General features: G+C 70.0%; 89 protein-coding genes, 2 tRNA genes and 1 other RNA gene (1 of these 92 running past the window's edge). 52 read left to right on the forward strand and 40 right to left on the reverse strand.

Annotated features, from left to right (window positions below; genetic code table 11):
• Together MA876_RS17625 and ddaH are read left to right on the forward strand one after the other, a co-directional pair.
• Positions 1-903 carry the 3' portion of a citrate synthase gene (locus tag MA876_RS17625; RefSeq protein ID WP_248152653.1) on the forward strand. It extends 393 nt beyond the left edge of the window, so only the last 903 of its 1,296 coding nucleotides appear in the window; its start codon lies beyond the left edge, outside the window; the stop codon is at positions 901-903.
• 15 nt (positions 904-918) lie between these two features.
• Entirely contained in the window at positions 919-1,680 is a 762-nt protein-coding gene (ddaH, locus tag MA876_RS17630; RefSeq protein WP_248152655.1) for a dimethylargininase, read from the forward strand.
• Between the two features lie 3 nt (positions 1,681-1,683).
• Here ddaH and MA876_RS17635 read toward each other — a convergent pair whose 3' ends face one another.
• From MA876_RS17635 to dapD, 3 genes are read right to left on the reverse strand one after another with little or no spacing between them, the layout of a single operon-like run.
• A complete protein-coding gene (locus tag MA876_RS17635; RefSeq protein WP_248152657.1) occupies positions 1,684-2,523 on the reverse strand; it encodes a MerR family transcriptional regulator in 840 nt (279 codons plus the stop codon).
• Between the two features lie 25 nt (positions 2,524-2,548).
• Entirely contained in the window at positions 2,549-3,346 is a 798-nt protein-coding gene (gene ppk2 / locus MA876_RS17640; RefSeq protein ID WP_248152659.1) for a polyphosphate kinase 2, read from the reverse strand.
• 28 nt (positions 3,347-3,374) lie between these two features.
• Positions 3,375-4,331 carry a 2,3,4,5-tetrahydropyridine-2,6-dicarboxylate N-succinyltransferase gene (gene dapD, locus MA876_RS17645; protein WP_248152660.1) on the reverse strand — a complete coding sequence of 319 codons (957 nt, stop codon included), beginning with the start codon at positions 4,329-4,331 and terminating at the stop codon, positions 3,375-3,377.
• Positions 4,332-4,472: 141 nt separating this feature from the next.
• Here dapD and dapE point away from each other — a divergent pair, with 141 nt between their 5' ends.
• The 3 genes from dapE (at position 4,473) to MA876_RS17660 (ending at position 7,012) form a co-directional block, all read left to right on the forward strand.
• On the forward strand, positions 4,473-5,543 hold the full coding sequence (gene dapE, locus MA876_RS17650) for a succinyl-diaminopimelate desuccinylase (protein ID WP_248152661.1): 1,071 nt from the start codon (positions 4,473-4,475) through the stop codon (positions 5,541-5,543).
• Positions 5,531-6,766 carry a putative hexosyltransferase gene (locus MA876_RS17655; protein WP_308221674.1) on the forward strand — a complete coding sequence of 412 codons (1,236 nt, stop codon included), beginning with the start codon at positions 5,531-5,533 and terminating at the stop codon, positions 6,764-6,766. The genes dapE and MA876_RS17655 overlap by 13 nt, the downstream gene beginning before the upstream one ends.
• A 72-nt stretch (positions 6,767-6,838) precedes the next feature.
• Positions 6,839-7,012 (forward strand): DUF3117 domain-containing protein, encoded by a 174-nt coding sequence (locus tag MA876_RS17660; RefSeq protein WP_248152662.1) that lies wholly within the window; start codon positions 6,839-6,841, stop codon positions 7,010-7,012.
• Between the two features lie 59 nt (positions 7,013-7,071).
• Here MA876_RS17660 and MA876_RS17665 read toward each other — a convergent pair whose 3' ends face one another.
• Entirely contained in the window at positions 7,072-7,707 is a 636-nt protein-coding gene (locus MA876_RS17665; protein WP_248152663.1) for an O-methyltransferase, read from the reverse strand.
• Between the two features lie 72 nt (positions 7,708-7,779).
• On the opposite strand from MA876_RS17665, the gene MA876_RS17670 reads away from it, so the two are divergent.
• On the forward strand, positions 7,780-8,160 hold the full coding sequence (locus MA876_RS17670) for a twin-arginine translocase TatA/TatE family subunit (protein ID WP_248152664.1): 381 nt from the start codon (positions 7,780-7,782) through the stop codon (positions 8,158-8,160).
• On the opposite strand, the gene MA876_RS17675 is transcribed toward MA876_RS17670, so the two are convergent.
• Genes MA876_RS17675 through MA876_RS17685 form a run of 3 tightly spaced genes read right to left on the reverse strand, consistent with a single transcriptional unit; the run spans position 8,157 to position 11,130 of the window.
• Positions 8,157-9,296: an Mrp/NBP35 family ATP-binding protein gene (locus tag MA876_RS17675; RefSeq protein WP_248152666.1), complete on the reverse strand. Its 1,140-nt coding sequence runs from the start codon at positions 9,294-9,296 to the stop codon at positions 8,157-8,159. The genes MA876_RS17670 and MA876_RS17675 overlap by 4 nt on opposite strands.
• Positions 9,293-9,838 carry a DUF1003 domain-containing protein gene (locus MA876_RS17680; RefSeq protein ID WP_248152668.1) on the reverse strand — a complete coding sequence of 182 codons (546 nt, stop codon included), beginning with the start codon at positions 9,836-9,838 and terminating at the stop codon, positions 9,293-9,295. Before MA876_RS17680 ends, MA876_RS17675 begins: the two co-directional genes overlap by 4 nt.
• Positions 9,838-11,130 carry a magnesium transporter MgtE N-terminal domain-containing protein gene (locus tag MA876_RS17685; protein ID WP_248152672.1) on the reverse strand — a complete coding sequence of 431 codons (1,293 nt, stop codon included), beginning with the start codon at positions 11,128-11,130 and terminating at the stop codon, positions 9,838-9,840. The genes MA876_RS17680 and MA876_RS17685 overlap by 1 nt, the downstream gene beginning before the upstream one ends.
• A gap of 40 nt (positions 11,131-11,170) precedes the next feature.
• Here MA876_RS17685 and MA876_RS17690 point away from each other — a divergent pair, with 40 nt between their 5' ends.
• The 3 genes from MA876_RS17690 to MA876_RS17700 all read left to right on the forward strand — a co-directional run bounded on the left by MA876_RS17690 (position 11,171) and on the right by MA876_RS17700 (position 13,026).
• A complete protein-coding gene (locus MA876_RS17690; RefSeq protein ID WP_248152674.1) occupies positions 11,171-11,893 on the forward strand; it encodes a YflT domain-containing protein in 723 nt (240 codons plus the stop codon).
• Positions 11,893-12,552, forward strand: a complete 660-nt coding sequence (locus MA876_RS17695; RefSeq protein ID WP_248152677.1) for an alpha/beta hydrolase family protein — start codon at positions 11,893-11,895, stop codon at positions 12,550-12,552. The genes MA876_RS17690 and MA876_RS17695 overlap by 1 nt, the downstream gene beginning before the upstream one ends.
• 75 nt (positions 12,553-12,627) lie before the next feature.
• Positions 12,628-13,026 carry a hypothetical protein gene (locus MA876_RS17700; RefSeq protein ID WP_248152680.1) on the forward strand — a complete coding sequence of 133 codons (399 nt, stop codon included), beginning with the start codon at positions 12,628-12,630 and terminating at the stop codon, positions 13,024-13,026.
• 192 nt (positions 13,027-13,218) lie between these two features.
• On the opposite strand, the gene MA876_RS17705 is transcribed toward MA876_RS17700, so the two are convergent.
• The 4 genes from MA876_RS17705 to MA876_RS17720 form a co-directional block, all read right to left on the reverse strand.
• Positions 13,219-14,673 (reverse strand): HNH endonuclease signature motif containing protein, encoded by a 1,455-nt coding sequence (locus MA876_RS17705; protein ID WP_248152682.1) that lies wholly within the window; start codon positions 14,671-14,673, stop codon positions 13,219-13,221.
• Between the two features lie 134 nt (positions 14,674-14,807).
• The gene (locus MA876_RS17710) at positions 14,808-16,580 is read right to left on the reverse strand and encodes a gamma-glutamyltransferase family protein (RefSeq protein ID WP_248152684.1); all 1,773 of its coding nucleotides are present in this window, start codon (positions 16,578-16,580) and stop codon (positions 14,808-14,810) included.
• Between the two features lie 40 nt (positions 16,581-16,620).
• Positions 16,621-18,021: an aminopeptidase P family protein gene (locus MA876_RS17715; RefSeq protein ID WP_248152686.1), complete on the reverse strand. Its 1,401-nt coding sequence runs from the start codon at positions 18,019-18,021 to the stop codon at positions 16,621-16,623.
• A gap of 22 nt (positions 18,022-18,043) precedes the next feature.
• Positions 18,044-19,066, reverse strand: coding sequence for an endonuclease/exonuclease/phosphatase family protein (locus MA876_RS17720; protein WP_248152688.1), 1,023 nt, complete (start codon positions 19,064-19,066; stop codon positions 18,044-18,046).
• Between the two features lie 64 nt (positions 19,067-19,130).
• On the opposite strand from MA876_RS17720, the gene MA876_RS17725 reads away from it, so the two are divergent.
• Positions 19,131-19,994: a PHP domain-containing protein gene (locus tag MA876_RS17725; RefSeq protein ID WP_248152690.1), complete on the forward strand. Its 864-nt coding sequence runs from the start codon at positions 19,131-19,133 to the stop codon at positions 19,992-19,994.
• A gap of 87 nt (positions 19,995-20,081) precedes the next feature.
• Here the strand turns inward: MA876_RS17725 and MA876_RS17730 are convergent, their stop codons facing one another.
• Both MA876_RS17730 and MA876_RS17735 read right to left on the reverse strand, forming a co-directional pair.
• Complete coding sequence (locus tag MA876_RS17730) at positions 20,082-20,507, reverse strand: SHOCT domain-containing protein (protein WP_248152691.1); 426 nt, start codon at positions 20,505-20,507, stop codon at positions 20,082-20,084.
• Positions 20,508-20,741: 234 nt separating this feature from the next.
• Positions 20,742-22,250, reverse strand: coding sequence for a DEAD/DEAH box helicase (locus MA876_RS17735; protein ID WP_248152693.1), 1,509 nt, complete (start codon positions 22,248-22,250; stop codon positions 20,742-20,744).
• A gap of 151 nt (positions 22,251-22,401) precedes the next feature.
• On the opposite strand from MA876_RS17735, the gene MA876_RS17740 reads away from it, so the two are divergent.
• Positions 22,402-23,118, forward strand: a complete 717-nt coding sequence (locus MA876_RS17740; protein ID WP_248152694.1) for a ferritin-like fold-containing protein — start codon at positions 22,402-22,404, stop codon at positions 23,116-23,118.
• A gap of 28 nt (positions 23,119-23,146) precedes the next feature.
• Here MA876_RS17740 and MA876_RS17745 read toward each other — a convergent pair whose 3' ends face one another.
• Together MA876_RS17745 and MA876_RS17750 are read right to left on the reverse strand one after the other, a co-directional pair.
• A complete protein-coding gene (locus MA876_RS17745; RefSeq protein ID WP_248152695.1) occupies positions 23,147-23,434 on the reverse strand; it encodes a hypothetical protein in 288 nt (95 codons plus the stop codon).
• Between the two features lie 7 nt (positions 23,435-23,441).
• Complete coding sequence (locus MA876_RS17750) at positions 23,442-23,666, reverse strand: DUF3107 domain-containing protein (protein ID WP_248152696.1); 225 nt, start codon at positions 23,664-23,666, stop codon at positions 23,442-23,444.
• Positions 23,667-23,801: 135 nt separating this feature from the next.
• Here MA876_RS17750 and MA876_RS17755 point away from each other — a divergent pair, with 135 nt between their 5' ends.
• Together MA876_RS17755 and MA876_RS17760 are read left to right on the forward strand one after the other, a co-directional pair.
• Entirely contained in the window at positions 23,802-26,924 is a 3,123-nt protein-coding gene (locus MA876_RS17755; protein ID WP_248152697.1) for an ATP-dependent helicase, read from the forward strand.
• On the forward strand, positions 26,918-30,208 hold the full coding sequence (locus MA876_RS17760; RefSeq protein WP_308221675.1) for an ATP-dependent helicase: 3,291 nt from the start codon (positions 26,918-26,920) through the stop codon (positions 30,206-30,208). Before MA876_RS17755 ends, MA876_RS17760 begins: the two co-directional genes overlap by 7 nt.
• Positions 30,209-30,211: 3 nt before the next feature.
• Here MA876_RS17760 and MA876_RS17765 read toward each other — a convergent pair whose 3' ends face one another.
• Positions 30,212-31,492, reverse strand: a complete 1,281-nt coding sequence (locus tag MA876_RS17765) for a phosphotransferase (RefSeq protein WP_248152699.1) — start codon at positions 31,490-31,492, stop codon at positions 30,212-30,214.
• Positions 31,493-31,595: 103 nt separating this feature from the next.
• Here MA876_RS17765 and nudC point away from each other — a divergent pair, with 103 nt between their 5' ends.
• The gene (gene nudC / locus MA876_RS17770; RefSeq protein WP_248152701.1) at positions 31,596-32,495 is read left to right on the forward strand and encodes an NAD(+) diphosphatase; all 900 of its coding nucleotides are present in this window, start codon (positions 31,596-31,598) and stop codon (positions 32,493-32,495) included.
• The gene (locus tag MA876_RS17775; RefSeq protein ID WP_248152704.1) at positions 32,492-34,261 is read left to right on the forward strand and encodes an ATP-dependent helicase; all 1,770 of its coding nucleotides are present in this window, start codon (positions 32,492-32,494) and stop codon (positions 34,259-34,261) included. The genes nudC and MA876_RS17775 overlap by 4 nt, the downstream gene beginning before the upstream one ends.
• 729 nt (positions 34,262-34,990) lie before the next feature.
• Here MA876_RS17775 and MA876_RS17780 read toward each other — a convergent pair.
• Positions 34,991-36,382 (reverse strand): zinc-dependent metalloprotease, encoded by a 1,392-nt coding sequence (locus MA876_RS17780; protein ID WP_248152706.1) that lies wholly within the window; start codon positions 36,380-36,382, stop codon positions 34,991-34,993.
• A 129-nt stretch (positions 36,383-36,511) separates the two neighbouring features.
• Between MA876_RS17780 and MA876_RS17785 the strand changes: the two genes are divergently transcribed.
• Both MA876_RS17785 and MA876_RS17790 read left to right on the forward strand, forming a co-directional pair.
• Entirely contained in the window at positions 36,512-37,651 is a 1,140-nt protein-coding gene (locus tag MA876_RS17785) for a YlbL family protein (protein ID WP_248152708.1), read from the forward strand.
• 71 nt (positions 37,652-37,722) lie between these two features.
• Entirely contained in the window at positions 37,723-40,647 is a 2,925-nt protein-coding gene (locus MA876_RS17790) for a UPF0182 family membrane protein (protein WP_248152710.1), read from the forward strand.
• Positions 40,648-40,805: 158 nt separating this feature from the next.
• Here MA876_RS17790 and MA876_RS17795 read toward each other — a convergent pair whose 3' ends face one another.
• Genes MA876_RS17795 through idi form a run of 7 tightly spaced genes read right to left on the reverse strand, consistent with a single transcriptional unit; the run spans position 40,806 to position 46,391 of the window.
• Complete coding sequence (locus MA876_RS17795) at positions 40,806-41,693, reverse strand: prenyltransferase (RefSeq protein ID WP_248152712.1); 888 nt, start codon at positions 41,691-41,693, stop codon at positions 40,806-40,808.
• Positions 41,690-42,007, reverse strand: coding sequence for a lycopene cyclase domain-containing protein (locus tag MA876_RS17800; RefSeq protein ID WP_248152715.1), 318 nt, complete (start codon positions 42,005-42,007; stop codon positions 41,690-41,692). The genes MA876_RS17795 and MA876_RS17800 overlap by 4 nt, the downstream gene beginning before the upstream one ends.
• Positions 42,004-42,336 (reverse strand): lycopene cyclase domain-containing protein, encoded by a 333-nt coding sequence (locus tag MA876_RS17805; RefSeq protein WP_248152716.1) that lies wholly within the window; start codon positions 42,334-42,336, stop codon positions 42,004-42,006. The genes MA876_RS17800 and MA876_RS17805 overlap by 4 nt, the downstream gene beginning before the upstream one ends.
• A gap of 2 nt (positions 42,337-42,338) precedes the next feature.
• The gene (crtI, locus tag MA876_RS17810) at positions 42,339-43,904 is read right to left on the reverse strand and encodes a phytoene desaturase family protein (protein WP_248152718.1); all 1,566 of its coding nucleotides are present in this window, start codon (positions 43,902-43,904) and stop codon (positions 42,339-42,341) included.
• Positions 43,901-44,788 (reverse strand): phytoene/squalene synthase family protein, encoded by an 888-nt coding sequence (locus tag MA876_RS17815; RefSeq protein ID WP_248152720.1) that lies wholly within the window; start codon positions 44,786-44,788, stop codon positions 43,901-43,903. The genes crtI and MA876_RS17815 overlap by 4 nt, the downstream gene beginning before the upstream one ends.
• On the reverse strand, positions 44,785-45,840 hold the full coding sequence (locus MA876_RS17820) for a polyprenyl synthetase family protein (protein WP_248152722.1): 1,056 nt from the start codon (positions 45,838-45,840) through the stop codon (positions 44,785-44,787). The genes MA876_RS17815 and MA876_RS17820 overlap by 4 nt, the downstream gene beginning before the upstream one ends.
• Positions 45,837-46,391: an isopentenyl-diphosphate Delta-isomerase gene (gene idi, locus MA876_RS17825; protein ID WP_248152735.1), complete on the reverse strand. Its 555-nt coding sequence runs from the start codon at positions 46,389-46,391 to the stop codon at positions 45,837-45,839. Before idi ends, MA876_RS17820 begins: the two co-directional genes overlap by 4 nt.
• A 79-nt stretch (positions 46,392-46,470) precedes the next feature.
• Between idi and MA876_RS17830 the strand changes: the two genes are divergently transcribed.
• Entirely contained in the window at positions 46,471-46,941 is a 471-nt protein-coding gene (locus MA876_RS17830; protein WP_248152737.1) for a MarR family winged helix-turn-helix transcriptional regulator, read from the forward strand.
• A 174-nt stretch (positions 46,942-47,115) separates the two neighbouring features.
• On the opposite strand, the gene MA876_RS17835 is transcribed toward MA876_RS17830, so the two are convergent.
• Positions 47,116-47,189: transfer RNA gene (locus MA876_RS17835), tRNA-Met, on the reverse strand.
• A gap of 94 nt (positions 47,190-47,283) precedes the next feature.
• On the opposite strand from MA876_RS17835, the gene MA876_RS17840 reads away from it, so the two are divergent.
• Together MA876_RS17840 and MA876_RS17845 are read left to right on the forward strand one after the other, a co-directional pair.
• On the forward strand, positions 47,284-47,799 hold the full coding sequence (locus tag MA876_RS17840) for a DUF6328 family protein (RefSeq protein ID WP_248152739.1): 516 nt from the start codon (positions 47,284-47,286) through the stop codon (positions 47,797-47,799).
• Positions 47,796-48,602 carry a carbon-nitrogen hydrolase family protein gene (locus MA876_RS17845; protein WP_248152740.1) on the forward strand — a complete coding sequence of 269 codons (807 nt, stop codon included), beginning with the start codon at positions 47,796-47,798 and terminating at the stop codon, positions 48,600-48,602. The genes MA876_RS17840 and MA876_RS17845 overlap by 4 nt, the downstream gene beginning before the upstream one ends.
• Positions 48,603-48,617: 15 nt before the next feature.
• Here MA876_RS17845 and MA876_RS17850 read toward each other — a convergent pair whose 3' ends face one another.
• Positions 48,618-49,820: an aminotransferase class I/II-fold pyridoxal phosphate-dependent enzyme gene (locus tag MA876_RS17850; protein ID WP_248152751.1), complete on the reverse strand. Its 1,203-nt coding sequence runs from the start codon at positions 49,818-49,820 to the stop codon at positions 48,618-48,620.
• 134 nt (positions 49,821-49,954) lie between these two features.
• Here MA876_RS17850 and MA876_RS17855 point away from each other — a divergent pair, with 134 nt between their 5' ends.
• From MA876_RS17855 to MA876_RS17865, 3 genes are read left to right on the forward strand one after another with little or no spacing between them, the layout of a single operon-like run.
• Positions 49,955-51,583, forward strand: a complete 1,629-nt coding sequence (locus MA876_RS17855; RefSeq protein WP_248152754.1) for a S1C family serine protease — start codon at positions 49,955-49,957, stop codon at positions 51,581-51,583.
• A gap of 38 nt (positions 51,584-51,621) precedes the next feature.
• A complete protein-coding gene (locus MA876_RS17860; protein ID WP_248152756.1) occupies positions 51,622-52,893 on the forward strand; it encodes a CDP-glycerol glycerophosphotransferase family protein in 1,272 nt (423 codons plus the stop codon).
• The gene (locus tag MA876_RS17865; protein ID WP_248152757.1) at positions 52,890-54,329 is read left to right on the forward strand and encodes a CDP-glycerol glycerophosphotransferase family protein; all 1,440 of its coding nucleotides are present in this window, start codon (positions 52,890-52,892) and stop codon (positions 54,327-54,329) included. The genes MA876_RS17860 and MA876_RS17865 overlap by 4 nt, the downstream gene beginning before the upstream one ends.
• Before the next feature lie 9 nt (positions 54,330-54,338).
• On the opposite strand, the gene MA876_RS17870 is transcribed toward MA876_RS17865, so the two are convergent.
• The gene (locus MA876_RS17870; RefSeq protein WP_248152828.1) at positions 54,339-55,364 is read right to left on the reverse strand and encodes a glycosyltransferase family 2 protein; all 1,026 of its coding nucleotides are present in this window, start codon (positions 55,362-55,364) and stop codon (positions 54,339-54,341) included.
• Positions 55,365-55,474: 110 nt separating this feature from the next.
• Between MA876_RS17870 and MA876_RS17875 the strand changes: the two genes are divergently transcribed.
• Positions 55,475-56,758 (forward strand): CDP-glycerol glycerophosphotransferase family protein, encoded by a 1,284-nt coding sequence (locus MA876_RS17875; RefSeq protein ID WP_248152759.1) that lies wholly within the window; start codon positions 55,475-55,477, stop codon positions 56,756-56,758.
• Here the strand turns inward: MA876_RS17875 and MA876_RS17880 are convergent, their stop codons facing one another.
• A complete protein-coding gene (locus MA876_RS17880) occupies positions 56,759-58,138 on the reverse strand; it encodes a maltokinase N-terminal cap-like domain-containing protein (protein WP_248152761.1) in 1,380 nt (459 codons plus the stop codon). It abuts the gene before it with no gap.
• A gap of 66 nt (positions 58,139-58,204) precedes the next feature.
• Positions 58,205-58,420, reverse strand: a complete 216-nt coding sequence (locus tag MA876_RS17885) for an SCO4848 family membrane protein (protein ID WP_248152763.1) — start codon at positions 58,418-58,420, stop codon at positions 58,205-58,207.
• A 59-nt stretch (positions 58,421-58,479) separates the two neighbouring features.
• Here MA876_RS17885 and MA876_RS17890 point away from each other — a divergent pair, with 59 nt between their 5' ends.
• A complete protein-coding gene (locus MA876_RS17890; RefSeq protein WP_248152765.1) occupies positions 58,480-59,529 on the forward strand; it encodes a serine hydrolase domain-containing protein in 1,050 nt (349 codons plus the stop codon).
• 3 nt (positions 59,530-59,532) lie between these two features.
• On the opposite strand, the gene MA876_RS17895 is transcribed toward MA876_RS17890, so the two are convergent.
• The 4 genes from MA876_RS17895 to MA876_RS17910 all read right to left on the reverse strand — a co-directional run bounded on the left by MA876_RS17895 (position 59,533) and on the right by MA876_RS17910 (position 61,849).
• Entirely contained in the window at positions 59,533-59,733 is a 201-nt protein-coding gene (locus MA876_RS17895; protein ID WP_248152767.1) for a hypothetical protein, read from the reverse strand.
• 36 nt (positions 59,734-59,769) lie between these two features.
• On the reverse strand, positions 59,770-60,069 hold the full coding sequence (locus MA876_RS17900; protein ID WP_248152769.1) for a hypothetical protein: 300 nt from the start codon (positions 60,067-60,069) through the stop codon (positions 59,770-59,772).
• A 103-nt stretch (positions 60,070-60,172) separates the two neighbouring features.
• Positions 60,173-61,108, reverse strand: coding sequence for a hypothetical protein (locus MA876_RS17905; RefSeq protein ID WP_248152771.1), 936 nt, complete (start codon positions 61,106-61,108; stop codon positions 60,173-60,175).
• 48 nt (positions 61,109-61,156) lie between these two features.
• Positions 61,157-61,849, reverse strand: coding sequence for a phosphocholine cytidylyltransferase family protein (locus MA876_RS17910; RefSeq protein ID WP_248152773.1), 693 nt, complete (start codon positions 61,847-61,849; stop codon positions 61,157-61,159).
• 196 nt (positions 61,850-62,045) lie between these two features.
• Between MA876_RS17910 and MA876_RS17915 the strand changes: the two genes are divergently transcribed.
• The 3 genes from MA876_RS17915 to MA876_RS17925 are packed head-to-tail and all read left to right on the forward strand — an operon-like array spanning position 62,046 to position 65,304.
• Positions 62,046-63,452, forward strand: a complete 1,407-nt coding sequence (locus MA876_RS17915; RefSeq protein ID WP_248152775.1) for an ABC transporter ATP-binding protein — start codon at positions 62,046-62,048, stop codon at positions 63,450-63,452.
• Entirely contained in the window at positions 63,428-64,996 is a 1,569-nt protein-coding gene (locus tag MA876_RS17920; RefSeq protein WP_248152778.1) for a hypothetical protein, read from the forward strand. The genes MA876_RS17915 and MA876_RS17920 overlap by 25 nt, the downstream gene beginning before the upstream one ends.
• A gap of 41 nt (positions 64,997-65,037) precedes the next feature.
• Positions 65,038-65,304 carry a DUF3039 domain-containing protein gene (locus MA876_RS17925; protein WP_248152779.1) on the forward strand — a complete coding sequence of 89 codons (267 nt, stop codon included), beginning with the start codon at positions 65,038-65,040 and terminating at the stop codon, positions 65,302-65,304.
• A gap of 11 nt (positions 65,305-65,315) precedes the next feature.
• Here the strand turns inward: MA876_RS17925 and MA876_RS17930 are convergent, their stop codons facing one another.
• A complete protein-coding gene (locus MA876_RS17930) occupies positions 65,316-66,638 on the reverse strand; it encodes a nicotinate phosphoribosyltransferase (protein WP_248152780.1) in 1,323 nt (440 codons plus the stop codon).
• Between the two features lie 45 nt (positions 66,639-66,683).
• Between MA876_RS17930 and murI the strand changes: the two genes are divergently transcribed.
• The 4 genes from murI to MA876_RS17950 all read left to right on the forward strand — a co-directional run bounded on the left by murI (position 66,684) and on the right by MA876_RS17950 (position 69,908).
• The gene (gene murI, locus MA876_RS17935) at positions 66,684-67,502 is read left to right on the forward strand and encodes a glutamate racemase (RefSeq protein ID WP_248152781.1); all 819 of its coding nucleotides are present in this window, start codon (positions 66,684-66,686) and stop codon (positions 67,500-67,502) included.
• Between the two features lie 97 nt (positions 67,503-67,599).
• Positions 67,600-68,337, forward strand: coding sequence for a ribonuclease PH (gene rph, locus MA876_RS17940; protein ID WP_248152782.1), 738 nt, complete (start codon positions 67,600-67,602; stop codon positions 68,335-68,337).
• A complete protein-coding gene (gene rdgB, locus MA876_RS17945) occupies positions 68,334-68,921 on the forward strand; it encodes an RdgB/HAM1 family non-canonical purine NTP pyrophosphatase (protein ID WP_248152783.1) in 588 nt (195 codons plus the stop codon). The genes rph and rdgB overlap by 4 nt, the downstream gene beginning before the upstream one ends.
• Before the next feature lie 72 nt (positions 68,922-68,993).
• The gene (locus MA876_RS17950) at positions 68,994-69,908 is read left to right on the forward strand and encodes a cation diffusion facilitator family transporter (protein ID WP_248152786.1); all 915 of its coding nucleotides are present in this window, start codon (positions 68,994-68,996) and stop codon (positions 69,906-69,908) included.
• Positions 69,909-69,932: 24 nt separating this feature from the next.
• On the opposite strand, the gene MA876_RS17955 is transcribed toward MA876_RS17950, so the two are convergent.
• Positions 69,933-72,398: an ATP-dependent DNA ligase gene (locus MA876_RS17955; protein WP_248152787.1), complete on the reverse strand. Its 2,466-nt coding sequence runs from the start codon at positions 72,396-72,398 to the stop codon at positions 69,933-69,935.
• Between the two features lie 65 nt (positions 72,399-72,463).
• On the opposite strand from MA876_RS17955, the gene ku reads away from it, so the two are divergent.
• Positions 72,464-73,378: a non-homologous end joining protein Ku gene (ku, locus tag MA876_RS17960; RefSeq protein WP_248152788.1), complete on the forward strand. Its 915-nt coding sequence runs from the start codon at positions 72,464-72,466 to the stop codon at positions 73,376-73,378.
• Here the strand turns inward: ku and MA876_RS17965 are convergent.
• Positions 73,375-74,154, reverse strand: a complete 780-nt coding sequence (locus MA876_RS17965; protein ID WP_248152789.1) for a DedA family protein — start codon at positions 74,152-74,154, stop codon at positions 73,375-73,377. The genes ku and MA876_RS17965 overlap by 4 nt on opposite strands.
• A gap of 58 nt (positions 74,155-74,212) precedes the next feature.
• Positions 74,213-74,294 (reverse strand) — tRNA-Leu (locus tag MA876_RS17970).
• 88 nt (positions 74,295-74,382) lie between these two features.
• Here MA876_RS17970 and MA876_RS17975 point away from each other — a divergent pair.
• Genes MA876_RS17975 through MA876_RS18005 form a run of 7 tightly spaced genes read left to right on the forward strand, consistent with a single transcriptional unit; the run spans position 74,383 to position 78,776 of the window.
• The gene (locus tag MA876_RS17975; RefSeq protein WP_275563331.1) at positions 74,383-75,567 is read left to right on the forward strand and encodes a TadA family conjugal transfer-associated ATPase; all 1,185 of its coding nucleotides are present in this window, start codon (positions 74,383-74,385) and stop codon (positions 75,565-75,567) included.
• Positions 75,564-76,421 (forward strand): type II secretion system F family protein, encoded by an 858-nt coding sequence (locus MA876_RS17980; protein ID WP_248152791.1) that lies wholly within the window; start codon positions 75,564-75,566, stop codon positions 76,419-76,421. The genes MA876_RS17975 and MA876_RS17980 overlap by 4 nt, the downstream gene beginning before the upstream one ends.
• Positions 76,418-77,335 carry a type II secretion system F family protein gene (locus MA876_RS17985; RefSeq protein WP_248152792.1) on the forward strand — a complete coding sequence of 306 codons (918 nt, stop codon included), beginning with the start codon at positions 76,418-76,420 and terminating at the stop codon, positions 77,333-77,335. The genes MA876_RS17980 and MA876_RS17985 overlap by 4 nt, the downstream gene beginning before the upstream one ends.
• Before the next feature lie 18 nt (positions 77,336-77,353).
• A complete protein-coding gene (locus tag MA876_RS17990; RefSeq protein ID WP_248152793.1) occupies positions 77,354-77,545 on the forward strand; it encodes a hypothetical protein in 192 nt (63 codons plus the stop codon).
• Positions 77,535-77,936 carry a TadE/TadG family type IV pilus assembly protein gene (locus tag MA876_RS17995; protein ID WP_248152794.1) on the forward strand — a complete coding sequence of 134 codons (402 nt, stop codon included), beginning with the start codon at positions 77,535-77,537 and terminating at the stop codon, positions 77,934-77,936. Before MA876_RS17990 ends, MA876_RS17995 begins: the two co-directional genes overlap by 11 nt.
• On the forward strand, positions 77,911-78,369 hold the full coding sequence (locus MA876_RS18000) for a TadE family protein (RefSeq protein WP_248152795.1): 459 nt from the start codon (positions 77,911-77,913) through the stop codon (positions 78,367-78,369). Before MA876_RS17995 ends, MA876_RS18000 begins: the two co-directional genes overlap by 26 nt.
• Positions 78,366-78,776: a pilus assembly protein TadG-related protein gene (locus tag MA876_RS18005; protein WP_248152796.1), complete on the forward strand. Its 411-nt coding sequence runs from the start codon at positions 78,366-78,368 to the stop codon at positions 78,774-78,776. Before MA876_RS18000 ends, MA876_RS18005 begins: the two co-directional genes overlap by 4 nt.
• Positions 78,777-78,871: 95 nt before the next feature.
• On the opposite strand, the gene MA876_RS18010 is transcribed toward MA876_RS18005, so the two are convergent.
• A complete protein-coding gene (locus tag MA876_RS18010; RefSeq protein ID WP_248152829.1) occupies positions 78,872-80,131 on the reverse strand; it encodes an MFS transporter in 1,260 nt (419 codons plus the stop codon).
• Positions 80,132-80,192: 61 nt separating this feature from the next.
• Between MA876_RS18010 and prfB the strand changes: the two genes are divergently transcribed.
• Together prfB and MA876_RS18020 are read left to right on the forward strand one after the other, a co-directional pair.
• Positions 80,193-81,305: a peptide chain release factor 2 gene (gene prfB / locus MA876_RS18015; RefSeq protein ID WP_248152798.1), complete on the forward strand. Its 1,113-nt coding sequence runs from the start codon at positions 80,193-80,195 to the stop codon at positions 81,303-81,305.
• Between the two features lie 46 nt (positions 81,306-81,351).
• Positions 81,352-81,795 carry a GNAT family N-acetyltransferase gene (locus MA876_RS18020; protein WP_248152800.1) on the forward strand — a complete coding sequence of 148 codons (444 nt, stop codon included), beginning with the start codon at positions 81,352-81,354 and terminating at the stop codon, positions 81,793-81,795.
• A 91-nt stretch (positions 81,796-81,886) separates the two neighbouring features.
• Here the strand turns inward: MA876_RS18020 and MA876_RS18025 are convergent, their stop codons facing one another.
• Positions 81,887-82,240, reverse strand: a complete 354-nt coding sequence (locus tag MA876_RS18025; protein WP_248152802.1) for a cupin domain-containing protein — start codon at positions 82,238-82,240, stop codon at positions 81,887-81,889.
• 29 nt (positions 82,241-82,269) lie between these two features.
• On the opposite strand from MA876_RS18025, the gene MA876_RS18030 reads away from it, so the two are divergent.
• The 4 genes from MA876_RS18030 (at position 82,270) to smpB (ending at position 85,648) form a co-directional block, all read left to right on the forward strand.
• Positions 82,270-83,046 (forward strand): alpha/beta fold hydrolase, encoded by a 777-nt coding sequence (locus MA876_RS18030; protein WP_248152804.1) that lies wholly within the window; start codon positions 82,270-82,272, stop codon positions 83,044-83,046.
• A 72-nt stretch (positions 83,047-83,118) separates the two neighbouring features.
• On the forward strand, positions 83,119-84,168 hold the full coding sequence (gene ftsE / locus MA876_RS18035) for a cell division ATP-binding protein FtsE (RefSeq protein WP_248152806.1): 1,050 nt from the start codon (positions 83,119-83,121) through the stop codon (positions 84,166-84,168).
• A complete protein-coding gene (gene ftsX, locus MA876_RS18040) occupies positions 84,165-85,079 on the forward strand; it encodes a permease-like cell division protein FtsX (RefSeq protein ID WP_248152810.1) in 915 nt (304 codons plus the stop codon). The genes ftsE and ftsX overlap by 4 nt, the downstream gene beginning before the upstream one ends.
• 92 nt (positions 85,080-85,171) lie before the next feature.
• Positions 85,172-85,648 (forward strand): SsrA-binding protein SmpB, encoded by a 477-nt coding sequence (gene smpB, locus MA876_RS18045; protein ID WP_248152812.1) that lies wholly within the window; start codon positions 85,172-85,174, stop codon positions 85,646-85,648.
• Here the strand turns inward: smpB and MA876_RS18050 are convergent, their stop codons facing one another.
• Positions 85,649-86,323: an SIMPL domain-containing protein gene (locus tag MA876_RS18050; protein WP_248152813.1), complete on the reverse strand. Its 675-nt coding sequence runs from the start codon at positions 86,321-86,323 to the stop codon at positions 85,649-85,651.
• Positions 86,324-86,652: 329 nt separating this feature from the next.
• On the opposite strand from MA876_RS18050, the gene MA876_RS18055 reads away from it, so the two are divergent.
• The 6 genes from MA876_RS18055 (at position 86,653) to MA876_RS18080 (ending at position 93,525) form a co-directional block, all read left to right on the forward strand.
• Positions 86,653-88,221 (forward strand): glycosyltransferase family 2 protein, encoded by a 1,569-nt coding sequence (locus tag MA876_RS18055; protein WP_248152814.1) that lies wholly within the window; start codon positions 86,653-86,655, stop codon positions 88,219-88,221.
• Positions 88,214-89,626 (forward strand): glycoside hydrolase family 26 protein, encoded by a 1,413-nt coding sequence (locus MA876_RS18060; protein ID WP_248152815.1) that lies wholly within the window; start codon positions 88,214-88,216, stop codon positions 89,624-89,626. The genes MA876_RS18055 and MA876_RS18060 overlap by 8 nt, the downstream gene beginning before the upstream one ends.
• Positions 89,627-89,662: 36 nt before the next feature.
• Positions 89,663-91,066 (forward strand): UDP-glucose dehydrogenase family protein, encoded by a 1,404-nt coding sequence (locus tag MA876_RS18065; RefSeq protein ID WP_248152816.1) that lies wholly within the window; start codon positions 89,663-89,665, stop codon positions 91,064-91,066.
• A gap of 140 nt (positions 91,067-91,206) precedes the next feature.
• Positions 91,207-91,575, forward strand: a transfer-messenger RNA (tmRNA) gene (ssrA, locus tag MA876_RS18070).
• 340 nt (positions 91,576-91,915) lie between these two features.
• Positions 91,916-92,629, forward strand: coding sequence for a TIGR00266 family protein (locus tag MA876_RS18075; protein ID WP_248152822.1), 714 nt, complete (start codon positions 91,916-91,918; stop codon positions 92,627-92,629).
• A 125-nt stretch (positions 92,630-92,754) separates the two neighbouring features.
• Positions 92,755-93,525 carry a CPBP family intramembrane glutamic endopeptidase gene (locus tag MA876_RS18080; protein ID WP_248152823.1) on the forward strand — a complete coding sequence of 257 codons (771 nt, stop codon included), beginning with the start codon at positions 92,755-92,757 and terminating at the stop codon, positions 93,523-93,525.
• Positions 93,526-94,046 lie beyond the last annotated feature (521 nt).

A 94,046-nucleotide genomic window follows, 5' to 3' on the forward strand; every position in this document is an offset into this window, starting at 1 on the left:
CACACGGCACACCCCATGTCGGTGCTGTCCTCAGCCGTCTCGGCGCTGTCGACCTACTACGAGCACCAGTCCGACCCCGGCAATCCCGAGCACGTCGAGCTGAACACGATCCGCATGCTCGCGAAGCTCCCCGTCATCGCGGCGTACGCGCACAAGAAGAGCATCGGCCAGGCCTTCCTCTACCCCGACAACTCGCTGAGCTTCGTCGACAACTTCCTCAAGCTCAACTTCGGCGTGCTCTCGGAGCTGTACGAAGTGAACCCCGTGATGTCGCGCGCGCTCGAGCGCCTGCTCATCCTGCACGAGGACCACGAGCAGAACGCGTCCACGTCGACGGTGCGTCTGGTCGGCTCGACCGGCGCCAACCAGTTCTCGTCGATCTCGGCAGGCATCAACGCGCTCTACGGTCCGCTCCACGGCGGGGCCAACGAAGCCGTGCTCGACATGCTCGCGCGCATCCGCGACTCGGGTGAGAGCGTGCAGCGCTTCGTCGAGCGGGTCAAGAACAAGGAAGACGGCGTCAAGCTCATGGGCTTCGGGCACCGGGTCTACAAGAACTACGACCCGCGCGCCAAGCTCGTCAAGGAGTCGGCCGACGAAGTGCTCTCGGCGCTCGGTGTGAGCGACCCGCTGCTCGATCTCGCGAAAGAGCTCGAAGAGATCGCGCTCAGCGACGACTACTTCAAGGAACGTCGTCTCTACCCGAACGTCGACTTCTACACGGGCGTCATCTACAAGGCGATGGGCTTCCCGACGCGCATGTTCACGGTGCTCTTCGCCATCGGCCGGCTGCCCGGCTGGCTCGCGCACTGGCGCGAGATGCAGCACGACCCCCAGACCAAGATCGGTCGTCCGCAGCAGCTGTACGTCGGGTCTCCCGAGCGCAACTACCCCGGCGTCTGACGCGAGGGTCAGGGGATGCCCAGACTGCTCGTCCGCCGTCCGTCGCCGCTTCTCGCCGGCGGCGAGCTGACCCACCTCGATCGTGTCGCGGTCGATCCTGCGCTCGCGCAGCGGCAGTGGGAGCGGTATGTCGACGTCTACCGTTCGCGGGGGTGGGGGATCGTCGAGATCGAGCCCGCTGATGAGCAGCCCGACGGCGTCTTCGTCGAGGATGCCGTGATCGTGTTCGATGACTTCGCCGTGCTCTGTCGCGCCGGCGCGTCGTCACGGCGCGGCGAGGCGGATACCGTGCGGGCGGCTGTCGAGGCATCCGGAATCCCGTACGCCTCCATCGAGGACCCCGGTACCCTCGACGGCGGGGATGTCCTCAAAGTGGGACGTACGGTCTACGTCGGCGCGTCATCGCGCACGAACGCCGACGGCATCGCTCAGCTGCGGAGCAGCGTGGAGCCGCGGGGGTGGGATGTCGTCGAGATCCCGGTCACAAAGGTGCTGCATCTCAAGTCGGGTGTGACGGCTCTGCCCGACGGCACAGTGGTCGGATTCGAGCCGCTCGTGGACGACCCGTCGCTGTTCCCGGCTTTCCTCGGCATTCCCGAAGAGCACGGCACGGCTGTGGTCGTGCTCGACCCCGGTACCGTCCTGATGTCGTCGGACGCCCCCGAGACCGCGGCGCTCTACCGCGCGCGCGGCCTCGAGGTCGTCACCGCCGACGTCAGCGAGTTCGAGAAGCTCGAGGGCTGCGTGACCTGTCTCTCGGTACGGCTGCGCGGCTGAGGCTCAGCGGGCGGGCGGCGCCACGATCGGCTGCTGCAGTTGCGTGAGCCACTCGGACTGCGGCAGGGGCTCGGACTCGAGGTAGACCTCGCGGCTCGGCCCCGCGAGCTCGACGCCGGCTTCTGCGAGGCCCGTCATGAGCTCGTGGTAAGCGCCACCGATGCCCGGCATGTCGCCGCGGTAGTCGTAGACTGCGGCGTGCTCGACCGCGGGGAGCTCGACGACCTGCCACGCGTCGTTCTCGACGGGCTCGTCGCCGGCGATCCACGACACCCAGACCCGCAGCCCGTCGGTGCCCTCGACAGGCTCGTACCAGAACGTGCCGGGCTCGTGGAACTCGACGCCCGATTCCTGAAGTGCGTGCAGGAGCGGGGGCAGGATCTCGTCGATGACGGGAGAGACGAACTGCGGTCCCATACCTCCCGCGACGGCGGTCGCGGCGTAGACGGTGACGGCGGGCAGGCTCGTGTAGGTGATGTCGGCCATGGGGGTGGTTCCTTCCGGGAGGGAGAGTCGCGCGTCGATCCGGGCGATGCGCGCGGTGTCGGCGGCCACGGCGTCCGCGAGCTCGCCCCGACGCCGAGCCAGGACGACCCGCAGGGCCGCCTCCTCGTCGTCGGCGCCGAGAACGAAGGCGGCGTCGTCGAGCGAGCAGCCGAGTTCGCGCAGCTCGACGATCCGCAGCAGCTGCGCGAGTTGCGCGGGGTCGTAGTGGCGGTAGCCGGTGTACTCGTCGACGCGACGGGGCTCCAGGAGCCCGATCTTGTCGTAGTGCCGCAGCATCCGGGCGCTCACACGTCCGTAGGCGGCGAACTCTCCGATGGTGTACATGATGGAGTCCACGTTCGACCCTGACACAGTGACAAGGTCAAGCGGTGAGCGTCGACGCGTAGTCCGGCACGGCGTTGTCCTCGTCGCGAGGCGGCCGCTCGTACCCGCCCGACGCGGGGCGCGGCGGGATGTCGATCGGGGGTCGTTCGACGTCTTCGTACGGGACCTTCGAGAGCAGGTGGTGGATCATGTTGATCCGACCGCGACGCTTGTCCTCGTTGTCGACTTCGAACCAGGGCGCCTCGGGGATGTCGGTCTGCACGATCATCGTGTCCTTCGCGCGGGAGTAGTCCTCCCACTTCGTGATCGACAGGACGTCGTTGGGGCTGAGCTTCCAGCGCCTCATGGGGTCCTCGTTGCGGGAGCGGAACCGCTTCTCCTGTTCGACGTCCGAGACGCTGAACCAGTACTTGAGCAGGATGATGCCGTCCTCGACGAGCATGCGCTCGAAGATGGGCGCCTGATGCAGGAATCGGTGGTACTCGGCGTTTGTGCAGTACCCCATCACGTGCTCGACGCCCGCGCGGTTGTACCAGGACCTGTCCATCAGCACGATCTCGCCCGCGGCGGGGAGGTGCGCGATGTAACGCTGGAAGTACCACTGCGTCTTCTCGCGCTCGGTCGGTGTCGGCAGGGCTGCGATGCGCGAGACACGAGGGTTCAGATACTCGCTGATGCGCTTGATCGTGGAGCCTTTGCCCGCGGCATCCCGTCCCTCGAAGATGACCACGATCCGGGCGCCGGATGCCTGCACCCACGCCTGCATATCGACGAGCTGCGCCTGCAGGGCGCTGAGCTCGGCTTCGTAGATCTTCTTGGGCAGTCGCTCGCTCATTCCCCGAGCATAGGGCGAGAGCGCGAGATCAGGCGTGCAGCGCCTCGTTGAGGGTGACGCCGACGCCCGAGCGTCGCACGGCCTCGATCGCGCCCGTGACGGAATTGCGGCGGAAGAGGATGCCGTCGCGGCCCGAGAGGTCGGCGCCCTTCACGACGGGTTTCGTGCCGTCGGCGCGCGGCGCCTCATCGGCGAGCACGATCTTCGAGCCCGCGGTGACGTAGAGGCCCGCCTCGACGATGCAGTCGTCGCCGATCGAGATGCCCACGCCGGCGTTCGCGCCGAGGAGCGAGCGCGCGCCGATCGAGACGCGGTGCGACCCTCCTCCTGAGAGCGTGCCCATGATGGATGCCCCACCGCCGATGTCGCTGCCGTCGCCGACGACGACTCCCTGCGAGATGCGCCCCTCGACCATGCTCGCGCCGAGCGTGCCGGCGTTGAAGTTCACGAAGCCCTCGTGCATGACCGTCGTGCCGGGGGAGAGGTAGGCGCCCAGGCGCACCCGGCTCGCGTCGGCGATGCGCACGCCCGGCGGCGTGACGTAGTCCAGCAGCCGGGGGAACTTGTCGAGCCCCTGCACCTGGATGCCGTCGCGCTGCAGGAAGGGGCGCAGGCGCGTGAGGTCGTCGGGATGCATCGGCCCCGCGCTCGTCCACGCGACGTTCGGCAGGTGGCCGAAGATGCCCGTGAGATCGACCTCGTTCGGCTTCACGAGCCGGTGCGAGAGCGCCTGCAGCCTGAGGTAGGCGTCAGAGGTCGATTCGGGCGCGGCATCCAGATCCGCCTCGATCACGACGACGTCGACCGACACGGCACGACGCTCGTCGGGGACGGCGAGGCGATCGAGCTCGTCCGGCGGGATCGCAGGGTCCAGACCGAACGGGATGCGCCCTGACGCCGGCGCCGGGAACCAGGTGTCGAGCACCGTCCCGTCCGCCGCGCTCGTCGCGAGTCCGAAACCCCACACCCACCGCTCGTCGCTCATGCCTCAACGCTACCGGCGCAGTGCGATGACGCCGAACCCACACACTTCTGGCGAACCCACGCGATCCGATCGACTGAAACGTGTGGGTTCGCGCGAAGTGCGTGGGTTCGAGCCGGGCGGCGGCGAAACTAGACTCGGGGGATGCCGAAGCTCGATCTGACAGCGCCCTCGATCGACCTGACCCGCACGATCTGCGACATCCCGAGCGTCTCCGACGACGAGACCGCGCTCGCCGACCTGATCCACGAGGCCGTCCTCGCGCTCCCGCACCTCGAGGTGTATCGCGACGGCGACACGATCGTCGCCCGCACGAACCTCGGCCGCTCGCAACGGGTCGCGATCGCCGGGCACATCGACACCGTTCCGATCAACGACAACGTGCCCACGCGCGACGTCGCGATCGACGGCGAGCCGTTCATCTGGGGTCGCGGGACCGTCGACATGAAGGCCGGCGTCGCGGTGCAGCTCAAGCTCGCGCACGACCTCGCCGACCCTCGCGTCGACCTCACCTGGATGTGGTACGACCACGAAGAGGTGGATGCCGACCTCAACGGTCTCACGCGGCTCGCTCGCACGCGACCCGACCTGTTCGAAGCCGACTTCGCGATCCTCGGCGAGCCCTCGAACGGCACCGTCGAGGGCGGATGCAACGGCAACCTGCGCGCGATCGTGCGCACGCACGGCGTCCGTGCGCACAGCGCCCGCGCGTGGATCGGCGAGAACGCGATCCACAAGGCGGCTCCCGTGCTCGCCCGCCTGGCCGACTACCGTCCGCGCGCGATCCTCGTGGACGGCCTCGAGTACCGGGAGGGCCTCAACGCCGTGCGCATCGACGGCGGGATCGCCGGGAACGTGATCCCCGACCTGTGCGAGATCGAGGTGAACTACCGCTTCGCGCCGAGCCGTTCCGCCGACGAGGCCGTCGCGCACGTGAAGAGCGTCTTCGACGGCTTCGAAGTGGATGTCGTGGACATCGCGCCCGGCGCTCGCCCCGGCCTGGACGCACCACTCGCGCAGGAGTTCCTCGCCGCGGTCGGCGGCGAGCCGCGCCCCAAGTACGGGTGGACAGATGTCGCCCGCTTCTCGGCGATGGGAGTCCCGGCGGTCAACTACGGCCCCGGTGATCCGCACCTCGCGCATCACGACGAAGAGCGCGTGCCGCTCGCGCAGATCGTCGACGTCGAGCGCGGGCTGCGGGCGTGGCTGACCTGATCGATCCCGCGCCGCCGCGGCGCGGCCTCGTGCGCTCGTGGAGTGAGAGTCCCATCGCGGTGCGGATCGGAATCCTCTACGTCCTCTCGCGTCTGGTCACGACGGGGTTCTTCCTGATCGCGGCAGCGCTGTCGGGCCCGACATCGCGGTTCGGCGAGAACGCGACGCTCGGCTCGCTCGCCCTCGGCTGGGACGCGCAGTGGTACTGGTTCGCAGCGCTCAACGGGTATCCGGCCGACCTGCCGACGAACGATGCAGGGCAGGTGGCCGAGAACGCCTGGGCGTTCATGCCGATCTACGCATACCTCGCGCGGCTCATCGGCATCCCTCTCGGTTCCTGGGGCGCGGGTGCCGTGCTCCTCTCGCTCGTCGCGGGCTTCTTCGCATGCCTCGTGCTGTTCCGGATGCTCCGCACCCGGCTCGACGAGGGCGCAGCGCTCTGGGCGGTGCTCTTCTTCGCGTCCGGGCCGCTCGCCGGACTGTTCCAGGTCGGCTACGCCGAATCCCTGTTCCTGCTGATGCTGTTCCTCAGCATCCTCGTCGTCATGCGCCGGAAGTATGCGTGGCTCTACCTGCTCATCCCGCTCATGGGCTACACCCGGCCCGGTGTGCTGGCGTTCGCGCTGTTCCTCGGGCTCCACGGCATCCATTGGTGGATCACCCGCCGCACCGAGCCCTTGCCGACGCGGCAGATCGTGCACATCGTGCTCGCAGGGCTCCTCGCAGTCGTCGTCGGCTTCTCGTGGCAGGTGATCGCGGGGGCCGTCACGGGGGATGCCGGCGCCTATCTCGCGACGGAACTCGCGTGGCGGCGCAACTGGATCGGCGACGCCTCAGCGCACTTCATCCCCTTCGAGGGGTGGGTCCTCGCCGCCGGATTCTGGTTCCAGGCGTGGGGGCTCGGCGCCGTCATGGGGTATGTCGCGCTGGGCATCCTCGTGCTCGGTCTCGCGGCCCTGCTGCTGTTCGAACCGCATGTCAAGCGCCTCGGCCCCGAGATCCGTCTCTGGTCGGCGAGCTACCTCGTGTATCTGCTGCTCGTCTTCTTCCCGCAATCGAGCGTCTTCCGCCTGCTCGTGCCGCTTTCGCCGCTGTGGGGAGCCGCGGCGATACCCCGTTCACGTGCGTGGCGGGTGGGCGTGCTGGTCGCCTGCCTCGCCCTGCAGTGGTGGTGGATCTACAACATGTATGCCCTGGCGAACGCATACTGGCAGATCCCGTAACCCGTGCGAGCGACTCCGGGTGTCCGTGCGTTCGGTAAACTGTCAGGCAAGACCTGACGAAAGGGAGCCGCTATGGCAGCCATGAAGCCGAGAACCGGAGACGGGCCGATGGAGGCCGTCAAGGAGGGCCGCCTCATCATCGTGCGTGTACCGCTCGAAGGAGGAGGGCGCCTCGTCGTCTCCGTGAACGACGCTGAGGCCAAGGAGCTCTACGACGTTCTGGGCGGAGTCGTCGCTCCCGTCTGAGACGTCGTCGACAGCGAAACGGCCGGTCATTCGACCGGCCGTTTCGCTGTTCCCGTCCGCTAGTCCCGCGGCAGTGTCGTCAGCTGCAGGAGTCCTTCGCCGACGATCGACAGCGCGCCGATCACGGCGGGCGAGGACTGCGTCTCCTGGACGAGCGAGCGGTAGGCCGTCGTGACCGGATCGCGGCGCACCGGGTCGGCGACCGCTCCGCCCGCGAGCACGCGGGGGACGAGGACCGTCCCGCCGGCGCGCACGAGCCGCAGCCCGTGCTCGACGTATTCGATGACGCCCTCGGGGTCGGCGTCCACCAGCACGATGTCGTAGGACGCCTCGTTCATGCGGGGCAGGACCTCCGCCGCGCGACCGGTGATGAAGCGGGCACGGGCGGCGGGGATCTTCGCGTCGGCGAATGCCTGGCGCGCGGCGCCGAGGTGCTCGGGCTCCTTGTCGATCGTCGTGAGGGTCGCGCGGGGCGAGCCATGCAGCAGCCAGAGCCCCGAGACTCCGGCACCCGTGCCGATCTCGACGATGTTGAGGGCTTGGGATGCCGCGGCGAGCACCGCGCACTGCGCGCCGACGGCGGGGCTGATCGGAGACGCGCCGAGCTCGAGGGCGTGGGTGCGTGCCCGCGCGATGTGCTCCGGCTCGATCGTCGCTTCGTCGGCGAACCGCTGGTTCGCATCCTGTCCGCTCATGGTGGCTCCTTCGTCCACAGCCTAAGCGCCGACCGGGCGCGTCGGGCTGCGGCGCGGCGGTAACCTTGCTTCATGTTCTTCGGCCTCACGATCGAGAAGCTGCTGCTGATCGCCCTCGTCGCAGCTCTCGTGATCGGCCCCGAACGACTTCCCCGCTACGCCGAAGCGCTCGCCACCTTCACGAAGCGTGCGCGCGACTGGATCTCGTCCGCCCGCACGCGGGTACGCGACGAGATGGGTGACGAGTTCGACGACGTCGACTGGAAGACGCTCGATCCGCGCCAGTACGACCCGCGCCGCATCATCCGCGAGGCGCTCCTCGATGACTCGCCCGTCGTCAAGCCGGTATCGCCGAACGCGATGACGAAGGTCGTCACGCCTCCGCTCGAGGCGCCGACGCCTTCGCCCTTCCGGGCCGGCGCCGTGCCGCCGTACGACTCCGAAGCGACCTAGTTCGGGCGCACCGGCAGGGCCTTGCCTGCGAGTCCGCGCGGTTCCGCCGCGATCCGCTCCGCGAGACGCGCGATCGCGACGGCAGCGGGGTCGGCGGGGTCCGCGACGACGACCGGGGTGCCGGCATCCCCGTCCGCGCGCAGTGCCGCGCTCAGCGGCACCGACGCGAGCACGGACGTGTCGAGCGCGGCGGCGACGTCGGCGCCCCCGCCCTCGCCGAAGAGCGCGAGCGTCGAGCCATCGGGCATCACCAGCGGTCCCATGTTCTCGACGACCCCGACGACGCGCTGACCGGTCTGGCGGGCGACGAGTCCCGAGCGGACGGCGACGTCGGATGCCGCGGCCTGCGGCGTCGTGACGACGAGCACGTCGGCGTTCGGGAGCAGCTGTCCGACCGAGATCGCGACGTCGCCCGTACCGGGCGGCATGTCCAGCAACAGGACGTCGAGGTCGCCGAAGTACACATCGGTGAGGAACTGCTGCACCGTGCGGTGGAGCATCGGGCCGCGCCACGCGACCGCGCCGAGCGGCTCGTCGCCGGTCGACCGGCGTAGGAACATGCCGATCGAGATGACCTTCACGCCGTGCGCGACGGGCGGGAGCATGAGGTCGTCGATGCGCGTCGGCTGCGGCACGGCGCCGCTGTCGTCGACGAGCCCCATGAGCGCCGGGATCGAGAACCCGTGCACATCGGCGTCGACGAGGCCGACCGACAGCCCACGGGCCGCGAGCGAGACCGCGAGGTTGGCGGTGACGGTCGACTTGCCGACGCCGCCCTTGCCGCTCGTCACGGCGATGACGCGCGTGAGTGTTCCCGGGCCGAACGGCATCACCCGCGCGCGCCCGCCGCGCAGTCGCTCGGTCAGTGCGGCGCGTTCCGCGGGCGACATGACCCCGACCTCGAGTTCGACATCCGAGATGCCGTCGACGGATGCCGCGGCGGCTCGCACATCGCTCGAGATGCGATCCGCGGCAGGGCAGCCGACGATCGTGAGCACGATGCCCACGCGGGCCACACCGCCGTCGACCGAGACGTCGCGCAGCATGTCGAGCTCGCTGAGCGGTCTGCGCAGCTCGGGGTCGACGACGGCGCCGACCGCGCTCCGGACGGCGGCCGCTGCATCCGTCTCCGTCATCGGCGCTCTTCGCGGGCGCGCGGCGCCTCCGGCTCGCGACCCTCGCGTTCGTCGAGACGGTCGAGCAGCTGGCGCAGCTCGGAGCGGAGCGCGTCCTTCGTCACCACCTCGTCGTGGAAGTCCTTCACGGCGAGGCGGAGCGCGACGATCTCTCGCGCGAGGTACTCGGTGTCGGCGAGGTTGCGCTCGGCGCGCTGACGGTCCTGCACGATCTGCACGCGATCCCGGTCGTCCTGGCGGTTCTGCGCGAGCAGGATGAGGGGCGCCGCGTACGACGCCTGCAGCGAGAGGATGAGCGTCAGGAGCGTGAAGTTCGTGGCGCGGGGATCGAACTGCCACGCGGGCGGCATGAAGGTGTTCCAGGCGAGCCAGACGACGACGAACACCGTCATGCCGATGAGGAATCCCGACGTGCCCATGCCGCGGGCGAAGGCCTCGGAGAACCGGCCGAAGCGGTCCTGAGACGGCTTGGGGTTGCGGCTGATGATGCCCGAGCGCCCTCGGGGCGCGTCGAGCGAGGGGAGTCGTGACGAGCGTGCCATCAGCGCCTCCTGACGGGCACGGCGGCGGTCGTGGCGGGGGCTGCGGACGAGTCGTCATCCTCGTCGTGCGAGCGCCAGTCCTCGGGGAGCAGGTAGTCGAGCACGTCATCGACCGAGACGGCGCCGACGAGGCGCCGCGCCTGATCGACGACCGGGAGCGAGACCAGGTTGTAGCTGGCGAGCATGCGGGCGACTTCGGCGGCGGACGAGTCGGCCGGCACGGGCTCGAGCGAGTCGTCGATGATCGCGCCGAGGCGCTCGTGCGGGGGGTAGCGCAGCATCCGCTGGAAGTGCACCGTGCCGAGCAGGCGACCCGTGGGGGTCTCGTACGGCGGGAGCGTGACGAAGACGGCGGCGGCGAGGGCAGGATGCAGCTCGTGCCGCCGGATGAGCGCGAGCGCCTCGGCGACCGTCGCGTCGGCCGAGAGCACGATCGGCTCGGGAGTCATGAGACCGCCCGCCGTGTCGGGGCTGTACTTCAGCAGCGCGCGGACGTCCTCGGCCTCTTCGGGCTCCATGAGGTCGAGGAGCTCCTCGCGCTGCTCCTCGGAGAACTGGCCGAGGACGTCGGCCGCGTCATCCGGTTCCATCGCATCGAGGATGTCGGCGGCGCGCTCGTCGTCGAGGCTCTCGAGGATGTGCACCTGCTCGTCCTCGGGCATCTCCTCGAGCGCATCGGCGAGGCGGTCGTCGGAGAGCTCGTCGACGACCTCGAGCAGGCGGTCCTCGGGCAGATCGAGCAGCGTGTTGGCGAGGTCGGCGGGTTTGAGCTCGGAGTAGCTCGCGACGAGCTGCTCGGCGGACTGCGCTTCGCCCGGGACGGCGCTCTCGCGCACATCGCTCCAGTTGGCGAACGTGGTCGGTCCCTTCGCGAACGGCGACGCACTCGTGCGCGGCTTGCGCAGGAACAGCTGCCCGACATCCCATTCGCCCAGCCGGTTCCGCTCGATCGCGACGTCCTCGATCTGCGCGCCGCCGGTACCGTCGGTGAAGAACACCTTGCGGCCGATGAGCTCGGCCAGGACTCGCACTTCGCCGCCGCGCTGCTGGAAGCGGCGCACGTTGATGAGCCCGGTCGTGATGACCTGGCCGGTCGCAATCGACGTGACGCGGTTGATCGACAGGAAGACGTTGCGCCGACCGGGGATCTCGACGATGAGGCCGATGACGCGGGGCGGATCGTCTTTGCGGTAGATGACGACGACGTCGCGGACCTTGCCGAGACGGTCGCCGGAAGGGTCGAAGACGGAGCACCCCGTCAGGCGTGCGACGAAGACCCTCTGCGTGCTCACACGTCCCAGCGTAGCCCCGCCCCCGTGGGAGAATGGGGGAATGACGATGATGGGCGGACGCTTCCCGCAAGGACCCGACGACGTCGGGCAGACGGTCGCGGAGTTCTCGGCGTACGAGAAGGCGCAGAAGGCCGTCTCGACCCTCATCGCGGCTGATGTGCCCGCCCGCGACATCGCCATCGTCGGCCAGGGACTGCGCTCGATCGAGCGCGTCACGCGCCGCCTGGGCTATGCCACCGCGGCGCGGTCCGGTGCGATCAACGGTGTGCTGCTGGGTCTGCTCTTCTCGGCGATCCTCGTCATCGGGTCGCCGTCGGTGCCGATTCAGGCGTTCGTCGGTGTGCTCTTCGTCGGCATCGCGCTCGGCATGCTGCTGAGCATCATCACGTACTCCTTCGTGCGCCGCCGGCGCGACTTCGCGTCGGTGGCCCAGGTCGTCGCCGACCGGTACGAGGTCACGGTGGCGGCCTCGAGCATCCACCGCGCGCGCCAGGTGCTCGGGCCGGTCTCGGCGCCCGTGGCGCCGGTCGCTGCGCCGCCGGTCGTGACCCCGGCGCCGGCCGACGACCGCCCGCAGTACGGTCAGCGGGTCGATCCCGAACAGCCGAAGACGGCTCCGGATGCCGCGGCCCCCGCCCCGTCGGATGACCACTCCGACGCGGCCTCGGATCCCGCCGGAGCCGCGGACTCCACGGCTTCCGCGCCGTCGGACCCGGCGTCCGACCCACCGGCTCCCGCGACATCACGGCCCGACGCCGCGTGATGCGCGTCTCGGTCGACCTCCCGGCCGGATCGGTCGAGGTCTCCGCAGAGCTCGAGGCGCCCGACGCGCCGGTCGGGGTCGTCGCGATCGCGCACGGCGCGGGCGCGGGGTATCGGCATCCCTTCCTCCTCGGCTTCGCGCGCGGTCTGCGGACCGAGGGCTTCGCGACGCTGCGGTTCAACTTCCCGTACGTCGAGGCGGGGCGCCGGATGCCCGGCCCCGCCGCCCATGCCGTCACGACCTGGCGCGCGGTCGCTGCTGCGCTCGGGTCCGAGCTTCCCGGGCTGCCGCTCTGGGCGGCAGGCAAATCCTACGGCGGTCGCATTGCCTCGATGGCGGCGGCGGAAGGTGCGATCGCGCCGGCCGGGCTGGTGTACCTCGGGTATCCGCTGCATCCTCCCGGTGACCCGTCGAAGCCGCGTGTCGCGCATCTGCCCGACGTCGTCCCGCCGCAGCTGTTCGTCGAGGGCACGAACGACCCGTTCGTCGACCCGCACGCGCAGCTGCTCGACGCGGTGGCGTCGTGTCGAGACGCCGAGATCGCCTGGATCGAGGGCGGCGGCCATTCGTTCGAGGTGAAGGGCCGCAAGCGTCCCGCAGACGAGATCGGCGCCGACCTCGCGCCCGGAGTCGCCGCGTGGATGCGGGGTCGTTCCTGATCTCTGCTCGAGGTGCACGACGCGCAGCCGGTGTCCTCCACTCGATACGGTGAGGGTGTGAGAGCAGCGCGACGGGTGGCGACTTCGATCGCGATCGCGGTGGTCGCGACAGCGCTGTGCGGATGCTCGGTCGACACGCTGATCTGGGGTGCCGAGGGCGCCGCCGTGATCGATACGACCGAGCGGTTGATCGACGCCGCGGAAGCGGGTGACGGCGGATCGCTCGTCTGCGAGGACGCGGATCCAGATCTGCGTGATCCCGCGGACTGGTCGGGACTCTCGGCCGAGGAACCGGAGCAGTTCGTCGCGGACTACTGGCCCGATCAGGCTCCGCTTGATCCCGCGTGGAGCATCAATCTGTCGCTGCCCGCGAGCCGTGTCGCGTCGGGCGTCGAGTTTCCCGGCGACGTCTTCTACCGCGAGTCGGAGGAAGGCCTGTGTCTCGTCGCCGTCGCATGGTCGACGGTCGAATAGCAGCTCGCGGGGGCACCGACGGCTGAATGCGCGCGAGGTCAGACGTGATCCTGCGAGGGCGATGAAGACCGAGGTCGCTCCGTCGGAGAGTTAGAGATGAGTTCTGCGCGAGTGACACGGCCAGGTCTCGGCCGCACTCGCACGCGCGTCCGCAATCGCACGCGCTCGCCCGGCGCGTGGCCGGTGACCGCCTCATGCTGCCTCGAATCGGCGCGGTGACTTCGACGACAGGCGCGTGGGTTCGGCTACCTCGCCCGTGACAGGGTCGGGAGGGGGATGCAACCAGTACGTGTCGATTCCCGTCGCGGGATCGCGCTCGCGCGTGATGCGCCAGCCCTGATTGTGTAGCCGCAGGTGACAGTTGCGGCAGAGTGGCACGCCATCGTCGACATCGGTCTTGCCGTGGTGCTCCCACCAGTGGTCGATGTGGTGGTACTCGCTCTGAGAGACGGGCGCGCTGCACGACGGCCAGATGCAGCCGCCGTCGCGGGCGGCGATCGCGATCCTTTGGGTTCGGGTGAACAGCCGATGCTCGCGCCCGACGTCGAGCGGGCGTCCGAACGCGTCGTGCTCGACGGGAACGGCACCGGCGTCGCAAAGGAACTTCTCGATCACACCCGGCGGCAGCGCCGCGCCGCCGTCCTCGAGGTGGCCCACGCCTACGACCCGCATCTCGCCGCGCTCGTCGGGCGCCGCGATGGCGGACGCCTCGACGACGATGCGCACGCCGGGCTGGCGGTCGCCGAACGACTGAGCGGGGTCGGCGGCCGCGCCCGTGCGCAGAACCGCGATCAGAGTGTCGTATTGCAGTTGCTCATTCGTGCGCGGGTCGTCGACCACCGACGGATGCGGCGACGCTGACGACACGAAACGTGGTCCGCGGCGCGGCCGCAGTGCAGCCTGGAGGATGGCGTCGACCCACGCGGCGGCTTCGTCGTCGAAGACGAAGCGACCGTGGTGCTGACCGGCCTCATCCGTCCAGGTGCGGAACGAACGAGCGGTGTACCGCTCCTCGAATCGCAGCGTCACCCCCACCGGATCGAGCCGATCACGCGCGATGCGAGCGGCGTCGCGCAGCCCTTCGACGGGGAGGGAGGTGGCCTCGTCGATCAGCAGGGCGACGGCGCGACCCCATGCCGTAGGGAGGAAATCGGGATCGAGATCGGGATACCGCTCGACCGGAGGTTCTCCGAGCCCCGTGCGGATCGCGTGGAACTGCTGTTGACCGAGTCGGCCCGACGCGAGCGCGGCGCGCAGCGCGGCCAGCCATTCGGGCGGCGGGGGAGTCGTCGCATCCATCGCCGGTGGCGCCAGCTCTTCGCCCGCTCGCAACGTGCGCCGGACGTCGCCCGTCGACTGGCCCGTGATGTTCTGCACGAGAGACGTGACGTTGCGATGCCCCTTGCGCTGTGCGAGGCCGTCGTAGCCGAGTTCGCGGTGGGAGCGCCGCGCGACTTCGGCCGACGTCACCGAGACGAGAAGGTCGAGCGCTTTGCGTGCCTCGGTCGCGTCGGCAAGCACCCCGAGCAGCGCGTCATCGTCGAGCTGCGTCGCCGCGACACTCGGGTCGAGCCCGGGGACCGCCCGCGCGACGCGACCCGCGGCTGCGAGGAGCCGTTCGGCCGGAGGTGCGGGAGTCCGTTGCATAGAACAAAGATACGAATGGCCTCCGACATTCGAAGCGGAGATCGTTGCCTCCGGGCCATTCGAAGATCACGAAACGGTGGCGAAGCCTGAGAGCGGTGACTGTCTGCGCTCGATACGCAGAACCCGCATCGCGGTCAGCGCCCCGCGGCGTAGCCCTGCATGCCTCGCGGGTTGGCGGCTGCCCAGAGCTCGCCGGTCGCGGCATCCATCCCGACCGCCGACACCCGGCCCAACGCCCACTCGCCCGCGAGTGTCACGCTGTGGCCGCGTCGCTCGAGACCCTCGATCACCGCAGCGCCCAGGCGGTCTTCGACGACGACGCCCGTCGGGTTCCACGTGCGCGGCCAGAACGAATCCACCAGCGCCGTCGTGTGCAGCGACGGCGCGTCGATCGCCTGCTGCGCCGTGTAACCGCCCGCGAGCATGCGCACGAGCACGGGCAGCTGCCACTGCTCCTGCTGATCGCCTCCGGGCGTGCCGAGCGCGATCGATCGGGAACCGTCGAGGATCAGTGTCGGTGTCAGGGTGGTGCGGGGCCGGGCGCCGGGCTGCAGAGCCGACGGCGCGGCGGGATCGAGCCATGCCATCTGCAGGCGCGTGCCGAGGCAGAACCCGAGTTCGGGAATCGTGGGGGATGACTGCAGCCAGCCGCCCGACGGTGTCACCGCGACGATGTTGCCCCACCGGTCGACGACGTCGATGTGGCACGTGTCGCCCCGGGTGTGGCCGCGACGGTCGATGGTCGGCTCGCCGAGGCCGGACTCTCCGACGATGAGCGGCGGAAGGAACGGCTCTCGGCCCTCGAGCGAGGCCGGACGGAAGTCGCTCGACGCCGAAGGACCGATGGCTCCGCGTCGCGCGCCGATGACGGCATCCGTCAGCAGTTCCCCGATCGCGGCGCCGTCGCCGAAGTACGCGTCGCGATCTGCGAGGGCGAGCTTGAGCGCCTCGATCACCGTGTGCGCCCCGAGCTCGGTGGACGGGTCGATCGCGTCGTCGGGCAGACCATCGAGGATCCGCAGCGCCTCGAGCAGCGTCGGCCCCTGCGTCCAGGAACCCGCTTTCGCGACGGTCGCGCCGCGGAACGATGCGGTGACGGCGTCTTCGTAGCCGGCGTCGAAGGCCGCGAAGTCCTCGGGCGTGATGACGCCCGCGTGCGCGCCTCCGGTCGAGTGCCGATGCGGCTGCTGAAGGAAGGTGGATGCCGCGTGCGCGACCAGTCCCGTGCTCCACTCCGTCCGCGCCGCGTCGATGCGCGCGGCACGGCCGATCGGGCCGTCGTCGCGCACGGTGCACGACGCGTGCACGAGCGAGTCGAGCACGTCGGCATAGGCGGGATTGCGGAACAGCCCTCCGTCGAGCGCGGGGAGCCACAGCGCCGCGGACGAGGGCCAGCCCTGCTCGAAGAGCGCACGGACCCGGCGGATCGTCGCCAGCACCGACGGCAGGAGGGGAACGCCCGCGCGCGCGTAGTCGATCGCCCAGGCGAGGACGTCGCCGAGCTCCCACGTGCCGTGGTCGCGCAGGAGAACGAGCCAGGCATCCACCGCTCCCGGCACCGAAGCCGCGAGCCCGCCCGCGCCCGGCACGAGATCGAGCCCCTCGGCGCGGAAGTGCTCGATCGTCGCGCCCCGCGGCGCCGGTCCCTGACCCATCAGCACGACCGGCGTGGTCGGATCGTCGGCCGTCGCGAAGATGCCGACGAGATCGCCACCGGGCCCGTTGAGGTGCGGCTCGGCGAGGTGCAGCACGAATCCGCCCGCGACGACGGCGTCGAACGCGTTGCCGCCGCGCTCGAGCACCGCCTGCGCGGTCGCGGTGGCGAGCCAGTGGGTGGATGCCGTCATCCCGAACGTGCCCGTGAGGGTCGGGCGGGTCGTGAACGCGGGCGGGGGAGTGAAGGTCACGCGCGCAGTCGCGCGACTTGTGCTGAGCGAGGCGCCCGCATCAGCGTGCTCCGAGTCGAAGCATCCAGGCCTCGACCTCGTCGGCCGTGCGCGGGATCGCCGCCGAGAGGTTCACGGGGCCGTCCTCGGTGAGGAGGATGTCGTCTTCGATGCGCACGCCGATGCCGCGGTACTCCTCGGGCACCGTGATGTCGTCGATCTGGAAGTACAGTCCCGGCTCGATCGTGAACACCATGCCCGCCTCGAGCGTGCCGCCCGCGTAGAGCTCGCGCCGCGCCTGCGCGCAGTCGTGCACGTCGATGCCGAGGTGGTGGCTCGTGCCGTGGACCATCCAGCGGCGGTGGTGGTGACCGGTCTCAGGATCCATCGACTCCTCGGCCGTGACGGGAAGGAGGCCCCATTCCGCGGTGCGGCGAGCGATCACCTCCCACGCGGCCTTGTTGAGGTCGCTGAACTTCGCGCCCGGCACGGCGATCGCGAACGCCGCGTCGGCGGCTTCGCGAACCGCCTCGTACACCTTGCGCTGCACGTCGGTGAACGTGCCGCTCACGGGCAGCGTGCGGGTGATGTCGGCGGTGTAGAGGCTGTCGACCTCGACGCCCGCGTCGACGAGGATGAGGTCGCCCGGCAGCACCGCACCGTCGTTGCGCGTCCAGTGCAGGTAGCAGGCGTGGGGACCGGAGGCTGCGATGGTGTCGTACCCCACGGCGTTGCCGTCGCTGCGCGCGCGCTGGTGGAAGACGCCTTCGACGATGCGCTCGCCGCGCGGGTGCTCGATGATCGCGGGCAGATTCGCGACGATGTCGTCGAAGCCGTCCGCCGTGACGTCCACCGCGATCTGCATCTGGGCCTTCTCGTAGTCGTCCTTGATGAGTCGCAGCTCCGAGACGACGCGGGTGAGGTCCTCGTCCTCGTCGAGGACCAGCTCGCCCTCGGCGGACGCGAAGGTGTCGATGTGCGCCGTCGCGACACCGAGTTCGTCGGCGACGGCGGCGAGCGACGGGCGCGGGCCGATCCAGAACTCGCCGATCGAGGCATCCGAGTAGAACTCGCTCGTCGTGCGGTCGGCGCGCTCACGGAAGTAGAGGGTCACGTCGTGACCGGCATCCGTCGGCTCGAACACGAGCACGGAGTCGGGCTCGGAGTCCGCTGCCCACCCCGTCAGGTGCGAGAACGCCGAGTGTGCGCGGAACGGGTAGTCGGTGTCGTTGCTGCGCTGCTTGAGCGAACCGGCCGGGATGATGAGGCGCTTGCCGGGGAACTCCGCCGACACGGCGTCGCGTCGCGCCTTCGCGTACGGCGCCTGTTCGCGGACGGGCGGCGCGAGGTCGGGGCGATCCGCCCAGCCCGTCGAGATGCCGTCGAGGAAGCCCTGTCCGAACGACTGCCGACGGTTGGTCGACGACGTCACGGGGGCGGATTCGGTCGAGGTGTCGCTCATGCCTCCATCCTCGCACGCACGCCTACGGGCTGACAGGCTCCAACTGCACCACGAGGGGGCGGTGGTCGCTCCCCGAATCGTCGGTCGAGCGCACGACGACGGAGCCCGTCGCGACCCAGCGCTTCGAGGCCATGACGTGATCGATCGGCGCCCCGAGCAGGGCGGGATACGCGCTCGACCACGTGCCGACGGCTCCGCTGCCGGTGGAGGCCGCGGCATCCGTGCACCGGCCGAGGTCACCGCCGTCGACGCCGAGACCCGACATGTGGTCGACCGTGGCGTTGAAGTCGCCCGCCATGATGACGTTGTCGTCGGCGCACTGGTCGGCGAGCCACTGCAGGTCGTCCCGCCAGTCGCGCATGTACGCGGGCCGCGGTGCGACGGCGTGCGCCGCCACGACGATGGGCCCATCGCCCGACACGGGCATCGCCACAGCGCTCGGGACGGTCGAGGTGTTGCTCGTGCCGTCGGCGGACGACTCGATGACCGAGTAGTCGCCGAGGTCGGGCGAGATCAGCAGCGTGGTGGATCCGGCATCCCATTCCGTCGACGGGTCCACCGCATGGTGGGCCCACATCGGGCGGCCGAGCTCGCGCATCGCGACGGCGACGCTCGTGCCCGTCTCGATCGTCGTCTCGGGGAGCGTCACGATGTCGGCATCCATCGCCACCGCCAGCCGCGCGATCTGATCGGGTGACGTCGCGGGGCCCGCCGTGTTCCACGTCAGGATCCGGATGCTGCTCTCGGTCTGGGCGGGAAGCTCCTGCACTCCGAGCCCCCGCGAGACGAGGATGACGCCGTTCGCCGTTGCCGCCAGACCCGCGAGGAGCGCGAGCGACAGCGCGAGCGCGCGCAGCGGCTTCGCGAAGGCGATGAGGAGCGCCAGTACGGCGGCGACGGCGAACGCGAGGGCCAGCAGACCGCGGAACGACACGATCTGCGCGATGGGGAACATGCGCTCGACGCGGAAGAAACCGGGGAACGTCAGGACCGCGGCGGCGATCGCGCAGAGCACGGTGAAGAGGATCCCCAGCAGGCGCAGCACCCGCCCGACTCTATGTCAGGACTCTGAGAGATCCGTCTGGCGACACCCCCGGTACGCTCGGAGGATGGTGGGTGAACGGCGCGTCGAGGGTCCCGCCGATCTGCACCTGCATTCGCTGCAGTCCGACGGCACCGAATCCCCCGCGCAGGTGATGGCTGCGGCGCACCGTCACGGCATGCGGACGGCCGCGCTCACCGATCACGACACGACGTCGGGGTGGGCGGAGGCCGCTGAGGCCGCGGCATCCCTCGGCATGACGTTCCTCCCCGGGATGGAGCTGTCTGCGAAGCACGAGTGGCGGAGCGTCCACGTCCTCGCGTATCTCGTTGACCCCGACGCGCCGGGGCTTCGCGCCGAGACGGCGCGGATCCGCTCGTCGAGGCTGGACCGCGCGCGTCTCATGGCCGACCGCATCTCGCGCGACTTCGACCTGGTGTGGGACGACATCGTCGCGCAGACCTCCGACGGCGCGACGATCGGGCGCCCTCACATCGCAGATGCCCTCGTCGCGCGCGGACTCGTGCGGGATCGCGCCGAAGCGTTCTCGAGCATCCTGAGCCCCGGCGGCGACTACTACGTCGCGCTCTACGCACCCGACCCGGTCGCCGCGGTCGAGCTCGTGCGTGCCGCCGGGGGAGTGTCGATCGTCGCGCACCCCGCGGGACGCGCGGGCGTGCTTTCGAAGGGACTGCTGAACCGGATGCTGGATGCCGGCCTCGGCGGCTTCGAGCTCGGCCACCGCGAGAACCTCGAGCCGGGCATCCGGACCCTCGAGAAGCTCGTGCGCGAGCGCGATCTCATCGTGACCGGCTCGAGCGACTATCACGGCCTCGGAAAGCCGAATCTGCCCGGCGAGCACACGACGTCGGTCGAGATGGTCGAGCGCATCATCGCCGCCGCCGGCGGCAGCGCGCCGGTCTACCCGTGAGGGTGGACCGGCGCGCGAGCGCGCGGAGCGCGTAGACGAACAGCGCCCCCGCTTCCATGGAAGCGGGGGCGCTGTCGTGTGATCAGGTCAGCTCAGGGCCTTGGCCTTGATGCCGTCGTACTCGGCCTGCGTGATCGTGCCGGCGTCGAGCAGTGCCTTCGCCTTGGCGATCTCGTCGGACGGGCTGGTGCCGGCGACCGACTGGATGTACGCGTTCTGCGCCTTCTGGATCTCGGCGGCCTGCGCCTGTCCGCGCTGGGCCATGCCGTTGCCGCGCGCGATCAGGTAGATCAGCGCCGTGATGAACGGGGCGAAGATGAGGAAGAAGATCCACACCGCCTTCCACCAGCCGCTGAGCTTGTGGTCGCGGAAGAGGTCCGAGATGATCGCGAAGAGCGCGAAGAGGTACGCGACGAAGACGAATGCCCAGAGGAACCACCAGATGAGGTCCCAGAACGAGCCCCAGAAACCCTGGTACTCGTAGCCGGTCGTCACGGCGTCGATGAATCGCACGATGTGTGCCTTTCTTAGAGGGGGTACCGACGCTCACGCGTCGCTCAGCGATCACGCTATCGCTTCGCGGCCCCTCGTCGCACGACACGCGCGGTTCGTGACGGGCCCATCGCGGGGAACGTTCAGTCGGAGAATGTCGTGTCCGTCGGAGAATTTCGTGCGATTCTCGCCGACGATCTGCACATTCTCCGACCGTGTGTCGAGTCCGACGTGGATGATCCCCGGCGTGCGGGGTCAGGATGCCGCGGGCGCTCCGCCGGCGCTCGGGCGGCGACGCCGGCGACGGCGCGGGGCCGGCTTGCCGTCGTGGTGCTCCCTGCCGCCGCCGTCGTGCGTGCCCGCACCCTCGGCGCCGCGGTCGGTCGTGCCCGAGGCGGTGTCGTGCGCTCCGTTCTCGGCGGGGGCGTCCGCGGCGAAGGTCGCGCCGACGCGCTCCTCGCGGGATCCGCTCGAGCGGCGACGCCGACGGCGGCTCGTGCCGGCCGTCGTCTCGCCCTCGGCTGCGGCATCCGTCGCCCGCGCAGGCTGCTGCGTGCGCACCGTCTGCGTCTTCGGGGCCGTCGCGATGCGGCCCTTCGTGCCGGCGGGGATGTCGAGGTCTTCGTAGAGGTGCGGGCTCGACGAGTACGTCTCGACGGGCTCGGGCTTGCCGAACTCGAGCGCACGGTTGATGAGCGCCCATTTGTGCAGGTCGTCCCAGTCGACGAACGTCACGGCGATGCCGGTCTTGCCCGCGCGGCCCGTGCGGCCGGCGCGGTGCAGGTACGTCTTGTCGTCGTCGGGGATCGTGTGGTTGATGACGTGGGTGACGTCGTCGACGTCGATGCCGCGGGCGGCGACATCGGTGGCGATCAGGACGTCCTTCTTGCCGGCCTTGAAGGCGGCCATCGAGCGCTCGCGGGCCTCCTGGCTCATGTCGCCGTGGACGGCGCCCGCGTTGAAGCCGCGATCGCTGAGCTCGTCGACGAGCTTCTGCGCGGCGCGCTTCGTGCGTGTGAAGACGACGGTCTTGCCCCGGCCTTCGGCCTGCAGGATGCGGGCGATGACCTCGTCCTTGTCGAGCGAGTGCGCGCGGTAGACGAGGTGCTTGATGTTCGCCTGCGTGAGGCCCTCGTCGGGATCGGTCGCGCGGATGTGGATGGGGTTGGTCATGAACCGACGCGCGAGGGCGACGATCGGACCGGGCATCGTGGCCGAGAACAGCTGCGTGTGACGGATCGCCGGGACCTTCGAGAAGATCTTCTCGATGTCGGGGAGGAACCCGAGGTCGAGCATCTTGTCCGCTTCGTCGAGCACGACCTCGGTCGCGTGCGACAGGTCGAGCAGCCGCTGGTTGTTGAGGTCGATGAGACGCCCGGGCGTGCCCACGACGATCTGCGCACCGGCCTTGAGCTGGTCGATCTGGCCCTCGTACGCCTTGCCGCCGTAGATCGCGACGACGCTCGTCGAGCGACCCGAGGTCAGCATGTCCATGTCCTCGTAGACCTGCACGCACAGTTCGCGCGTCGGGACGACGATGAGTGCCTTCACTCCCGGAGCGGGGTCGAGGCCGAGACGCTGGACGACGGGGATGCCGAAGCCGAACGTCTTCCCGGTGCCGGTCTTCGCCTGACCGATGATGTCCTGGCCCGGGAGTCCGAGCGGGATCGTCTGCTCCTGGATGGGGAAGGCATCCACGATGCCCCGCGCTGCGAGGACATCCACGATGTCCTGATCGACGCCGAGTTCGGCGAAGGTCGTCACGATATGAGCCTGTCTGGCGGTGAGATGCCGCCGGGGTGAGAGGTCCACGCCCTTCACTCAGTCACAGGCGCGGTGGTCCCGATCCGACGCCGGGACTGATCCAGGATACCGGGCGAGCGGTTCGGATGCCTGCGGCCGTAGGCTGTTCGGCGTGGTGAAGTGGTTCTGGCAGCGCTCACGCCCCTCGGGCGAGAAGCTCGCGCTGCGTGCGCGCGGCGACTTCGGCGGCGCGACGCGCGTCGACTTCGAAGAGCTCGCGCCCGACATCGACACGTTCCTCGGCCAGGCGGCGTATCTGCAGCTCGGGTACTTCGAGACGCTCAGCGAGCTCATCGCGCTGACGCCCGAGCTCGCGCAGAAGGAGTCGCTGTCCAGGGCCGCCGGCGCGGCGCTCGAGAAGCACGAGGGCCTGGTCGCCGTCATCCGGGAACGCGGCGACGATCCGACGACGCTCATGCTGCCGTTCCGCGAGCCGCTCGATGCGTTCCGCCGCGCGACCCACGGCGTGCGGGCGCAGGAGACGATGCTCTCGGTGCACATCACGGCGGGCATGCTGGACGACTTCTATCTCGCGCTCGCGTCCAGCTACGGCGACACGGGTCGACGCGTCGCCCGCATCCTGCAGGCCGACGACGACCGCCAGGCCATCGTCGAGATCATCGGCGCCACGATCGAGTCCGACCCCGAGTGGAAGTCGCTGCTCGCGATGTGGGGTCGCCGGCTGGTCGGCGACACGCTGCTCATCGCGCGTGCGGCGCTGCGGCCCACCGAGCTGCGGGTCGCCGACGAGGAGAAGGTCGAGCCCGTCTTCACGGAGCTCATGGCCGCCCACTCGCGCCGCATGGATGCGATGGGCCTCGCGGCCTGAGACCGGACGGCCCTCACGGCCGAGGCGGTCAGAGCAGCTTGAGCTCGGCCTTGCGGCGGGCGTCGCCCTTCACTCGCAGGCTGCTCATGACGGCGAGCACGGGCCACGTGACGAGGGGCGCGACGAGCGTCGAGAGCCACGGCCAGGGGGTGTCGATGCCGACTCCCGCCCACGTCAGGAGCAGCCACACGAGTCCCGCCGCAGCGGCGCCGACGATCGGGCCGACGGCGATCCCGCGCGTGCCCCGATCGGGAACGACGAAGTGGATCGCGAGCCCGATGGCCGCGCCGACGATGAACGCGATCAGGATCTGCATGGGGGTGTCAGGCGACGAAACCGACGCGGCGCGACTCTTCGGTGCCGAACTCGATGAAGGCGAGGCCCGTGGTCGGGACGATGTAGGAGTTGCCCTTGGAATCGGTGAAGCTCACGTGCGTCGCGCCGCTGTCCAGCGCCGCGGCGACCGACTTCTTGAGCTCGGCGGCGGGCTCGCTCGTCTCGAAGGTGAGCTCGCGGCCGGTGTTGGCGATGCCGATGCGGATCTCCACGTGAAATGACCTCCTGCGTGCCGGGGAGCCTCCCCGGCGCATGGCAACTCTACGACACGGCACAGGCACGTCCGCCCGGTCTGCGCACGCTGTCGGCGAACGTCGATGTCGGGCCGCCGCGATAGCGTCGAACGCATGATCCCCGGCACGTCCGTCGTCCTCGACGCGCAGCAGCAGGATGTCGTGGCAATGGATGCCGCGGCCTCCTCCGTCGTCGTCGGAGCGGCCGGCACAGGCAAGACCGAGGCGCTCGTCGCGCGCGTGCGCGCGCTCGTCGCGGCGGGTGTCGATCCCGACGGCATCGTCGTGCTGACGCCGTCGCGCCAGACCGCGACCGCGCTGCGCGACCGCCTCGCGCTCGCCGTCGAACGTGCGACGTCGGGTCCGCTCGCGCGCTCCGTGGCGTCCTTCGCCTTCCAGCTCGTGCGCGCCGTGGCGGTCGCGACCGACGCCGAGCCGCCGCAGCTCCTCACGGGCGGCGATGAGGATCAGCTCATCGAGGACCTTCTCGACGGCGACGCCGAGGACGAGGCATCCGGAGCCGTCCGCTGGCCCGACTGGCTGCCCGCCCCGATCCGCGCCACGCCGGGATTCCGCTCCGAAGTGCGCACGTTCCTCGCCGAGTGCACGGCGCTCGGGATCGACCCGTCCGCACTGCGCGAGCTGGGCGCGCGCCACGACCTCGCGGCGTGGACGGCGCTGTCGGAGTTCTTCGGCGACTACGTCCGAGTGCGCGCAGACATGCGCGGCGCCCACCGCGACGCGGCCGGCCTCGTGCGCGAGGCGGTCGGCATTCTGCGCACTGCGCCGCCCGGGCTCGCGGCGATCGACCGCGTGCGGGTGATCCTCGTCGACGACGCGCAGGAGCTCACGCTCGGCGGTGTCGAGCTCGTCGAGGCGGCGCGGTCGCGCGGCGTCGCGGTCACGGCTTTCGGCGATCCTGATGTGGGCTCGGGCGCGTTCCGGGGGGCGACGCCCGAGAACTTCGCGCGGCTCGCGGCATCCCTCGTCGACGTCCGCGTCCTCGGCACACCGCATCGCGGAACGCCGTGGCAGGCCGAACTCGTGCGACGCGTCACGCAGCGCATCGGCGCCGTCGGGGTCGTCGCGCACCGCGGCGCGGGCGCCGGTGCCGAGCCGGACGCATCCGTGCGGGCGCTGACGCTGCGCTCGTCGGCCGAGGAGTACGACGCGATCGCGCGACTGCTGCGCGAGCGGCACGTGCACGACGGCGTGGCGTGGGGTTCGTGCGCCGTCATCGCGCACGACACGAGGCAGGTCACGGCCCTCGAGGCGGAGCTCTCGGCGCGTGACGTCCCCGCCCGTGCGAGCGGTCCCGGCCGCGCGCTGGGCGGTCTGCGCGCCGTGCGCGACCTGCTGCGGCTGGTGGATCTCGCGTCGCGCGACGAGTGGACGTTCGACGACGTGTCGGATGCCCTGCTCGGCGCGTACGGGCGGCTCGACCCCATCGAGCTCCGGCGGCTGCTCGCGGCGTTCCGCCAGGCGATGCTCGCGCAGGTCGTCGATACCGACGACGACGTGCGCGTCGAGCCCTCGGGCCGCGATCTGCTGCTCTCGGCGATGCGTCAGCCGATCGAGTTCGACCTGATCGACACGCGCGAAGCGCGTCGCGCGGCCGACCTCGCACGGACGCTGATGGCGCTGAGGGCCGATTTCGCCCGCGGCGCGACGGCGCACGAGCTCCTCTGGACGGCATGGGAGCGCACGAAGCTCGAGCGCGCCTGGGCCGAGCTCGCGCGCGGCACGGGGCCGCTGTCCGATCAGGCGAATCGCGATCTCGACGCGGTCGTCGGGGTGTTCCAGGCGGCGAAGCGGTTCGTCGAGCGCTCGCTCGACGCCGATCCGCGGGTGTTCGTGCGCAGCATCCTCGACAGCGACGTCGCCGAGGACCGCCTCGACGCCCCCGCCCGCGACGACGTCGTGCGCGTGCTGACCCCCGCCGGCGCCCTCGGGCTCGAGTTCGACACGGTCGTGATCGCGGGCATGCAGGACGGCGTCTGGCCCAACACGCGGCTGCGCGGCAGTCTGCTCGACACGTGGCGACTGGCGGATGCCGCGTCCCGCGCGCCCGGCGATCGCGCCGCGACCCTCGACCGGCGTCGCGCGGCGATGCACGACGAGCTGCGGCTGCTCGCCCGCGCGCTCTCCCGGGCGACGGCGCGGGTGATCGTGACGGCGGTCGACGACGACGACACCGGGCCGAGCGTCTTCTTCGAGTTCCTGCCCGACTCCGAGAAGCACACGGTCGAGCATCCGCTCTCGCTGCGCGGGCTGGTGGCACGCCATCGTCGCACGCTGACGGACACCGCGAGCCGGGGGAGCACGGCGCGCGCAGCAGGGCAGCTCGCGGTGCTCGCCGATGCGGGCGTCCCGGGCGCGCACCCTCGCGAGTGGTACGGGGTCCGGCCCCCGACCTCCACGGGTCCGCTCCGCGACCTCGCGAAAGAGGACGTGCGCGTGTCGCCGTCGCGGCTGCACACGCTCGAGGAGTGCGAGCTCAATTGGGTCATCGGCGATCTCGGGGGCGACCCGGGCGGTGCGACGGCCGGGCTCGGCACGATCATCCATGCCGCGCTCGAGCATGCGACGTCATCGAGCGAGACCGCGCTGTGGGAGCAGGTCGAGTCGCGCTGGGGCGAGCTGAGCTTCGAAGCACCCTGGCGCGACCGCGCCGAGCAGGCCCGCGCTCGTGACCTCGTGCGCCGTCTGCATCTCTATCTCCACCGGTTCGAGCAGTCGGGTGGGGCCCTGATCGGGGCCGAGCCGCATTTCGAGGTGCCCATTCCGCTCGACGGCGACGACGTCTTCGAGTTCGGCGCGATCCTGTCGGGCTACATCGACCGCGTCGAGCTGACCCCCGACGGGACGGTCGTGATCATGGATCTCAAAACGGGCAAGCGCGAGCCGCAGACCGACGCGAAGGTCGTCGACAACCCCCAGCTCGGGGCGTACCAGCTCGCGTTCGAGGCGGGGGCGATCCCCGAGGCGGTGGGCCACCCGTCGGGCGGCGCGAAGCTGCTCGTGCTGCGGCCGACCGCCGCGAAGTCCGACTACGTGACGCCCGCGCAGCCGCCGTTCGACGACGAGCGGCGGGCCGCGTTCGTCACCCGCCTGCAGGCGGCGGTCACGGCGATGCGGGGCACGTCGTTCACGGCGCCGTACGAGGAGCACTGCCGCGACGAGCACTCGTACGGCCTGTGCCGCATCCACACGATCGGCGCGGTGAGCGCATCGTGACGGCGATCCTCAGCGCGCGGGTCATCGCCGCCGCTCTCGGGCAGTTCCCGCCCACCGACGAGCAGGTCGCGGTCATCGAAGCCCCGCTCGCGCCCGCGCTCGTCGTCGCGGGTGCGGGCAGCGGCAAGACCGAGACGATGGCATCCCGTGTGGTCTGGCTCGTCGCGAACGGGCTCGTGCGTCGCGACGAGGTACTCGGCCTCACCTTCACGCGCAAGGCGGCGGGCGAGCTCGCCGAGCGCATCCAGCGGCGCCTCGCGCGGCTGTCGGAGTTCGAGCGACGGGGCCTGCTCGACGCGCTCCCGGCGTTGCACGAGAGCGACGGACTCGTCGTGTTCGGCGAACTCGAGCGCGCGGGTGCGGCATCCGCCGAACGCCATGCGGCGATGGATGCGCTCGCGCGCTCTCTCGGGGCGGTGGCGCAGGACGCCGACGACGACGCGCTCCTGCATCGCCCGACCGTCTCGACGTACAACAGCTTCGCCGATCAGATCGTGCGCGAGCACGCCGTGCGCGTGGGGAGGGATGCCGAGGCCGCCGTGCTCTCGGAGTCCGCCGCGTGGCTGCTCATGCGGCGCGTCGTGTTCGCGTCCGACGATCCGCGGCTCGAAGGCCGCGGCGAGGCCGTGCGGAGCATCATCGACGCAGCCCTCCGGATCGCGCGCGACGGCGTCGACAACCTCGTCGACCTCGAGGCGCTCGCGGCGTTCCCCGACGAGTTCCGCTCCGTGCTCGCGCTGCCGTCCACCAACGCCCGCACGGTCGTCTATGCCGACGTCGTCGAGGCAGAGCTCAAGGTCTCGGCGCTCGCGATGCTCACGGATCTCGCGCGCGAGTACGCCGCCCGAAAGCGGCGGCTGGGGGTCATCGACTTCTCCGATCAGGTCGCGGGTGCGCTCGAGGTCGTCGCGAGTCATGCCTCTGTCGCCGCCGAACTGCGCGATCGCTATCGCGTCGTGCTGCTGGACGAGTATCAGGACACCTCGGTCGTGCAGACCGATCTGCTCGCGGCCCTCTTCCGCGACACGGGGGTCATGGCGGTCGGCGACCCGCACCAGGCGATCTACGGCTGGCGCGGTGCGAGCGCGGGCAATCTGGGCGGCTTCTCGGCCGCGTTCTCGCCCGAGCGCGAATGCCTGCACTTCTCGCTGCTCACGAGCTGGCGCAACAGCGCATCGGTGCTCGTCGCGGCCAACGCCGTGCTCGCGCCGCTCGCGGCGTCCGCGTCCGTGCCGGTCGAAGAGCTGCGCCCGAGGCCGGGGGCGCCGGCGGGCGTCGTCGAGCTCGCCTTCGACGCGGATCTGGATGCCGAGGCCGACCGCGTCGCATCCTGGTTCGCACAGGTGCGCGCCGGGCGTGCCCGGGACGGGGCGTCGACGACGGGGGCGATCCTCTTCCGCAGCAAGAAGCACATGGTGCGCTTCGGAGACGCGCTCGGACGGCGCGGCATCCCGCACCGGATCCTCGGCCTCGGGGGCCTGCTCTCGACGCCTGAGGTCGTCGACGTCGTCTGCGTGCTGCGTGTGCTCAGCGATCCGAGCGCGGGCTCGGTGCTCATCCGTCTGCTCGCTGGCCCCCGCTGGGCGATCGGCCTCCCCGACCTGCGCGAGCTCGCCGCGCTCGCGCGGCGCATCTCGCGGCACGACGCGGCGCTCCAGCCACTCGCGCCCGAGGTCGTCGAGCGGCTGCGCAGCAGTGCCGGCGACGACGGGGCATCCCTCGTCGACGCGCTCGACTTCGTGCTGCGTCACCACAGCGACCACGGCTGGCTCGAGGGGTTCACGCCCGAGGCGCGCGAGCGACTCCGCGAGGCGGGCGGCGTCTTCGCGGGACTCCGGCAGGCCGTCGGCATGCCGATCCCCGATCTCGTGCGGCTGGTCGAGCTCGAACTGCGGCTCGACGTCGAGCTCGCCGCGAACGAGTCCCGCGGCCCCGCCCGCATCGCCTCCGCGCAGCTGCGCGCGTTCGTCGACGAGCTCCACGCCTTCCTCGCGGCGGACGAGACCGGGTCGCTCGCGAGCCTGCTCGCGTGGCTGGACCACGCCGAGCAGCTCGACGAGTTCGCTCCGCGCACCGAGCCGCCCGAGGACGACGTCGTGCAGCTGCTCACGATCCACGGCTCGAAGGGCCTCGAATGGGATGCCGTCGCGGTCGTGCGGCTCGTGAAGGACGAACTCCCGAGCGCTCCGCGCGACACGAAGGCATGGCTCGGCTTCGGCATCCTTCCCTATGCCTTCCGCGGCGACGCGCCGTGGCTGCCCGAACTCGGCTGGCGGGGTGCATCGACGCAGCAGCAGCTGAAGGCGGCGATGGATGCCTTCGTCCAGGCGAACCGCGATCGCCAGCTCGCCGAGGACCGCCGTCTCGCCTACGTCGCGGTCACGCGTGCACGCGATCACCTTCTGCTGACCGGATCGAGCTGGTCGGGCACGAAGAAGCCGAGACCCGTCAGCCCGTTCTACCTCGAGATGGCCGAGGCCTTGGGTGTCGACCCACCGCCCGACGACGCCGGCGATGACCCCTACCAAGGCGAGCGGCGCGTGCTCACGTGGCCCATCGATCCCCTGGGTGCGCGGCGGCCCGCTGTCGCCCACGCGGCGGGCCTCGTGGACGCGGCGCTCGACGCACCACGGCACGACCCCGACGACGACATCGCGTTGCTCCTCGCCGAGCGCGAGGCCAAGCGCGCCGCGCCCGCTCAGTCGGCGCCGACGCGCATCGCGGCGTCCCGTTTCAAGGACTTCGTCGCCGATTACGCCGGCACCGTGGCCAAGCTCTCGCGTCCGCTTCCGGAGCGGCCGTTCCGCCAGACCCGCCTCGGCACGCTGTTCCACGCGTGGGTCGAGCAGCGGTCCGGTCGCGTCGGCATCGGCGGCTCGATCGACGACGCGCTGTGGGAGCTCGACGACGACGCGCCCGAGACGCGTGCCTCGAGCGAGGATGCCGAGGCGCTCGATCGACTTCGCACGACCTTCCTCGCGTCGGAGTGGGCACCGCTGCAGCCCCTCGAGGTCGAGACCGAGATCGATTTCACGGTCACGGCGCTCGACGGTCGCGAGCACGTCGTGATCTGCAAGCTCGACGCCGTGTACGAGCGGGAAGGGCGCATCGAGATCGTCGACTGGAAGACCGGCGTCGCCCCGCGCACGAAGGCCGAGACGAAGGAACGGATGCTGCAGCTCGAGCTGTACCGTCAGGCCTACCACGCGGGGCGCGGTGTGCCGATGGAGCAGATCGACGTCGTGCTCTACTACGTCGCGGACGACCTCGTCCTGCGCGGCTGAGCGCTACTGCGACATCCAGCGACGCAGCGCCGCGTCCGACGCGCGCTGGGCGTCGCCGACCGCATCCTCTGCGGCATCGGGATCGACGTCGTCAGCCGATGCATCCGCCGCCGCGCCGCTCTCGACGTCGACCGCCACGGGCAGCTCGATCGGCGAGGTCGAGACGTCGTCCGGACGCCACTCGTCGGCGACCTGCGCGGATGCCGCCGGGACGTCGGGCACGTCGGGGATCCACAGCGAAAGCTCCTCGGCGTCGTACGCGTCGGTGTGCATCGAGGTGTCCCGCAGCGAGCCGGGCGACTCCGGCACGCGATCGAGCAGTGCGATCGCGTCGTCGACGTCCTGCTCCGCGTGCGCCACGAGGTCATCGCCGTCGACCCCCGCCGCGAGCGACTCGAGCAGAGCCTTCGCGTCGTCCACGACGTCGGCACGACCCGTGTCGTGACCGTGGATGAGCCACTTCGCGAACTCGAGCTCGGCGTACATGCGCGCTCGCTCGCGAGTGCGACCGTCGGGCGCGCGGCCGCTCGCGGCGACGTAGGCCGCGTAGACGTCGTCCGCCGCCGCCGGTGCCGAGGCGAGCCACTGCAGGTCGGTCGCGGGGTCGCCCACCGAGAGCCCGTGCCAATCGAGCAGGCCCGTGACCTCGGGTTCGCCCTCGATGTCTTCGAAGAGGAACGATGCCGCGCCCGCGCCGCCCAGCACGACGGCGGACTCGAATCGCCACAGCTCCTGAGCGTCGACGGCGCGGTTCCAACGGTCGCGCAGTGCGCGGGGGAGGACGCGCGTCGCGTCGGCGCGGTCGATGAGGCGCGAGACGTCGTCCCGGATCTGCTGAGGCGTGCGCACGGGGAGCCCCTCGGTGCGCACGATGGACAGGGGCAGGCCGTGCAGCGCGGCGAGCGCCGCGCCGAGGGACGTCGCGGCGCCGCGACCCGAGGGCAGGTGGGCGGCGTCGACGCGGTACCCGGGCAGGAAATCGACGACGATCGCGCGGCTGTCGCCGAGGCCCGTCTCGCCGAGGAGTTCGGGCGCGCGGAACGGCAGCAGACCGCGGACCCCGGGCGTGAGAGCGCGCAGGGCTCGTGCTTCGGCGGCGAGCTCGGTTGCGGCATCCGCCTCGGCGGGAACGCGGACGACGACCCGACGTCCGTCGTCGAGCTGGGCGACCGCGGAGTCGTAACGACCGGTCGCGCCCTCGGTCAGGGCGCCGACTCCGACGACCCCGACCCGCGGCAGAGCCGACGTGACGGACGCGGCTAGAGTGAGGGGTGAGCGTGCCATGTGCCCAGGTTAGGTCGGGTCTCCCGGCCCGCCCCCGCGCCACGCCCGTGCCGTCTCAGGCCGCCGTCCGGCCCGTGCCCGCGATGCAGAAGGGTCCACCGCCATGTCGTCCTCGCGTCGTCCCGCTCTCGAGGGCTTCCATCGCTCTGCCGACGAACGCGCGACGACGGGTCTCCTGGATGAGGCGACGGTGGATGACGCATCCCACGTCCTCGTCATCGCGGGCGATGCCGCACCGCTCGACGAGCCCGGTCGCCTGCACTGGCGCGCGCCCGCCGACGTGCCGGAGGGCGCGGAGTGGGCCTTCCTCGGGCGGGATGGGACGGGCGCCGCGGTGCTCGCCGCGGTCTTCGCGCAGGCCGACGACGAGCCGTTCGAGGCGCCGGGCGGATGGGCCGGACTCCGCGTGGTCGGCGGAGCGCTGCCGGCGCGCGAAGCCGAGATCTTCGTCGAGGCGCTGAGCCTCGGCAGGTGGCTGCTGGATGCCCCGTACTGCCCCGCGTGCGGGACGCGCACCCGGGGCGAGAACGCCGGCTGGTCGCGGAGGTGTCCGCACTGCGGCCGTGAGCACTTCCCCCGGACCGACCCTGCCGTCATCGTCGCGATCACGAGTGCGCGGCATCCCGATCTCCTGCTCCTCGGCTCGAACGCGCTGTGGGGTGCGAACCGGTACTCGTGCTTCGCCGGTTTCGCCGAGGCGGGGGAGTCCCTCGAGTCCGCCGTCCATCGGGAAGTGCACGAGGAGGCGGGTGTCGAGGTCGAGGACGTGCGCTACCGGGGCTCGCAGGCATGGCCGTATCCGCGTTCGCTCATGCTCGGATTCCTCGCGACGGCGATCGACGACGAGGCGGCGCGCGCCGACGGCGAGGAGATCGCTGCGGTGCGCTGGTTCACCCGCGACGAGATCGGAGAGGCCCTCGCGGGCGGCGGCGACGTCCTGCTGCCGGGCACCGCGTCGATCGCGCACCGACTCATCAGCGAGTGGCACGCGGGTACCTCATGAGCGACCGCGCCCTCGAAGGACTCGACGAGCGCCAGCTCGAGGCCGTCACGACGCTGCGCGGACCCGTCGCGGTGCTCGCGGGAGCGGGGACGGGCAAGACCCGGGTCATCACGCACCGCATCGCCCACGGCGTCGACACGGGTGCGTACTCGCCCGGCCGGGTGATGGCCGTGACCTTCACGGCGAAGGCCGCGGGCGAGATGCGCGGTCGGCTGCGCGGCCTCGGCGTCGAGGGCGTGTCGGCGCGCACGTTCCACGCGGCGGCGCTCGCGCAGCTGAACTTCTTCTGGCCGTCGCTCGCGGGGGACACCGCGCCGAAGATCGTCGACAGCAAGGTGCGCCTGCTCGCGCACGCCGCCGACGGCATCGGCATCGATCCCGACACCCCGACCCTGCGCGACGTCGCGTCGGGCATCGAGTGGCGCAAGGTCACGATGCGCTCGATCGACCAGTACGTCGCGGCGCGTCCGAACGGCATCGGGCGCCTGTCGGCAGGTCGAGTCGCCGATCTGCAGCGCGCGTACGAGAAACTCAAGGACGAGCGCCGCCAGATCGACTTCGAGGACGTTCTGCTGGCCTGCGCCGGGATGCTCGAGGCCGAGCCGCATGTCGCGAAGGCCGTGCACGAGCAGTACCGCCACTTCACGGTCGATGAGTTCCAGGATGTCTCACCGCTGCAGCATCGACTGCTCGAACTGTGGCTCGGCGAGCGGCACGACCTGTGCGTCGTCGGCGACGCAAGCCAGACGATCTACTCGTTCGCGGGCGCCGACGCGCGATTCCTGCTCGAGTTCGAGAGCCGCCATGTCGATACCCGCGTCGTCCGGCTCGAGACGAACTACCGATCGGATGCCGCGATCCTCGATGTCGCGAACGCGCTCATGCGGGGTCGTCCCGGAGCGCTGCACCTGCGGCCGTCCGCGCGTGCGGGCGCACGGCATCCTGTGCCCGCCGTGTCGGAGCATCGCGACGACCAGGCGGAGGCGCGCGCCGTCGCGACCGCCGTCGCGGGGCAGCTGGCCGAGGGCGTCGACCCGCGGGCGATCGCGGTGCTCTACCGCGCTCACGCGCAGTCGGCCGAGATCGTGACTGCCCTCGCCGACCGGGGGATCGCCGCGAGCGTCCTCGGCGGCAAGCGGTTCTTCGACCTGCCCGAAGTGCGCCAGGCGATCATGGAGCTGCGCGCGGCGACCGTCGCGCCGATCGAGACGGGGTTCGTCGACACCGTGCGCGACATCCTGCGCACCCGCGGTCTGACCGACGACCCCCCGCAAGCGGGCGGTGCGCTGCGCGACGCCTGGGAGGCGCGGGCCGCCGTCCTGCGCCTCGCGGAGGAAGCGCCCGAGGGGACGACGCTGCGCCTGTTCACCGACGACCTCATGGCGCGCGCGAAAGCCCAGGACGATCCCGCGCTGCGCACCGTCACCCTTGCGACGCTGCACGCCGCGAAGGGCCTCGAGTGGGACCACGTGCACCTGATCGGCTTCGCCGAGGGTCTGCTGCCGATCTCGTACGCGACGACGTTCGAGCAGGTCGACGAAGAGCGGCGTCTTGCATACGTCGGCATCACGCGGGCCGGGCGTACGCTCGCAGTCTCTTGGGCGCGAGGACCACGGGATCGTTCGGCGTCTCGATTCCTGCGAGAGATCGGCAGCGGCACTCTGGGTGCGGCGGGTGGGTCCGCACCGAGCGATGCACGACGCCACTACGCAGGTGCACCGAGGTCGCCTGCTGACGGAGCGGGCGGCGGGATGCCTCGTCGATGAGCCGCATCGCGGTGATGCCCGCCTCGATCACGAGCGCGGCGTCGAGGGCGGGCGCGGGCGCCGCGACGAGCTGACCCGCGAGCGCGGGCCACGCGGCATCCGCATCGGTGCGATGCCGGGCGATGCACGCGACGCACGCCGTTCGGCCCGGCACGACGAGCGGTCCGACCTCGATCGCGCCGGACGCCAGGACGAGTGGCAGGTGCGGCCGATCCGCCGCCGTGAGAGACGAGACCGTCCGCGGCGCGATCACGTGGTGCGTGACGACGAGGGTCGGCATCTCGGGCTTCTCGGAGGCGTGGATGACGTGTGCGGATGCGCCCGTCAGCTCGACCGCCTGGACGAGCAGCCACCGCAGCTCTTCGCGGGCGTCGGCGGGGAGCATCAGGGCGACGTCGCCCATGCGCCGCGGCTCGGGTGCGATGGCACGGCCGATGCGCTGGACGAATGCGGCCCCGGCGCCCTCGGGTGCGCCGAGGGCAGCGGCGACGGGTTCGAGAGCGGAGTCCGGGATGCCGTGCTCGAGCTCGCGTACGAGACGCTCCTGCCAGCGTTCGGGGCTTTCGATGATCGCAACGGCCGCGATGCCGAACTGCAGCGTCGTCGGCGTGCGCCACAGCGGCGTGTGGGCGGGATCGATCCGGAGCATGCCCCGATCCTCGCCCGCTCGCTGCGCGAGATCCTCGCTGTCCACAGATCCGGTGTCTGTGGAGGAGAGGATGCCGGGGGTCAGACCGGCCGAGGATCCTCAGGTTCGTCCGGCGCGTCCGACTCGGGCGTCCCCGGTGCGGCGCCGGGCTCCTCGCCTGCGAGCAGGCGCTCCAGCGCGTCGTCCATGTCGTCGCGCACGGGTTCCTCGCCGCGTGCCCGCGCCTCGAGGCGCGCAACGAGGGCCGCGGGGTCGTCGATGTCCTCGGCCGTCGGCATGAGGTCGGGGTAGTCCCACAGCGCGTCGCGCGCGGCGACGCCCACCGCATCCGTCACGGCACGCCACATCGCCGCGGCCTCGCGCATGCGTCGCGGACGCAGCTCGAGACCCACGAGCGAGCCGAGCGCACGCTCCGCCGGCCCGCCCACGGCGCGGCGACGGCGCACGGCCTCGGAGATCCGCGCGGCCGAGGGGAGGCGGGATGTCGCGTCCTCGGTGACGACGTCGACCCAGCCCTCGATCGTCGCGAGCAGGTTCTCGAGTCGGCCGAGGGCCGTGAGCTGCGCCTCGGACTTCGGGGGCAGCAGAGCGCCGCTCTCGATCGCACGACGGAGCTCTTCGGGCTCGGACGGGTCGAACCGCGACGCGAGCTCTTCGAGGGCATCGGTGTCGACGCGGACGCCCCGCGCGTAGTCGGTGACCTGCGAGATGACGTGGAGCCGCAGCCACTTCGCGTGCCGGAAGAGCCGGGCGTGCGCGAGCTCGCGCGTCGCGGCGTACAGCGCGAGCTGGTCGTCGGGCACCTCGAGGTCGCGACCGAAGTCGGCGAAATTCTGGGGGAGGATGGCGGCCTCGCCGTCGGGCATGAGCGGGATGCCCACGTCGCCGCCGCTCACGACCTCTTTCGACAGATCGCCCACGACCTGCCCGAGCTGAGCCGCGAAGAGCGAGCCGCCGACCATGCGCATGAGCCGGCCGGCACCCTGGATCATCCCCTGCATGTCTTCGGGTGCCTGCTCGCTCAGGGCCGACGTCATCGCGTCGGCCATGCTCGTGGCGACGGGGGCCGCGAGCTCCTGCCACACCGGCAGCGTCGCCTCGACCCATCCGCCACGCGTGAGCGTCTGCGGGGGCTGCGCGAGCTCGGAGATCGAGGTCGCCTCGCTGAGCCACAGCGTCGCGAGCGAGAACGCCTGGTCGAGGTCGGTGCGCTGACCGGCCGTCACGCCCAGGCCGTCCTGATTGGCGATGTGCAGCGCCTGGCGCTTCGTCGCATCCCACGAGATCCCGTCGTCGGAGCCTGCGAACGCGCCCTGCAGATGCCGCATGACGGTCTGCATCATCGCGGGATCGATGTTCATCCCGGTCAGCTTCTCGAGCTGCTCAGGGTCGAACTGCGCGCCGGAGCCCCCGAAGAGCTGCCGGATGAGCTCCTGGAATTCCTCTTCGGGCGAGCGATCGTCGTCTGCCACTTCAGCCGCCTTTCAGCCGGTTCATGACGTTGCGATCTACGCTAGTCGCAGCATCCATCGCACCCTCCGGCAGAGACCATCGCTGCTTACGCCGGTCGCGAACGACCAGGCTCGAGGAAGGTCCCTACTGTGGCGCTGTTCGATGAGAACGTCCAGGTGTCGAGCAGCATGACGCCCGCACCGCGCCGGCGCATGTCCAAGGGCATGGTCGCCGGCGTCTGGGCGCTCGCCGTCGCGCTCGTGATCCTCCTCGTGATCACGTTCCTGCCGACGTCGTACGTCATCCAGCGACCCGGCCCCGTCTACAACACGCTCGGCACCGCGTCGGCGGCCGACGGCACGCAGGTGCCGCTCATCTCGGTCGAGGGTGCCGACACGTACCCCACCGAGGGCGCGCTCGACCTGCTGACGGTGCAGGTCGTCGGCAATCGCGAGCGCACGCCGTCGTGGTTCGAGTTGGCGCTCGCGTGGTTCGATCCGACGAAGGCGGTCCTGCCGATCGACAACGTCTTCCCCGAAGGGCAGACGACCGACGAGCGCAACGAAGAGAGCGCCGCCCTCATGGTCGACTCCCAGAAGGAGGCGACCGCCGCAGCCCTCACGCACCTCGGCTACGACGTCGACCCGCACATCGAGGTCTACTCGTTCACCGATGATTCCGCGGCATCCGGGATCCTCGAAGAAGGCGACGTCATCCTGTCGGCGAACGGGACGCCGGTGTCGGATGCCGCGGCACTGCGCACGGTCATCAACGACGGCGACGGAGCACCGGTCGAGATGGTCGTCGAGCGCGAGGGCGAGGAGCAGACCGTATCGGTCACGCCCAAGGAAACCGAGGTCGACGGCGAGACGACCTGGCTCATCGGCGTCACGCTGCTGTCGGACTACACGTTCCCCTTCGACGTCGCGATCCAGCTCAACAACGTGGGCGGCCCGAGCGCGGGCATGATGTTCGCGCTCGGCATCATCGACACGCTCACCCCGGGCGAGCTGAACGGCGGAGAGCAGATCGCCGGCACGGGCACGATCGACTCGGCGGGCAACGTCGGGCCCATCGGCGGCATCCGCCAGAAGATGTGGGGCGCGGTCGGCGCAGGTGCGGACTGGTTCCTCGCACCCGAGTCGAACTGCGACGAGGTCGTGGGCTACGTGCCCGACGGTCTGCGCGTCTTCTCGGTCGAGACGCTCGACGACGCGATCGCGGCCCTCGATGCGATCTCGGGCGACGGCGACCTCGACGCGCTGCCGACCTGCGGCGCCGCCTCATAGGCGCGCCACAGCGGCGTACGCCCAGGGCAAACACGGCCAACCCACAGAAGACCGCCGCCTAGGATGAAGGGGTGACCACGACCTCTGCGCCGAACCAGGCCACGCCCTCTCGCTCCCGACGCGTCATCGCGATCACTCTGGCGATCATCGCCGCCCTCGTGGTGGCGTTCTTCGTCTTCGCGAATCTCTACGCCGACTTCCTCTGGTACGACCAGCTCGGCTTCGAGAGCGTCCTGCTCACGCAATGGACGGCGCGCGTCGTCATGTTCGTCGTGGGTTTCCTGGGGATGGCGGTACCCGTCTGGCTGTCGATCCAGCTCGCCTACCGCCTGCGTCCCGTATACGCGCGGCTGAGTTCGCAGCTCGACCGCTATCAGGAGGTCGTCGAGCCGCTGCGCCGCCTGGCGATGTGGGGCATCCCGATCTTCTTCGGATTCTTCGCGGGCTTCGCCGCGTCCGCCCAGTGGGAGACCACCTGGCTGTGGCTGAACGGCGTCCAGACCGCCGTGACCGATCCGCAGTTCCATCTCGACACCGGCTTCTACATGTTCGCGATGCCGTTCTACTCGGCGCTCGTCGGGTTCCTGTCGGCCGTCCTGCTCATCTGCCTGCTGGTCACGGCGCTCGTGGCCTACCTCTACGGTTCGGTGCGCATCGGCAACCGCGAACTGCGCATCTCGAAGGCCGCTCGCGTGCAGCTCGCCATCATCGCCGGTGTCTACCTGCTCGTGCAGGGCGCGAGCATCTGGCTCGATCGCTATCAGACGCTCGTCGAACCCGGTGCGCAGGGCCGCATCACCGGCCCCGGCTACACCGAGGCGAACGCCGTGATCCAGGGGCAGACGATCCTCGCGATCATCGCCGTCTTCGTCGCGCTGCTCTTCTTCGTCACCGCGATCATCGGGCGCTGGCGCCTGCCGCTGATCGGCACCGGTCTGCTCATCGTTTCGGCGATCGTGCTCGGCATCGGGTACCCGTGGGTCGTGACGACGTTCCAGGCGGTGCCGAACCAGAAGGCCTACGAGAGCCCGTACTACGAGCGCAACCTCAAGATGACGAAAGAGGCGTACGGCATCGACACGGTCGACAAGACCGAGTTCAGCGCCGAGACGACGGCCGAGGCCGGGCAGCTGCGCGCCGACGCCGATACGACGGCGCAGATCCGCATCATGGATCCCGCGATCATCGGCCCCACCGTCCGTCAGCTCGAGCAGTACCGCCAGTACTACCAGTTCGGCGATCCGCTCGACGTCGACCGCTACGAGATCGACGGCGAGATGCAGGACACCATCGTCTCGGTGCGCGACCTCAACATGAGCCAGCTCGGAGCGGGTTCGACGTGGGTCAACGAGACCCTCGTCTACACGCACGGCTACGGCATGATCGCCGCCGCCGGCAACGAGCGCACGGCCGACGGCAATCCGGTCTTCCTCGAGCGAGGCATCCCGGCGACGGGCTTCCTCTCCGACAACGAGGACTTCCAGCCGCGCGTCTACTTCGGCGAGTCCTCGCCGACGTACTCGATCGTCGGCGCGCCCGAGGGCACCGACCCGATCGAGCTCGACTACCCCTCGGGCGGCGACAGCGCGACGGGTCCGCGCACGACCTTCAGCGGCGACGGCGGGCCGTCGGTCGGCAACATCTTCAACCGCATCATCTACGCGCTGAAGTTCCAGTCCGAGCAGATCCTCTTCTCCGACGACGTGAACGACGACTCGCAGATCCTCTACGACCGCAACCCGGTCGATCGCGTGCAGAAGGCGGCGCCGTACCTCGAGCTCGACAGCGACCCGTACCCGACCGTGGTCGACGGCCGCATCAAGTGGGTCGTCGACGGCTACACGCTGAGCGCCAACTACCCGTACTCGACGACGGTGCCGCTCTCGCAGGCGATCGCGGATTCGAACAACCAGCAGCCGCGGTTCGCGCTGGACGACATCAACTACATCCGCAACTCGGTCAAGGCGACGGTCGACGCGTACGACGGCTCGGTCACGCTCTACGCGTGGGATCCCGAAGACCCTATGCTTCAGGCCTGGCAGAACGTGTACCCCTCGACGCTCAAGCCGATCAGCGACATGTCGGCCGATCTCATCAGCCACGTGCGATACCCGACCGATCTGTTCAAGGTGCAGCGCGCGATGCTGCAGATCTATCACGTCGACGACCCGGGCTCGTTCTACGAGCGCGACAACGCGTGGGCGACGCCGGAGGACCCGCAGAACTCCAATACGCTGCAGCCGCCGTACTACCTGACGATGCAGATGCCGGGGCAGGATGCCGCATCCTTCTCGATGTTCACCTCCTTCATCCCGTCCTCGACGACCGGCACCACGAGCCGAAACGTGCTCATGGGCTACCTCTCGGCCGACTCCAACGCCGGCCGGGAGGCCGGTGTCAAGGGCGAGGACTACGGCAAGCTCAGGCTGCTCGAGATCTCGGCCGACACCCCGGTGCCCGGACCCGGCCAGGTGCAGAACCGCTTCGACTCCGACCCCACGGTCTCGCAGCAGATCAACGTGCTCACGATCGGCCAGTCCGAAGTGCTCAACGGCAACCTGCTGACCCTGCCGGTCGGTGGCGGTCTGCTGTACGTGCAGCCGGTCTTCGTGCAGTCGGCCGAAGGCACGCAGCTGCCGCAGCTGCGCAAGGTGCTCGTCGCATTCGGCGACGACATCGCCTTCGAGGACACCCTGAACGAAGCGCTCGACGTGCTGTTCGGCGGCGACTCCGGCGTCGACACGGGTGACGGCACCGTCGTGCCGGAGGAACCCGGTGAGGGAACCCCGACTCCCGAGCCGACCGAGCCCGGCACCGAGACCCCGGGCACGGGTGTCCCGTCGGCCGAGTTCGAGGCGGCGCTCGCCGATGCGCAGCAGGCCATGCTCGACCGCGACGCGGCGCTCAAGGCGGGCGACCTCACCGCCTTCGCCGAGGCGGACGAGCGCCTGACCGCAGCCGTCAACCGCCTGCTGACGCTCAGCCCCATGGACTGAGCCACCGGCCTCAGACGCGAAGCGCGCCGTCCCCTCCCGGGCGGCGCGCTTCCGCGTGCGCCCGGTCCGTTGCGTGTCCCACTTCGCTTCGAATGGATGCCGGATACCGCGCGTTCGTGGGACACGAAGCGCGGGAATGGGGACACGCGCAGGATTGATCAGGCGGTGAGGATCGCGAACCAGATCAGCAGGAGCGTCACGAGGAACCCCGCGAGCTGATTGAGCCACAGGAACCGGTCCCACCCGCGGGTGGCGGTGACCGCGGTCTCGTCGGTCACGCGTCGGAAGGGCCACACCGTCGCGAGGTAGGGGAGCGCCACCACGGCGGCGAGAGGCCCGGGCCACGTCGTGAAGAGCATGACGACGCCCGCGGCCGCGTAGCAGGCGAGCGAGAACCAGACCGTCCAGCGCGCGCCGCGCGCGGTCGCGATCGACGAGATGTCCGCTTCGCGGTCGGCCACGACATCCTGCACCGCGCCGAAGGCGTGCGAGGCTGCGCCCCACAGCGCGAAGGCGACGATCACGAGGGCGAGCTGCCACGTCCAGACCGCGCCTGCCAGGACGAGTGCGTACACGGCCGGCGAGAAGAAGTGGATGCTGCTGGTCACGGAGTCCGCGAACGGGACCTCCTTCAACCGCAGCGGCGGCGCACTGTAGAAGACGACGAAGAACAGGCTCGCGGCCAGCACGAGCCACGAGACGGGCGACCCGACGACCACGAGGTACACGACGAAGGGGAGACACGACAGTCCCGCCGCCCACAGCGTGATGCGGTGCATCCGCCGGTCGAGCACGGCCCCGTGGGCCCCGCCCTTGCGCGGATTGCGCAGATCCGACTCGTAGTCGAACACGTCGTTGATGCCGTACATCGCGAGGTTGTACGGCACGAGGAAGAAGAGCGTGCCGATGATGAGCGTCGCGTCGATCTCGCGGGTGGTGAGCAGGTAGGCGGCGGCGAACGGGTAGGCGGTGTTGATCCAGCTGACGGGCCGCGACGAGACGAAGAGCTGCGTCGTGACGTTCCTCGAATCGGATGCCGCGCTCACGCGTCCGCCTTGCCGCGGTCACGGCGGCGCAGCAGCGTGTGCACGGCCGGCACGAGGAACGCCGCGCAGATCGCGTACGAGAAGTCCTCGATGGGGGCGAGGCCGATCCGCAGTCCGCTCAGGTGCTCTTCGGGATAGGTGAACAGCCCCGCCGCGATCATCAGATTGTCGAAGACGGCGGTGAGCAGGAACAATGCGGCCGCCGTGAGGGAGGAGAGCGCCATGCGGTGACCGAAGTCGGGACGACGGATCGTCGAGAGTGCGACGATCGCGGTGACGACGGCGAAGGGGATGACCAGAAGCGGGTAGGTCATGCCGCGCCCTCGGCATCTCCGCGGCGCAGCAGCCGGTCGATCCCGCCGTAGACGACGAGGGCGAGGTAACACAGGAACGCGAGGAAGAACGGCTCCTCGAGGGGCAGCTCGGGCGCGAGATCGACGTCGAGCAGCGCGGGGGAGCCGCCCTTGACGAAGATGCCCAGTGCGATGCCCGCGGCATCCCACGCCAGGAAGAACGCCGTGCCGATCGCGACGGCCACCGCCGTGCGCCCCGGACTGCGCCACGCGGCGAGGCGGAACCGCCAGTCGAGGGCGCCCACGCCCGCGGCACTCAGCAGGATGATCGCGAGATACAGGCCGGGCACGCTCACACTCTCGCACGATCGGGCTCGGGCAGGGGACCCGGTGTGCGATCGCCACGCAGGCGCTTGAGCACGAGTTCGGCCGAGATCAGGCACATCGGCAGACCGATGCCCGGAAGAGCGGAAGCCCCCGCGTACAAGAGCCCGCTGACCTTCTTCGAGGCGTTGCGCGGACGGAACACCGCGCTCTGTCCGAGGGTGTGCGCGAGTCCGAGCGCGTTGCCGCGCCACGCGTGCAGGTCCGCGGCGAAGTCGCCGGGAGCGATCGTGCGGCGGACGACGATGCGATCGGCGAGGTCCGGGATGCCGCAGCGCGCGGCGATCTGGGCGATCACGTGATCGGCGGCCGCCTCGATCCGCGGATCGCCGTCGCCGTCCTCGCCGCCCCGTCCGAGCGTGGGATCGGCGGGGATCGGCACGAGGACGAAGAGATTCTCGGATCCGGTCGGCGCGACGCTCGGATCGGTCGCGCTGGGGCGGCAGACGTACAGCGATGCCGGATCCGGGATGCGCGAGGGCGTGCCGAAGATGTCGTCGAAGTTCGCCTTCCAGTCCTCGGCGAACAGGAGCGTGTGATGCGCGAGCTGGGGGAGCGCGCCCTCGACGCCGAGGAGCACCAGGAGCGCTCCCGGACTCGGCGTGCGCTTCGTCCACCACGACTCGGGATAGCTCTGCAGCTCGCGGGGGAGCAGCGCCGTCTCGGTGTGATGGAGGTCGGCGGTCGAGACGACGAGCTCGGCCGCGTGCCGCGTGCCGTCTGCGAGACGGATGCCGGTGGCCGCGGCATCCGTCGTCTCGATCTGGACGACGTCGGCGCCCGTCATGATCTCGACGCCTTCGGCGCGCGCGAGGCGCTCGATCGCACGGATCACCTCGGTGAACCCTCCGCGCGGGTAGAGCACGCCCTCGTCGAGGTCGAGATGGCTCATGAGGTGGTAGAGGCTCGGGACGCCGTAAGGGGACCCGCCGAGGAACACGGCGGGGTAGCCGAGGATCTGCCGCAACCGTCGATCCGTGAAGCGTCGGTCGATGTACGACGCGAGCGAGCGGGTGAGCAGGGGAGCGAGCGTCGGGAGCCGCCGGACGACGGCAGGGTCGCGCAGGCCGGCCGTGGACTCATACGTGTCGTAGAGGAACCGGTTCACGGCGAGGCCGTAGGCGTCGCCCGCCGAGTCGAGGTACGCGTCGAGGGCCGCGCCCGCACCGGGCTCGATGGCGTCGAAGAGCGCGGTCGCGTGCGCGCGCCCCGACCGCACGTCCACCGGTGCCCCCGCGGACCCCGAATAGACGCGATAGGCGGGGTCGAGGGGTGCGAGCTCGAGCTCGGCCTCCGCCGATGTGCCGAGCAGGGCGAAGAAGTGCTCGAACACCTCGGGCATGAGGTACCAGCTCGGGCCCGTGTCGAAGCGGAAGCCGTCCTTCTCCCACGATCCGGCGCGACCGCCGATGTCGTCCCGGCCCTCGACGATCGTGACGCTCCATCCGTCGCGCGCGAGCAGGGCGCCCGTCGCGAGTCCGGCGATCCCCGCGCCGATGACGATCGCGCGCCCCGGCTCCCGCCGGGCGCTCACGCGCGCGCCCCGCGCGGTGATCCGCCGAGCATCGCGCGCACCGCGATCCGCGCCTTCACGGCATCCGGTACGCGCACGCGCATGGATCCGTCGTCCGATCGCCGCAACCGCTCGGACAGCGCGGCGAACAGATCGTGCGCGGCCGTCACCGCGCGGCGGCAGTCGGCAGGGAGGAGCGGGATGACGGATGCCGCGGCCGCGAGGTCGCCGTCGATGCGGTCGAGCACGGCCGCGCGCGTCGTGGCGCCGGTCGAGACCCCGAGGTAGTCGCGGCCGAGCGCGGCTTCGTCATGATCGAGATCGCGGAGGAAGTTGACGTCCTGGAACGCCGCTCCGAGTCGTCGTGCGCCGTCGACGAGCACGTCGGCAGGGGCGGTGGGATGCTTCGACCCCGCGTTGACGAAGACCTGCAGGCACATGAGCCCGACGACCTCGGCCGAGCCGTAGACGTAGGCGTCGTGCGAGGCGTCGTCGTGGTCGTACGTCGACAGGTCGGTGCGCATCGACGCGAAGAACGGGCGGACGAGGTCGGCGCCGATGCCGCATTCGCGGGCCGTGAGCGCGAACGCGTGCACGACGAGGTTCGCGCTGAACCCGCGGTCGATCGCCCGCAGCGTCTCGATCTCGAGTTCGTCGAGCACGGCCTCGGCTTCGGTGGGGCTGAGGCCCGCGGCCTCGGCCGGCCCGTCGACGATCTCGTCGGCGACACGGACGAGCGCGTAGATGCTCCGCACGTGCGGGCGCGGGCGCGCGCCGAGCAGGCGGCACGCGAGGCCGAACGACGTCGAATACTGCGAGATGACGGCGGCCGCGGCATCCCGAGCCGTCTCGTCGTACAGCGCGAGACTCGTGGGCACGCCGCGGCGGACGGTGCGATCGGTCACGGGACGCGGTCCTCCACTCGGTTCGCGAGCACGCGCAGCAGGTCTCCCGCCGGCGTCGGCAGCGTCGGGTCGTCCGCGGTGAACCGCACGCGCGCGAGGGTGTCGTCGATGAGCCCGCGCAGCTGCTGCCGGGCGCCGCTCTCATCGAGCATGCGCTGTGCCTCGCGGATCGCGATGGGGCCCGTGTGGGCGACCGCGAGGGCGTCGCTGACGCGCGGCCACGCGGTCGTCCCGCGCGCGAGCGCGACGAGCGGCGTCTGCTTCGCCTCGCGCAGGTCGCCGCCGGTCTCGCGACCCGCCTGCTCCTCGGACCCGAAGGCGCCGATCAGGTCGTCGACCAGCTGGAACGCGAGACCGAGATCGCCGCCCGCTTCCTCCAGCACCGTCAGGGCGTCGGCGTCCGCTCCCGCGAGCACAGCGCCGGCCGCGAGGGGCGCGCGGAACGAATACACCGCCGTCTTGTTGAACGCGGTCTCGAGCAGCGCAGAGGCTTCGGCCGTGCCCGATGTGACGCTGTTCTCGACATCCGCGAGTTCGCCCGCAGCCGAGACGTAGACCGCGTCGTCGAGCAGTGCGTAGAGGCGCGCCCGCAGGTCCGCGGGGACATCGGCGAGGGCGATGAGTCGTGAGGCCTCGTGCAGCAGCAGGTCGCCCGCCAGGATCGCTGCGGCATCGCCGAGCAACGCAGCGCCCGCGGCATCCGCCCCCTGCGCGGCGCCGCGCTCGCGGAACTCTCCGGCGATGTTCGGGATGCCGCGGCGCACGGTGTCGTGATCGATGACGTCGTCGTGCACGACGAACGCCGTATGGAGCAGTTCGAACGCGGCAGCCACCGGGTAGAGGCCGTGCGCACGCGCGGAGTCGCCGCCGAAGGCCTCGTACGCCGCGACGACCAGCGCAGGTCGCAGGCGCTTGCCGCCCGCCGAGGCGCGCGCCACTGCGAGACCGAGTGCGGCGAACCCACCGCCGAGCGCCTCCGCGCGACCGCGCAGTCGCGTGATCGCGTCGTTGATCGCGTCGTCGATCGCCGCGCGCGTCGGAGGATCGATCATGATGCCCGTCGCTGTGGGAGTCGGCCCGCGTCGAAGATGTGCAGTTGTCGGGACTGCAGAACGAGCCACGGGCTGAAAGCCCAGGGCGTCGCATCGATGGATGTCGCGAGATCCACCGGATCCACCCACTGGGCGTCGATGACCTCGAGTGGATTGAGGGTGAGCTCGTCGCTCGTGCGCGCCGTGTACACGGGGCAGACCTCGTGCTCGACGATGCCGCTCGCGTCGGTCGCCCGATAGCGGAACAGGGGGAGTGCGAGCTCGAGGTCGGTGAGCGTGATCCCGAGCTCATGTTCGGCGCGCCGGTGCACGGCGGCGATCACGGGTTCTGCCGGCTTCGGGTGGCCGCAGAACGAGTTGCTCCAGATTCCCGGCCACGTCTTCTTGCCGAGCGCGCGGCGTGTCACGAGCACCTGACCGTCGTCGTTCATGACGTGGCACGAGAATGCCAAGTGGAGGGCGGTGTCGGTGCCGTGCACGCTGCTTTTCGGCGCTGTGCCGATGGGTCGGCCTTCGTCGTCGAGCAGGACGACGTGCTCGGTGTCGACCATGGAGTCCTCCTTGAATTCGCTAGTTTATCTAGCGATCAGCGTGTGCACGATGATACAAGGGGAGGGAGGGAGTGTCCACATGAGCCAGCCCTGGCAGCCGCAGACGCCTCACGAGCGCGCCGTGATGGACGTGCTCGTCGCCATCCGCGCCTTCAGTGACGCCATGGATCGCATGTACGGCGGCATGAAGGGCGACATGGAGATGAACGCCACCGACCTCGCCGCGCTGCGGATGCTCATCATGCGCGAACAGCGCGGCGACACCGTCAGCCCTCATCAGGTTGCGAAGCATCTGCGCATCTCGACGGCATCCACCACCAAGCTCATCGACCGCCTCGCCCTCGCGGGGCATGTCGAGCGCAGGCCCCACCCTCGGGACCGTCGCGCGCGCATCGTCGTGCTCACGCAGACGTCGCGGAGCGAGTTCTATCGGCACTTCGGTGAACGACTGCAGCTCATGCGCGGCATCGCGACGCGGTACGACGACCGTGAGCTCGCTGTCATCGCGCGATTCCTGTCCGAAGTGGGCGACGTCCTCGACCCGAAATAACGTGCGCAGCCGGGGCCCGCCTGAAGTGCGTAGTCCGCGTGTGAGCGCGAGGTTCAATGCGATTCAGAGTGCATCCCCGTGCGCACGGAGAACCATTCTCAACGGACGCTCGCACGGCGGCATGAGGCGAAACGGAAGAAGGCGCCCCGTGAACGGGACGCCTTCTTCTCTTTGTTGCGGGGACAGGATTTGAACCTGCGACCTCTGGGTTATGAGCCCAGCGAGCTACCGAGCTGCTCCACCCCGCGGCACAAGTAGATAGCCTAGCACGGCTTCTCGGGGGGTGGATGCCACGGGCCGCCGTCGCTTGCCCGGTCCGCCGTCCGCGCGACAGGATGAAGCATGACCTCCCCCCGCGATGCGGATCCCCTGGACGACATCCCCGACGGTCGCGACGAGACCGCCGCCGAACGCGCGGATCGCAACTGGGTGGAAGTCCTGCAGGAGTTGCGCGTGCTGCAGACGGGCACCCAGATCCTGACGGGCTTCCTGCTCGCGCTCGCGTTCCAGCCGACGTTCAGCGATCTGAGCGACGGGCAGCGCACGCTGTACCTCATCCTCGTCGTCCTGGCCGCCCTGAGCGCCATCGTCGCGCTCGCACCCGTCGCACTGCACCGTGTGCTGTTCCAGCGCCGCGCGAAGCCCCGCGTGGTCGAGTACGGACACGCGGCACTCATCACGTCGCTGCTCACGGTCGCGGTGCTGCTCATCGGTGTCGTGGCCTTCGTCTTCGACGTCGTCGTGGACGGGGCGGCGTCCTGGGCGGCCGTCGTCGCGCTCAGCGTCGTCCTCGTCCTGCTGTGGATCATCGCCCCCGCCATCATCCGCGCGCGTCACTCCCGGAAGGAGCGCTCGTGACGAGCCCGACCACCGCCATCGCCGTCGGCCAGTTCGCCCCGACGGCCGACACCGCGGCGAATCTCGCGATCATCTCGGAGCTCGTGGCCGAGGCATCCCGCCGTGGGGCGAAGCTCATCGTCCTGCCCGAGTACGCGAGCTGGTTCATCGACCCCTTCGACGAGTCGCTCGCGGCGCACGCGCAGGATGTGGACGGCCCGTTCGTCCAGCGCCTCGTCGCCCTTGCCGGCGAGCACGCGATCCACGTCGTCGCGGGTCTTCTCGAGCGCGGAGATGCGGGTCGCGTGCGCAATGCCGTCGTCGCGGTCGACGGCACCGGACTCCTCGCGACCTATCGCAAGCTGCACCTCTACGACGCCTTCGGACAGCGCGAGTCCGACTGGGTCGAGCCCGGCGAGATCGCCGCCCCCGAGACCTTCGTGCTCGACGGCCTGACGTTCGGGCTCATGACCTGCTACGACTTGCGGTTCCCCGAGTCGGGGCGTGTGCTGGCGGATGCCGGAGCCGACGTCGTCCTCGTACCCGCCGAGTGGGTGCGGGGGCCGCTCAAGGAGCACCACTGGCGTACGCTCCTGCAGGCTCGCGCGATCGAGAACACGCTGTTCGTCGCAGCCGCGGATCATCCGCCGCCCCTCGGCGTCGGGCTGTCGATGGTCGTCGACCCCCAGGGCGTCGAGCTCGTGGGGATCGGCACCGGCACCGGGGTGGCCGTCGCGCACCTCGACCGCGACGCCGTCGCGCGGGTGCGCCGCGTGAACCCCGCACTGCGGCTGCGCCGGTTCGCCGTCGTGCCGAAGTCCTAGGCGGAAGCCGGCGGCTCAGGAGCGCAGCACCGACAGGCGGGATGCCGCCTCCTCCAGCACCTCGATGCGCTTGCAGGCGGCGAAGCGCACGAGCGTCCCGTATTCGTGCCGGTGCGTCGGAGAGGCGAAGGCCGTGAGCGGGATCGCGACGACTCCGGCGCGCTCGGGCAGCTCGCGGCAGAAGACCGCGGCATCCCTCGCCCCGACGCTCGACGCGTCGGCGACGGTGAAATACGAGCCCGCCGGAACCGAGACGTCGAAGCCCGCCGCCTGAAGGCCCGCGCCGAGGATGTCGCGCTTGCGGGCCATGTCCTCGGCGATCCTCGCGAAGAAGGCGTCCGGCAGCCGCAGCCCGGTCGCGATCGCGGGCTGGAACGGAGCACCGTTCACGTAGGTCAGGAACTGCTTGACCGCCAGGACGGCGTCGACGAGCGGAGCGGGACCCGAGATCCATCCGATCTTCCAGCCGGTCGTGGAGAACGTCTTGCCGCCCGAAGAGATCGTCAGAGTGCGCTCCCAGGCGCCCGGCAAGGTCGCGATCGGCACGTGCGGGCCGTTGAAGACGAGGTGCTCGTAGACCTCGTCGGTGAGGATGACGGCGTCGTGCTCGTGCGCGAGACGGACGACCGCCTCGCGGACCTCGGCGCCGAACACCGCGCCGGTGGGGTTGTGCGGATCGTTCACGAGGATGACGCGGGTGCGGTCGGTCACCGCGGCCGCGAGCTCGTCGAGATCGGGCTGGAAGTGCGGCCACCGCAGCGGCACCGTCACGATCCGGGCGCCCGAGAGCGCGACGACAGCCGCGTACGAGTCGTAGTGCGGTTCGAAGACGACGACCTCGTCATCCGGCCCGTCCACCAGCGCGAGCAGCGCGGCGGCGAGAGCCTCGGTCGCGCCCGCGGTCACGACGACGTCGCGGTGCGGGTCGAGCGCGATGCCGTAGAACCGCTCCTGATGATTCGCGATCGCGTGGAGGAGGTCCGGGATGCCGCGGCCCGGCGGGTACTGGTTGACGCCGTTGGCGATCGCGGCGCGCGCGACCTCGAGCACGTCGGCCGGCCCGTCCTCGTCAGGGAACCCCTGGCCCAGATTGATCGCGCCCGTGCGGCTCGCGAGGGCGGACATCTCGGCGAAGATGGTCGGACGGATGACGCCGTCGTGGCCGATCAGGCCGGCGCCCGCCGCCGCGCGACGCCAGGCACCGGGGATCTCTCGCATCCTGAAACCGTACTCGCCCTCTGCAGATCATTCGCGTCGTGCTCTTGTGCTTTGCATAGGTGGGACGCATCCGCGGCATAAGAAACGCACAGCATCCGCGGGCACAGTGGAGGAAGCTTGAAGAAGGAGCAACCATGAGCGACAACCAGGGCGAGCGTCCGCAGGACGAGACCCCCGCAGACCAGACTGCGGCAGAAGGCGACCCCACGACCGACGCATCCGCTCCCGCGGCTGCCGCGACGGCCGCACCGCAGGCACCGGAGGCGACGACGCCCCCGGCTGCGGCTCCCCAGACCCCCGCGACGCCCCCCGTCGCTCCTCCCGCCGGCTGGACGATCCCCGCGCGTCCCGCCGCACCCGCCGGGGCTGCGCTGGCGTACGCCCGTCCCCAGGGCTACGCCGGCCAGCCCGCCGGGCCGCAGGCCTATGCGGGTCAGGCGCCGTACGGTCAGGCGCCCTACGGTGCATCGTTCGGTCAGGCAGCCGCCCGCCCGGGTGAGACCCAGCCGACGCTGCCGCTGACGGGCGCCGTGCAGACCGCCCCGGCACCCAAGAAGCAGAAGACCGGCACGAAGGTCGCGGGTCTCATCGTCGCGGCCGCCCTCGTGAGCGGCGCCGCCGGTCTCGGCGGAGTGTGGATCGGGTCGAACCTGTTCTCCAACGACGGCATCACCCCCGCCGCCGGTCCGAGCACGGTCACGGTCAACGACACCGAGTCGGTCAATCAGACGACGGCGATCGCGGCGAAGGTCGTCCCGAGCGTCGTCACGATCGAGGCATCGAGCCAGAGCGGCTCGGGCACCGGTTCGGGCGTCGTCCTCACGAGCGACGGCTACGTCGTGACGAACACGCACGTCGTGACCCTCGACGGCGCTTCGAGCGACGCGACGATCCGCGTCACGACGTCGGACGGCCGCGTCTTCGACGCAGAGATCGTCGGCACCGACCCCACGTACGACCTCGCGGTCATCAAGCTGGTGGATGCCGAGGGCCTCACGCCCATCGAGTTCGCCGACTCCTCGAAGCTCAACGTCGGCGACCAGACGATCGCCGTCGGCGCACCGCTGGGCCTGTCGAACACCGTCACGACGGGCATCGTGAGCGCGCTCAACCGCTCGATCGAGATCCAGTCCTCGGCCGCCCCCGATTCGAGTGCCGAGCCTGAGGACGGCGACGACAGCGAGCAGCAGAACCCCGAGGACCAGTCGCCGTTCTTCTTCGACTTCGGTCAGGGCGAGCAGCAGCAGGGCCAGGCCACCGAGACGATCAAGATCGCGGTCATCCAGACCGATGCCGCGATCAACCCCGGCAACTCCGGCGGCGCGCTCGTCGACTCGTCCGGCGAGCTCATCGGGATCAACGTCGCGATCGCCTCGGCGGGCGGATCGTCGGGTCAGTCCGGCAACATCGGCGTGGGCTTCTCGATCCCGTCCGACATCGTCCAGCGCATCACCGACGAGATCATCGCGGACGGCGCTGCGACGCACGGACTCCTGGGCGCGAACGTGCTGTCGGCGGCCTACGTCGAGGGAACGACCATCACCGGTGCCTACATCGACGAGGTCGTGGACGGCGGCGCAGCGGCGGAAGCCGGCCTGGCGAAGGGCGACATCGTCACGGCCTTCAACGGGGTGCCGGTCACCGACTCGGTCGACCTCACGGCGCAGGTCCGTGCGGCGGCCGCCGGCTCCGACGCGACGGTCACCTTCGTCCGCGACGGCAAGACCCAGACGGTCGACGTCACTCTCGGCGAACTCCAGTAACACGGTTCGAGGACGCCACCCCGCGATAGGCTCGCGGGGTGGCGTCCTTCTCATTCGGCGCGGGGAATGCGCGAAAGCTCGCAGCGATCCCGCTGTATGCCGCGGGGCGCATGCTGACCGCCATCGTTCCGCGCTCGCGCGACGAGTGGGTCTTCGGGTGCGGCGCCGGCATCGGCGACGGGGCCCTGGCGCTGTGGGATCTCGTCGCGACCGAAGGGCACGCGGCCGTCTGGCTCGTGGGCTCGGAGCGCGAGGCGAAGGATGCCGCAGCCCGCGGCATCCCGTGCCTCCCCAAGACGTCGCTCGCCGGGCTCTGGCGCACCGCGCGGGCGCGTGTCGTGGTGGTCACCCACGGGTTCGGCGACGTCAACCGCTATGCCGTTTCCGGCGCCTTCGTCGTGCAGCTGTGGCACGGCATCCCGCTCAAGCGCATCGGACTCGATTCCCCCGAGACGCTGCGCCTTCCCGGACCTCTGCGCCGACTGCCGGTCGCCGGTGCGGCGCGGCGCCTGCTCGCGACGATGTTCCGCGGCGCGATGCGCCGCATCCGCGTGCTCCCCGCGGCGTCCGACGTCGTCCGCGGCCGGCTCGAGTCGGCCTTCGCGCTGCCGGACGCCCGTGTACCGGTGACGGGTGAACCGCGCGTCGACGTTCTGTCGCAGGGCGACCCGCAGGTGCGGCGTGCGCGGGCGCGTGCCACGATCGTCGCCCTCACGGGGGATCTCGATCCCGAGTCCCGCCTCGTGCTGTACGCGCCGACGTGGCGCGACGGCGACGTCGATCCCGCGATCCCCGCACCCGACGAATGGGCCGCGATCCTCGACGTCCTCGAGCGCGAGAACGCGACGCTGCTGGTGCGCTCGCACCCGCTCGGTGCGGGTGACTACGAGCCGCCGACACCGGATCCGCGCGTGCGGAGTCTCGGCAGCGACCTCGTCAGCGACGTCACGCCTCTGCTGTCGGGGCTCGACGCCCTCGTGACCGACTATTCGTCCCTCGCGTTCGACGCGGCACTCGTGCCGTTGCCCGTCGTCTACCTCGCCCCCGACGTCGAGGAGTACGCGCGCAGGCGCGGCTTCTACGGGCGGTACTTCGACGTCGCGGGGGAGCGGTGGTCGTCGACCTGGCAGGATGCCGCAGCCGACCTCGCCGCAGTCCTGGGCGATCCGCAGGAGCACGAGCGGCGGGTCGCGGCATCCCGTGCCCTCGACGACGCCGTGCACCGGCATCGCGACGGCCGCAACACCGAGAGGGTGTACCGTGCGATTCTGGCGGGCCTCGCCCGCGACCCGAAGAAGGGACGTCGATGACCGACGCACGGTTCCAGACCGAGTCAGGCGAGCCGGCGCTCGTGCTCTCGGGCACGGGTGCGCGCCCGTCCGCCGTGGCGCTGGTGGGTCCGCGTGCGCGGGTCGAGGCGTCGCTCACGGGTCGCGGCAAGACGTGGCGGGCTGTCCTTCCGCTACGGGCGGCACGCTGGGGCGGGCCGGAGCTTCCGCTGCCCTCGGGCACCTATCGCCTCGAGTCGTCCGGCATCCACGACGCACCGGGATCGCTCCCGACCACGCTCCTCGGCACCCTGCGGGCGAGCCTCGAGGGCTGGACCGTCCGCATCGGACCCCCGATCGACCCCGCCTACGACTCGGGCGAGGGGCAGGATGCCCTCGAGCGGCGCTACCAGACCCGGCCGGGCGGACTCGAGAACGCGGTGTTCTTCGAGAGCTTCTACGGCCGCAACGCGAGCTGCAATCCGCTCGCGATCGATCGCGAGCTCGCGCGCCGCGCGCCGGGCGTGACGCGGTACTGGAGCGTGGTCGACCTCTCCGTCCGCGTCCCCGACGGCTCGATCCCGGTCGTCGACGGGAGCCCCGAGTGGTGGCGCGCGCGCGGCGCTTCGCGCCTGCTCGTCGTCAACGACTGGCTGCGGCGGCGGTTCGAGCGACGTTCGGGCCAGGTCGTGCTGCAGACGTGGCACGGCACGCCGCTCAAGCGCCTCGCGCTGCATCGGCCCGGCTTCGATCCGCGCCGTATGGCGGCGGTCGTGCGCGAATCGCGACGGTGGAACGTCCTGCTCGCGCAGAATCCGTATGCCGCACGGCTCCTCGGCAAGGCCTACGCGTTCCTCACACGGCCGATCTGGGTCGAGGGGTACCCGCGCAACGACGTCCTGGTCACGGGCGACGGCAGCGCCACGCGCGAGGCCCTCGGCATCCGTCCCGACGAACGCGTCGTCCTCTACGCGCCGACGTGGCGCGACGATCGCGACGAGATCGTCGACTTCCTCGATCCCGCGGCCCTCGCATCGGCGATCGACGCCGTCGTGCTGGTGCGCGGTCATTCGCGGACGCTGCAGCCGGGGAAGGATGCCGCCGGTCCGCGCGTCATCGACGTCACGGCATTCCCCGACACGTCGCAGCTGCTCCTGGTCGCCGACGAGCTCGTGACGGACTACTCGTCGGTCATGTTCGACTTCTCGGTCACGGGCAAGCCCATGTACTTCCTCGTGCCCGACATGGAGCACTACCGCGGCGAGCTGCGCGGCTTCTACTTCGACCTCGCCGATCACGCGCCCGGGCCCGTCGTCCGTTCGCAGGACGAGCTGATCGCCGCGCTCGCGTCGCCCGACCCCGCGACCCACGCCGAGAAGTACGCCGTGTGGCGTGCGAAGTTCAATCCGCGTGACGATGGTCACGCGGCGCAGCGTGTGGTCGCCCGCATCCTCGACCAGGGCTTCGTCGCCCGCTGACGCCGCTCGTCAGGGCAGGGGCGTGTTCCGGCTCCCGAGCCGCGACGTGTCCACCGTGTCGTGCGCGCCGCGTACGACGCCGATGACGAACCCCGCACCCCACGAGAGGTGCATGGACGGCAGCACGGCGGCCGTCCACAGCTTGTCGCGCCATCCTCTGCCGCCTCCCGCGCCGAGCGCGACCGCGACGATGAGCAGTGCGTACAGGGCGATCGGAACGTAGACGACGGATGCCACGGCCGACCAGATCCCCGAGATCACGCCGGTCAGCTGCAGCAGGCCGACCACGAGGGCGAGCACGACGTTCAGCACGAGCAGGGGCGGCGCGAAGAAGCGGAGCGAGTTGCCGCGTCCGAATCGGCGCACGAGTTCGCCGCGCCAGCGCCCGGTCGCGTAGAACTGCCGCACGAGCCGCGGCCAGCTCTCGCGGGGCCAGTACGTGACCGACAGCGAAGGATCGAACCACACGCGATACCCGGCACGACGGATGCGCAGATTGAGCTCCCAGTCCTCGCCGCGGCGGATCGACTCGTCGAACAGTCCGACCTCGTCGAGGACGGCTCGGCGCATCACGCCCAGATACGCGGACTCGGCCTCGCCCGCCTGCGTCCCGCCGTGGTAGGCGCCGCCGCCCAGACCGATGGGGGAGTTGTAGGCGCGCGCGACGGCCCGCTGGAACGGCGATCGGCCGTCGGCGCGCATGACGCCGCCGACGTTCGCGGCGCGCACGCTCTCGAGCGTCTCGAGCGCCCGGCGGGCGTAGTCGGGCTCGAGCTCGGAGTGGGCGTCGACCCGCACGATCGTCGGGTATCGTCCGGCGCGGATCGCGAGGTTGAGTCCGACGGGGATGTCGGCCACAGGGTTGTCGATCAGCACGATGCGTCCATCGGCGGCCGCGAGCGAGCGGGCGAGCTCGGTGGTGCCGTCGGTCGATGGCGCGAGCGCGATGACGAGCTCGACGGGGCCTGCGACATCCTGCGCGAGGACAGTCCGCACAGCGCGCTCGAGATAACCGATCTCGTTCAGGACCGGCATGACGAACGTGACGCCGGAGCCCGCGGGGATGACCGGTGCATCCTTGCGACCGGGATCCACGACATGCACGCGTCGATCATGTCATGCCCGCCCGTGGGTACGCTGGAGGGGTGGGTCTGGTCTCCGACGCGAAGAAGGCCGCCGCGCTCGTGCGCAAGGCGGTGTCGAACCGATCCGCTGTGCGCGCGGTGCGCAGGGCGCTCGCGGCGAAGCATCCGCACCCGCCGCATCACTTCCGCGTCGCGGTGTACTTCGCCGACGGCGCGGTCAACATGTACCAGATGCGGCAGTGGTACAAACCGCTCGCCGAACTCGCCAAGACCTGGCCGGTCGTCGTGCTCTCGCGCGCGGCGACGGGGGCTCACGCGCTCGTGACCGACGACGCGCTTCCGGTCGCGTTCGTGCCCACCGTGCGCGACCTCGAGCAGTACATCGCGACGCAGGACATCCGGGTCGTCCTGTACGTCAACCAGAACACGCGCAACTTCCAGATGTTCCGCTACGGCCGCCGTTGGCACGTGTTCATCAACCACGGCGAGTCCGACAAGATGTACATGACCACGAACCAGTACAAGGCGTACGACTACGCCTTCGTGGCCGGGCAGGCGGCGCGCGAGCGCCTCTCCCGCGTGCTGTGGGACTACGACCTCGACACCCGCACGATCGAGATCGGCCGCCCGCAGGCAGACCACTACTCCGGCACGCTGCCCTACACGCCCGACGACCGCACGGTCGTGCTGTACGCACCGACCTGGGAGGGGGATCGTCCCTCGGCGCACTACGGGTCGATCCGCACGCACGGCGAGGCACTGGCATCCGCTCTCCTCGCGACGGGACGCCACCGCCTCATCTACCGCCCGCACCCGCGCTCAGGAGTCGTGGACCCCGAATACGGAGCGGCGAATCAGCGCATCATCGCCGCGATCGCCGCCGCGAACGCCGCCGATCCGTCGGCGAAGCACGTCTTCGACGACAAACCCGACCTCGGGTGGCAGCTCGCCGCGGCCGACGTCGCGATCGTCGACATCTCGGCGATGGTCTACGACCGGCTGGCAGCCGACCGTCCGCTCCTGATCACGCGTCCGGCCGATCCCGCTGCCGTCATCGACACCCACGGCTACCTCTCGGCGTGCGAATGGCTGGATGCAGCGACGGCCGGCTCGATCGTCTCCCAGACCGATCGCGTGCTCCAGGACCCCGGTGCGACGGCCCGGCTCGAGGAGTGGGTGAGGCACTACTTCGGCGACACGGCTCCCGGCGCCGCGACGGCGCGCTTCCACGACGCGATCGGGCACCTGATGCGCACGTGGGACGAGTGGCACGTCCGCTCGCTGGACGAGGGTGAAGACGACGAACTGGACGAAGCCGAGCTCGACGACGAGCTCACGGCGTGATCACACGACGGTGCCGGAGCGGTCGGCGAGCCGTGCGATGGCGCGCAGCGGGATGCTGACCCACGTCGGGCGATTGCGGGTCTCGTAGATCGCCTCGTAGACCGCCTTGTCGAGTTCGAGAGCGGCGAGCAGTTCGTGCTGCGCGTCGAGGTCGGTTCCGGATGCCGCGCAGTAGCCATCGAGGAACGCGGTGCGGGCGCTGCGCGCCCACTCCTGTACGGCGCCGTGCGAGTGCCCCTGCTCGCCCTGCCGGATCGATCCTGCGACGTAGTCGAACGACCTGAGCATGCCCGCGACGTCGCGCAGGGCGAGGTCGGGCTCCCGACGCTCGGCCATGGGCCGCAGCGGCTCGCCCTCGAAGTCGAGCAGCACCCACCCGCGACCGGGCACCAGCAGCACCTGACCCAGGTGGTAGTCGCCGTGGATGCGCTGCCGAGGCGGCCACGCGATCGTCTCGGCGCGCGCGTAGACCCGCTCGATGGCCTGCTGTCGCTCGGCGATGGCCGGGACCTCCGCGATCGCGATGGACAGTCGCCGCCGCCACGTGGCCGACGTCGTCGCGCGGGCGGCGTCATCCGTCCGAGGCGTGGGGAACAGCGCCGCGAGCGAGAGGTGGACGTCGGCGGTCGCGGCGCCCAGATCGCGCGCGCGTTCGGTGAAGTCGTCGCCGCGTGCGCCCGCCCGAAGCGCGACACGCCAGGCGTCCTCGACCCCGGGGAGGAACTCCTGCGCGAAGGCGAGCGAGCCGTACACGGATCCCGCGGCCGTCGTCGAATCGGGCCAGCGCGCTTCGAGCGAGCCGACGGCGCGGGGGACGTGGGCCGAGCCCGCATCCGCGAGCGCGGTCGCGAGTTCGATGTCGGGGCTGAGCCCCGGGTGCAGCTGCCGGAAGACCTTGCAGATCACGGGGGTGGCCGTCTCGCCCGCGTAGATGAGCGAGGTGTTCGACTGCTCGCCCCGCAGCACGGAGGCGCGGCGTGGGCCCGTGCCGAGATCGACGGAAGTGGGGATGCCGCGCGCCGCCATGTTCGGGCCCCGAGCTTCGCCGCCCTCGGTCACGAGCGTCAGGAGCGCCCGCGCGTAGGCCGGGTCGTACGCGCCGTCGATGAAGGTCGTGCCGGGCTCGGGACTCCCGATCACGTGCTCGGGATCCGCGTCGACATGCGCGGTCGCGCGCTCGGCGATCGGTACCTGATAGAGCACCGGCGGAAGCGATCCCTCGTCCGAGACCAGCAACGTGCGCAGGCGCGCGTCGTCGCCGGGGAGGGGATTGTCGGTCTCCCACCAGCCGACCAGGCGCAGGCTCGGCGGCCTGCCCTTCGCGGCGTACCACCGCTGCCGCGGCATCCACGCCGCAAGGCACGCCAGCGTGCTGTCCATGTATGCGAGGTTAGGGGTCGTGGCGGGGTGTGTCGAGGCCGGATTGCAAGCGCTTGCAATCCGGCGTCACGACGTGAGCGCGACGATGGCGGCGATGACGGATGCCAGTGCGAGGACGAGCGCTGTCGCGATCAGCACGGCGTGCACGACGAGGAACCGCGTGGGGCGTCCGTCGGCGTCCCGGGAACGCGGATCCTTCGCGACCCGACGATAGAAGGTCGGCCAGACGAGGACGTTGAACACGGCGTTGGCCAGCAGCAGAGCGATGAGGATCGGGGTCACTCCTCGAGCCTACGAGGGATGATCTTGACCGCTCGTCCCCACGGGTGTATTCCGGTGCCATGTCCCGTGGACGGGCTGGGCTGCTCGTCGCGGCGGCGATCGCCGTCGGCGCGTCTCTCACCGCGTGCGCGAGCGACACGCGGGGCGCGGATTCCGAAGAGCTGATGGATGCCGCGCTGGCGCAGGATGCCCCGGGATGCGCCGCCGCCGCCGCGGTCGAGGGGGAGGTGGTGTGGTCGTACGAGCGAGGCCTCGCCGACATGGATCACTACACGGCGATCGACGCCGACACCCGCTTCAACATCGGGTCGATCTCGAAGCAGTTCACCGCGCTGTCCGCCGTGGCGCTGGCGGAGGACGGGCGCCTCGACCTGGACGCCGCCGTGTCGGAGTACCTGGACGGACTGCCGGCGTGGGCGGATGAAGCGACCGTTCGAGACCTCATGGGCCACACCTCCGGCATCCTCGATCCGAGCTATTCGCTCACGGACGAGGTGACACGCGAGTCCCTCGTCGCCGATCTCGCTTCGGACCCCACGACGCAGCGCGAGGTCGGCGCGTTCCTCTACTCCAACGTCGGCTACATGCTGCTCGGCATGATCGTGGAGGAGGCCGCGGGCGAGGATCTGGAGTCCTGGATGCGGGTCCACATGTTCGAGGCTGCGGGCGTGGACATGGTGAGCGAGACGGACGACGACGACGCCGCGAACTCGCTCGGCTATCTCTCGTCGACATCTCCCTATCGGGACGGCGCCGACGGGGCGTCCATCCCCGGCCCGACCGGCGTCCTGACGACCATGGGCGAACTCGTCCGCTGGGGCGACCAGTATCGCGCGACGACCGTGGTCCCACCCGGAGCACTCGCCGACGCGATCGCCCGCGGGACGGAACTCCACGGAGGCGTGTACGGGCCGGGAGTCAACGTCGGCGACAACGGACTCGTCTTCCATCAGGGCGAGGACGACGGCTACCGGTCGTTCTTCGTCGCCGACCCCTCGACGTCGACGACGTTCGCGATCAGCTGCAACCACCTGATCGAGGGAACACTCATCGACGACCTCCTGGCGGTGTGGATGGCGCGAGTGCTCACTCCCACGCCGACGCCCTAGACGTCAGTCGGCGTCGCCCTCGGCGACACTCGCCGGCAGATCCGTGGGGATCGAGATGGAGATGGAGCCGACGCCGGGAACGGCGTCGAGGTCGATCGTGCCCCCGTACGGCAGCCGTTCGGCGGCCGGGAGGTCGGGCAACGGCTCGGACGGCAGCCCAGCCCACTCGACCGGGTCTTCGGGAAGCTTCTGGAACAGGCCCATGGCGCCATTCTCCCACCCCGCCGGGGCGCCGGCACCTCACAGGACGAACCGCCAGCAGTACTCCTCGCCCGTGTCGGGGCGGAACCAGACGACCGTCATCGTCAGGTCGTCGGTGTCGACGTCGCAGAAGCAGAGCCGGACCGTCTCGGCAGGCAGGACCTGGCCCCAATGCTCGGTGGTCGCGACGTGGGGTCCGTCGGTGAACAGCCGGACGAAGTCGAGGGCGTCCAGACCCGCGTTGACGACGACGGGATGCCGGGGGTCCGATCGGTCGACGTGCCACGGCACGAGATAGGCGCGGCGCGGACTGTCGTCGGGTTCGAGAGCTCTGAGCATGCAGCGAAGGTAGGGGTGCCGACCGACGTGCGAAGCGAACGAACGGCGCGGTGTCGATGCCGATGTGGAGAGCGCGATCCGCGACCGGGCGGGGGAGGAGCGGTCAGTCGTCGCCGAGGTCGTCGGGCTCGCTCCCGGTCGGAAGCTCTCTGCGACGACCGGTGGCGCGACGTGCGGCGCTGCCGACGGCATCCGCCCCCTTCGACACGCCGTTCGCGATCGCACCGCCCGCGCGTCGCAGAGCGCGACCCGTCGTCGACTCGATCGTGAGGGTTCCCGGTTGCGGTTCGATCGCTTCGGGCACCTGGAGCGGAGGAGCGCCGAATGCGCGGCGCGAGTTCACGAGCACCCGCCGGCCGAGGATGTGGTTGCCCGTCCCGCCGATGACGGCGCCGATGCCGAAGGGGAGTGCCTTGCCGATCCACGATGCACCGCCGCGGACCGCGAACTGGTGGATGAACGTGGTCTTGAGGCGATCGACGAGCGGACCGACGGCGGCGCGGGGAAGTGTCTTGGTCACCAGTTCGCCCCAGTAGCTCGAGCGCGTGCCGCCCTTGCCGCTCGCCTGCGCAGCGAGCTGAGACACGAGGTCGATGCCCTCGCGGCCGAGCATGAGCGTCAGCACGAGCGCGCGTGCGCGCTCGGGATCGGCGACGGGGATGCCGTGCACCTCGGCGACCGACTGCGCGAAGAGCGTCGTCGCCTCGAGGAACCCGATCGTCTCGACGCCGCTCAGCGCGAGCGTCACACCGGTGCCGATGCCCGGGACGACGGCCGTCGCGCCGACGGCCGCTCCGCCGGTGGTCACGGCGGCGAGGTAGCGCCGTTCGAGCATGCGCACGATGTCCGCAGTGCCGGCCTCGGGATGACGGAGGCGGATGCTGCGCAGGTGGGCGAGCACGACCGGCCGCTGGATCGCGAGCACGCGATCGAGCATGCGGACGGCGTGCGGATGCTCGTCCGAGCCGACGGGCGGCATGTCACCCTGCCACGGAGAGTCTCCGGGCAGGGAGTGGATGCGGTGCACCTTCTCGGCCATGGGCCGATCCTAAGCCGACGACCCGGGTCTCTCCCCGGGTTGACAGCCTCAGACGAAGAGGTTCGCGCGCTCGAGGTCTTCGGCGAAGTCGACCTCGACGGCGTAGAGGTCGGAGATGTCCATCGGTGCGAGCAGCACGCCGTCCTCGGCGATCGCGAGCTCGAGGCCCCGCTCGAAGTAGTCCTGATCGTCGACGCGCGTGAGCTGGCGCATGAACGCCTTCTTGTCGGCGCTCGAGATGTAGTTGATGCCCACGGCCTCGCCGATGCCGCCCTTGACGGTCTTCGAGAGCTCGTTGATGAAGCCCTCGGGCGTGACGGTGTACTTGACCTCTTCGTCGCTCACCTTCGAGGTGTTGACGGTCACGAAGGACTGGTCGCGCTCGATGTGCGCGATGGCACGGCCGAGGATGCGCGGGTCGAACACGACGTCGCCGTTCATCCAGAGGACGCCGCCCTTGCCCGTCTTCGCGAGAGCGCGCAGGAGGCTCTTGGACGTGTTCGTCTGGTCGTAGCGGTCGTTGTAGACGTAGTTGACGTCCGGGAACGCCTCGACGATCGTCTCGGCGCGGTAGCCGACCACCGTCGTGAGCTCGGCGTCGTCGCCGAAGACCGCACGGATGTTGTCGTGCTGCTGCTGCATGATGCTGCGGCCGTCGTTGAGCTCGGTGAGCGGCTTGGGCAGGCTGCGACCCAGGCGCGAGCCCATACCGGCCGCGAGGATGACGGTCTGAAGAGTCATGGTCTGCTCCTGGAGTGTGGTGGAAACGGCGAATTCACCGTACAGACACTCCTTCGTGCCTCGCCCATGGTAGCGATAGCACCTGGGAAGGTGCATAATGTCGGGTCGCCGTTGCCATTTCGTGACATTTCGCGTGACCTGCGACATCTGGCCGCGTATTGCGCGTCCCGCGGGAACGGGTTGATAGCCTCGAACGGTGACAGCCTCCCTTCCGGTGCCACACGAGCCCCGCCCGAACGACAAGGGCGACTCGGTCGAGCGCGCGGAAGGCGCCGAGATCGTCGAGATCACCAAGCCGCAGGCCAAACCACGCGCGAAACGTCCCGCCGCGCCGCGCAAGCCTCGGGCCCCGCGGGCTCCCAGGACTCCTCCCGTCGACCCGGGACCACCGCCCCCGCTGCCCCCCGAGTTCGCCGACCCGGGTGACGTCGTCGTGCCCCCACGACCGCCGTTGCCGGCACCCGTCCCTGCGGATGCCGACACGATCGACTCCGAGGACGTGACTGTGGCGGAGACCACTGCGGAGCCCGAAGTGCTCGAGGCCTCCGCCGAGCCCGACGCGCTCGAAGTCCACGCGGAGCCCGAAGCGCTCGAAGTCCCCGCGGAGCCCGAAGTGCTCGAGGCCTCCGCCGAGCCCGACGCGCTCGAAGTCAACGCGGAGCCCGAAGCGCTCGAAGTCCCCGCGGAGCCGGATGTCCCCGACGCCGTCGCGATCGAGGACCTCGAGGAGCACGTCGAGGTCGTCGAGCCGGACATCGATGACGAGCCCGCAGCGGCGGACCCCGAGTCCGCGCTCGCGGCGGTCTTCGCCGAAACCGAGGGCGACGCATCCGTCGATCCGTCCTCGGCCGCGCTGCTGCTGCGCGGTGTCACGAAGAGCTTCGGCGACACGCGCGCCGTCGAAGGCATCGACCTCACGGTCCCGGCCGGCACGTTCTACGGTCTCGTGGGCCCGAACGGCGCCGGCAAGACGACGACGCTCTCGATGATCGCGGGGCTGCTGCGACCCGATCGCGGGCTGATCCGGGTCGGGGGAGTGGATGCCGCGGCCAAGCCGCAGCAGGCCAAGCGCCAGCTCGGAGTACTGCCCGACCGACTGCGCACCTTCGACCGGCTCACGGGCCGCCAGCTGCTCTATTACTACGGTGTGCTGCGCGGACTCCCGTCGGCCGTCGTCGAGAGTCGCACCGCCGACCTCGCGCGGGCGTTCGACTTGACCGATGCTCTGGGCCGGGTCGTGTCGGACTACTCGGCGGGCATGGTGAAGAAGGTCATGCTCGCCGGTGCCATGATCCACTCGCCGCGCGTGCTGGTGCTGGACGAGCCGTTCGAGGCCGTCGACCCGGTCTCGAGCGCCGTGATCCTGGACATCCTCTCGGCCTACGTCGCGCACGGCGGCACCGTCATCCTCTCCAGCCACGGCATGGACCTCGTCGAGCGTGTGTGCACGCGCGTCGCCGTGCTCGTCGCGGGCCAGGTGCTCGCCGAGGGCACCGTCGACGACGTGCGCGGCGAGCTCACGCTCGAGCAGCGGTTCATCGAACTCGCCGGCGGCCTCAGCGACGTGGAGGGCCTGGAGTGGCTGCACACGTTCTCCGACTGAGGATCGCGCTCCTCGTCGGCGCCCTGCGGGGCGATGCGGGCCGTGCGACGCGCATCGTCATCGGACTCATCCTCCTGACCACGGCGATCGTCGCGGCCTGCTGGGCGCTGTTGACGCTGCGGGATGCCGCTGATGAGGTCGCGCTCGCCGTCACAGTGCTCTGCGGGTCGGCCATCAGTCTGGGCTTCGCGCTCGCGCCCGTCGTCGCGGCGGCCGACGATCCGCTCGACCCGCGCCGGTTCGCGCTGCTGGGCATGCCGCACGGTCGACTCGCCGCCGTCCTCGTGCTCGCAGGATTCGTCAGCGTGCCGATCGCCGCGCTGCTGGCCTTCGCGATCACGGGAGCCGTGCTGTGGGGTGCGCACGGGGTTCCCTGGGTCGCGGGAGCGGCATCCGTCATCCTCGTCGCCGCGACCTGCGTTCTGCTCGCACGCGTCTGCATGGCGCTGACGTCGCTCTTCCTCCGCGAACGGCGCTCGCGCGAACTGACGGGGTTGTTCGTGCTTGCGATCCTCGTGGTCGTCGTGCCCGTCGGCGTCTTCCTCGCATCGCTCGAGTGGGACGGCACCGTGCCGAGCCAGCTGTCCGAGGCGGTCGACGTGCTCGCACTGACTCCGTTCGGTGCGGCATGGGCCTTCCCGGGGCTCCTCGCGCAGGGCGATCCCGGAGCGGGGCTCTCGCTCGCGATCGCCGTGCTCTCGCTCGCGCTGCTGGGACTGCTGTGGTGGTGGCTCGTGCGTCGCCTCCTCACGACGACGGAGCGCCCGGCATCGGGTCGCGAGCGATCGGGTCTCGGCTGGTTCGGGGTCGCCCCCGGGACCGCCGGCGGAGCCATCGCCGCGCGCAGCCTGCAGTACTGGTTCCGCGACCGCAGGTACGTCATGAACCTCGTCGTCATCCCGATCGCCGCGGCCGTCGCGCCCGTGCCCCTGCTCATCGCCGGGGTGCCGCCCGAGATCGCGCTCCTGCTTCCCGTCCTGCTGGCGGCGCTGTTCCTCGGGTGGCTGCCGCACAACGACCTCGCCTACGACTCGACGGCCGTGTGGATGCACCTCGCGAGCGGCGTCCGCGGTATCTCCGACCGCGTCGGACGCCTCGTCCCGGTGCTGCTCGTCGGCGTCCCTCTGCTCGCGGTCGCGATCCCCGTCTCGGTCGCGGCGTACGGGCGATGGATGCTGCTGCCCGCCCTCACCGGCGTGTGCGTCTCGCTCTTCTTCTCGGCGCTGGGGCTCTCGAGCATCTCGTCGGCCGTCGCGCCCTACGCCGTCTCGCGCCCGGGCGAGAGCCCGTTCCAGCAGCCCCAGCGCGTCGGTTCGTCGGGGGCGATCGCGCAGGCGCTCGTGATGTTCGGGGCGATCGCGGTGAGTGCTCCCGTGCTCTGGCTCGCGTGGCTCGTGATGACGGGGGAGCCTGAACGTGCGACCGTCGCGCTGTGGACGGGCGTCGGCGTCGGCGCCGTCGTCTTCGCCATCGGGATCGGGCTCGGATCGCTCGCGTTCGAGCGCCGCGGCAGCCGGCTCATGGAGTTCGCCGAAGCGACGTGAGCCTGCCCGTGCGTCCTCGTCCGCGGCTAGACTGAGGCACCATGAGCACCCCCCTCGATACCCCCGATCAGGGTGGAACGACCACCCTCGACCGCGAGCTCGAAGAGCTCATCCGCGAGGAGAACATCGAGCCGGGCGATCACGAGCGGTTCTCGCACTACGTCAAGAAGGACAAGATCCTCGAGTCGGCCATCACCGGCAAGCCGGTGCGCGCGCTGTGCGGCAAGAAGTGGACGCCCGGGCGCGATCCCGAGAAGTTCCCCGTCTGCCCGACGTGCAAGGAGATCTACGAGTCCCTCGTCGGGTGAGGCGCGTCTGATCAGGCGTCGACGTACACCGTGGGGATCGCCGGGTCGGAGCGGCTGAGCGCGAGCGCCCGCACGGGCAGCTCTTCGCGCGCGACCTCGTGGTGCGCTCGCGCCGCGAGAACCCCGTCCGCACCCTCGTAGGCCGCATCGATCTCGCCGCCGTCGACGAGCAGCACCTGCAGAGCGCGGGCATCGGGATGCTCCGCCGCCGTCGACACCGCTTCGAAGCCGTCCGACACCGCGACGAGCTCGCTCGTCGCCGTCCCGCGCTCGAGCGTGCGGAACGCCGCCTTGCGTCCGCCCTTCGACCCCTTGTCGGTCGACGCTTTCGCGACGGAGACCCAGCCGCCCGCGGCATCCTGCCTGGCCACGAGCTTGTAGACCATTCCGGCCGTGGGCACGCCCGAGCCGGTGACGACCGACGTGCCGACGCCGTACGAGTCGACGGGGGATGCCGCGAGCGCCGCGATCGCGAACTCGTCGAGGTCGCTGGTGACGGTGATGCGCGTGCTCGTCGCGCCGAGCTCGTCGAGCCGTGCGCGCACGTCGGCGGCGACGGTCGGCAGGTCGCCCGAGTCGATGCGCACGCCGCCGAGGTCGGTGCCCGCGACGCGGATCGCGGTCTCGACGCCCGTGCGGATGTCGTAGGTGTCGATGAGGAGGGTCGTGCCGGTGCCGAGCGCCTCGATCTGGGAGCGGAATGCGTCTTCTTCGGTGTCGTGCAGGAGCGTCCACGCGTGGGCGGCGGTGCCCATCGTCGGGATGCCCCAGCGCTTGCCGGCCTCGAGGTTCGACGTTGCGCCGAAGCCCGCGATGAACGCGGCCCGGGCTGCGGCGACCGCGGACTCCTCGCCCGCGCGGCGCGAGCCCATCTCGGCGAGCGGTCGGTCGCCGGCGGCGATGCTCATGCGCGAGGCCGCGGTCGCGACGGCGGAGTCGTGGTTGAGCACGCTGAGTGCCAGGGTCTCGAGGATCACCGCCTCGGCGAACGTCCCCTCCACCGTGAGGATCGGCGAGCCGGGGAAGTAGAGCTCGCCCTCGCGGTAGCCGCTGATCGAACCCGTGAACCGGTAGTTCTCGAGGAACGCGAGGGCCTGGGCATCCACCACCTTCTCGTCGCGCAGGAAGCGCAGTTCCTCGTCGCCGAACCGGTAGTCACGCAGGAGCGTCAGCAGCCGCCCGGTGCCGGCGACGACACCGAAGCGGCGGCCTCCCGAGAGGCGGCGGCCGAAGAGCTCGAAGACGCAGCGGCGCTGCGCGGTTCCGTCGCGCAGTGCGGCGTCGAGCATCGTGAATTCGTATCGATCCGTGTGCAGGGCGCTCGATGCGGGCATGCGGTCAGCCTAGCGACGCGGCGGTCTGGCGTAGGCTGGTCCATCGTGAACGACGCCCCCATCGGAATCTTCGACTCGGGTGTCGGCGGGCTCACGGTGGCGCGGGCGGTCTCAGCCCAGCTGCCGCGCGAATCCATCCTCTACGTCGGCGACACGGCGCGCTCCCCGTACGGTCCCAAACCCATCGCCGACGTGCGCCGCTACGCGCTCGAGGTCCTCGATTCGCTCGTGGATCAGGGCGTCAAGATGCTCGTGATCGCCTGCAACACGGCATCTGCCGCCATGCTCCGCGATGCACGCGAACGCTACGACGTGCCTGTCGTCGAGGTCATCGGCCCCGCCGTCCGCACCGCGATGTCCACGACCCGCAACGGGCGCATCGGCGTCATCGGCACCGCCGGCACGATCGGCTCGGGCGCCTACCAGGACATGCTCGAGGTCAACGCGCGGCTCACGGTCTTCGCGCAGGCGTGTCCGCGATTCGTCGAGTTCGTCGAGGCGGGTGTCACCGACTCGCCCGAGGTCCTCGCCGTGGCCGAGGAGTACCTCGCTCCGCTGCGCCACGCGGGAGTGGACACCCTCGTGCTCGGCTGCACGCACTACCCGTTCCTCGAAGGCGCGATCAGCTACGTCATGGGCCCGGACGTCTCGCTCGTCTCGAGCGACACCGAGACGGCGAAGGACGTCTATCGTCAGCTGGTCTCCCGTGACCTGCTCGCGGGTCCGGATGCCGCATCCCGCCACGTCTACGAGGCGACCGGCGACTCCGCCGACGAGTTCCTGCGCCTCGCCCACCGCCTGATGGGTCGAGAGGTGAGCGAAGTGCAGCTCGTCCAGACCGGCGCCATCGACCTGCCCCGTTGACCGTGTCCCACTTCACCCGCTTCGTGTCCCATTTCGACCCGCTTCCGCTCCTTCGAAGCGGGTCGAAGTGGGACACGCACACCTCTCGAGGAGAGAAATGACCGACATCACCCGCGCCGACGGCCGCGCCACAGACCAGCTCCGCCCCGTCACGATCGAGCGCGGCTGGAGCGCCCACGCCGAGGGCTCGGCCCTCATCTCGTTCGGCGGGACGAAGGTGCTGTGCACCGCGTCGTTCACGAACGGCGTGCCGCGCTGGCTGACGGGCAAGGGCAAGGGGTGGGTCACCGCCGAGTACGCGATGCTCCCGCGTGCGACCAACTCGCGCAACGATCGCGAGAGCATCAAGGGCAAGGTCGGCGGACGCACGCACGAGATCTCGCGCCTGATCGGGCGAGCACTGCGCGCTGTCGTCGACACGAAGGCGCTCGGTGAGAACACGATCGTGATCGACTGCGATGTGCTGCAGGCCGACGGCGGCACCCGCACAGCGGCCATCACGGGTGCGTACGTCGCGCTCGCCGATGCGATCGAGTGGGGTCGCGAGAAGAAGTTCATCGCGCAGCGCTCGACGCCGCTCATCGACACCGTCTCGGCGATCTCGGTCGGCATCATCGACGGAGAGCCGATGCTCGACCTCGCCTACGTCGAGGACGTCCGCGCCGAGACGGACATGAACGTCGTCGTGACCGGCCGAGGGCTGTTCGTCGAGGTGCAGGGCACCGCCGAGGGTGCCCCGTTCGACAAGCGCGAGCTCGATGCGCTTCTCGAGCTCGGGGTCGCCGGCTGCGCCGACCTGCGCTCGATGCAGCTGGCGGCGCTGGAGCAGTCGTGACACGGCAGATCGTGCTGGCGACCCACAACGCCCACAAGGTCGAGGAGTTCCACGCGATCGTCGCGTCCACCCGGCCGGATCTCGAGGTCATCGGCTACGACGGACCGGAGCCCGTCGAGGACGGCGTGACGTTCGCCGAGAACGCCCTCATCAAGGCGCGCGCCGCCGCTGCGCACACGGGTCTGCCGGCGCTCGCGGACGACTCGGGCATCTGCGTTGACGTGCTCGGCGGGTCGCCCGGCGTCTTCTCGGCGTATTGGGCCGGGCACGCGAAGGATGCGGTCGCGAACCTGAACCTGCTGCTGGATCAGCTCGCCGACATCCGTGATCCGGGTCGCACCGCGCAGTTCGTCTCGACGATCGCACTCGTCGTCCCCGACGGTGATGAGCACGTCGTCGAGGGGATCTGGCCCGGGCGCCTGGCGACGGAGGCCTCGGGCGTCGGCGGCTTCGGCTACGACCCGATCTTCATCCCGGACGAGCAGGACCGCACGGTCGGGGAGTGGTCGGCCGAGGAGAAGAACGCGGCGTCCCATCGCTCGCGGGCGTTCCGCGCACTGACACCGCTCCTGGCGGGTCTGTAACGAGAATCAGACTCATTCCCGACTGGGCGCGCGACCCGCTCCCGAGGCGTGTCCGGGCCTAGCCTGGGACGTATGCACGATCACGCGCCTGCGGAGGGAATCCGAGGGGCGAGCAACCGTCGCCTGCTCGCGATCTCGCTCGCGATCACGACCGTCGTCATGGTCGTGCAGATCGTCGGCGCCGCTCTGTCGGGTTCGCTCGCGCTGCTCGCCGATGCGGCGCACATGTTCACGGATGCCGCGGCCCTCGTGATCGCGCTCATCGCGAGCATCGTCGCGGCGAGGCCCGCGAACGACCGCAGCACGTTCGGGTATCAGCGCGCCGAGGTCTTCGGAGCGCTCGCGAACGGCGTGATCCTCATCGTGCTGTCCGTCTGGGTCGCGGTGGAGGGTGTGTCGCGGCTGCTGCACCCCGGTGAGGCCGAGGTGGCGGGCGGCCTCATGCTCGTCATCGCGATCATCGGCTTGCTGGCGAACGCCGTCGCGATGTGGCTGCTGAGCGCGGCGCAGCGGCGGAGCATCAACGTGCGGGGAGCGTACCTCGAGGTGCTCGGCGATCTCATCGGGTCGGCCGCCGTCATCGTCGCCGCGATCGTGATCGTGACGACGGGGTGGATGCCCGCCGATGCGATCGCGTCGCTGCTCATCGCCGCCATGATCGTGCCCCGCGCGATCTCGCTGCTCCGCGAGGTGTTCTCGGTGCTCTCGGAATCGACGCCGAAGGGCATGCACATCGACGAGATCCGCGAGCACATCCTCGCGACGCCCGGCGTCGTCGACGCGCACGACGTGCACGTATGGCAGCTCACGAGGGGTGCTCCCGTCTTCAGCGCGCATGTGGTGGTGGATGCCGCGGCCCTCGCCGACGGCAGGTCGGCGGCGATCCTCGCGAAGCTGCAGGGCTGCCTGGCGGAGCATTTCGACGTCGAGCACTCGACATTCCAGCTCGAGCCCGCGGACCACGTCGAGCACGACGCCCACGCGTAGTCCTCGATCCGCTGCGCAGCGACGCTAGTCCTCGCGCACGACCTCGGCCGGCGAAGTGTCGGGCCGGAGCCCGCGCCAACGGGAGTGGCGCAGGATGCCGCCCGGCGTGAACTCGGCATACTCGACCTCTCCGACGACCTCGGGACGCACCCAGAGCGCGTCCGCGGCGTCCTCGCGCGGCACGCCGACGAAGGGGTTCTCCTCGCTGCGCAGCGGCATGAGCGTCTTCTCGAGCAGCGCGAGCGTCTTGTCGCTGAACCCCGAGCCGACGCGACCCGCATACTGCAGCCCGTCGGGCCCCGGGATACCCAGCAGCAGCGATCCGATCGAGCCCGAGCGCAGGCCCTTGCCCGGCCGGATGCCTCCGATCACGACCGCCTGGGCGTGCGTGATCTTGACCTTCAGCCATGATTCCGACCGGATTCCGCGGCGATAGCGGGATGCCGGATCCTTCACGACGACCCCTTCGAGCCCGAACTGCCGGCTCGCATCGAGCGCGGCATCCACGTCGTCGAAGACGGGAGGAACCACGATCGCGGGAATCGATCCCCGGGCGATCTGCTCGAGTGTCTCACGCCGCTGCGCGAGCGGCAGCGTCGCGGTGTCGACCGAGTCGTGGGCGAGGACGTCGAACAGATACCACCGCACGGGTGTGCGCGGAGCCTCTTTCGCGATCTCGCGCGGCTTCGAGAGGTTCATGCGGTTCTGCAGCAGCGGGAAGCTCGGGCGCCCGCGCTCATCCAGAGCGACGATCTCGCCGTCGAGGATCGCCGGATCCGGACCGAGGCCCGCATCGAGCGTCGTGAGCTCGGGGTACTTCGACGTGATGTCGTTGCCGCTCCGGGCGCGCAGGTGCAGCCGCTCGCCGTCCCAGAAGCCGATCGCGCGCACGCCGTCCCATTTGGCTTCGACCCACGGGCCCCAGCGCTGTGCCGACCGCCGGGCGATCCCGGGTGAACTGTGGGTCGCGAGCATCGGCGCGAAGGCACTCGCGGGCGGTACAGGCGCGGTGCTCCGAGCGCTTCCGACCGAGAACGGAGCGGCCTCGGTCGCACCGCGGGCGATGACCGGCTGCCCGTCCTGCTGCGCGCGGCCCGCGGCATCCGTCTTCATACGATGCAGCAGCCAACTGGACTTCTCGCCCTCGCCCTGGGTGCGGATCAGTGCGAAGCGCACTCGTCCGAGCGGGCCGCCGGGCTGTCCTTCGAGGGTCGCGATGACCTCGTCGTCGCGCCACTTCTCCAGCTCGTACGTGCCGTGGTCCCAGATCGTGACTTCGCCGCCGCCGTACTCGCGCGCGGGGATGACTCCCTCGAACGTCGCGTAGCTCATGGGGTGGTCCTCGGTCATGATCGCGAGGTTGTTGCGCTTGTACGTCGGCGGGATGCCGCGCGGCACGGCCCAGCTCACCAGCACGCCGTCGTGCTCGAGCCGGAAGTCCCAGTGGAGCGCCGTCGCATGGTGCTCCTGGATCACGAAGATCGGCAGGTCGCCCGCAGAGGCGTCGCCGAGCGGATTCGACGGCACGGGCTCGGGGGTCCTGCCCGCGGTCCGCTTCGAGATGTAGGCCGACAGGGGACCGTCGTCGGCTTCGCGGGCTCCCGTGCCGAAGCCGAGGGCGGCCATCGGGTCGCCGATCGCCTGCATCCGGTCGAGCACCTCGGTGAACTCCAGGTGGCGCAGATCGGGATCGTCGAGCTCGTCCCACGTGCGGGGCGCGGCGACCGTCGGATGCATGCGTCCGCGCAGCGAGTACGGCGCGATCGTCGTCTTGGCGCCGTTGTTCTGGCTCCAGTCGATGAGGACCTTGCCGTCGCGCTCGGTCTTCTTCATGCTGCTCACGACGAGCTCGGGGTGGTCCGCCTCGATCGCGCGGGCGAGTTCCTTCGCGAGGGCGGACGACTGCTCGGTCGAATGACCCGGCGGCAGTGCGGAGTACAGATGGATGCCCTTGCTCCCGCTGGTGACGGGGTAGGGCTCGAGTCCCATGCCCGTGAGGATCGTGCGGGCCCATTGGGCGACGAGCGCGCACTCGGCCAGCCCGGCGCCCGGGCCCGGGTCGAGGTCGAGCACGAGACGGTCCGCGAATCCTCGATCGCCGGCTGCCGTGAAGCGCCACTGCGGCACGTGCAGCTCGAGACTCGCAACCTGCGCGAGATACACGAGTGTCGCGCGATCTGCCACGAGGGGGTAGTCCTTCGCTCCGGTCGAGTGCTCGATGGGGGAGCGCTGCACCCACGAGGGGGCGCCGCGCTCGAGGTCCTTCGCGAAGAAGACCATGCCCGGGTCGGCGTCCGTGCCGACCCCCTCGGGCCAGCGCTTGCGGGTCACGGGTCGTCCGATGACGTGGGGGATGAGCACGGGAGCGATCCGGCTGTAGTAGTCGATCACCTCGCCCTTGGTCGTGCCGGTCTCGGGGTAGAGCACCTTGTCGAGGTTCGTGAGGCGTACGCGGCGGCCGTCGACGCGGACGAGCTGCTCACCGGGCATGGGTTCAGGCTAGTCATCGCAGGAAGGAGTAGCAGCAACCGGTGTGGCCGGTGTGTACTGGTCTGATGAGAGCGATCTGGAAGGGCGCACTGACGTTCGGCCTCGTCAACGTGCCGGTGAAGGTCTATTCCGCGACGGAGGACCACGACGTGTCGCTGCATCAGGTGCACGCCGCCGACGGCGGGCGCATCCGGTACCAGCGCATATGCGAGATCGACGGTGAGGTCGTCCCCTTCCAGGACATCGACAAGGCCTACGACGACGGAGAGCGCACGGTAGTGCTGACGAAGGAGGACCTCGCTTCGCTCCCGTCCGAGAAGAGCCGCGAGATCGACGTCGTGGAGTTCGTGCCGAGCGAGCAGGTCGATCTGCTGACCCTCGATAAGGCCTACTACCTCGAGCCGGATTCCGCCTCGCCCAAGGCGTACGTGCTGCTGCGCAAGACGCTCGAGCAGACGGATCGCACCGCGATCGTGCGGTTCTCGCTGCGCCAGAAGACGCGGCTCGCGGCGCTCCGCGTGCGCGGCGATGTGCTCGTGCTGCAGACGCTGCTGTGGGCCGACGAGGTGCGAGAGGCCTCGTTCCCCGCCCTGGACGAGACGGTGCGGATCTCGGCGAAGGAGCTCGAGCTGTCGGCATCCCTCGTCGAGAGCTTCGCGAGCGACTTCGACCCCGAGGCGTTCACCGACGAGTACCAGCAGGAGCTGCGGACTCTGATCGACGCCAAGATCGAGAAGGGCGATGCGCTCGATACCGCCGAGACCTTCGGCACGCACGAGGAGGAGGACGCCGGCGGCGAGGTCATCGACCTCATGGAGGCGCTCCGCGCGAGCGTGGAGAAGTCGCGTGCGGCGCGTGCGGGAGCGGGGTCGACGAAGACGACGGATGCCGCGCCCCCCGCGAAGGCGAAGGCCACGGCATCCACTCCTGCGAAGAAGCCCGCGGCCAAGAAGCCGGCCGCCAAGAAGAAGGCGTCCTAAGCCTTCGGCGCCTCACCGTCGTGGTGCTCGGGACCGCGGTCGAAGACGTCGGCATCGAGCACGAGCGCCTCGGCCTCGGCGTGGTCGGTCACGACGTCGGCGCCGGCCGCGGCGAGCTTCTTCGCCTTGCGCCGTTCGCTGAGGTAGTGCCAGAGGGTGACGACCGCCGTGCCGCCGACGGCGGCCAGCAGGATGAGGTCGATGTACTCCTGCACGAACCACGCGACGGGCGGGATGAATCCGATCGCGTAGCCGAACATCGTGAGCCCGAAGCCCCAGATGACGGCGCCGATGAGGTTGTAGAGCGTGTAGCGCCACTTGTTCATGTGGCCCACGCCCGCGGCCACGGGGGCGAACGTGCGCACGATCGGAACGAAGCGGGCGAGGATGATCGTGAGTCCGCCGAAGCGTTCGAAGAACGCGTTCGTGCGCTCGACGTTCTTGACGCTGAACAGCCCGGATTCCTTGCGTTCGAACACGGCGGGTCCGGCCTTGTGGCCGATGTAGTACCCGACTTCGCCGCCGACGAAGGCCGCGAGCCCGATCAGGAGCGCGACCCACCAGACGCTGATGCCGAAGACGCCGTTGGGGGCGTAGTCCTGCGGGTGCGACAGGAGGCCCGAGATGACCAGCAGGGTGTCGCCGGGGAGCAGGAAGCCCACGAGCAGGCCCGTCTCGGCGAAGACGATGAAGCAGACGACGAGCAGCGCCCAGGGACCCGCCCCGGCGATGATCGTTTCCGGGTCGAGCCAGGGGATGAGTGCGAGAGGTTGCACAGGTGGTTCCCGTCGGTCAGAGTCGGTCGGCGGTGGATCGTTCGGACGAACGACCCTGTGCGGAAGGTGGGACTTGAACCCACACGCCCGGAGGCACAGGAACCTAAATCCTGCGTGTCTGCCAGTTTCACCACTCCCGCGAGTTCGATCAGTCTACTGAGCGACCTGGGCTCCGGCTGTGGGGCTGGCCCCCTCATCGTGCGGCGGCAGGTTGTGGATAACTTCGGGATGCCGCGGCATGCCCCGGGCGATGATCCTCCGGTGACTTTCGCCGCTGCATCCGCCGCTCCCGCCACGCTCGTGGCCGAGCGTGTGCGCGAGCGCTTGCGCGTCGAGCAGACGGACCCGTCGAGAGACCCGGATCGCGCACTCCGCATCGCGCGCGCCGAAGTGCGACGCCACGACGACTTCGCTCTCGCGCGGGGCCTCGCGCCGGTCGACGACGAGGCCGCGTGCGTGCGCGACGCGCTCGCCGCCGTGTCGGGTTTCGGCCCGTTGCAGGCATACCTCGACGACCCGACGGTCGAGGAGCTGTGGATCAACGCGCCGGATCGCGTGTTCGTCGCGCGAGCGGGCGTCGCCGAGCGAGTGCCGCTCGCCCTCACAGACACGGCCGTGCGCGATCTCGTGGAGCGGATGCTGCACGCGAGCGGCCGCCGCGTCGATCTCAGTCAGCCGTTCGTGGATGCGTCGCTGCCCGACGGCAGCCGACTTCATGTCGTCATCCCCGACATCACGCGCCGGCACTGGGCGGTCAACATCCGCAAGTTCCTCCCGGCCTATCGCACCCTCGACCAGCTCGTCGCGTCGGGCTCGCTCGACGCGACGGCCGCGGACCTGCTCGAAGACGCGATGGCGTCGAGGCGCAGCATCCTCGTCTCCGGTGCGACGCACGCGGGCAAGACGACCCTCCTTGCAGCCCTCATCGCGGCGTGCCCTTCGGAGCACCGGATCGTGACGGTCGAGGAGACCTTCGAGCTCGCTGCATCCGCCCCTGACATCGTCGCTCTGCAGGGTCGCCAGCCGAGCCTCGAGGGCACGGGCGAGGTGACGCTCCGCCGGCTCGTGAAAGAGGCGCTGCGCATGCGCCCCGACCGGCTCGTCGTCGGCGAAGTGCGCGACGCCGAAGCGCTCGATCTTCTGCTCGCACTCAACACGGGCATCCCTGGCGCGGCGACGATCCATGCGAACTCGGCGCGTGAGGCCCTCGTGAAGCTCGCCTCCCTTCCTCTGCTGGCAGGCCGGAACATCGATGCGGGGTTCGTGCTGCCCGCGGTCGCGTCGTCGGTCGATCTCGTGGTGCATTGCGCGCGGGATGCCGCCGGCCGGCGCCGCGTCGTCGAGATCATCGCGCCGACGGGCCTGTCGAACGGTGAGATCGCGGCGCGCACGCTGTACGGAGCGGTCGCGTGACGTTCGTCTGGGGTGCTGCTCTCGCGGCGGGGCTCCTGCTCACCCTCTCGCCCTGGCTGTGGCCGGCAGGCGCGCCCCGCGTCGCGGCGCCCTCGTTTGGGCGCGTCGCACGGCTGCTCGAAGAGGCCGGGCTCGCACGTGTGACGCAACTGCAGCTCACCGCGATCAGCCTGGGTGGCGCGGCTTTCGCGGCAGCCGTTGCGTGGCTCGTGACGCAGGTCGGCGCCCTCGCCGTGGTCGCCGCGGTCGCGGGGGCGTTCGCGCCGTTCGCGTGGTTGCGTTCGCGGCGCACGAAGCTCCAGCGCACGCGCCGCGGGCTCTGGCCCGACGTGTGCGATCTGCTCATCGCGTCGGTGCGCGCCGGAATGTCTCTGCCCGATTCCGTCGCCGGCCTCGCGGAATCGGCTCCCGTCGAGCTGCGGCCGGCCTTCGCGTCCGCAGGGCGCGATCTCGCGGCATCCGGTCACTTCGATTCGAGCGCGGCGCGGCTCAAGGCTCTGCTCGCCGACCCCGTCGCGGATCGCATCATCGAGACGCTGCGCATGGCCCGCCAGGTCGGGGGCACCGAGCTCACGCCCGTCCTGCGGGCGCTCGCGGCATCCGTCCGCGCGGATGCCGCACTGCGGGCCGAGGTCGAGGCGCGCCAGTCGTGGATCCGCGGCGCTGCGGTGCTGGGTGTCGCTGCTCCCTGGGTGATCCTCGCGCTGCTCGCGCTGCGGCCCGAGGGTGCCGAGGCGTACAGCAGCCCCGAAGGGGTCGCGCTCATCATCGGCGGTGCCGCGGTCTCGTTCGTGGCGTTCCGCGTCATGATCCGTCTCGGTCGCCTCCCCGAGCCGCGGCGGTGGTTCGCATGACGGATCTCGCGTTCGCCGTCATTCTCGGCGCCGCCTTCGGCGTCGGGGCGTGCCTGCTTCTCACCCTCGCCCCGCGCTGGCGCGCGGTGGGGCTCACGCGCCGGCTCGCGCCCTACCTTCGCGATGTGACGGATCCGCGCGGTCTCCCCGTCGCTCCAGTCGACGGCGGTCACGATCTCGCCTCGGTGTGGCGTGCCGTGCAGTCCCGCTTCGGTCGGGCGTTCGGCGCGTCCGCTTCTGTCGACCGGCGCCTGCGTCAGAGCGGGTGGGTGATGGATGCCGCGGCCTTCCGCGGTCGGCAGCTCGCGTGGTCCGTCGCGGGCGTGGGTGCGGGCGGTGCGCTGCTCGTGATCCTCGTGCTGACGGGGGCGGCGACGACCGCTGTCTGGCTGCTGCCGCCGCTCTTCGGCGTGACCGGAGTCGTCCTCTGCGACGTCCACCTCACGCGTGCGGCCCGGGCGCGCATCGCACGGATCGAGCAGGAGCTGCCGACCGTGCTCGAGTTCCTGACTCTGTGCCTGTCGGCGGGCGAGGGCATCCTCGACTCGCTGCGGCGCGTGAGCGACGTCGGCTCGGGGGAGTTGACGGCAGAGCTTCGCGAGGTCGTCGTCGCCGTGGGAACCGGGGAGTCCCTCTCGGATGCACTCCTGCGCCTGTCGGCGCGGCTCGAGCTCGCGCCGCTCTCGCGCACGATCGACCAGATCGTCGCGGCTCTCGACCGCGGCGCACCGCTCGCGCAGGTTCTGCACGCGCAGGCCGATGACGCGCGCGAAGACGCCAAGCGCGGACTCATCGAGCGCGCAGGTCGCACCGAGATCTACATGCTCTTCCCGCTCGTCTTCCTCATCCTTCCCCTGAGTGTGCTGTTCGCCGTCTTTCCGGGGATCTTTCTACTTCGACTCGGCCTCGGCTGACGATCCAGGGGGTAATCCATGTTCCGATCACTGTTCACGCGTCTGCACTCCGCGCTGCACGACCTCGACCGCGACGAGCGCGGCGACGTCCCCGGCTGGGTGCTCATCACACTCATGACGGCGGGGCTCGTCGTGCTGATCTGGGCTGTCGCCGGCCCCGCGCTGTCGGGCCTGTTCGAGCAGGCGATCTCGCGCGTCAGTGGACTCTAGGCTCCGGCGCACGCTCGCCGACGACGCCGGCTCGACACCGGTCGAGTTCCTCCTCGTCGGCATCGTGCTGACCTTCCTCACTCTCGGCGTCCTGCAATTCGGCTTCGCACTGTACGTGCGCAACGTCGTGCACGACGCGGCGGTCGAGGGCGCCTACGTCGCGGCGCTCGCCGACACGACCCCGGCGGCGGGCGTCGACCGCACCCGCGAGATCGTGGCTCGGGCGGTCGGGGCGCAGTACACGACCGACATCGCGGTGCGCGAGACGACGACTGTCGGGGGACCGACGATCGAGTTGTCGGTCCGGGCGACGTTGCCGCTCGTCGGATTGTTCGGAGTCCCCGGCACGCTGGAGGTGACCGCGCATGCACCCGCCGAGTCCTTCGACTGAGCACGACGATCGCGGCTCGGCGGCGCTCGAGTTCATCCTCGTGGGGCTCCTCCTGCTCGTGCCGATCCTCTATCTCGTCCTCGCGCTCGGCGCCGTCCAGGGGCAGTCGCTCGGCGCCGAGGCGGGCGCGCGGCACATCGCTCGCGTGGTCGCGTCAGCGCAGGATGCTCCGGATGCCGCGGGCCGTGCGGAGCGCGTACTCGCAGCAGTGACGGCGGAGTACGACCTCGATCCCGACGCGGTCTCGGTCGCGCTCACGTGCACGCCGACGGGAGCAGCGTGCCCCGAAGCGGGCGCCGTGCTCACGGTGACGCTCAGGACGACCGTCGCTCTGCCGCTCGTCCCTCCGGTCCTGGGGTTCGACGACCTCGCCCGCATCCCGATCGAGGCGACCGCCGTGCAGAAAGTGTCGCGCGTATGGGGTGCGCGATGAGACGCTCCGACGACGACGGCAGCGTGCTTCTCCTCACGATCGGCTACGCCGTGCTCGCACTCGTGGCGCTCTTCGTGTGCGTCGATGCGACGAGTCTCTACCTCGCCCAGAAGCGACTCGACTCGGTGGCGGATGCCGCGGCCCTCGCGGGCGCAGACGGATTCACGCTCGACGTGCGCGAGGGCGAGCCGATCGCGGAGCTCTCGGCCGAAGGTGTGCGCGACCAGGCGGATGCTCTCGTCGCGGCACTCGGAGGCGATGCCGTCGTCGTCTCGGCGGGCACGCCGGACGGCGTCTCGGCCCGCGTCACGGTTGCGGGGGTGTGGCATCCCCCCGTGCTCACGCTCTTCGTACCCGACGGCGTCGCGCTCGAGGCGACGGCGACCAGCCGCACCGCTCTGCGCTGAGTTCTGCGGGGTCCATGCAATCGGGCTGCCGCACTTCGGCGCCTGGCTGCAGCGCCCGTACGTCGAGAGCGACGCGCACGTGGTCGGCTGAGCCGTCAGTCGCTGCGCCGGGGAACGAAGACGGCGAACAGAGCGGCGCCGAGGAAGGCGACGACACCCATCGCGCCGGTGGCGACGGCGAGGGTGGATGCCGCGGCGATGGCCGACACGAGGAGCGGAGCCGTCGCACCGCCGCCGTCGGTCAGCGTGCGCCACGATCCGAGGAACGGCGCGGGATCGGCCTTCGGCGCGGCATCCGCCCCCAACGTCAACAGGATGCCGCTGGACAGCCCGTTGCCGACGCCGAGCACCGCCGCGAACAGGGCGAACCACATCGCGGACTGCGCGAGGTCGTGCGTGAAGGAGAGCGCGAGGAACCCCGCTCCCATGAGCACCATCGCGGGGAGGGCCGCCCACAGCCTGCCGAAACGGTCCATCACCTGGCCGCTGGCGTAGAACAGCGCGAAATCGATCGCGCCCGAGACGCCGACGACGAGCGCGATCGTCTGGGCGTCGAGTCCGATCGACACGCCCCACAGGGGCAGGACGACCTGGCGTGCCGAACGCACCGCGGCGAGGGACGCCGCGGCGAGGCCGAGGGTCGACAGGACGCGGCGGTAGCGCCACATCGTGCGGAACACGCCGACCCGCTCGACGGTCGGGATCGAGCCCGTGACGGCCTCGCCCGTGTCCTCCGACATGGTCGGGTCGGCGGGGGCGACCTGCTTCTCGGGATCGGGGCCGAGCAGCACGAGCAGGACGGTCGCGACGATGCAGGCGCCGAAGAACCAGATCGCGGCGTGTTCGTCGCCGAAGATCGCAAGGAGCGCAGCGGCGACGAAGGGGCCGATGAACATGCCCAGTCGCCACGTCCCGCCCAAGACCGAGAGCGCACGGGCACGGAACGCGTAGGGGACGCGCGTCGTCATGAAGGAGTGGCGAGCGAGCGCGAAGGCCGCCGCGCAGAACCCGATCAGGAAGATCGAGAGGGCGAAGACGCCGAGCGACGGCGCGAACGCGAGCGCGACGACGCCCCCGAGCGCGAGGATGCCCGCGAACGTCATCGTGAGGCGCTCGCCGATCCGGGCGACCGCCCATCCGCCGGGGATGTTCCCGCACAGCTGTCCGATCACGAGTGCCGCGGCGACGAGCGCGGCCGTCGCGAGGTCGGCGCCCAGTTCCGCTGCGATGACGGGGATGAGGGGGATGACGGCGCCCTCGCCGAGGGCGAAGAGCACCGTCGGGCCGTAGACCATCGGGCCGAACCGCCACAGCACGTCCCGCGCGCGGGGCTGGGCGGGATCCGTCACGATCATCCACGTTAGCGCCGTGGACCGAGCGCGGGGGGATGCCGCATCCGCGTTAGTCTGGAGTGTCATGCTCGAACTCGATCTTTCCGCCGACATCCAGGCGCTGCGCTCCACGTTCGGCGAAATCCGCGCCGTCGTGGACGTCGACGCACTCACCGCCGAGATCGCTCGTCTGAGCGAGGCCGCCGGCGCTCCCGATCTGTGGGACGACGTCGAAGAGGCGCAGAAGGTCACGAGCGCCCTGAGCCACCGGCAGGCGGAGCTCAAGCGCATCACCGATGTCGAGAGTCGTCTGGACGACCTCGACGTGCTCGTCGAGCTCGCGAACGAGATGGAGGACGAAGACTCCGCCGACGAGGCCCGCAAGGAGCTCGCCGAACTCGAGGACATCATCAGCGAGCTCGAGGTGCAGACGCTCCTCGACGGCGAGTACGACGAGCGTTCCGCGGTCGTGACGATCCGCTCCGGCGCCGGTGGCGACGACGCGACGGACTTCGCCGAGATGCTCCTGCGCATGTACCTGCGATGGGCCGAGCGTCACAAGTACCCCGTCAAGGTGATGGACACGTCGTACGCCGAGGGCGCGGGCATCAAGTCGGCGACGTTCGAGGTGGATGCTCCGTACGCCTACGGCACGCTGTCGGTCGAGGCCGGCACGCACCGCCTCGCACGCATCAGCCCGTTCGGCTCCGCCGACAAGCGCCAGACCTCGTTCGCGGCCGTCGAAGTCATCCCCGTCATGGAAGAGGCGCAAGAGGTCGAGGTGCCCGAGGGTGACATCCGCGTCGACGTCTTCCGTTCGTCCGGCCCCGGTGGTCAGTCTGTCAACACGACCGACTCGGCCGTGCGCATCACGCACCTTCCCACCGGCCTCGTCGTCTCGATGCAGAACGAGAAGTCGCAGATCCAGAACCGCGCCGCCGCCATGCGGGTGCTCCAAACGCGCCTCATGCTGCTCCAGCGCGAAGAGGAAGCGGCGAAGAAGAAGGAGCTCGCGGGCGTCATCACGGCGAGCTGGGGCGACCAGATGCGGTCGTACTTCCTCTACGGTCAGCAGCTCGTGAAGGACCTCCGCACGGGCCACGAGGTCGGCAACCCCGCGACGGTCTTCGACGGCGATCTCGACGGCTTCATCAACGCGGGCATCCGCTGGCGCAAGCGCAAGGACGACGACGACTGATCCTCGCCGATGACGCGGGGTCGGATGCCGCGGCTACGCTCGCCGCATGACCCTCCGACTCGTCGAGCTCGACGCTGAGAACCTCCCTGCCGTCATCCGGATCCCGCCCGTCGTGGGTGAGAAGGCGTATGTCGCGCCGGTGCTGCACTCGATCGCGGAAGCGTATGTCACGCCGACCGCGTGGCCTCGCGTCATCATGGACGATGACGAGGTCGTGGGTTTCGTCATGGCGAACTGGGATCCCGAGAGCGAGATGGCCGAGTTCCGCGGTGGGATCTGGCGGCTCAACGTCGCCGACGAGGCGAAGGGTCGAGGCGTCGGGCGGTTCGCCGTCGAGCAGGTCGCGGCCGAAGCCCGTCGGCGAGGGTACGACCACATCACCGCACTGTGGGAGCAGGCTGACGACGGTCCCGAGCAGTTCTATCTCAAGCTCGGCTTCCGCCCCGCGCACGAGCTCTTCGGCGAACGGGTGGGCATCCTCGACCTCTGAGTGCCTCCCGGCTCCGACGATGCTGCATGCGCCGCAGCAGGAGGTCCGCCGCGATCGCTCACGTTCGATTGATGGTGTCTCTGAGTCTTGTTCAGGGCTCTTCGCCGTCCATGAACTCCTGGATGATGCGGTCGGACGCGTGGATGCACATGATCCGCAGCGGCCCCGTCCCCGTGTTCGTGAAGCCGTGCCACACCATCGGCACCACGACGGCGGTGTCGGTCGGGTGCGCGACGATCGTGTCGTCGCCGATTCGGATCGTCGCCTCGCCCTCGATGACGACCCACGTCTCGCTGTACGGGTGGCGGTGCAGCCCCGGACCCTGCCCGGGCTCGTTGTCGACGTAGAAGAACGAGATCTCGGACCCGTGGTCGGCGCCTTCGAACTTCATCGTCTTCGAGGCGAACGGGCGGAGCTCTTCGGCGGGAATGGGGAGGATGCTCATGACTCCATGGTGCCGCGTAGGCTCACGGCATGGTGAAGATCGTCGGAGACGAAGGCCCCGCAGTCCTCCTCCTTCCCGGAGGCGCCGAGGCGGCCGAGGGATTCTTCCCGGGCCTCGTGGAGGGACTGCTCGCCGATCCGGGCGTGCGCGTCATCCTCTTCGATCGTCCCGGTGTCGGTGATTCGATCGCGCCCGGCGGACTCGCGGATGCCGCCGACGCCCTCCACGAGGCGATCGGCGAGAACGGTCCCGTCGTGGCGATCGGCCAGAGCCTCGGTGGCGCCGTCGCCCTGCTTCTCGCGTCGCAGCATCCCGAGGACATCGCCGGTCTGGTGCTGCTCGATCCGACACCCATCACCGATCCGAAGCTCGCGGCGATGGTCGAGAAGCGCGCGCAGCAAGCGGTGAAGATGTTCCGGATGCCGGTGGTCGGCGCGATCCTGCGCGGCTCGCTCAAGCGCAGCGCGAAGAAGTCGGTGGAGCGCCACGCGATGAGGCCCGACGTGCGTGACGCGATGATGACGATCACCGACCTGGATGCACCGAAGCTCGGTCGCGCCGTGGTCGGTCTCGCCGACATCGGAGCCGCACTCGATCTGTCGACCGTTCCCCGCGTCCCTGCCGTCGTCGTCACCGCGGACCGCAAGCCGAGCGATCCGATCCGCGCGGCCCACGCGCGCATCGCGCAGGAGATCGGCGCCGAGCTCGTCTCGTGGCCGCGGGCCGAGCACGCGGTGCACCTCACCCATCCCGACGAGGTCCTCGAGACGAGTCGGGCGGTGATCTCGGCGACGAAACAGGGCTGACAGACGATGGATGCTGCGCCTCAGGGTGTCGCTCGGAGGGATCGGGCCGCACCTGCTTAGGCTGGCTGAGCCATGATCCGGTTCGAGAACGTCACGAAGCGCTACCGGGGCACTGCCCGACCCGCCCTGAACGATGTGGACTTCGAGGTGCTGCGAGGCGAGTTCGTCTTCCTCGTCGGTGCCTCCGGTTCGGGCAAGTCCTCGTGCCTGCGCTTGATCCTGCGCGAAGAGACCCCGAGCGACGGCCGCGTCGTCGTGCTCGGGCGCGATCTGCGCACCCTTTCCAACCGCAAGGTGCCGTACTTCCGACGGCACGTCGGTGCGGTGTTCCAGGACTTCCGTCTCCTGCCGGGCAAGACGATCTTCCAGAACGTCGCCTTCACCCTGCAGGTCACGGGATCGTCGCGCGCGTTCATTCAGCAGGCGGTGCCCGAAGTGCTCGCCCTGGTCGGCCTCGACGGCAAGGAGAAGCGCCTGCCCCACGAGCTGTCGGGCGGCGAGCAGCAGCGCGTCGCGATCGCCCGCGCGCTCGTCAACCGCCCGCAGGTGCTGCTCGCCGACGAGCCGACGGGCAACCTCGATCCCGCGACCTCGGTCGACATCATGCAGCTCTTCTCGCGTATCCACGCGGGCGGCACGACGGTCGTCATGGCCACGCACGAGGCCGGCTTCGTGGATCAGATGCAGCGTCGCGTCATCGAGCTCAAGGACGGCGAGATGGTGCGCGACGAGCGGCACGGAGGGTACGGCGACACCTCCGGCATCCCGAGCCTCGCTCCGGAACCCGAGCGCGGGGCGGCAGCCGTCGCGGCACTCACCGCCGTGCTCGAGCTGCACCGTGAGATCGTCGAGAACGAGACGGGCGAGCAGCCGGCCGCGAGCGAGGTCGCCGCGGCCGTCGCCGAGGAGATCGCGCAGGCCGAGAAGGCCGAGCTGCTGGAGGAAGCGATACACGAACCGGAACCCGCCGAGCAGCCCATCGTCAAGGAGCCGGAGCGTCCCCGCACGAATCCGATCCCGGTCGTCGAGGCGATCGAGATGGATGTCTCGGAGCTCGGGCTCGCCGACCGGCTCGGCCTCGGCGAGCAGCGCGACGAGGACGAAGTGGGGCCGACCTCGTGAGGGTGGGGCTGATCCTCGGCGAGGCGTTCTCGGGCCTGCGGCGCAACGCCTCGATGGTCATCTCGGTCGTGCTCGTGACGTTCGTTTCGCTCACGTTCGTCGGTGCGGCGATCCTCATGCAGATGCAGATCGCCACCATGAAGGACTACTGGGTCGATCGCGCCCAGGTGTCGGTCTACATGTGCAGCGTGATCTCGACGGCGGAGACCTGTACGCAGGGGGCTGCCACCGAGGAGCAGATCAACGAGGTGCAGGCCAAGCTCGACAGTCCCGCGATCGCGACGCTCATCCGCGATGCGACCTTCGAGACGCAGGACGAGGCCTACCAGAACGCCCTCGACCTCTTCCCCGCGGACTACGCGAGCCTTCTGACGCCCGAGCAGTTCAACAGCTCGTTCTCGGTCAACCTCGTCGACCAGACCCGTTCCGATGTGCTGATCGAGGCGTTCGAGGGCCAGGCGGGCGTGGAGCAGGTCAAGGACGAGCTCGAGTATCTCGAGCCTCTGTTCTCGGCGCTCACGGTCGCGACCTACATCGCGGTCGGCATCGCCGCGCTCATGCTGATCGCCGCGGTGCTCCTGATCGCGACGACGATCCGCCTCTCGGCCTACGCGCGTCGGCGCGAGATCGGCATCATGCGGCTGGTCGGGGCATCCAATCGCTTCATCCAGACGCCGTTCGTCCTCGAAGGCGTGTTCGCGGCGCTCATCGGATCGATCCTCGCGAGCGGTGCGATCCTCGCCGGCGTGCACTTCGGCGTCAACGGATACCTGCGCGGTCGCATCACCTTCGTCTCGACCTGGGTCGGGATGCCGGAGGCCTGGGTCGTCGTGCCGATCATCGTCGTCATCGGGGTGCTGCTGGCGGCACTGTCGGCCGGCTTCGCGATCAGGCGCTGGCTCCGCGCCTGACCCGCGCCGTCCTCGGAGCGGAGCCGCTGGGATAGACTGACAGGCTGCCGCGGCCGCGGCATCCATCGTCCGGACGTCGTCGAGGAGTCATCATGCCCAGGGAACGCGGTGAACAGGTCGTCGCGACCAACCGTAAGGCCCGGCACGACTACGCCATCGAGAAGACCTACGAGGCGGGGATCGTGCTCACGGGCACCGAGGTGAAGTCGCTGCGCCAAGGGCGTGCGAACCTCACCGACGGCTACGCGTACATCGACGGCAACGAGGCGTGGCTGGATGCCGTGCACATCCCCGAGTATTCGCAGGGCCACTGGACCAACCATGCGACCAAGCGCACGCGCAAGCTGCTGCTGCACAAGGACGAGATCATCAAGCTCTCGCACGCCATCTCGGCGGGCGGGTACACGCTGATCCCCCTCAAGCTCTACTTCTCGGACGGCCGTGCCAAGGTCGAGATCGCCGTCGCGAAGGGCAAGCGCGAGTACGAGAAGCGTCAGACCATCCGCGAGCGCGAAGACAAGCGCGAGGCGGAGCGCGCGATGCGCTCGCGCAACCGCCTGGGCGAGTGACTACCGCGCGCTGAAGCGGGCCTCGACGGCGGCCGACACCACGATGTCCTCGGGCTGGAACTCCATCGCGGGGGCGCCGCCGGCGGTGTCGAAGGATGCCTTTGCCATCGCCATCATGCGAGGTTGCGGCGCCTGCGGAGGGTTCTCGCCGCGTCCGAGCAGGCCGAGGTCGGCGATCTCGAGCGGTGTGACGGTCGTGAGGCCGATCGCCGCGGCGTAGGCCGTCGCGCGGTCGACCGCGACGCGCACCGCCTGCGAGGCGACCGCCCCCTCGGTCAGGCGCGCCGAGTCGGGGGAGAGGCGCCACACGAGATTGTCGATCTGCACGCCGTCGCGCTGCGCGACCTCGGTCATCCACCACGACAGGGCGGCGATGTCGGTGAAGGTCGCCGTCACTTCGACCGACGCGTAGTGCACGAGCGCGAGCTGCTTGCCCTCGCTGTTCCAGGGACGATTGGCCCACAGAGAGACGCGCTGGCTCGACCAGTCGCTCACGCCGCCCGCGAGCTTGCGGGCGGCGAGGTCATCGCGCAGGGGAGCGGTGAGCGCCGAGATCTGCTCGACGACGGGGCCGCGCTCGGGGCCTTCCGCGCGCACCGACAGGTGGACGACGGCCTCTTCGGGGGCCACGCGGGTCTCGTGCTCGCCGCGCACGGTGATGATCACTTCGCTCATGCGTCGAGCCTACGTGCGTGAACGACATCGCGAACAGACGTCCGCCGTATGGCGGACAACCGTGTTTCGGGCGCACACGGCGGATGTGTCGGTCGCATGAACCGAAACTGGGAGTCGAAAACCGAGCGGGCGAACGCGGTTCACGAATTTCGTGCCTCTGATCTGGGATTGCCCATCGCCGTGTCCGCCAGAATGCCGACAGGCGGCGCCCGTAAACGTTGCGTGACACTCCTGGCGTGTTGGTTGCGGGAGGCGCCGACCGGGCGTGGACTCGAGACACGAACAGCCCCCGGCGTGGTGGGTTACCCCACACATCCGAAAGGACCGCCGTGTTCATCTTCCTGCTGCAGGTCCGCCACATGCTGGGGGGCTACCCCGAGCTGTACCTGTTCGCCGTGTACTCCCTTCTGATCTGGGGTATGTGGCTTCTCAAGGTGCTCGTGAGCATGCGGTACCGTCCCTACACCGAGCCGCATCGCGCCGGCACGAGCGTCATCATCCCCGTCGTCGACGAGCCGCTCGATCTCTTCCGTGACGTGCTTCGCCGGATCATCGAGCAGAAGCCCGACGAGATCATCGTCGTGATCAACGGCGCACGCAATCTCGATCTCGAGGAGGTCTGCGCCGAGTTCGCCCCCGCCGTCCGGTGGGTGCACACGCCCATCGCCGGCAAGCGCAACGCGGTCAAGGTCGGCGTGGAGCTGTCGCGGTACGAGATCTCGGTACTGGTGGATTCGGACACGATCTGGATGCCGGACGCCCTCGACGAGCTCGTCAAGCCGTTCAAGGACGAGCGGGTCGGCGGCGTCACGACGCGCCAGCGCATCCTCGAGCCCGAGCGCAGCTGGATCACGCGGTGGGCGGATTGGCTCGAGAACACCCGATCGCTGTACTCGATGCCCGCCCAGAGCGTCGTCGGCCAGGTGGGCTGCCTGCCCGGACGCACGATCGCGTTCCGCCGCAGCATCCTGATGAACGTCATGGACAAGTTCATGACGCAGAAGTTCATGGGCGTGTTCCTGGAGATCTCGGACGATCGCACGCTCACGAATCTGACCCTCCAGGAGGGCTACCGCACGGTCTACCAGCACACGAGCCTCGTCTACACCGACGCTCCGCTCCAGCTCAAGAAGCTCTACAAGCAGCAGCTCCGGTGGGCGCGGGGCAGTCAGTACAACACCCTGCGGATGATGCCGTGGATGCTGGGCCACGCTCCGATGCTCGCCCTCTTCATGGCGATGGACATCATCCTCCCGTTCCTCCTCGCGGGGGTGCTGCTCGGCTGGATCTATCGCGCGACGGTCGGTGCGGGCGAAAACTTCTACGCCGCGATCCTGCAGGAGTTCGGCATGGGCTCGGGGATCGTGTGGGTCATCGCGCTGATCGTCGTCTCGTCGGTGCTGAGCATGGCCATCCGGCAGCTGCGACACCTCTCCGAGAAGCCCAGCGACTTCCTGCGTCTGCCCGTGTTCATCATCACCTCGACGATGTTCCTGATGCCGATCCGGCTCATCGGGTTCTTCCGCATGGGGCACGCGAGCGGCTGGGGGACCCGCGCTGGGGCCTACGCCGGCGGCGATGCGCCGACCTCGGACGACCAGCTCGTGCCCGACGCCGAGAGCGAGCGGATGCACCGCGAACTCGAAGCCGCTGAGCCGGTCGACGAGCTCTTCGGAGAGATCGTGCCGGGCAAGGATGCCGCGCCCGGCCGCACCGCGCTCGCCACCGCGATGTCGACGCAGACCAGGGTCGAGCGTCGGCTCGCCGCGGAGCCGCAGGCAGCTGCCGCATCTGCGGCTCCTGCCCGCCCCGAGCGCCGCCGCCTCAACCCGAAAGCCGCGTGGCCGTACGTCATCGGCGCCGCGATCATCGCCCTGGAGGTCTGGATCATTGTCTGACGTCAACCCCCGCACCTGGTGGGCCTCCAGCGGCCGCGCTTCGAAGCTGACCGCCCTCGGCGGACTCGTCCTCACCGTGGCCCTCGTCGCGACGAGCGCCGTCGTCTGGGCCTCGCCCGGCGGGTTCACGCCCGGACCGAGCGCCGAGGACCAGCTCGCCGCGGCGCTCGCCGAGAACGCCGAGCTCCAGGATCAACTCGATGCTGCTGAGAAATCGAGCGCGTCGAAGCCTGCCCCGACGCGCACCGCCACTCCGACGCCGACGCCGACTCCGACGCCCACACCGACCGCGGAGCCGGAGCCCGAGGCAGAAGCGCCGGTGCGCACCGTGACCGTGTACCGCTCGTCACCCGAGGGCGGAGGCGAGCAGGCCGTCGACCCGGCACCCGCGCCGTCGAGCCCATCGACGTCGCCCGCCGTGACGGCGCCGCCCGTGGCATCCCTCATCGCCCCGTCGCAACGGTACTTCGGGATGTACACCGCGCAGGCACCCTTCAACTTCGCGACGTTCGACGACGCCGCGGTGAAGGCCGGGACGCGGCAGTCGCTCGTGGGTTACTTCGGCGGCTGGGATCAGACGTTCCGCGGCGACGCCGTCGTGCGGTCGTGGGAGCGCGGGCTCCTCCCGATGCTCACGTGGGAGTCTCGGCCGATCGCCGCGGCGAACGACGTGCCCGAGGACCCCGACTACTCGCTGCCGCGCATCCTGTCGGGCGCGTTCGACGACTATCTGCGTCAGTACGCGCGGGACGTGGTGACGACGGGGCTGCCGCTCGGCATCCGTCTCAATCACGAGATGAACGGCACGTGGTACCCGTGGAACGAGCAGAAGACGAACGGCACGTCCAACAACGGCAACAATCCCGGCGATTACGTCGCGGTCTGGCGCCACGTGCACGACATCTTCGAGGCCGAAGGCGCCAATCAGTTCGTCATCTGGACGTGGGCGCCCAACATCGTGAACAACCTGCCCGCACGGCACCAGGATCCGGCGTACCTGCAGTCGCTGTACCCGGGTGACGAGTACGTCGACCTGGTCGGCATCTCGGGGTACCTGCGCCAGCCGTTCGTCGAGGCGAACGACTTCACGTTCGACTACACGTTCGGTGCGACCCTCACGCAGTTGCGGGCGTTGACCGACAAGCCCATCCTGCTCGCCGAGGTCGGTGCGACCGAGAACGGCGGCAAGAAGGTGCCGTGGCTCAACAGCCTGTTCGAGTCGCTCGCCCGCCCCGAGAACGCCGACATCATCGGTCTCGCCTGGTTCAACATCGCCGTCACGACCGTGAGTCAAGGCCAGCTCGTCACCAACGATTGGCGCATCGACTCGCGCGCCGCATCGCTCACGGCCTTCAAGGGCGGTCTCGCATCGCCCGGGGCGAACTTCCGCCTCATCGCCTACTGATCCCATCCGTTCCGCAGTCAAGAGAAGGAGCTCCACATGTCACCTCACCTCCGACCCGCTCCCGTTCCGATCGAGGACGAGTCGCCCCTCCGCGTCAGCGTCATCGGCACCGGATATCTCGGTGCGACCCACGCCGCCGCGGTCGCCGAGATGGGCTTCACCGTCATCGGCGTCGACACCGACCCCGCGAAGATCGCCGCGCTGGAAGAGGGCGAGGTGCCCTTCTACGAGCCCGGGCTTCCCGAGCTCATCCGCAAGAACATCGCTGCCGGTCGGCTGTCGTTCACGACCGACCTCGGTGCGGCGGTCGCGGCATCCGACATCCACTTCATCTGCGTCGGCACCCCGCAGCAGGCGTCCTCGCACGCGGCGGACCTCTCGTTCGTCGAGGGTGCCACGCGCGCTGTCGCGGCCGCGCTCACGCACGACGGGCTGATCGTCGGCAAGTCGACCGTCCCGGTGGGTACGGCGCAGCGCCTGCGCGACATGGTGGATGCCATGGTGCCGACCTCGCTCCACGTCGAGCTCGACTGGAACCCGGAGTTCCTGCGTGAAGGGTACGCCGTCGAGGACACACTCCGACCCGACCGCATCGTCATCGGGGGAGCGTCGCCGTGGGCCGAGGGGATGCTGCGGCGACTCTACGGCCCCGCGATCGAGGCGGGCGCCCCGGTCGTGACGTGCGATCTTCCGACCGCGGAGCTCGTGAAGGTGAGCGCCAACGCCTTCCTCGCGACGAAGATCTCGTTCATCAACGCGATCGCCGAGGTGTGCGAGAAGGCGGGGGCGGATGTCACGACCCTCGCCGACGCGATCGGCTACGACGCGCGGATCGGTCGCAGGTTCCTGAACGCGGGGCTCGGATTCGGTGGGGGATGCCTGCCCAAGGACATCCGCGCGCTCACGCACCGCGCCGGCGAATTGGGTGCCCTCCAGGCGGTCGGGTTGATGCAGCAGGTGGATGAGATCAACATGGGCCAGCGTCAGCGCGTCGTCGAGCTCGCGATGTCGACGTGTCCCGTGAACATCCTCAACGCCCGGGTCGCCGTGCTCGGCGTCGCGTTCAAGCCCGACACCGACGATGTGCGCGACTCACCCGCGCTCAATGTCGCCGCGGCCCTGCATCTGCGGGGAGCGCTCGTGTCGGTCTACGATCCCGAGGCGAACGCGACGGCGAAGCGGTCGTTCCCGACGCTGACATACGCCGCATCGATGGAGGCCGCGGTGACGGGTGCCGACCTCGTGCTCGTGCTCACGGAGTGGCCCGAGATCGCCGGCGCCGATCCCGAGGTGCTCGGGCGACTCGTCGCACACCGCGCGATCGTGGATGCCCGACGCTGCCTGCCTGCGCAGGCGTGGAGGGATGCCGGCTGGCACACCGCGACGCTCGGCAGCGCCGAGACCGAAGCGCCTCGCGCACGCAGGGTCGTCGCGGCCTAGGTTCCGACCGTCGCGCCGCTGTGCGGGGGCGAGGGGCGCGGCGGTCGGGATGGGTGTATTCTGTAATGCTCGGGTGCTCCGGCATCCAGCAGTTGGAAACTCCACAGTGTGACAGCGGCCTCTCTTCGAAAGAAGACCACGGGGATGATCGGTTTCGACATCGCCTGCGTACCCACGAGAAGCGGGCCGAGGATGCAGGGTTATCTCGTAAACGACCTCTGCAAAACAATAGTTGCCGATGCAAAGCGCAACGACTTCGCCCTCGCTGCCTAAGCGAGCCTGAAGTCCGTGAGACCGTAGGCGTTCCCGCTACGGACCCTCGCGTCATCTAGGGGACTTGCTGCGTGACGGCGTCTGGACGTCACGCGGGACACTTTCCAGGCTGGGCTCGTCGACTTAGGTGTCTGTGACAAAGGTCGGAGCCGAGCAGAACGTCTTCACAGACTGCGCCCGGAGAATGCGTGGACACTCAGCGATGGACGGGGGTTCGATTCCCCCCATCTCCACGAACCGCTGTCACAGAGGAGGGTCAGAGATTCGCGGGATTCCGCGGGTTTCTGGCCCTTTTCGTTTGAGCGTGCTCGGTGCCGTTTCGCGATTTGCCCACGTTTCATGGGCATGCCCGACATTCATCTCTGTGTGATGTGTCAGGACATGACGCCAGGACCGCGGGAATGAGCGGGCCCGAGTCGAAGATGCGCTCGGCGGCGTGTTCGATGCTCGCCGCGACCGCGAGACCTGTCGGCAACGCTACCCGACGGGACCGCCCAGGTGTCGAGGAACCGACTGGGTTCGATCACCCGGCTTTCGCGTCTCGCCACGCGGGAGTCGAAGCTCTACCTTGGAATCATGAAATCGACTATCGCCGGTACGACCATGCCGATTCTCGAGCTCACGCTGGACAGCGGTGAGCGGATCGTGGCGGAGGGCGGCGATGTGGCGTGGATGACGCCGGGCTTCGCGCTGGACACCTCCACGGTTCACGGCACCGGTGGTCAGGGCGGCTTCATGAGCGGCCTGAAGCGGGTGCTCGGCGGGGCGCAGCTGTTCCTCACGGAGTACACCGCGCCGGCGCAGGGCGGGATGCTGGCCTTCGCCGCTCAGCTGCCCGGGACGATCCGGCAGCTCGACATCGATGCGGCCGACTCGTTCATGGTGCAGCAGGGCTCCTACAGCGCCAGCACGTCGGGCGTCGAGGTGTCGGTGGGGCTCCAGAAGAAGCTCGGCGCCGGGATCTTCGGCGGAGCCGGGGTCGTCTTCCAGAAGCTCACCGGCAACGGCACCGCCTGGGTGCAGCTCGCGGGTGAGATCACCGAGTACACGCTCGCGGCGGGTCAGTCGCTGCTCGTGCACCCGGGGCATCTCGCGCTGTTCGAGGCATCCATGCAACTCGAGTTCACGTCGATCAAGGGCATCAAGAACAAGTTCTTCGGGGACTCGCTCTTCCTTGCCGAGATCCACGGTCCCGGCCGCGTCTGGCTGCAGTCCATGAATCCCGCCAAGCTCGCCGCGGCGATCGAGCCGTACCTGCCCGACCGCACGTCGAGCTCGAGCAACAATTAGACGGCCGCGATCTCGCGGGCCCTCGTCCGTTCCTCACTCGATGCGCCCACCCGACAGCATCCATCGACGTGTTGTCTCACGGTGCCACGATGCGCTTCACTGACGGAGAGCCCAAGGAGATCCGCATGACATCGAGCAACGCCCAGAGTCTCCGTGTCCGCCCGCGCGTGTGGATCGGCATCGTCATCTACTTCGCCTACGTCGTCGTCGTCTTCGGCGTGCAGAAGGCCACCGGGGTGCCCTACACCGACTTGGGCAAGAGCGGCGAGAACCTGTTCCTGGGCGCCGGGCTGTCGCTGATCGTGGCAGCGATCCTCCTCGCGATCACCACCACAGCGCTCGGCTGGTGGCGACCCGCGCTGTTCGACCGTCATCGCGCGGCGCACAAATGGCCGCTCATCGCACCGGTCGTCATGGTGGTCGCGCTGATCACGAACCTCGTCGCGACGGATTGGGGATCGTATGACGTGGCGTTCTTCGGGGCATCCCTCGTCCTTCTCCTGGTGGGGTTCACCGAGGAGCTCACCACGCGAGGACTGCTCCTCGTCAGCCTGCGCAGTCGTCTCTCAGAAGTCTGGGTCTGGTTGCTCACATCGGCCCTCTTCGGTCTCATGCACCTCGTCAACGCAGCCAGCGGTCAGCCGATCGGCCCAACGCTTCAACAGGTGGCGTTCGCCTTCGGCGCCGGCACGATCTTCTACATCCTGCGCCGCGTGACGGGCAGCCTGGTGTGGGCGATGGTGCTTCACGGCTTCTGGGACTTCTCCACCTTCGCCGTGACCCACGGCACCCCAGGGCCCCTCGCGGCATCGTCGGGGATCCTCGAGATCACGGCGATCATCCTCGCCTTCATCGCCGTCGCCTTCGTCATACGCGGTGCCGACGAGCGTCTGTGACCCGCGGGTCGCCTGACCACCCCCCATTCCATTCAGGACGTAGCGGGCGGCACCGACTCCGAGAGCGATGCGATGCGCTGTGTATCCGATGCGTGTTTCCGAACTCCGCGAGGAGGGCGCCCATGGCTCGGATCCCATCGCCTGAACCGTGACCGCACCATTCACGATGGACGATCGATGATAGGTGCGCCGAGTGCAGCTTCAGTGGTCTGAGCACACCGACGAAAGGTCGAGAAGACCGCGAACTCACGCGCCGATCTTTTCTGAATCCGCGTAATCACGCGGAGGCGTCGGCAGAATTCGATTCCCGCCATCTCCACCAACCGCTGTCACAGAAGAGGGCCAGAGATCCGCGGGATTCCGCGAGTTTCTGGCCCTTTTCGTTTGCTGTGCACCGGGTGTGTCCGATAAACGGTGGATCTGGTCTGGCGGTCATTAGTTGATACGGCCTTCGAATGCGATCGCGAACGCGTTCAGCGCCGGCTTCCACCTCGTCGCCCAGCGTGCCCTGCCCCGGCCGG

Source organism: Microbacterium aoyamense (assembly GCF_023155855.1).
GTDB lineage: Bacteria > Actinomycetota > Actinomycetes > Actinomycetales > Microbacteriaceae > Microbacterium > Microbacterium aoyamense.

Bases quoted from the DNA above. Each gene is read 5' to 3' on its own strand.
- MA876_RS17765 (WP_248152699.1), bottom strand. From the start codon at position 31,492: ATGGCACGCTCACCCCTCACTCTAGCCGCGTCCGTCACGTCGGCTCTG.
- ppk2 (WP_248152659.1), bottom strand. From the start codon at position 3,346: ATGAGCGAGCGACTGCCCAAGAAGATCTACGAAGCCGAGCTCAGCGCC.
- MA876_RS17660 (WP_248152662.1), top strand. From the start codon at position 6,839: ATGGCAGCCATGAAGCCGAGAACCGGAGACGGGCCGATGGAGGCCGTC.
- dapE (WP_248152661.1), top strand. From the start codon at position 4,473: ATGCCGAAGCTCGATCTGACAGCGCCCTCGATCGACCTGACCCGCACG.
- MA876_RS17890 (WP_248152765.1), top strand. From the start codon at position 58,480: ATGTCCCGTGGACGGGCTGGGCTGCTCGTCGCGGCGGCGATCGCCGTC.
- MA876_RS17930 (WP_248152780.1), bottom strand. From the start codon at position 66,638: ATGCCCGCATCGAGCGCCCTGCACACGGATCGATACGAATTCACGATG.
- MA876_RS17725 (WP_248152690.1), top strand. From the start codon at position 19,131: ATGGTGGGTGAACGGCGCGTCGAGGGTCCCGCCGATCTGCACCTGCAT.
- prfB (WP_248152798.1), top strand. From the start codon at position 80,193: ATGCTCGAACTCGATCTTTCCGCCGACATCCAGGCGCTGCGCTCCACG.
- MA876_RS17985 (WP_248152792.1), top strand. From the start codon at position 76,418: ATGACGGATCTCGCGTTCGCCGTCATTCTCGGCGCCGCCTTCGGCGTC.
- MA876_RS17670 (WP_248152664.1), top strand. From the start codon at position 7,780: ATGTTCTTCGGCCTCACGATCGAGAAGCTGCTGCTGATCGCCCTCGTC.
- MA876_RS17690 (WP_248152674.1), top strand. From the start codon at position 11,171: ATGACGATGATGGGCGGACGCTTCCCGCAAGGACCCGACGACGTCGGG.
- MA876_RS18005 (WP_248152796.1), top strand. From the start codon at position 78,366: ATGAGACGCTCCGACGACGACGGCAGCGTGCTTCTCCTCACGATCGGC.
- MA876_RS17990 (WP_248152793.1), top strand. From the start codon at position 77,354: ATGTTCCGATCACTGTTCACGCGTCTGCACTCCGCGCTGCACGACCTC.
- dapD (WP_248152660.1), bottom strand. From the start codon at position 4,331: ATGAGCGACGAGCGGTGGGTGTGGGGTTTCGGACTCGCGACGAGCGCG.
- idi (WP_248152735.1), bottom strand. From the start codon at position 46,391: ATGGTCGACACCGAGCACGTCGTCCTGCTCGACGACGAAGGCCGACCC.
- MA876_RS17830 (WP_248152737.1), top strand. From the start codon at position 46,471: ATGAGCCAGCCCTGGCAGCCGCAGACGCCTCACGAGCGCGCCGTGATG.
- MA876_RS17755 (WP_248152697.1), top strand. From the start codon at position 23,802: ATGATCCCCGGCACGTCCGTCGTCCTCGACGCGCAGCAGCAGGATGTC.
- MA876_RS17905 (WP_248152771.1), bottom strand. From the start codon at position 61,108: ATGGCCGAGAAGGTGCACCGCATCCACTCCCTGCCCGGAGACTCTCCG.
- MA876_RS17865 (WP_248152757.1), top strand. From the start codon at position 52,890: ATGACCGACGCACGGTTCCAGACCGAGTCAGGCGAGCCGGCGCTCGTG.
- MA876_RS17880 (WP_248152761.1), bottom strand. From the start codon at position 58,138: ATGGACAGCACGCTGGCGTGCCTTGCGGCGTGGATGCCGCGGCAGCGG.
- MA876_RS17775 (WP_248152704.1), top strand. From the start codon at position 32,492: ATGAGCGACCGCGCCCTCGAAGGACTCGACGAGCGCCAGCTCGAGGCC.
- MA876_RS17745 (WP_248152695.1), bottom strand. From the start codon at position 23,434: ATGCAGATCCTGATCGCGTTCATCGTCGGCGCGGCCATCGGGCTCGCG.
- ddaH (WP_248152655.1), top strand. From the start codon at position 919: ATGCCCAGACTGCTCGTCCGCCGTCCGTCGCCGCTTCTCGCCGGCGGC.
- MA876_RS18065 (WP_248152816.1), top strand. From the start codon at position 89,663: ATGTCACCTCACCTCCGACCCGCTCCCGTTCCGATCGAGGACGAGTCG.
- MA876_RS17715 (WP_248152686.1), bottom strand. From the start codon at position 18,021: ATGAGCGACACCTCGACCGAATCCGCCCCCGTGACGTCGTCGACCAAC.
- MA876_RS17975 (WP_275563331.1), top strand. From the start codon at position 74,383: ATGCCGCGGCATGCCCCGGGCGATGATCCTCCGGTGACTTTCGCCGCT.
- MA876_RS17820 (WP_248152722.1), bottom strand. From the start codon at position 45,840: ATGATCGATCCTCCGACGCGCGCGGCGATCGACGACGCGATCAACGAC.
- ku (WP_248152788.1), top strand. From the start codon at position 72,464: ATGAGAGCGATCTGGAAGGGCGCACTGACGTTCGGCCTCGTCAACGTG.
- MA876_RS17850 (WP_248152751.1), bottom strand. From the start codon at position 49,820: ATGCGAGAGATCCCCGGTGCCTGGCGTCGCGCGGCGGCGGGCGCCGGC.
- MA876_RS17695 (WP_248152677.1), top strand. From the start codon at position 11,893: ATGCGCGTCTCGGTCGACCTCCCGGCCGGATCGGTCGAGGTCTCCGCA.
- MA876_RS17680 (WP_248152668.1), bottom strand. From the start codon at position 9,838: ATGGCACGCTCGTCACGACTCCCCTCGCTCGACGCGCCCCGAGGGCGC.
- MA876_RS18000 (WP_248152795.1), top strand. From the start codon at position 77,911: ATGCACCCGCCGAGTCCTTCGACTGAGCACGACGATCGCGGCTCGGCG.
- smpB (WP_248152812.1), top strand. From the start codon at position 85,172: ATGCCCAGGGAACGCGGTGAACAGGTCGTCGCGACCAACCGTAAGGCC.
- MA876_RS18050 (WP_248152813.1), bottom strand. From the start codon at position 86,323: ATGAGCGAAGTGATCATCACCGTGCGCGGCGAGCACGAGACCCGCGTG.
- nudC (WP_248152701.1), top strand. From the start codon at position 31,596: ATGTCGTCCTCGCGTCGTCCCGCTCTCGAGGGCTTCCATCGCTCTGCC.
- MA876_RS17870 (WP_248152828.1), bottom strand. From the start codon at position 55,364: ATGCCGGTCCTGAACGAGATCGGTTATCTCGAGCGCGCTGTGCGGACT.
- MA876_RS17895 (WP_248152767.1), bottom strand. From the start codon at position 59,733: ATGGGCCTGTTCCAGAAGCTTCCCGAAGACCCGGTCGAGTGGGCTGGG.
- MA876_RS17800 (WP_248152715.1), bottom strand. From the start codon at position 42,007: ATGACCTACCCGCTTCTGGTCATCCCCTTCGCCGTCGTCACCGCGATC.
- MA876_RS18020 (WP_248152800.1), top strand. From the start codon at position 81,352: ATGACCCTCCGACTCGTCGAGCTCGACGCTGAGAACCTCCCTGCCGTC.
- ftsE (WP_248152806.1), top strand. From the start codon at position 83,119: ATGATCCGGTTCGAGAACGTCACGAAGCGCTACCGGGGCACTGCCCGA.
- MA876_RS17950 (WP_248152786.1), top strand. From the start codon at position 68,994: ATGCACGATCACGCGCCTGCGGAGGGAATCCGAGGGGCGAGCAACCGT.
- MA876_RS17925 (WP_248152779.1), top strand. From the start codon at position 65,038: ATGAGCACCCCCCTCGATACCCCCGATCAGGGTGGAACGACCACCCTC.
- MA876_RS18010 (WP_248152829.1), bottom strand. From the start codon at position 80,131: ATGATCGTGACGGATCCCGCCCAGCCCCGCGCGCGGGACGTGCTGTGG.
- MA876_RS18025 (WP_248152802.1), bottom strand. From the start codon at position 82,240: ATGAGCATCCTCCCCATTCCCGCCGAAGAGCTCCGCCCGTTCGCCTCG.
- MA876_RS17855 (WP_248152754.1), top strand. From the start codon at position 49,955: ATGAGCGACAACCAGGGCGAGCGTCCGCAGGACGAGACCCCCGCAGAC.
- MA876_RS17955 (WP_248152787.1), bottom strand. From the start codon at position 72,398: ATGCCCGGTGAGCAGCTCGTCCGCGTCGACGGCCGCCGCGTACGCCTC.
- MA876_RS17840 (WP_248152739.1), top strand. From the start codon at position 47,284: ATGACCTCCCCCCGCGATGCGGATCCCCTGGACGACATCCCCGACGGT.
- MA876_RS17900 (WP_248152769.1), bottom strand. From the start codon at position 60,069: ATGCTCAGAGCTCTCGAACCCGACGACAGTCCGCGCCGCGCCTATCTC.
- MA876_RS18075 (WP_248152822.1), top strand. From the start codon at position 91,916: ATGAAATCGACTATCGCCGGTACGACCATGCCGATTCTCGAGCTCACG.
- MA876_RS17665 (WP_248152663.1), bottom strand. From the start codon at position 7,707: ATGAGCGGACAGGATGCGAACCAGCGGTTCGCCGACGAAGCGACGATC.
- rph (WP_248152782.1), top strand. From the start codon at position 67,600: ATGACCGACATCACCCGCGCCGACGGCCGCGCCACAGACCAGCTCCGC.
- MA876_RS18030 (WP_248152804.1), top strand. From the start codon at position 82,270: ATGGTGAAGATCGTCGGAGACGAAGGCCCCGCAGTCCTCCTCCTTCCC.
- MA876_RS17910 (WP_248152773.1), bottom strand. From the start codon at position 61,849: ATGACTCTTCAGACCGTCATCCTCGCGGCCGGTATGGGCTCGCGCCTG.
- MA876_RS17675 (WP_248152666.1), bottom strand. From the start codon at position 9,296: ATGACGGAGACGGATGCAGCGGCCGCCGTCCGGAGCGCGGTCGGCGCC.
- MA876_RS18080 (WP_248152823.1), top strand. From the start codon at position 92,755: ATGACATCGAGCAACGCCCAGAGTCTCCGTGTCCGCCCGCGCGTGTGG.
- MA876_RS17705 (WP_248152682.1), bottom strand. From the start codon at position 14,673: ATGCAACGGACTCCCGCACCTCCGGCCGAACGGCTCCTCGCAGCCGCG.